The sequence below is a fragment of the Armatimonadota bacterium genome (genome assembly GCA_028871815.1).
Taxonomy (GTDB): domain Bacteria; phylum Armatimonadota; class Chthonomonadetes; order Chthonomonadales; family Chthonomonadaceae; genus REEB205.
In genome coordinates, this window is sequence record JAGWMJ010000002.1 from 57672 (window position 1) to 173014 (window position 115343).

A 115343-nucleotide genomic window follows, 5' to 3' on the forward strand; every position below is an offset into this window, starting at 1 on the left:
CTTCGGGTCCCAGGATCGCTGCGCCGGCACCGCGGAGGTCGTACGCACGGGCACGGATAGTCGATCCGCCCTCCGCATTCAGGCGGCAGGATCAATTCTCAGCGCCTCTTTTGAACCGTGTGGCTTGGCCCGCTGATGTATGCCTGGTGAGCGACAGTCGCTGCTGACGGCTGGTAAGCCGCTCGCTCCACCTCCGGAAAGGCATCCGATCCGCACTCCCGGTCTGGGCCGGAATCTGCGACCGTAGCGGCGCGAGACTCGGCTGAAGCTCCTTAATCTCAGGTACGACGGCCCGCACCTGGGCGGCTTGTACACCACTATCCCATCGGCATGGCTTGAGAGGTGAATGGTTATGCGCACGTGGGCCATGATGCGCGGAATTGAGCGGATCCGGACGGCCCTCCAGCAGAGTTTACACGGGTGGTATGTGCGCGACTTCGAGGTATGCGGAGTGACACTCCTGGCAGTCTACTTCGTCGTGCCGGGCCGCGAGTTCCCTGGTCCGCCAGCGGCGGCCGACCTCCACCGGCCTGATCGGCTGGCTGGTACTGTCCAGGGCAGCCGGGGCATTTGACTACCATCGCCGGCCGGTGCGCATCTGGTTTCCTGGCCGCATCTGTCCGAAAGATCTGCTCCCTCCTGGGTACGTCGTCTACAACACCTCGCCCGTCCGCCCCCGGGCCGCCTGGCCCGCCTATGGATCGGCTGCAAGCTCAACGGTCGTGCAGTCCGCTGGTTCCATGGCCGGAACGAAGAGGCTTACCCGGTAGTACCTGCAGCCCAGGCGATCGCTGCCGCCGCTCGCCGCGCGGCGCGTACCACCGGCTGTGCCGTCGAATGCAAACTCGTTACGCCGTGAAACGCAACATTATCAGGAGCCGATACTTCTCTCTAGTTGTAACACCTCACATCGCGCGGCGCGGCGCGGGTCAGCGGCGGGGGCGGATCACCGGATGGGTAGCGTACTTCTAGGTATAATCCATATCCACTTCTACAAAAGCCCTCAATCGGGAAAGTCATCGCGTCGATTCGGGCATGACGCGGCGTCGCGGCCGGCCTGGGCTTTGGGGAGTCTGGCGATGACAGGCGAGGCTACGACGATCTCTGCCGAGGATTGGGCTGCGATGGATGCCGACCGTCCGGATACCTGCAAGCCGGATGAGCTTTTTGGGCGCGTCATCGCCGATGTCCTCCGGTACAGGCCTGCGGCCAACATTGACCTGCTGCGGCGGGCTTATGCTTTTGCACGAAGCCAGCACGGCGATTCTCCGCGTAAGAGCGGCGAACTCTTCATCATGCACCCGCTGCATGTTGCCCAAATCCTCGCCGAACTGGAGATGGATGAGGTAACGCTTGCTGCAGGGCTGCTGCACGACGTGGTTGAGGACTGTCAGGTAACCAAGCAGCAGATCGCCTCGGAGTTTGGCGCGGAAGTCGGCTTCCTGGTCGAAGGTCTTACCAACTTGCCCATGAAGGGTGTGGATGCCGGAAAGCCCGAAGACACCGCCCGTGACGAGGACGAACCGGTAGTAGCGGCCGCGGGCGAACGGAGACGATGGCGGGAAGAGGTGCAGCGCAACGCCCTCAATATCCGCAAAATGCTGGTTGCTACCGCCAACGATCTCCGGGTGATCGTGATCAAGCTTGCAGATCGCCTGCACAACATGCGCACTTTGGATGCACTTCCGCATCATCGCCAGTTGCGGATGGCCAATGAAACATTACAGATATTCGCTCCGTTGGCGCATCGACTCGGCATCTGGCAGCTCAAGTGGCAGTTGGAAGATTTGGCTTTCAAGTACGTTGAGCCGGAGGAGTTCGCCCGTGTTGCCGAACTCGTCGCTGAGAATCGGGCGCAGCGCCAGGCCGACGTGAATCAGGCGATCAGCATCCTGCAGGCTAGTCTGCAAGAGCAGGCAATGCAAGCCGAGGTGCGCGGACGCCCGAAGCATCTCTACAGCATCTACAACAAGATGAAGAATCAGGGTCTTGAGTTTGACCAGCTCTTCGACCTTACCGCGTTGCGCGTGATTGTCAATACGCGACAGGAGTGTTACCAGGCGCTTGGCATTGTCAGCGACATCTGGCGTCCACTTCCCGGCATGTTCAGCGATTACATCACGAACGCAAAAAGCAATATGTACCAATCGCTCCACATCAAGGTGCTTGGACCTAAGGGAGCCCCGCTGGAGGTACAGATTCGCACGTGGGAGATGCACCGGGTTGCCGAGTTTGGCATTGCCGCCCACTGGCAGTACAAGGAGGGCGGCAAAGTAAACGACAAGTTCGAGCGCCGGCTTGCCGCGCTTCGCAACCAGCTTGCACAGTGGCAGGATGACAGCCGCGATCACGGCGACTTTCTGCGAAACGTTACCGATGACCTCTTCACAGCGCAGATATTTGTCTACAGCCCGAAGGGTGACGTGATCGACCTGCCGGCAGGCAGTACGCCAATTGACTTTGCGTACCGCATCCATAGTGAGGTTGGCCAGCATTGCGTAGGCGCGCGCGTCAATGGCCGGGTTGTACCGCTCTCCAGCCAGCTCAGCAATATGGATAACGTGGAGATCATGACGCGCTCGAACGCCGTTCCCAGCCGGGACTGGATGGCGTTTGTAAAAACGTCGCACGCACGCGTCAAAATCCGAAGTTACTTCCGGCGCCTGAACCATGCCGAGAATGTGGCGCGTGGTCGAGAGATGCTGCAAAAGGAGATGGCCAACCTTACGGAGCGCGATGCACGGGCATTTGGCGACGAGCCGCGTGCGCTCCTCAAGGACGAGAGTCTGCGCGCCGTTGCACGGCTCTTCAACACGCCAAACGAAACCGAACTTCTGGCCTCGATCGGTTTCGGTACAATATCGCCGCAGAGCGTCCTCAACCGGCTCAAGCCACAGGCCGATCTTCAGCCGCGCCTGCAGATCGGTGGCAGGCGCTCCGACGATGCCCGGCTGCGCATCACGGTTGGAGGCGACAGCGCCGACAACGTGGAGATTCGTCGCTCACGCTGCTGCCTGCCCATCCCAGGCGATGCCGTTATCGGCTATGTAACCCGCGGCCGCGGCCTTGCGCTTCATCGCCGCGAGTGCTCAAATGCCAGCCAGTACCTGCAGCACGAAGCCGAGCGCTGTACGCCGGTTGAGTATCTCGGCCACGAGAACCAGGTGTTCCAGGTGGTGCTGCGTGTGGATATGGGCGATCGAACCGGAATCATCGCCGATATTGGTTTTATCTTTGCAGAGCTAAAGACCAACATCACGGCGATAAACACGCAAAGCCATCGGAACCGCACAGCCACATTGACGCTGTCGATCGAAGTACGGGATACCGATCACCTCGCGCGGATTATCGACCGTCTGCGCCTGATGCACGACGTGATCAGCATCAGCCGTTCCGCCTGAACTGCCGGCAGGCAGGGATTCCCTCAGCGGCCGGCCAAACTGCGCACCGGCGGTTAGTGGCATGCCCGCCGCACTTCGCCCATGAATCAGAGCGTAATCCCCGTTGTAAACCCCTTTGACGGCAGCTCGCTCGGCGAAGTGCCGCGTATGGACGCCACGGAGGTGGATGCAGCGATTGGGCGCGCCACCGCAGTGCTGCCCGCGCTTGCGCAATTGCCGGCGTTCGAGCGCGCCGGTATCCTGTCGCGAACCGCCGCCTCGCTGCGTTCCAATGCGCCGGACCTTGCCGCCGGCATTGTGAGGGAGACTGGCAAAACCATCCGTGAAGCGGCGGCCGAGGTCGGTCGCGCCGCCGGGATCTTTGATTTCGCGGCCGGCGAGGCGCAGCGGCTGCACGGTGAAACCGTGCCGTTCGATGCCTTCCCAAATGGCGTTGGCAGGGTCGGATGGTGGATCCGTGAGCCCGTAGGCGTGGTGGCTGCAATCGTACCGTGGAACGTGCCGCTGGCTTTGGCCGCGCATAAGGTCGCACCGGCGTTGGCCGCAGGTTGCCCGGTGATCATCAAGCCGGCCGAGCAGACTCCGTTCAACGCCATCGAACTGCATCGAGCTCTCGCGGAAGCCGGCGCTCCAGTCGACTCCGTGCAGGTGGTTACGGGTCTGGGCGATGAAGCCGGCGCCGCGCTGGTGCGGCATCCCGGCATCAGTTTCGTGTCGTTCACCGGCAGCCACGAGGTCGGCATGCAGATTCCTGCTAAGGCGGGCTATAAGCGCGTCGCCCTCGAGTTGGGCGGCAACAGTCCGGCGCTGGTAATGCCCTCGGCGAACATTGCCGCCGCCGCCAAAGGCATCGTCAGTGGCGGCTTTGCCGTGGCCGGCCAGCTGTGTATCTCCGTCCAGCGGGTGATTGTGCATGAAGCTGCGGCGGCCGCGCTGGTACAATCTCTCTTGCCGCTTGTTGCGGCGCTGAACGTCGGCGATCCAATGGACCCCGCAACCGATGTGGGCACGCTCATCGATCAGCCGGCCTGTAACCGCGTGGCTGCGCTGGTTGATAGCGCCAGGGCCGCGGGCGCCAGGATGTTGGTCGGCGGTTCGCGGATCGGTTACGGTGCATTTCTTCCGACCGTGTTATCGGAAGTGTCGCGAGAGACGCCGGCAGCCGTCGATGAGGCGTTTGCGCCGTTGGTGATGGTCATGGTCTGCCGCAGCCTCGAGGATGGAATTGCGCTTGCCAACGCCACGCCGTATGGTCTCAACGCCGGAATCTATACCGCTGATGTCCACGAGGCGTTTCGGGCCATTCGTGAACTGAAGTTTGGCAGCGTTATGATCAACGACACGCCGTCGTTCCGTTCCGACCTCATGCCGTATGGTGGGCGCAAACAGAGTGGTCTGGGTCGCGAAGGCGTCCGCTTTGCCATGGAGGAGATGACCGAGATGAAAGTTGTGTGCTTCAACCTATGAGAGCCTCCGCCCCCCTCCTTTGGGCCGTTGGTAGCGTGCTTCTATGCACGTCGCAGGTCTGCTCGGCGCAGCAGATTGACGATAACTCCCTCCCGCCGCCGGCATCAACAACGCAGCTGCACCTGGTGGACCCGGCCGGTCTGCGCGAGGCCGGCCGCTCCGGCTGGCATACCGATTTCATCGGCGCCGGACGCGGCGTTTTCGATGTGTCGGCGGGCATGAAGCTGTGGCCCACGCGCTTCTACCTTCGCAATCTGATCTTTGGTGGCGCCATGGATCTGGCGCCAGGCATTCGCGTACGGCTCGGCATGCGTCGCAGCGAGGGCGAGAAGCATCTCTTCCAGGTGGATACGGACGAGGCATATCTCGAAGCCTTTAATCGCTACAATAGTAATACATTGGAGGGCGGTGTCAGCCTCAAGTTAGGTCGGGTCCGCTACCTCCACTTTCCATATCCCGACGCGATATCGGAGTTTGACCAGGTGCCGGGAATCTCCGATCTGTATGGAGGCGCGCCGACCGACTACCGCAACGTGGTGTTGGAGGGTGAGGCGGCGCTTCACTCCGGGTTTGGCCTGCACTTTACCGGACTCGCGTACCTGCTCACCAGCCGGCCTCATGCCGATGTGGTGGAGGCATACGGCTTCTACCGCCATGAGTTCGGCGACGGCTGGAACTTTGAATCCCGCCTTGGCGCCATCGCGGTGCGCCACGAACCGCTCGGTCGCGCCGGACAGCCAGGCGTGGATCTCTACCTGGCTCGCCAGATCGGCGAATTCAATGTAGGGCTGCTCTACGAACATAAGCGGACGGAGCATGAGTACGCGGGCATTATGGTTCAGTTCCGTCCCGGCTCGATCACCCGCCTGCTCGGTAAAGTGAGTTTCGACTACTCGCGCCGCCCGGAGGGCTTTACCGTGCAGGTGCCCATCTACCACGGACGCATCAATGAGAGCCGATTCACGCCACACGGTTACGTTCTGGTTGGCGAGGTGCGCGCCGTCCGTATCCGCACACTCTGGCAGCAGGGATTTGTGCGGAACGAATACGAGCACCGCGTCGACTCATGGGGCGATACAGGCAGCCGTGGATTGAAGTGCGTTGTGAAGGAGCGCCCGTGGTATCTGCAAGGCGAGGCGCTGGTGAGCCCCCACCTGGCGCCGAGCGCCGCGTGGGAGCGCGATCGTCAGGGGCCGGGCCAGTTCGTGCAGCTGGTAACCTACCGCTTTTACAAGCGCCTGAAGAAAGGCGATCCCTCCAATGCATGAAGCTGCGCGCTTATCTCGGCGCCGCTCCAAGTCGTTATGACAACATCTGCCTCCGCCTTACGCGGGCGTTTCGCACTGGTCGTTGTGTTCGAATCGCTGCAGAGCCTGGGGCTCATCGTCTGGCTGGGCGGCCTCGCCATCATCGGCGCGGTTGTAGCCCCGGCGGCGTTCTCCGTGGCCGGCCTCACACCGCTTCAGGCCGGCTCCGTCGTCGGTGAGTCACTTCGCAGCCTCGGCGGGCTCATCGAAGTGTCCGGCGTGGTGATGGCCGCTTCACAGTTTGTTCTTCGCCGCAGGTGGATGCAGACGCGCAGCCTCTATATCGCCGACGGTTTTCGCCAACTGCTCACGCTTGCCGCGCTAATGGTGGCGGAGTTCTGCCGCTATTCCCTGTTTCCAGCACTCGACTTCGCTCGTCGGAAGAACGACATACCGCGCTTCGAGCAGCTGCACCATATCTACTCCAACATGGCCATGGTTCAGGTTGTGCTGCTGCTGGGAGTTTTGCTGATCGCTGGCTGGCTGAATGCCTCCCGAACGAGCGCATCCCCTCAGAGTGGCGGACCGGCATCTGACGGCGAGGTTGCACCGGCGGGTCGTGGCGGCGTTACTGCAGCCGCTCCTCCGGCAACTTCCGGTTCCCGAACGCCGAAAAAGCGCTGAAGGTAACGTCGAACCAGCGGCGCAAGAAGCCCCTCCACGTGTGCGGAGGGGCTTCTTGTTCGCACGCCGCCTTCGTAAGGCGCCGGGGGCGGCGGCATCCTGGTCCGGTGGTGAGCGCCGCTTGCTGCGAACAGTTGCCGCGCTCACCACGGTATCACGAACTCTACAGAAGCGGTGGCGGTGGCGGCGGTCCGCCCTGATCACCGGGAGGAGGCGGCGGTCCGCCGAATCCGCCTGGGCCACCGGGAGGCGGAGGTCCACCAAATCCGCCGGGACCGCCGGGCGGCGGAGGCGGTGGGCCGCCTCCAGGACCACCAGGTCCGCCGAAGCCGCCGAAGCGACCGCCGCGCGGTGGCCTGAAGTTCTGAACCATGGCCTTCTGATTGTCGTTAAGAACGCCCATGGCAAGCTCATGAGCCTTCTGACGGTTCTCCTGCATGGTCTGCCGGAATGTGCTGAAGTCCTGGTTCTTTTGGGCGTCCTGCATAGCTGCATGCATCTGCTTGTCGGCAGCCTTGCCGATCGCCCGAATCTTCTCGACTTGCGACGGATCCAGGTGCAGTTGCACAAGCAGTGGCGCTGGGATGCCCGTTGCGCGGAACGCGCTCAGGGTGGATAGCAGGCCGGGGAGCCGGGCGCGCTGGCGATCGTTAAGTACCGCTTCAGCCTGCTTGTCGGCTGCGGCACGGTCGGCCTGCATCTGCTGGAATCGGGCTCTCATCGCCTGCGGATCCGGCGGCTGTCCGTTGTTCTGGCCACGGTTCATGAACATCGACCGCATCTTCTGGCGTTGCTGCGTCTGGATGTCTTGAATCTTGGTAACCTGATCCGCGGTCAGCCTCAGCGCCGATTTCAGAACCGGCATCGGCGTCTGAAGTAGCGATGGCTGGCCCATCATACCAAACATCATTCCCCCTCGCATTCGCGGCGGGCCGCCTTGCCCCTGCGCAGTTGCGGAGGTCAGCCCGGTGGTTAGCAGCGCCAATCCAGCGCCTGCAATGCTGCATATCCGGGGAACTGAGATCTTCGTCATCTTCTCCTCCTTCGACGGGGCAAAGGCTGTAATGCCAGCCGAGCCGGCGTCAATGTCCACATCCACATCTCACACGCTCTATCTTACGCATCACGCATGAAAAGAACATGAAATCGATCAGGCCGGGCCGAAAGTGGCATCTTTAACAGCCTGCTGGAACGCAGACTGCCGAAGCGCATGCGGAATCAACGGGTTAACGGCTCGCGAGTTTCATCCCGGATTCATCCTTGGGGCGTATATTACAGTCCGGAACCGCTTGCCAAGAGGCGAAAACAGCCAGAAATCGATGCCTGCCAAACTGCTGATTGTTGAAGATGACCCTGGAATCGCCGCACTGCTCCGCGATGGCCTTGAGCACGCCGGTTACCTGGTGGAAGTTGCGCGCGATGGTCTCGCCGGCCTGGCCGCCGCACGAACCGGCGGGTTCAGCCTGGTAGTGCTGGACCTGATGCTGCCGCGGATGGACGGTCTGCAGTTGTGCCATGCGATGCGGGACACTGGCGACCCGACGCCTGTGTTGATGCTGACCGCGCGCGATGCGATAGACGACCGGGTGCGCGGGCTCGAGACCGGCGCAGACGACTACCTGCCCAAGCCGTTCGACTTCCAGGAACTGCTGGCGCGGGTACGGGCTCTGCTCCGACGCGACAAGCTGCACCGCGCACGCATCATCCGCGTCGCCGATCTCGAGATTGACACCAGCCGCCATACGGTAACGCGCGCTGGCGTGGAGGTTCGCCTGAGCCACCGCGAGTACGAGTTGCTGGAAGCCCTGGCGGCCAATGAGGGCCGGGTGCTGACCCGCGAAGCGATTCAGGAGCGAATCTGGATGGACGACGAGTCGCTCTCGAATACCGTTGACGTCTACATCATGATGCTCCGCAAGAAGATCGACAGTGGCGCCGCCGTTCGGCTTATTCACACCGTACGGGGTTTCGGCTACACACTCCGGCTTCCAGATGCCGACGGCGGAGCGTGAACGTGGCCGCATTTTCAAACCGGCCCTCCTGGCTGCGGCTGCGTGGCTCATCCATAAGGACGCAGTTGGTGGCATGGAATATGCTGGCGCTTGCCGTGCTCGTTGGAGCGCTTGGCGTGTTTGTCCACGTGACGGCCACCTCCATCATGGTGCGGTCGGTGGATACCGCGCTGGAGCGCAGCACGCGCGGCTTTGCCTCGCCGCCGCGCCGGTTCCGCGCGTTCGATGGCCGGCGCCCACCAGAGCCCGGCCAGCCGGCGCCCGGCGCTCCATTTCCAGGGCCGGCCGGCTTGCCGCAGCCGGGCCAGCCGCCACCGAACCCGGGTCCACCGCCGCGCGACGCCGGAGGCCCGCCGCCAGGACCGCAGCCGCCGCGCTTCGCCGGTCGCCTCCTTGCCGATAACCCGCTTCGCCCCCGGCTGTTCAACCTGGACGGCACGCCACTGTTCCGGCGCGACACACGTCCGGTGTGGGATCGACGTGCGTTTACGGCGGCTGCGCGTGGAGCTGTAGTCTTCTCTACCGTAACATCAGCAGGCCAGACGATACGCGTGATTTCGCGGCCCGTGAGCATCCGTGGCAAAGTAACCGCCGTCGTTGAAGCGGCCTATCCGCTGGCCGAGGTGCTGCGGGCCGAGCACAGCCTGAACAGCGCGCTTCTTATTCTGATTCCGGTCGGTCTATTGTTTGCTGGGATCGCGGGCGCGCTGCTTACGCGGCGAGTCCTGACCCGGGTCAGCCTGCTAACGCGATCAGCCGAACGCATCACCATCCAGAATATGGAGGAGCAGTTGCCGGCTAGCGGTAACGACGAGTTTGCCCAGCTGGCCGGCGCCTTCAACAGTCTGCTTAGCCGGCTGCATACCGCGTACCAGCGGCAGGAGACGCTGCTCAACCAGCAGCGGCAGTTCACGGCAGATGCCTCGCATGAGCTGAAGACGCCGCTCACCGTGATTAAGGGTAACACCAGCCTCGCGCTGAGCTCCGAGCTCGATACCGAAGCGACGCGAAACCGGTTTCGAGAGATCGACCGCGCTGCGGACGCCATGTCGCGTCTCGTCGGAGATTTGTTGGCTTTAGCGCGCGGTGATGCCAGCCAGGCAGCCGCTGGCCAAACCGAGCTGCTGGTGTCCGAAGTGCTGGAGCGAGCGCAGGAGCGCATTGCGGCTGTTGAGCACGCGCCGATCCGCATCCTGTGCGCCGATCCGGCTCTGACAGTATGGGGTGATGAAGACGGTTTGATCCGCGTATTCGCCAACTTGCTGGAGAACGCGGTTCGCTACACGCCTGCAAACGGCTCCATTACCGTAGACGCGGCGGAAGATGCCGGTGGCGTGCGGATACGCGTCATCGATACAGGCTGCGGAATCGCCGAAGAGCATATTCCGCACCTGGGAGAGCGCTTCTACCGTGTGGACAGCGCCCGTGCGCGCAGCGATGGCGGCGCCGGTCTCGGCATATCGATCTGTCGGAGTATCGTCGCCGCTCACGGCGGCTCCGTACAGTTCGACAGCGTATTGGGCCGGGGAACAACCGTTACGGTGCTGCTGCCAAACCGTGCCGCTCAAACGGCAACCTGAGCTTATGCGGATCCTCCGCCGGCAGCGCTTACGCCGTGAGTGGCGTTCCGCAGTCGCCGGCCGCCGTCATGGCGGCTGCATCCAGTCGCCGAAGGTATCGGCCTGGCGCTGCCCGGCCCACGGCACGCTCAATCGCGTGGGCAGCCACGGCCAGGCGCTCCAGGTCAACTCCAGTGCTCACACCCATAGCTTCCAGCAGGCCAACCAGGTCCTCGGTGGCTAAATTGCCGGAAGCTCCCGGCGCAAAGGGACAACCGCCGTAGCCGCCGGCTGAAGCGTCAAAAGCCGTAGCGCCTAGTTCCAGCGCGGTCAGCACATTCGCCAACGCAAAACCTGAGGTGTCGTGAAAGTGCCAGGCTATGGCCGTCGCTGGTGCAGCGCGCGCCAACTCGTGGGCGAGCCGAGCCACCTGCGCGGGTGTGGCGTGACCTATAGTATCGCCCACCGAAAGCTCATCGGCGCCCATTCCCAACAGTTCCTCGGACATTGCCAGCACAACTTCGGGCGCGACTATCCCCTCGAACGGGCAGACAAAAGCCGTGGAGATGTAAACCCGCACATGCATCCCGTAACTGGCGGCCTGTGGAATGAGCTCGCGGTATAGCTGTAGCGATTCGGGAATGGTCATGCCGATGTTTTTGGCGGTGAAGGTTTCGCTGGCGGCCGTAAAAAACGCAATCGCCGCCACACCAGCCTGCGCGGCGCGCGCCAATCCCCTCGCATTTGGCACCAGCGCTGAGTAACGCACGCCTTCCGCGCGTTGAATGCCGGCAAATACTGCCGCGGCATCGGCCAGCTGCGGCACTCGATCCGGATGCACAAACGCGCTCACCTCAATTTCGCGAAGACCGGTTGCGGAAAGCAGATCCACAATCTCGATCTTCTGCATGGTGGAGAGCGTAACCGGCTCGTTCTGAAGGCCGTCCCTCGGGCCGACCTCTACCACGCGCACCGATGGCGGCAGGCCCTCTAGCTTGGGTGCGGGCAGCGACATCAGCTTATGCCTCCTTCGGGCTCAACCTCGGCGAGAACGGCGCCCATCTCGACGCGGTCGCCCTCCTGGACGTGAATGGCGGTTACTTTTCCGGCAAAAGGCGCATTGACCGGCGCGATGATCTTCATTGCTTCAATAATTGCAACGGCCTGTCCTCGTGCAAGCACATCGCCGAGGTTTGCCTTGACCTCCGCAACGACGCCAACCATTGGCGCCGTCAGCACCCCGCTTGGCGCGGAGGGCTCTGTGGCGCCCAATCCGGCCGGCGCGAATCGCCAGACCATCCCGTTCCACTCAAGCTCAATAGAACCACCGGCGCGTCGCGCCGGCATTTCAATCCACCGCTCGGCGCCATCCTCCTCGATGACGCAAAGCCGAACGCGGCGGTCGGCGAATGAGATCGCGCGCAGGTCCCATGCACGCCCATCCTCCGTCTGCAGCCGCCAACCGGCGTGAGTCCGCTCCATCGCCAGGTCCAGTGTCACTGTGGCAGAGCGAAATCGGTGCTTCATCGCTTCTCATTCCTGGCGATCAATTCCGCCAGCCCGCGCCTTCCCGCCAGGGATCCGGAGCCTTCGGGCTGGTTGCGGGCGCCCCGCGAACGTCCGCTCCGGAAGCGCTGATAGCGGCCAGCGCCAGCAGAACCTCGTCCGGAGGCGCCTGGTCGTGTGAGGCGGTGTCTAGCTCCTCTTCCAGCAGACGCGTATACAGATCGCCCTGCACAAATGTGGGGTGCCTTAGAATGCGAAGCAAATCGGGGATGCTGGTGGCAATGCCAAGCACGTCAAAGTGGAGCAGCGCCTGCTCCAGTCGCGCTGCTGCGAGGTCCCGTGTCTCGCCTGAACAGATCACCTTGGCCAAAAGTGGGTCGTACCAGGAAGGAACAATGCTCCCTCGCTCCACTCCGGTATCGCAGCGCACGCCCGGGCCGACGGGTGGCGCCCACGCCGCAATCTCGCCGGCTGAAGGAAGGTGCGTCTCCGGATCCTCCGCACACACTCGCGCCTCAATAGCGTGGCCGCACCATCGGACTTCGCTCTGCTTCCACCGCATTGGTTTACCGGCGGCTATCTCCAGCTGCATCCGCACCAGGTCCAGGCCGGTCACCATCTCGGTAACCGGATGCTCCACCTGCAGCCGTGCATTCACTTCCAGAAAGTAGAAACGCCCGGTGGCGGGCTCAAATAGAAACTCCACCGTGCCGGCGCCACAATAGGCGGACGCTTTCGCCACCGCAACCGCAGTCTGGCAGACCTCTTCGCGCTGGTTGGCGGTTAGCGCCGGCGATGGGCTCTCTTCAATCACCTTCTGGTGGCGGCGCTGCAGCGAGCATTCGCGCTCGCCAAGGTGCAGTACGCCGCCGTGAGTATCGCCAAACACCTGAACCTCGATGTGGCGCGGTCGATCAAGATACAGCTCCAGCAGAACGCGGCTGTCACCCCTGGCCGCTACCGCTTCGCGTCGCGCTTCGGCCAGTTGATCGAGAAACACTGCCGCACTTCCAGCGATGCGCAGCCCTCGGCCGCCGCCGCCGGAAACTGCCTTGATGAGGACTGGAAAGCTGATGAGGCGCGCGGCGTCCAGGAGGGCCGCATCGGATTGATCTTCGCCATCGTAGCCCGGTACCACCGGGACGCCGGCCGCGGCCATCGTACGGCGCGCGGCACTTTTGTTCGTCAGTAGGTCCATACATTCCGGCGAGGGACCGATAAACGCCATTCCCGCTTCGTCGCAGGCCCGCGCGAACAACGGGCTCTCGCTCAAAAACCCGTAACCGGGATGAACGGCGTCGGCATGGAGAGCGGCGGCGCCGGCCGTCATAGCCTCCACGTTCAGGTAGCTCGCGGCTGCCGGCGCCGGGCCCACGCAGATCGCGGCCGTGGCATAGCGCACGAAGGGCGCTCCGGCATCGGCCTCGGAGTAGAGCGCCAGCGGCTCAATACCAGCTTCACGGCACGTCCGCATAATGCGGAGGGCTATCTCACCGCGATTGGCCACAGCCACGCGCCGCAGCTTCAACCGGTGAGCCCGTCAAATCGCGGCGCGCGCTTCTCCAGAAAGGCGGTCAGCCCCTCCTGCCCCTCGGGCGAAACGCGGAGTTCCGCGATGCATTCTGCTGTGTGCTGCGCCACAGCACCGCTCTGGATGCCCGGTAACTCGCGCAGCAGTTTCTTGGTGGCCGCCACGGCTCTTGGCGCCGCCCGCGCGAATTCTGCCGCCGACTCATAAGCCACGTTGTACAGACGGTCTGGCGGCACAACTTCGTCCAACAGTCCCGCCCGAAGTGCCGCCTCTGCCGAAAACTTGCGTCCCGTCACCATCCAGGAGCGCGCTCGCCCGCCGGTGCGGCGCAGTATGAACGGAGCGATGGTTGCAGGCGCCAGCCCCAAACGCACTTCGCTGAACGCAAACACGCAATCCTCGGCGGCAACCGCATAATCGCAGGCTGAAATGAGCCCAATAGCGCCACCCATGGCCGCTCCCTGAACCTCCGCCACCGTTACCTTGCGGCACTCATCAATCGCCGCGAAGAGCGCCTGCAGCCGCAGCGCGTCTGCAAGGTTCTCTTCGCGTGAATATGCCGCCATGCGCCGCATCCAGTCGAGGTCGGCCCCGGCAGAGAATACGCTGCCCATGCCCCGGAGCACCACGACGCGCACTGCCGTGTCGGCCCCAAAATCGGCAAATGCAGCCATCAGCTCCGCAATCATCGAGTCGTCAAACGCATTTCGCTGCTCGGGGCGATTCAGCGTGATGGTGCCAACACCGTTCGATTCAACCGCGCGCTCAATGCTGCTCATAGTCACTCTCTCTACATACGGAACACGCCAAAGTCTGTGCTGGGAATCGGTGCGTTGTACGCTGCGGATATTCCAAGCCCAATGGCCATACGCGTATCAACGGGGTCCAGAATGCCGTCATCCCACAGCCTGGCCGTGCTGTACATCGGGCTGCCTTCGTCTTCGTACTGCTCAAGAATTGGCCGGGCGATCGCCTCAGCCTCCGCTTCCGACAGCTCACGACCCTGAGCAGCCATCTGCTCGCGCTTTATCTGCACCATCACGCCCGCCGCCTGTGCGCCACCCATCACCGATATGCGCGCGCCCGGCCACATCCAAAGCTGGCGCGGCGAATAGGCCCGTCCGCACATTCCGTAGTTGCCGGCTCCAAACGACCCTCCGATTATCACCGTAAACTTGGGAATATCGGCGCAGGCAACGGCGGTCACCATCTTGGCGCCGTGGCGGGCAATGCCTTCGTTTTCGTACTTGCGGCCCACCATAAAGCCGGTGATGTTCTGCAGAAAGACCAGCGGAATGCGCCGCTGGCAGCAGAGCTCCACGAAGTGCGCGCCTTTTTGCGCGCTCTCCGAAAACAGAATGCCGTTGTTGGCCATAATCCCAACGTCAAACCCCAGCCAGCGCGCGAACCCGCAGACCAGTGTTGTGCCAAACAGCGCCTTAAACTCCGCAAAGCGGCTGCCATCCACCAGGCGGGCGATGACCTCCCGGACCTCAAATGGCGTACGCAAGTCGGTCGGCACGATTCCGTAAAGATCCGCTGCCGGATAGAGTGGATCTTCCGCCTCGGCAAAGCCGTTCGGCAGCTGCTTTTGACCGGGTATGGCGGCGACGATCTCGCGCAGCAGGCGGATGGCCTCTTCGTCATTTTCCGCCAGGTAATCGGCAACGCCGCTCAGGCGAGTATGAACATCTGCGCCGCCCAGCTCTTCCGCCGTCACCTCTTCGCCGGTGGCCGCCTTGACCAGCGGCGGGCCGGCGAGAAAGATGGTGCCGGTGCCGCGGACGATTATCGCCTGGTCCGCCATCGCCGGTACATACGCGCCACCTGCCGTGCAGCTGCCCATCACGGCCGCTATCTGGGGTATGCCAGCGGCCGACATCCGCGCCTGATTGTAGAATATTCGCCCGAAGTGATCGCGATCTGGGAAAACCTGAGCCTGCAGCGGCAAGAATGCGCCACCCGAATCGACAAGGTAGATGCATGGCAGCCGGTTTTCAGACGCTATCTCCTGCGCGCGCAGGTGCTTCCTGGCCGTCATCGGGAAGTAGGTGCCACCCTTTACCGTGGCGTCGTTGGCCACAATCATGCAGTCCAGCCCGCACACTGAACCGATACCGGTTACGATGCCGGCGCCAGGCGCTCCGCCATCATACAGCCCATTCGCCGCAAGCGTGCTGAACTCCAGGAACGGTGAGCCCTCGTCAATCAAGGCTTCGATGCGCTCCCGCGCCAACATCTTGCCGCGCGCATGATGGCGTTCGCATGCCGCCTTGCCGCCACCGGCGCGAGCAACCTCCATCGCCTGTTTCAGGCTGGAGGTAAGTGCGCGCTGGCGGGCCGCATTCTCCTGATAATCCGCCAGTGATGTGTCGACACGGGTTGGGAGGATCATTGTGGCCTGCAACTATGCTGTCACACCGCCGGAATCACCCACAACCGTCCGCGATAGCTGAAACTGAGCGAAGACCCCCTGGGTAGCCAGCGTATGTTGACCGGCCACGTGTAGCGAACCGACCTCGAGGAAGGATCGCGGTAGGGCACCATGGGCGCGCTGCCGATATGTTTCATGCCCCGTCCCATAGCGTCACTCAGCCAGAGGCCGCAACTCGAACCGTTTTTCAATACCCAGGCCAACCGAGTCCCTTGTGGCGACAGCGCTGCTTCGGATACGCGGCAGCGTGCCGGCAGGGCTACCGGCAGACCCACGGCCCGTGTCGCCGCGCCATGCCACTCGGCAAGCAACAGCATAGCGTGGTCCGACGCGGCGGAGCGGCCCGCCGGCGCATCGAGGAGCATCACGTGACCGGAAGCCGAGATGCCCAGCATCAGGCCGTCCGGCAGGCCGCTTACCGGAATCACCTGCTGAACTCCGGGCAGCTCGACGTCGTGCACGACCAGTCTCGGAACACGCCATACACCGTTGGTCATCACTTCCGCAGCCTCAACCCACTGACTCGAGTCGCGAGACCACGCTGGGTCCTCCGACGTCTGGTGGTCGCCGCCGCGCGGCCACCGGCCTTTGAGCTCGCCGGAGAGTGAGTAGAGGTACCAGTGAGTATCCCGACCGGCCCACAAAAGCATGGTGCCATTCGGAGCGATGCTGCTGGTGGCAGGTAGGTCCAAACGCTCTGGATTGGCGTCGATACCGCCGGTGCCTGATGGCGAGCCGACAACCATGGCACGATGCGCTGCGCTGTTTTGGTACGCTGCCGTAAGCAGATTGAGCGGCGCCGTGAGGCCCGTCTTCCGGTCTCGCAAACTGATGTTCCACGTCCGGTCCCGAGTGTGCTCAATCAGCAGCAGCGTATTCTCATCGCGCCAAAAGTACCGGCTCTGTACGGCGTCGGGCGCTGGGGCAAAGCTGTGGGCGCGCTCAGTGAGTGACGTGTCGGGTCCCGTCTCAACAGCCGCGGCACGGCGAAGCAAACCCGAACACCCTGCAGCCGCGCAAGTGGTGAAGAAAGCCCTCCGACTAGCCTGGTTCGCCATGTTCCCGCCACCGCCGTTCCATACGAGATTTGCGTGAGCAGTGCGCCTGCCTACCGCCTCCAGAGTATATCACGCAGCGCGTCCCAAGGTGCGGCCAACAGGGGCAGAATCCGGCACCATCGATTCGAGATCGTTGTGCGTCAGACGCCCAGTCTGCTTCGCCGTAGGACCTCGTCTCCGCCACACGGCCGTACTGGTTTGTAGCCCTTCAACGGCAGCAGATTCTCGTGTATGGCGTCCAGAATATCCGTAGGGTAGGGGAAAAACGCCTCCTCCAGCTCGTCCGGTGGCGTTATCCAGTTGCGGGCGCCAACCACCACCGGCGGCGCGTCCAGGTCATCAAATGCCAGTCTGCCGATCGTTGCTGCAAACGTCTGCAGCACGCTTCCGCGCTCGCAGGCATCGGAGGCCAGCAGAATGCGGCCCGTTTTGCGCACCGATTCCAGCGGCAAGGTGTAGTCAAACGGCGTCAGCGAACGGGCGTCTATCACCTCGCAGGTTACACCAAACTCCTCCTTCAGCCGGTCAGCCGCTTCCAGTGCGCGGTAGAGCGTGGCGCCTACTGTGAGGATCGTGACGTCGCTGCCGGAGCGCTTGATGTCTGGCTTGCCGATCTCCACGCGATACTCATCCCGCGGTACGCCGCCAGGGTGAAAAACCTCCGGCATGTCGTACAGCCGCTGACTCTCAAAGAAGATGACGGGATCACTGCCGGTGAGCGCGCTGGTCATCAATCCGCGGGCGTCATACGGCGTCGCGGGAAACACCACCTTGAGGCCGGGAATATGCGTAACCAGCGCAGTCCAATCCTGACTGTGTTGCGCGCCGTACTTGCTGCCGACGGAAACGCGCACCACCACCGGCATCTCCAGCGTTCCGCCCGACATCGCTTGCCACTTTGCCAGCTGGTTGAACAGTTCGTCGCCGGCGCGCCCCATAAAGTCGCAGTACATCAGCTCTACCAGCGCGCGTCCACCCTCCAGCGCGTAGCCCACGGCGGCGCCTACAATTGCGCCCTCGGCAATTGGGCTGTTGAACAACCGGTGGTACGGTGTGGCTTCGGTCAGGCCGCGATAGACGGCAAAGGCGCCACCCCAATCGCGGTTTTCTTCGCCCCAGAGGGCCAACGTTGGGTCGGCATACAGCCGCGGCAATATCGCTTCGTAAAGCGCGTCTCGCATGGCAAGGCACTTGCCTCGCGGCAGAGGCGTCCCGTCACCATCCAGTCCGCTCCGGCTTTTGGCTTCCAACTGCCGGGACCGAGCGTTCGCCGTGATCGGCTCGAGCATATCGGCACTTTCGCCGTTCCATGGGGCCGCAGTCTCCATGCCGGCCGGCGCGGCGGGTACCGGCCGATGCTGATTGGATGTGATCGTCCGCTCCAGCAGATTGCCGTCCACCATCAGGTTGGCGCGCGGCGAAATCTCCAGATCGGCAGCGGAGCGCAGAGCCCGCGCTACAATCTCCTGAACCTGTTGCTCCATTTCACCGCGGGCGGAGGCAGCAAGCACATTTGCCTTCTCCAACTGCAAGCCAAACTGCTCCAGCGAGTCGACTTTCCGCCAGGCGTCAATCTCGCTCTTTTCGCGGTATGAGGAGGCGTCGGAGGGTGAGTGCCCGCTGTAGCGGTAGGTTACGGTATCCAGCAGTACCGGCCCGTCGCCGCGCTCCAGCGTTTGGCGCTTGCGCCGAATGGCGTCTACCACGGCCAACGGATTGTAGCCGTCAACACGCTCGGCATGAAGCGACGTGGGCGATAGGCCGGCGCCCAGCCGCGCAAGGATGCCCATGCCGCCCGTTTCGCCGACCGGTTGCCCGCCCATGCCGTAAAAGTTGTTGACGAAATTGAAGATCAGCGGCAGTCCGCCACGATGAGCGCTATCCCAAAGAGTCTTGAACTGGTCCATCGTCGCGAAGGAGAGCGCCTCCCACGTTGGACCGCAGCTGGCTGATGCATCGCCGATATTGCAAATGACGATGCCGGCGCCGCGGTGTATTCGCTTGAAGAGCGCGGCGCCGGTGGCGATATCGGCCGACCCACCTACGATGGCATTGTTGGGGTAGATGCCGAACGGCGTGAAAAAAGCGTGCATGCTGCCGCCCATTCCGCGATTGAAACCAGCCTCGCGTCCGAAGATTTCGGCCAGCGCACCGTAGAGCAGAAAGTCGACTGCAAGGTCGTGAACTGTACCGGCGCCAGTCCGCTCCACGGCCCGGAGCGTTTCGCCGTCCAGGCTCGTCTCCATGATGGTGGTAAGCGTGGTGTCGTCCAGCTTATCAATCGCCGACAGCCCCTTCGCCAGTATCTCGCCGTGGCTGCGATGACTTCCAAAGATATGGTCATGGCAATCTAGCAACCATGCCTGACCCACAGCGGAGGCCTCCTGCCCGATAGAAAGGTGTGCGGGGCCCTTGTGGTTATATTCGATTCCGCTCCAGGATCCCTTCAGCTTGATGTCGTTCAGCATCGTCTCAAAGGTGCGGATGATCGTCATGTCGCGCAGCATCCGGACCAGCTCGGCGTCACTGAAGTTGGCGCGCTCCTGTTTCAACGTACGACCGTACTCGTTTACAGGTATCGGGGCGAACAACACCTCGCCGCGCTTTCGCACCTTGACGGGATCAATCAACAGACTCTTCGGCATGCCTTGTTCTCCTGAGTGTCAATCCATTTGGCGGCCCGACGCCGCTCCTCTTGACAACAGCATACACGTTTGAACGAAAATAAGCAATAATAAGTGAAAGAAATCGCAATGTATGGCCGGGCCGATTACCAAACGCACCGATCCAGCTGGTGAGAGCGGATGCTGAAACACGAGCGACATAGTCGAATACTCCGAGCGATGGAACTCGGCCAATCTGCCGAAGTAGCATCGCTCGCCAGGGAGTTTGGCGTATCGGAGCAGACGGTACGGACCGACCTTGCCGAACTGGTTAGTCTTGGCAGGGTGGAACGCGTACACGGCGGGGCGCGTCTTCGTGTGCCGACCGCTGGCATCGAGGACGGCTGGCAGCGCCGCATGCAGGCGCAAACGCGGGCCAAAGCGGCGATTGCGGCGGCATCCGCCAGGCTGCTGCAGCCCGGGCAGCGCGTGCTGCTGGATGCCGGCACCACATGCCTCGCGATCGCGGCTCAGATGGCGCCACTGACCGAGGTGAAGGTTGTGACCAACTCGCTGGCCGCTCTGGAGCTTCTGTCTCGGGCCGGGCTGGAGGTCACGCTCCTCGCGGGCGTTTACCATCCGCAGCGGCGCGCGGTGATGGGCAGCCTTACACGCGCCAGCATCGCACAGGTGGGTGTGGACGTTGCCTTCATCGCTCCATCCGGCGTGGACCTGAAAACCGGTCTGACGGTTGCCGATGACGACGCGGCCGAACTGAAACGCGCGATGATCCATGCGGCCAGGCGCGTTTGTATCGTGGCCGACAGCACCAAGTTCGGCAAGGCCGGGCACGGCATAATCTGCCCGATCGATACCGGCATGGAGATCATCACGGATGCCGGCGTTGGGGAAGCGGAGCGGCGTGCCTTCAAGCAGAGAAAAGTGATACTGAATATCGCCGCCGCCGCTCCTCGGTGAGGAGTTTTAACATGCTGTTAACACTGCCTTAAAGCACAGCTTTTAGAATCGCGGTTAACAAACCGCTGTCTGCGGCACGAAGCCAAGCTCTGCAGCGGTTGAAGAATGGAGACCATGAAGCCACCCTTGCGTATCGCCTTGATCCTCGTAGGCGCCGTAGTTTGGGCGCTGGCAACCTCGGCAGCATCCGCGCAGACCATAATGGGCGCCGGTTCATCGTTTGCGTACCCGATCTATCAAAAATGGTTTGATGCCTATCACAAGCTGCATCCGGACGTGAACTTTAACTATCAGCCAAACGGCTCCGGGGCCGGAATAGCGCAGTACCAGTCCGGCGTGGTCGATTTTGGCGCTACCGATGCACCGCTTACCGATGCGCAGCTGGCCGCGTCCGGCCGGCCGACGGCACAGATCCCCACGGTCTCGGGCTGTATCGCCATGTCGTACAATCTGCCCAACGTCCGCTCCGGGCTTCGCCTGTCGGGCTCGGTGATTGCAGAAATCTACCTGGGTGAGATCAAGCAGTGGAACGACAAGCGGATCGCTGCGCTCAATCCGCTCATTCCGCTTCCAAACCTGCCGATCGTGGTGGCGCATCGTGCCGACAGTTCAGGCACCACCTACGTCTTTACCAACTATCTGGCATCAGTCAGCCCGGAGTGGAAAGCCAAAGTGGGCGCCGCAAAGTCGGTCAACTGGCCGGTCGGACTAGGCGGCAACCAGAACCCGGGCGTAGCCGGGATCATCAAGGGATCGCCGGGCGGATTCGGCTACGTGGAACTGGCGTACATCCTGCAAACGCATCTTCCTGCCGCCACGGTTGAAAACGGCTCCGGGAACTTTGTGTTTCCCTCCGTGAGCAGCACGGCGCTCGCCGTTTCGGCAGCAGCGCCGCAGCTGAAGAAGGATCTGCGGGCGCTTACCGTCAGCGCGCCGGGGATGAATACCTATCCTATCGTTGGCCTCACCTATCTGCTGGTACCCACCAACTCGCCGAAACCAGGCGTGACGGCGGCAATGCGCGCGTTCTTGACGTGGGCCATGGCCGATGGACAGCAGCTGGCGCCGTCGCTGGCCTACGCGCCCCTACCGCCCAACGTGGCCACTGCTAACCTGAAAACCATCGGAGCCACCAAGTGACTTCGGTCGCGCCCACCGGCAGTACACAGCCGCGCTCGTACGCGCGGCTTTTCACAGGCGATGGGCGCCACGACGTCGGTGACCGCATCTACCGGGCGCTCATCGTTTCGGCCGTGATCTTTTTCGCCGGCCTGGCAGTGGCAGTTGGAGCCACTCTGCTGGCCGCTTCCGTTCCCGCGATCCGGCACTTTGGCTTCGGGTTCCTTACGACCCGCGTTTGGGACGTACCCCATACGCGATTTGGCGCCGCACCGTTCCTGTTCGGCAGCTTGGTCACCACTGCCCTGGCCGTTGCGATCGCCACTCCGTTGGGGGTGCTCGGAGCCGCATTCCTGGCATGCGTGGCGCCCCGCCGGGTCGGCGCCTGGCTGAGCGGTCTGCTTGAACTTTTCGCTGCAGTTCCGAGCGTCATTCTGGGTCTCTGGGGCCTGCAGACGCTGTGCCCCTGGATGGCGGCCAACCTGTTTCCGCAGCTGCAAAGTCTGGGCGGACGAATACCGTTCTTCCGCGGACCCGCAGTTCCCACCAACCTGCTGACGGCCAGCCTGATCCTTGCCCTGATGATTATGCCGATCATCGCAGCGCTTTCAGCCGACGTTCTCCGGACGCTGCCTTCGGAGTGGCGGGAGGGTGCGTTGGCGTTGGGCGCTTCGCGGTGGGAGACCATACGCCGCCTGCTAATTCCCGCTGCGCGCGGTGGACTGGGTGGGGCGGTTGCCCTCGCTGTAGCGCGCGCCATCGGCGAGACCATGGCGGTACTGATGGTGATTGGCAATACCCCGCAGATAACCGCTTCGATTCTGCAGCCGGCCAGTACCATTCCTTCGCAGTTAGCCGGGCAGATCAACGAGGTGCTGTCCGACCCCATTCAGCGATCGGCCCTGGCCCTGTTGGCGTTCACGCTTTTTGCGCTGACGGTTGGCCTGCGGCTGCTGGCGCATGGGCTGCTTCCGCGAAAAGGCTCCTTCGATAGTGGCAGGCGCAGTTCGGCGCCCGTGCAGAGCGACACTCCGCTGACGATCGAACAGGTCACCAAACCTGCGGCCGGCACGCCCTTACCGCAAAGGGCGCGGCCAGTCTGGTATCGCAAAACAGCCGATCTGGTGTTTGCCACCGTGCTGTGGGGCGCCGTTCTGGTTTGCGTCGGCGCCATGCTGGCCGTTCTGATTTCGGTACTCCAGCAGGGTGCGCGCGGCGTAAACCTCACCTTCTTCACTCACCTGCCGCCACCACCGGGCGATACGGGCGGAGGAATGCAGAACGGGATCCTTGGAACCGTGGAACTGCTCGGCCTGGCCATGGCGCTTTCGGTGCCCATCGGAGTTCTAGGAGGAATTGGCATTTTTGAAATGCGAGGATCCAGACTTGCAGAGCTGGCGCGCGGCACTGCCGATGTACTGGCAGGAGCGCCATCGATTGTAATCGGTATGTGCGTATTCGCATTGGTCGTGGTGCCGTTCGCAAGGTTTTCGGCGTGGGCCGGCGCCGCGGCGCTGGCCATCCTGATGGTACCGCTGATCATTCGTGCCACCGACGAGATGCTGGCGCAATCGCCCGCCGCATGGCGTGAAGGCGCGCTGGCGCTCGGCGCGTCGCCCGGCGTCGCCATGAGGTCCATCGTGGTGCCCACCGCCCTTGGCGGCATCGTTACCGGCATCCTGCTTGCCGCCAGCCGGGCGGCCGGCGAAACGGCTCCGCTCTTGCTGACGGCGTTCGGCAACGAGGTCACTTCGGTCAATCCCGGCCAGCCAATATCCTCAATCACGTTGCTGATCTACCGTTACGCGCTCTCTCCGTTTGACGGATGGGTATCGCTGGCGTGGACTGGTGCGGTGGTGCTGCTGCTGCTGGTGCTGGCCATGCAGATTACGGCGCGGCTTCTGGCGAGCCGTATCTCGTCGATGCCCCGGCAGGCATAATGAAAGGAACGGTTGTGATATGCGTAAAGAAATAGCGGTTGCGATGTTGGCGTTGATGGCGATAGCTGGAGCCGGCTGCTCCGGCGGCAAGCCGACAGGCTCGGCCGGCGCCTCCACGAGCAGCGTGGTGAGCCAGATCAATACTGCCATCGCCGCCGACCCGGCCGCCAACGGCACGGCGCCGCAGCTGGCGCTGCAGAATGGCTCGGTGGTTCTAACGGGCGAAGCGCCGTCGATAAGCGCGAAAACTGCGATCGAAAATGACGTGATAAAGACGCAGCTCAAGACCACCGGCACGGTAGACTTTCAGGACAACATCACGGTCAAGGATGAGGGGCAATCTGCCCAAAAGTAATGGTTACAGCACCTGCGAAAACGGCTGTGTTCACTGCTGAAGCGCGCAGCGAAACGGTAGCGGCGCCCAGCATTGAAACGCGCGATCTCAGCGCGTGGTATGGCAGCCAGTCAGCCCTGCAATCGGTCAGCATGCTGCTCCGCCCAAACGCCGTCACCGCCCTGATGGGACCCTCGGGATGCGGCAAATCGACATTCCTGCGCTGTCTCAACCGCCTGGCGGATGAAACGCCCGGCTTCCGGCGCACCGGGGTAGTGACGATCGACGGCGTGGACGTAACATCGCGAAACGTGCGCGTGGAAGAGCTGCGCCGCCGCGTCGGCATGGTCTTCCAGAGGCCAAATCCGTTTCCAATGTCGATCTTTGCCAACGTGGCTTATGGACCCAGGCTGCATGGCATGGCTCACGGCAAAGGGTTGGAAGCTCTGGTGGAGCAGGCGCTGCGCCGGGCTGCGCTGTGGGACCAGGTGAAGGACCGCCTGCGGAAATCGGCACTGGAACTCTCAGGAGGGCAGCAGCAGCGACTCTGCATCGCCCGCGCCATCGCCGTGGAACCCGCAGCGCTGCTTCTAGACGAGCCATCCGCGTCGCTTGACCCCGCCTCTACGGCCGATATTGAGGCGCTAATCGCCTCGCTAAAGACCAGCTACACGCTGGTGATGGTGACCCACGATATTGCTCAGGCGCGCCGCGTTTCCGACTGGGCCGCGCTGCTCTGGGATGGCGGCCTGGTGGAGGCCGGACCCTCCAGCGATCTGCTGCACAATCCGATGCAGCCGCGCACACAGCGCTACCTGGATGGGCACCTTGCCTGAAGAGGCAGCCAGCCCTGTCAAGGTGCTGGTTGTGGATGACGAAATTCCAATTGTGGAAGCCGTAACCTACAACCTCCGGAAGGAAGGCTATGCCACGCTGCAGGCATTCAACGCCGAGGAAGCGCTGGCCCTGGCCGGCACCGAAAAGCCGGACCTGATTATTCTGGACGTGATGCTCCCCGCCTCCACAGGTTTTGAGGTATGCAAACGGCTGCGCCAGGCGTCACGTACGCCTATCATCATGCTGACCGCGCGGGCCGACGAGACTGACCGCGTGGTTGGCCTGGAACTGGGAGCCGATGACTACGTAACCAAGCCGTTCAGCATGCGCGAGTTGATGGTGCGCGTGCGCAACCTGGTCCAGCGCGCCAAGGCCGCCGTGCCCGATCCGGACGAGACTGTGCGAGCAGGCGACCTGACGATTGAGCCCAGCCGGCGCGAGGTGCGCGTGGCGCAGCGCAGCGTGGATCTGACCCCGCGTGAGTTTGACCTGTTGCGCTATCTCGCCGCACACCCGGAGCGGGTGTTCAACCGGCAGGAGTTGCTGGATGCCGTATGGGGACCGAACGCATACGTGGAGGATAGGACCGTAGATGTGCACATCCGGTGGCTTCGCGAAAAGATTGAAGAGCAGCCCTCCGCGCCAAGGCGGCTGCTGACAGTGCGCGGTATCGGCTACCGCTTCCGGCCGGTTCGATGACACGAGCACGAACCAGCGCCGAACGGCGGATCAGCCCAAGGTCTGTTGCGCGCGATCACGAAGCGCTGCTGGCACACTGCGGCGTCGGTGTGCTGTTCCTGGACAAACGCGGACGCGTGCGCAGCCTGAACGCGCGCGCCGCCCAATTGCTGGTCATCAATGAAGAGAGCCTGCTGGATCACTCGCTGACCGCCGCTATCGATTCGTCCGAGTTCACCGCATTGGTCCGCGCTGCCCGAACCCACGGCGTCACTTCATCGGACGAAGTGACGCTGCGCGATGCGATCCTGCGGGTTCACGTGCATCCGCTGAAAACCGAACGGGCGCCCATGCTGGTGGTTCTGCACGATATGACGATGCTGCGGCGTATGGAGACGATTCGACGCGACTTTGTGGCCAACGTATCGCACGAGCTTCGCACGCCGCTCGCCTCCATCCGCGCTATGGCGGAGACGCTGCGAGGTGGCGCGCTGGATGATGCCGTAGTCGCCGACCACTTCCTCGACACCATCATCAATGAATCGCAGCGCCTGACCCGCATATCCGAAGACTTGCTGATCCTCTCGCGCATCGAGTCGCGCGCGCCTTTCAAGAAGGATTTCAGCCTCAGCAACCTCATCTGCGAAATCGTGCAGCGGTTCACGCCACAGGCCGAGGCAGCGCACGTGCTTCTCGACGCGCATGTTCCGGACGCCTTGCTGGTTCGAGCCGGCCCGGACGAGATGGAGCAGGTAGTGATCAATCTGATCGACAACGCCATTAAGTACACTCCGGCTGGCGGACATGTTCGCGTGGTCGCCGAACGCCTGGAAAAGGAAGTTGTGGCCACGGTTGCCGACAGCGGTATCGGCATTGCCGTTCACGATCAGCCTCGCATCTTTGAACGATTCTATCGCGTGGACAAGGCGCGCTCACGCCAATCGGGCGGCACTGGGTTGGGGCTCGCTATCGTGAAGCACATCGTGGAGGCCCACGGTGGGCGCGTCGCTGTCTTCAGCACGCCGGGCAAGGGCTCGACTTTTACATTTACCGTACCGGTCGATTGATAGCCGCCACGCTCCGATCTTGACCACCGACCTTTATGCGGCCGAATACGGCGGCGCGAGTTTGGGATAAGCGCTCAGCTTGAGATCGGCGAGCAACTTCCCTGGAACCTGGCTGGCGGAAACCGTATTCCGGCCCGGTGCGCACGCGTCGGGCCGCCCACTGAACTACAAGCAAAACGGGGCCGACTGCCATGCAGTCGGCCCCGTTTGCTCGCACTGAAGATGTGCTGCGCCCGCAACGGCGCGGCTCAGTCGTTACAGTTCGAGTGTGCTCCGTTCTGATCGGTGGTCCAGTAGCAGATGTTGCCGATCACCTGGAAGTACGGCAGCGCCTTCACGTGTCCATCCACCCACTGTACGTTGATCATGCCGCCGTGTCGTGCCGGGCCGTCGAGCAGCGCCTGCTGCGTGCCGGCGCCGGTGGCGTAGGGTCCGGCCTCACCGCCGGTCCAGCTCCAGCGGGCATTGCCGATATTCTTCCAGTAGTACCGGTAGAAAGTGCCCTGCTGGTTCAGGAAGTCCAGGTCCAGGCAGTAGCCGGCGGCAACCGAGCCGTCGGCGCAGGTGCTCAGGTTCAGATGGCCTGATTCGTTGCCGACATCGGGAGCGGCGCCGTAGTAGGAGGCATCCACCAGCAGTGTGGTATCGGTAGGCCGTGGAACCGACGCCTCGGCGATCGCCTGCGGCGATGCGCCGCCATTGGAGCTGAACGCACCTGCCGGGCTCATCCACGCATCGTTGTGGCCGTAGCTGTTCTGGCCGCCGTAGCCGACGCCACCGCATCCGACGGCGGTGTTGTTCAGGGAGCCGCCGCACATTGCGTTGTCGGTATTCCACTTCACCCACGGGTTGGGGTTGGAGGCACACTCGAAGAGCGGATAGCTCTTGATATAGGGCTGAAGCAGGCTGATCCAGAACGTTTTGTTTCTGGCCGCGCCGGAGATGATGCTGTTACCGACCGGATCCTGCAGCAGCGGATTGCTGTCGGTACCCGAGTTAAACCGGTGCGGATAGAAAACCTCGTCATAATCCTCTACGTACATCTGCGTTGCAAGGCCGATCTGCCGCTCATTGGAGAGGCAGCTGGCCTGCCGGGCTTTTGCCCTTGCCTGTGCGAATACGGGAAACAGGATGGCCGCCAATATCGCAATGATTGCGATAACAACGAGCAGCTCAATCAGTGTGAATCCCGTGCGCCGCTGGGAACCTGTCATTATCGATCTCCTTCTAGTGCAAGCGTTGGCGGTCCGGTTCGCCGCCGGCCACTATTCTGAAGTGGCTGGATTAACCCCACGTCAAGGCGAAATTAAACGTTGGTACGCTGCATTAACGCGCCGTGAGGGCGAGGTTAACCGTCGGTTAATGGTGGAGGTTGCCGCCGTGGTGGCGGCTGCCGCGCTTATGGCCGGGCCGGTATGCGGTGCCGCCGGCTTTGCACCAATGGTCGCGCCGCTGAAATACGCGTAAAGTGCAGTTGGCTGAAGTAAAGACCCGAGCGTGGGACAAACTTAGATCCTGGAGCGGGGCGAAGGTTGTTGGGATCTCGCTAACCCATACTTGTACATTAGGGGATAAATCGGGGGTATGCAGCATATGGGCGTAGCCAGCATGGCTGCATGCTGGTTGGCGGTGGCGGATGATGCAGGCGGGCATCCGTGACCCGCATGTCGTATATGTCGCCTCTGTACCATCTTCGTCAGGGCTTGGGCGTTCGTCGCGTACCGCGACAAACCACACGTCTGCGTTATGAATTTAATGCAACATAAGTGACATATTTCGGCAGCTGTCCTTGCTGTTTGCTGGTTGCCGGTGGCGGATTTCTGGTGGGCCGTCCAACGGCGACCCGTAGATTGTCGAAGGGATACGGCAAGCCGCTCACGTGCACGGCCACGTGCGCGACATCTGATGGCGCAATTGCTCACCGGCAGCGGCCTCTGCACCGAACGCCTCGCCCAACAGAGAGGTCGCCTTGGCCGCGGATGCGGCCAAATAGTTCGTCGAGTTCGGGAACTGCACTATCGCGGCGATGACGTTCGTTGATTCCTAGAACGACCTAACCCACACGCGCGAGGCAAAGCTAACCAGGGTCTTGGCGGCCACCATCCAACGACTGTCTGGCCTTCCTGTCCGAAGGGCGCAAGCCAAACCCGGCGGCATCATTCACGGCTTGCTCAAGCAGCACGGCGGCACCATTGGAAAGCCGATCCCGGAAGTGACGCCACGGTCATCACGTGCGGTCTGGCGCCGGCGACTGCCAACACCAAGCATTACCGATTTGTACCCGACGCCGGGCTTATCATCCAGCCTGAAAACCCGCGCACCACCTCACCGTAACCAGCTTCCACAAGGCGCTCAAGGCCATGTTACCACCGAGGGCGAGACCCTCGCCCGAAACGACCTACGAGCGGCCGGCGACGTTTCGCGTGTCGATGCGTCCTCCGCGAGGTGGCTGATCCTTTGGCGCAGTGTTTCCCAACGATCAAGTATTTCAAACTGGTTTCAATCCGGCTATCTGGTCCACTTCGATACGCGAATTTCGGCAGCAATACAATTGACAAAGCATCTGGGGCGTTCCATATTCAACGCGGCTTCGGCCCGTTCGCCATCAGTCCTTCTTGGGCCTGCCTTTGACGTTATTGTGAGGCGCGTGATTCGCTGCGTTAACCGCCTCGGCGGCGCATTCCGGCGAAAGTGCGATCACTCTCCGAAATGCTTCATCCGTACGCTCGAATGGATCAGTGCTGTCGAACTATGCAGCCATACGGACCGGTGCCTCTATAGCTTCTCACTTCGCGGCTTTATTGTAGGACATCTTCCGTGCGGCGGCGTATACTGACGTCATGGATACGGACGAGCGCTACAAGCATATGTCCGCCGTCAGGTCCAAAGGTTCGAAGCCCGAGATCCTGGTGCGAAAACTGACGCACTCGCTTGGTTACAGATATCGCCTTCATGCTAAGAGATTGCCGGGAAAGCCGGATCTTGTATTCCTCGGAAAGCGAAAGGTCATCTTCGTCCACGGTTGTTTCTGGCACGGGCACGACTGCCGACGCGGAAAGAGGGTAATTCGGACTAACCAAGCATATTGGGCGCCGAAGCTCGCCAAGAACACTGAACGCGACGCTATTAACGCGGGCACGCTTCAGACAATGGGCTGGGGAGTGCTTGTCATTTGGGAGTGTGAAACCTTCCAACTAGACATCCTGCGGCGCCGGATCATCGAATTCCTCGGATGACGCGTCTTCGTCGAGCCCGGTAAACAAATGATCCGACGGAACCCAGTCTTTCGCCAGACTGTCGGCCTTTTCCAGCCAACGAGGGATACGATCGGCCACCGGTACGCCTTCTTCCCAATACTCTAAGAACAAATCGTCGGGAAGATCGATTGCCGCTTGGCGCATAGCGCCTTGAATGCGCTCAAGCGACCGCAACAGGTAATTCCCGCCGCGCTCCTTACCAGCCACGCTTCCCGCGCTGAACAAGTCCCTGGTTTGCGGACAATAAACATTATGGTACTTGAGAATAAAGAAGGGGACACCCTCATACTTATTGCGAACCCGACTACCCGCGACGATACCGGGAAACAGCAGAGCCGCTTCTGCCCGGATCTGCAGTTTCCTCTCCGGAGGTAGCCGCATGTAGAGCTCGACCTTGAGTTCAATACCTGGGCCGCCGTCTTCTTCAAGCCACCATAACGTCTCACCGGGCTTAAGTCGTTTCCTGGAATAGTCACGAACGTGGGCCATCTTTTCGATGGCTCCCAACTTCGAGAAATCCTCGTAACTGATGTTCATCTTCGAGAACAAGGGCACGTGCGAGGCTGTGTCGGTCTCCATTTCAAGGACGAATCGCGGGGCATGCGATATGCGTACGTGAGTGATCGTTTCTTCATACCTTCCCCACTTCACGGCAGGCATCCCGCCAAGTTTCCCGAAGATAACGTATATGTCCTTAACGTCCCTGTCGCGCATCCCCTCGAAGATGCTGTTTCCAACGCTCAACCAAGAATCATTCGCAACGCTTTTGACTTCGACCCCATATCCGTTTGCTCGAATATCCGGGAACGCATGGGGATGAAAAGTCGGACCGATGTCAATCCCCCCGACCGACCTTGCGACTTCCTGAAGCACCTTCAAAACTCGGTCCTGGAAATCCAATGGCTTAAAGTACTTCTTGCCCGCGCTGACGTCCTTATTCAGCCGTTCAACGGCAAGGTCAAGGACGGTTTCGAAGTCGCCCTGTATCATTTCAAGCAGTCGGCCACGGATCGGGCAATATGCCATCCAAGGACAGGCGGGACGGCATTTCCGACCTGCCTTTCCGTCTCGCGCAGTCTTGACTCAAAGATGAATTCGTCGGGAAACGATTGAAACCGCGCTGCTTCCCTCATCGAAATACGTCGCGGTAAGGAGTAGTGAAACTGAATGTTCCCGTGGCACTCGGCGCGGATGGTATCGGCTGGCCTGTCAGCCTTGATGCGTCTGTTTCCCTGATCCGGGCTAAGAGCCGCTTTACTCCAGATGTGATTGATTGCCTCAGATTCTTCCATACCTATGAGGTCGCCGATGGCGTCTTGCGACGTGACCCAGGCCTCTTTGAACATCAGTGGGGCTGGTTTGCTGAACGGACGCACCGCCGGCAGAGTGCCGACGATAAAAACGCGCTCCCTCATCTGCGGCACGCCATATTCTGCCGCGAGGTAAAGGCCGTACGACACGTTGTAGCCAATATCCTCGAATGCCGAAATGATCGCCTTTAGCGAATCCGCGTTGTATTTCAGTAGCAAACCTTTTACGTTCTCGGCGACAAAGACCTGCGGTTTCAACCGGGTGACCGCTTCGACCATCGCCCGGTAGAGACCGCTTCGCACGCCCGCGACGCCCGCCCTTTTGCCGTTAATTGAAATGTCTTGGCAAGGGAAACCGCCAATTACGACGTCAGCCCGTTCGGGCATTGACGACATGGATTCCCAGACGTCGCCGCACACGATATGATCCGCGAGATTTCTGCGGTACGTGTTGCAGGCGTTTGGATTAACATCGTTGGCCCATTTGATTTCAAACGGCAGTGCATCATATTCGCGTCCAAGGAATTGAAATCCGCCGGTAAAGCCGAGATCTAGGCCACCGCAACCCGAAAAGAGCGAGACAACGGAATGTAAGCGCGACAGATGGGCCTGCGCCGATGACAGATCTTCGCGTATGTCCGCAACGTCCGTCATGTAATCAGGCGCGTTGCCTGCGATTCCGCTGGAGCTTGGTTCTATCCGCTGTCCGACCCCGTAGGCGCTTCTTCTTTCCGCCACGACGCGGCTGTTTAACCCAGTGAAGATCATGCTGGTGCTCCTGGCTGATTGAGGTCTGCCTGCGTGCCTGTCAGTTGCTTATTAGGTGAGTCTTTTACCCGAACTTTCCGGGTAACGGTTCGAAACCGATCGGAATCTTTGCCCTTGCACTGATTGAACCTGAACGTCTATTCGTCCAGATAACGGTTATGACGGAATGGCGCGACCGAAACGTACGAGCGGGATAGAGTCAGCTGCAGGAGCGACCAGACGTTTTTCATTCCGTTAGTGTGAACGCTGCCATCAACGTAGCTGACCGCGTGGTCGATTATGCGGTGCCGGTGGGTCTCACCGAGCCCGTCGTAGGACTTGAGCGCGTTAGTGAAGAACCCGCGACCCGGAATGGGGTTGTTCTTGGTGACGGCCCGAAGGTTCTTCTTCGTACGTCGGCAGACGTGCCGACGCTTGCCCTCACGGTTTCGCTCCAGCATTCCGAACGCCGCGGCTTTGCCCTTGCCGCCGGTACCGGTGATCTTTGCGTCCCTTACCTGCTTGTGCATATTGCGAGCCTTGCTACCGGTGTAGGTTTCGTCGGCTTCGGCCCAGTCACCCAGCTTTTCAAGTGATCCATTCTGAACCGCGAGGCGAATCCGATGGAGCATGAACCACCCGGTATCCTGCGTGACGCCCAGCGCCCGGTGAATCCCATAGGTGCTAATCCCATTCATCGCGTGCACGATCAGCCACACAGCAATGACACGCTTGTCAAGGCTCGGAGGCGAGTCCTCGAGGATTGAGCCGGACTTTGCGGTGAGTTGCCTCTTGCCGTGTCGCTTCGAACAGTCAGAGCAATTCACGCCCGGAAGGTAGGTAACCGCGGTCGAAGCGCACATTGGGCACACAACGCCCTTTGGCCCGCGTCGAGAAACGACGTACTCCAACCAGTCCTCTGGCCCGCGGAGATACTCGACTGCTTCCGTCAACGTTACCGGTGTTTTACTCATGGACATAGTGCAGATCAGTGAGGGTGATTTGTCAAATATGCGTCGGCTCCAATCTGGTCCAACCCGCGATCTTCGTGCAGCGGCGGTGATGACCGGCGGTTCCGTGAGGCGCGTGTGGCTTAGGTCCGTTAGGCCCCCGTGGCGCAACCTGTGCGAGCGCATTTCCTCGATGCGTCTCATTGTGGTCAACCAGTCGAACCGTCGGAGACCTCCCAGCGCGGCAGCTATGCAGCATATCCTTCGTCAATGTCGTCAGCAAAGCAGTGTAGCGAGTCGAATCGCGCGCGTACGCAAGCGGCGTAGATTGTAGCGTCCCGTGCGTCTACACTGCCAGCCGCCCGTCCGCGCTGGTTCTCAAGGAACGCTGCAAGCCACGCGACAGGGTGTTCCAGTTCGTCGTACACCTTCTTGATCGGGCCGTACGCGTCCAGACGTATTCCGCGTCGCAAGAGCGCCGCCTCAAACTCTCGCAGGAAGCGCCGCAGCTCCGCGATAGCAGCCAAGCCGACGCCCACGCGAGCTGGCGTCACGTCCCGCGTTGCCTTGGCAACGTTTGCCGACTGATACGGTGCGGCGCTGAAGATGGCTGCGAGGCTTTTGTCCGCGAACTGCGTTCGATGCGCTTTATCGAGTGCCTCCAACTCGCCCAAGAGCGCTTTCAGGATGTCGCCGATGGCCTCCGCTTGCTGTGCGATCAAGTCCTTCAGATCGACCTCGTCGAGCTTGTCGCTGGCGCGGCCGCCGCTCGACATGAGCACGAAGCCACCGTAGTGAAGAGTGTCCCGGGAGATGAAGTGAACGGTCGTAGGCTTCGGGCGGTCGCGCTTCGTCGGATGCCCGGTGCTGGCGTTCCGGATATCGCGGATGTTTCTAAGCGCTTTGTTTGCCCGACCGCCGTCGGTTAGGCCGAGAGCTTCAGCCAAGTGTTTGGCGGCGTCCTGCTGCAGGATTAGGGCCTGGAGCACGCCGTACGTAGCGATATACGATGCACCCAGCGAGCTACCGCATTCCTGGGTCGCATAGGCCGCTACTGCTTCCTCGGTGTCCTCGAGCACGTCGAGGAAACTGCATAGCTGGTTCCACTTAGAGCCCTCAATTAACTGTGCACGCTTGCGCTCGTCGTTTACGATGTCGCGGATTGCGCGTACAAGCTCGGATATCATAGAATGAACTCCACGACGCTAACTAATGTCGTTAAAGGCCAATCCGTTGCGAAAATAACATTTGCCTAGACTGCCCACACGGGCATGCGTCTGGCCGCGCGTCGCACATCACAGCGGCAGCGAACCGGTCTAATCCCCCCGCGCTACACGTACCATCTTTCAGCCGCTTCCTCATAGCGATGCGAGCCTGGGTGCGCGCTCATAGCCTTGCGTGTTGTATCCACAGCATTGCCGCTTCCTCCTCCATCGCCGTTCTCGGCGGCCTTTCCTTCACCACCGCCTGTATGCCGCGGCACCGCGCCGCCCGAGCCTGCGTCCGTTTCCCGAGACTCCCCTGCGACGCGAACGCCTCGGCGAAGTTGCGTGCCGCCTCCATCACGTTGGCGGTATGTTCCCGCATGGTTTGCCAGGCACCGTCCGCGCCCGCGCTGTGTGCGTAATACACGTTGCCGTCCGCCGGGGTTTTATGCTCGTCTGCCATGGCTCCAACCGTCTACTCGCCGCTCGCTTACGAATCCGGAAGCGATTCTGTACTTTATCGCAGCTTCGCCTTGCGCGATTGCGCCGGTACAGTCCGTTGTACCAAGCGCTATATTACCACCCGCCGCACCGTGCCACAATTATCCACCGCTTCCGCCCATACAAACCACATTTCACCATGCTGTCATCGCTTCCAAAATACATGCCGGCGGCCGAGGCGGCCCAACTTGCCGCTCGCATCGCCCACTATGAGGCCCGCTGGTCGCTTCGCTGCGGACCCGCGTTTCCCGATCTCTCGTACCACTATGTGGCGCCCGCAGTGTTGAGCGACGGCTCGGACGCCGTACTCAAGCTGCGCGGCCCGGGGCAGCAGTGCACCTGCGAAGTTGCCGCGCTGCAGCGTTTCGATGGCCGCGGCGCGGCAAGGCTGCTCCAAGCGGATGAAGAGGAGGGTGCGCTGCTGCTCGAACGACTCCAGCCCGGCACATTGCTGGTGGAGCTGGTGGAGCAGGGGCGCGATGAGGAGGCGACCTCGATTGCGGCAGGCGTCATGCAAAAGCTGTGGCGCCGGCCGCCGCCCGAACACCAGTTTCCTACCGTGGCGCAGTGGGCCGGCGCGCTTTCAAAGCTTCGTCCGCACTATGGCGGCACCACCGGTCCGTTTCCCCGCGAGCTGGTGGAGGAGGCCGAAACCACATTTGCCGAGCTGACGGCGAATCCCGAGGAGCAGCTCCTTCTGCACGGCGATGTGCACCACTTCAACATCCTTGCGGCGGGGCGAGAGCCCTGGCTAGCCATCGATCCTCAGGGTGTCATCGGTGAACGAGGCTTTGAACTCGGCCCGCTGCTGCAGAATCCACGGCCGCTGCCCGCCAGCCTCCTTGCGCGGCGGCTGGATCAACTCTGCGAAGAGCTGCATCTGGATCGCAGCCGCACACGGGCGTGGGCAATGGCGCAGAGCGTGTTATCTGCGTGGTGGTGCGTGGAGGATGGCGCCGGCTGCGAAGAGGTCGGCATTCTATGCTGCCGGCGGCTTGCGGAAGTTCCGGCGTAGCCTGAACGCTAAACCCGCTCCTCCGTGGTCAGAAACTCACCGCTATCCAGCTGCTCGTACGCCTTGCGCAGCTCCTGCTGGGTGTTCATAACGATAGGCCCATACCACGCCACGGGTTCCTGCAGCGGCCGGCCCGAAACCAGCAGGAACCGGATGCCCTCATCGCCGGCCTGAACGGTAACCTCGTCGCCGCTGTCGAACAGCACCAGGGAGCGGTTGTCGGCCTCCGAAGGTGGTTTCACGTCGGCCCAGCCGATCCCTTCGGTTGGCACCGCGAGGGGACCGGAGCTGTTGCAGAACTTGCCGGAACCTGCGAACACATAGGCAAACGCGTGGCTGGTGGTCTCGACAGGTAGCGTCTTGCGCATGCCGGGCGGTACCGACACATCCACGTACACCGGATCGGCCGCGATGCCCGTCACCGGGCCGCGCTTGCCCCAAAAGGATCCACATACCAGCCGCGCCTTTGTGCCGTCGTCATCGGTGATCTCCGGGATTTCCGCGGACTTCACCTCCTGGTACCGTGGCGCCACCATCTTCTGGGAGGATGGCAGGTTCGCCCACAGCTGGAAACCGTGCATCCGTCCGGCTTCGTCGCCCTTCGGCATCTCCTGGTGGATAATGCCCCGTCCCGCTGTCATCCACTGGATATCGCCAGGCGAGATCGCGCCGCGGTTGCCCATGCTGTCTCCGTGCTCCACCGTACCCGCGAGCACGTACGTGATCGTCTCGATTCCGCGGTGCGGATGCCACGGAAAGCCAGCCAGATAGTCGTCGGGGTTGTCGTTGCGGAAGTCGTCCAGCAGCAGAAACGGATCGAAGTCCGACGTGCCGTGGAACCCGAATGCGCGCCGCAGATGTACGCCCGCTCCCTCTAACGTTGGCTGAGCTTTCACCAGTCGCTTGACAGATCGTAGAGACACGCCAGGCTCCTTTCGTTCGATGCGGTCGGTTCGCGCGACGCCCTTCGGAGACGCGATGCCGGTTATTGCCGGCACGATGCCACGCACGGCCAGGCGGACGTCAGTCGCGCTTCAGCAGATCGCCGTATATACCAGGCACGCTGTCTGGTATCGCCGTGGCGCCAACGACCTTGGCGTAGAACTCTGTCGGACCGGCCCCGCCGATAATACCGTAGGCGTAACCCATCTCTCTCAGGCCCCACATACAGGCGATCAGGAGCGCGCGACCAATTCCTCGACCTCGCTCACTCGCCTTTACGCCGGTCGGACCGAAAAAGTTGCGGCACGTGGCCTCGTAGGCGCCGAAGCCGACCACCTTGCCGCTTTCGATCGCCACGATCAAGGAAATTGGCTGCCGCGTGTAACAGGTGGTTACCTCATCCGCCCACCCAAGGCCAAACTCGTCCAGGATGAATTGACGCACGGCCGTCATCTCGAACGGGTTTGCGCGGCGGAGAAGCACGCCCTGAGCGCGCATCGCGGAGACCTCCGGTTCATAGGGTGGTAGCTTGAGCAGTTGGACCAGCATGTCGGGCATTTGCATCGCTCCCGGAAACAGCCGTGTAGCTCTCGTGTTTCGCGCTCGCACGCTGCGTTTCCTGTTTGGCACGGCAGAAGCGGCTGCGCCGGCTGGCCGGCGTGGCAATGGCCGTCGTCATGCTGGAAGGTGAATTCACTCGTTCCGAAGGAAGACGCGCCACGAAGTCCGAACAGTGTTCTACGGTCGCCTGTTTGGAATAACCTGGGCGGCCAGCCAGGAGCTCTTCGATGCCCAACCCACTGCTTCGCTACGCGATTATCGGCACCGGCCGCCCGAACGGTACGCCCGGGGCGACCGGATTCGGTATGGCCCACACCCACCTTCCAGCGTTTCTCTCCACCGGTCGGGTGGAGCTGGTGGCGATTGCCGATATCAATCAGGATCCCCGCGATCACTTCCTGGAGCTCCACAAAAGCGAAGCTCCAGGCTACGCCGACTACGCCGAGATGCTGGCGCGCGAGCGGCCCGACGTGGTCAGCATCTGCCTGTGGCCGCACCTGCACGCCGATGCGGTGGTTGCCTGCGCCGCCGCCGGCGTTAAGGCGATCCACTGCGAAAAGCCCATGGCTACCAAATGGGCCGACTGCAAGCGGATGAAGGCCGCCGCAGATGACGCAGGGGCGTACCTAACCTTTGGTCATCAGCGCCGCCACATCCGTATGTTCCAGCAGGTGCGTAAAGATATTGTCGGCGGCGCCATCGGCGAGTTAGTGATGATTGAGGCGCAGGTTGGCGATCTGTTCGACTGGGGAACCCACTGGCTGGACATGATGCAGTGGTACAACGGTGAAGCGGAGCCGGAGTGGGTAATCGGACAGATCGACAGCTGGAAGGGACGGACGATCTTTGGCGCTGACGTGGAAGACCAGGCGCTTGCCCACTATAAGTGGAAGAACGGCGTTCGCGGGCTGCTTGTGTGTGGCTATGAAGCCGGCATCGGCTGCGCGCACCGCATCTGCGGCGTCGACGGAGTCATCGAGGTCGTCAACGAGCGGAAGTACCGTTTGATGAACGGCAGTGCCTCCGGCTGGCAGACCCACGAAGTACCGCAGGGCGAACTCGGCGATCATCAGCTGTCAGCGCGCGATGTCATCCGCCAACTGGATGAACCGGGTCATAAATCGATCCTCTCCGCCGACAATGTCATCAAGCATACGGAGCTGATTTTCGGCACCTGGTACTCCAGTAAAGCACGCAAGCGAGTCGATTTCCCGCTCGAAGTGGATGGAAACGCCCTGGAGGAGATGCTGGCCGACCATGAGGTAGGGCCGGACCGTGACCGGAGCCCCTTGCTGGGCTAGACACGCCCTGGCGCACCAAAACCATGTTGAACTCACTCTGGCACGGCTTCGTAGCCCTCGTCGGCCTCTGGCTCTGCATCGTGGTGGCGCGCGACGTTTTCGAATCGATCATCCTGCCACGCACCGTGGCGCGGCCATTCAAGCTCACGTCGGCTTTCTACCGCGTATTCTCCGCCATCACCAGGTCGATTGCCAGGCGCTGGAAGGCGACGCGCGGACCCCTGTTGGCGGCATTCGGTCCGATCTCCACCATCATACTGCTCGGAATCTGGGCAGTAGGCGTGATGACAGGCTTTGCCTTCATGCATTGGGGGATGCGGTCACGATTCTCCAGCGCCCCCGCCAACCTGGCGGAATGCTTTTACGTCAGCGGCACCACGGTCTTTACGCTCGGCCTCGGCGACGTAGCGCCCGTAAGCCCAGTCGCGCGGGCTATCACCGTGGTTGAAGCTGGCATGGGCCTGGGCCTGCTCGCCATTGTGATCGGCTACATCCCCGTGATGTATCAGGCATTCTCGCGGCGTGAAGCCGGCATCTCTGCCCTGGATGCCCGCGCGGGTTCGCCGCCAACCGCGTGTGAACTGCTGCGCCGGTTCATCCGATCAGGAGACCCCAACGCATTCCTTGCACTGCTGCTCGATCTGGAAAAGTGGTGCGCCGACCTTATGGAGAGCCACATCTCCTATCCGGTGCTCTGCGCTTATCGTTCGCAGCACGACCGCCAGTCGTGGGTGGCGTCGCTCACAGCGATGCTGGATGCCTGTGCGCTGCTGAAAAGTGGCGTCGAAAACGATGCCGAGTGGACGCAGCCGCTGAAGTGGCGAGCCCACCTTTTCTTCGCAATGGCGCGCCATTGCGTCATCGATCTTGTGCTGGTCATCGGAAACTCGCCCCGCGCTATGGAGGGAGACCGCCTTCCGGCCGACCAACTGGCCGAACTTCGTGGCCGCCTGGCAGAAGCCGGCCTCATATTGGCCTCCGGCGCCGAGGCCGACGATCGCCTGCTGCAACTGCGCCGCCAATACGAGCCGTATGTCCATGCACTGGCTATCAGCAACGTCATGGAGCTGCCGCCGTTCATGCTGGCGGATAACGCCGGCGATAACTGGGAAGTCGCCGCATGGGATGCAAAGCACTTTGCGGCCTGACCCTCCCGCTCGGCCCGGGATACGCGGCAGACGTTACCGTTCGCACGGCCGCGCGCACCCCATATCCGTTCCCAGCTACCGCACGAGCAGCCCGACCCGGTCAACCCACACGGTGCCGCTGACAGGCGCGCCAGCGCGCAGGATCAGCATCACGTTGAAGAGATCGGGCATCGCCGCAATCTGCTTTGGGTCGGTTACGGTAAAGCGATAGCTCTTCCAGTGCCCCGGTGTGCCCGGCAGTGGCACGCCACCGAGCGGCATCCAGTAGTTGGCCTGGCTTTGCATCACCACCCACAGGCCGGCGGTCGGGTCCGTGCAGCTGAAACTGGGTGACACCTTCAGATCGAAAACGACGCCGCGCACGTTCCGCTTTCGGATGGCGGGCGGGATGTTCGTGAACGTCAGTAGATTGCGAACCTTCTCCGTTGGCTGCACATTCTGAAGGTCGACACGCGCTACAGTCACATTTGCCCGCGCATCTGCATCGCCGGTGAGCTTCCAATCCGACGTAAACGAGGCGCCGGATACACCCGGCTTCCAGGTCCAGAGTATCCGCGGTTGAGGAATCGACGGTTTCAACGTTACAACGCCGGTGACGGTCAACGCGCCGGACTCTGCGGTGATCGCTACGCGGCCGCTGCCGGATGGTAGAAGTACAAATCGGCCGGCCGACTCATCCAGCCGCGCCAGGCTGCGGTCCAGCCTCGCCGGTCCAGTCACGGTCAGCGACGCCGGCGGGAGCGGATGCGGCCATGGTTTGTTGGTTCCTGCAATGTAGGCCCGTACCCATCCCGTGGCCGGTGTATCGGCGAACGCGGAGGGCTTTATCTCAATTCTGAGCACCGGGCCCGGGCCTCCCGTACGGCCGAGAGTCAGGCGGTTTGCAGCAGCCTCTGGCGTCACCGCGCGATGGCCCGCCCGCGGGATTCTCACCCACACTACCGAGTATTCCGGAACGATTTCGGTAAACGAGTCGCCCGTAGCCGCGGGCAAAACCAGCGGCCCGGCGTCCCAATTCGCCCGCTGGCTCAGCCGGTCCCAGAAGTATTGTCGATGCGAAAGGATCGCCTGCTCGCCCGCCGCGCCGGCATTGAAACCGGAGAGGCTTACGCGCACCCGAATTGGCGCGTCGTGCCCGGTGTTCACCAGCATGAGCCGCACCGAGTTGGCGGTGCGCGTGGCGCAGGTGTACAGGTTTTGCTGCGGGTGGTCCAGAGAGGTTTCCAGCAGCTCGCGGCCGGCATACCGCCGCCACAGCCACAGCGCCCAGTACTGCGACTTCCGGAACGGATGCGCTCCCGGAACAATAAGCGCCAGACCGCCGCCGGTACCAGGTGTTTGTGTGAAGGCGTCCCACTGGTTCGCGAAATCGACGCCGGACTCAGCCATCTCCGCAAGGAATTCGCTCGAGAAGAGCGCGCTGAAGAGGCCGTCCGTACTGTCGCTCAGCGCCAGGTTCCACTCCGTAATGCAGATCGGAATGTGTGAGGCTCGCTCTGGTTGGTACTTCCGAATCCAGCCGCGGATTCGCGATACGGCGGGATCCAGTTTCGGTATGTTGGCCAGCAGCTCCGACTCCGGCTGCTCGGGTTGCCCCGGATAGGTGTGGAACGATACGAAGTCCACCCAGGCGCCATCCTCCTTCAGCATCTCCCGGGTAAAACCACCGGCATCCGATCCCGATGCGGCGCCACCCACTAAAACCGATGGGTCCTGCGCCTTCATTGCTTTGGCGAAGGCCAGGTAGCGGTGGGCGTACATCGCCGGGGTCAGTTCGCCGCCACCCTTCAAGAAATGGCCGGCCTCCCACGTGCCCTCCAGTTCGTTGCCAACCTCCCAGTAGCGCACGTTGTACTTGTGGACCTTGTTCGCCCAGTGCACCCACTGGGCAGCATCTTCGGCGCGCCCGGTTCCGGCGTTCACCGTCACCAGCGGTTGGCAGCCCGGCAATGAGCGGATAAAGTCATGTTCGGTCTTTACATCAACGTTGCCGTTCCATGTGGCGCTCGGCGCGCTCGTATGCGTATCCAGGAGAAACGACGGAGCGTAGCCCGAGTAGTCGATCGTGGGATATCCATCCTTCACGCGCTCCGGATCTACCCGTCCGGCGGCATCCCGGACGCCATTGCCATTCCAGAAGAGGATGTCGGAGTAAGATCCGCCGGGCATACGAATAATGCGGGAGCCGAGCGCGGCGAGCCAGCGATGGATTTGCGGCGACGCGAACAGCGCGGGCTCATTCCAGACGGCGATATTCGTGCCGCAAAGCCGGCGCGGATGGAAACGCCGCACCGGTCTGCCGGCATCAATGGAGATAGTGGCAACAATCGGTGGTGGCGCTTGCCCGACTGGGATGAGCCGTGCGTGGCCGATTGTGGCGGCGCACGGCGCGGCCGTCAGAGCGCATGCCAGGAGCGAACGAATGCTTAGGGAGTGGTTCAGTCTGCCGCCTCGTCAGGTTGTGGTTCCCAGTACAAGCTCCACGTCAAGCACGGTTTCTTCAGGAACCCGTTTGCCCGCAATCATCTGGATCAGCAAGTCCATCGCCCGGGTGGCAACGTCCGACCACGGCGCGCGAATTGTGGTGAGCTTGCGCATAAACAGCCCCTCGGTCGGCACGCCGTCGTACCCAATCACCGCGATGTCTTCAGGAACGCGTAGGCCCATCGCTTCGCACTCGCGAACCGCCTGATACGCTCGGAGATCCTCCCACGCCACGATCGCAGTTGGGCGCTCGCCTGCCGGCCCGGAGAGGATCTGCTTCTCCTGCTCTCCCAGGGCGGTTTCATTCGGCTGCTCGCGCCGGCCGTAAACCACATCGAGGCCCAGCCGTTGAGCCTCGTCACGAAACGCTTCAAACCGGCGCACTACCGACTGCCCGCGATGCGGCGTCTGGCGGTAGAGCACGCGCTTGTGCCCGCGAGATGCAATGTGCTTAGCCTGCAGCGCCCCGCCTACTTGATCATTCACCACAACGCACGGCAGCGATGGAAGCGCGTCGACGACGGCCACCACGGGCAGCGGCGCGCGCGCCAGGCGCTCAGCCAGTGCGTCCCCCTCGGGTGCATACAGGATCAGTCCATCCACACGGCCATCCACCAACTGCTGCGCAACGCCTTCCACGGTTGGGTCGTCCCAGTACCGATAGAGCAGGCAGTCTTTGGTGTAGCACTGGCATGCCACCTGGGTAGCGCCAATGATCTCACCCAAGAACGCGCTGCGTGCATCGCAATATAGACCGTAGCCGTTGTAAATGCCAATGATGCCGGTTTCGCGGCGGCGCAGCGATCGCGCAATCGCGTTCGGCTGGTAATCCATCTGCCTGGCGACTGACTCTACGCGTTCACGGGTCTTCTTCGAGACGCGCGTTGTGGAGCGTGTGGTGTGAAGCACTGCCGAAACCGTGGAGGCGCTTACACCCACCACGTCGGCGATATCCTGCAGCGTGGTGGGAACGTGCGGTCCGGAGCGTTCTTCTTCCTCAGCCATCGATACCTCGCGGTGTTGGTTATCGCCGCAGCGCTGCGGCACTTGCGAACAACGTTGGAGTTACGGTGTTAGCCTCTTCGCAACGTAGGCAATTGATTTATCGTTGAACCTTACCGCCGATTTCAGCCAACTACCATGAACGGCGGGAAAGAGCGAAAAGAGATGCTATCGGCGTGGGATGCCCGGCACGCGGCCCTACTGTGGTGGAAGGCTGAGCCTATTGGCCGCCCGCCTGCTGCTGATCCTGGTTAGACCTTACTACCGCCAGCGGCGCTCCACACCCTCGCTGTCAAGGACTCGAAGGAATTCATCGCGCAACTCCGCCTTCGAGTGTACCGCACCGGTTGGGCAGTTGTGTGAAATGCAAAAGGCGCACAACTGGCCCGCCGCCTCGCCCACGCACCATTCCACGGGATGGAGGCGCGTGCACCCGTTCGTTATATGCGTCGAGCCGAGGTTCTTGCATCCCGGCAGGAGGTTCTCTACGCGTACCGGCAACAGCGCGCCGAGCGGAATCTGAAACTGCAGGCTGGCGACGTCCAGGTAGTTATCTCCGGTGCAGGTTGGATGCAGGTCGATCCGGTAGCTGCCGATGCCGATGGAATCCGGAAAATCCGCCGCGCGAACCTGGTCCGCCGGCAAGCCGGTTTCGCGCATGCGTGCCTCCAACGCCAGGTGCTGCTCCAGCAGGGTAGCTCGTGCGCGGATGCGCCGGCTCTCACGGATGTAGGGCGCCATCGCCATGCCCGTCTCAGTGCCCATGACGTCGGGCCGCATCCGCAATCCGGGCCAGCCGGCGCCGCCATCCGGGCGTGGCGCCTCCGTTTGCAGCCAGTAGAGAAGCGACCAACTGAGAGACTCTGCACCTGCGGTTGCCCGCGACATCGCTGCTGCACGATCCGCGCCAGGGAGGATCGCCGGCGCTTCGAAATAGTCGTTCATGGGCCAGTTGATCAGGCTCACATCGCGGTTGCCTTGCCCGGGTATCAGATTTCGGGCTGCGGCAATTCGGCGGTAGCGCCATAGCCCAAATCCGCCGCTTGCCTCCTCGCCCTCCGGATCGAAAACCAGCGTGCGCGGCGTCAGCGTCACCGGATCGGAGCCGGTCAACGAAAGCAGCTTGCCCGGCCAGGCCGGCCGCATCAGGGGTTCCAAAGTGCCCCAGCGTGCGTAGTCGGCGGGCCGATCGATCGTCCAGTCTTCGCCGGGCCGGTACTCAACCGCGAAGCACATGGTGATCGCCTGCTGATTGAGTGGGTCGGCCACGGTCGGTGCATGCGGCTCGCCGGTATCGCTGCGCGCCTCCGCTCCTACCACGTGTTCTACAGCGCCAAGCTCCAGCAGCTCACCTGTCTCGGTGGCATCCACAAACCAATCGGCTTCGATTGCCAGTTCCTCGCCGTCAACCTGGAATATCACGGCGGTGACTCTGTCGCCGTCAACGGCCACGCGATGCGGTCGGCAGCCCGTCAGCACCGCCAGCGCGCCGCATTCGCGCCACGGCGCCAGCATCTCCGTCAGCGCGCCAAGCGCCGCACGGGGCTCACAGCAAAGGCGCGAAACCAGGCCCGCGCCGGGGTTCAGAAGCGGGTCGGCGGCAGCAGCCTCGGTCAGCGGACGGTTCGTTCGGTACCACGCGCGCACCCGCTCCCGAAACGAACGGTAGGCCGCGGTGCATCCGTGGGTTTCAATCCATGGGTGTTCGTCAGGCGGCACGGCCTGATTGGTCAACTGCCCGCCGATCCACGCGGTTTCCTCCGTCATCACAACGCGCAGCCCGTGGCGCGAGGCCGCTAGCGACGCCGCGCATCCGCCAACGCCACCGCCGACGATCAGTACCTGGCAACGCATCTCTTTTCGCACCACCTCTCGCGATGTTACGGCCACGGAAGGGCTGGGGTGGGCCAGTACCGATTGAACAGGCCCGGAATGGCGTAGAACAGCGCCGCAGAAACTTCGCCGAGAATCATGCCGAGGAATAGTGGGCGCGACGCTCGATAGAAGCGCATGCCACCGTACCGGAGTGCCAAGCTCTTCAACAGCCAGGCCAGCAGCGCCGGAAACCAGAAGCACATCATCACCCACGTACCGGAGAGCGCATATCCAATCGGGTTGAGCGGGAACCAGTAGAACCTGCTGCGGAGCGAGTTCATGGCCAGAGTGGCTAAAAACCCGCCGGCGAAGTTAAGCCGCTCGCTCCAGCCCGCCGGCGACTGCTCGTGCAGCATTGCCTGTGCGCTGTACCGGAACGACCACACCGGGTTGCCCGCGTACACGTAGTTGTTCATGTTGATGGCGCCAATGTGGTAAGGCACGGCTATCTGAAGTCCGCCCCCGACCACGCAAGCCACGCCGATCGCCAGCGCAAACGCTCCCAGCAGGCTGCCACGTTTGATCCGGACGCCATCGGTAAGCTTGAGCGAGTCCAGAAAGCCGGCCAGCAGCAGTCCGCGCTGATCTTTCATGGAGATCGCATCCAGAAAGGCCATTCCGGTAAGGTTGGAGTGTGAAAGGTTGCGTACGTCGCCAAACATCCGATAGACGTCCACAGGACGGAACGAGGTTTCGGTCATCAGAATGCCGCCCTCGCTGACACATCGAGCCATTACAAACGCCACCAGACCGAACAGCAGTCCGAGCTCAAACGCGGCCAGCCATGGAGACATACCGAGCAGCCACAGCCACACCACCGCCCCGATGAAGCAAAGCGCCAGACCGGCGACAGCGGCAGGATACGGCAGAAGCTCGGTACTGCCCTCACCGGTGCGCATCGAACGTAGCGGTGTGCGACAAGCCTTCCAGACATTCGCCAGGTGTGGGCGCGCAAACCAGACCATGCTCACAGTAAGCGCTACGTAGCAACCGATGTTCTGGTAGCCCGTGAACTCGGTGCACGCAAACAGTGGCATGATGGCCGGCGAGTAACCCATCGAGGCGGCCAGCACCTCTTCCACCTTGGTGAGGAGAAAGAAGAACCACATCGAGAACAGCACGTCGGTCGGCAGCATGTAGAAGAATCCCAACGCGGCAAACGAGATGTAGGCGTGGAAGTTGGTCATTGCGTCGAACGGCGGCTGCGTGAACAGGGCGTTCAGATTGAAGTTGGTGGTGATGTCTGGAATGTTGGGCCATGCCCGATGCAGGCCGTTAAAGCCGAAGACAAGAGCTGGGAGCGCAAACCCGACCCACATTGCAGGATTCCGCGCCAGAGGACGCCCGGATCCCTCGCCACCGATCAGTTCGAGCGGAAACTGGGCCAGCGGAAACGTCAGTCGCTCGTTATCCACCCACTGCCGGCGAACCAACGCCGCGATGCACAAAAAGCAGCCGAGCATCATGGCGAGAAACACAGCCCAACAGAGAAGCGGCGTAATCCACACAGTCCAGGGCAGGTGCTCACCAGGTCGAAGTCCGTTGTAGAACGCCTTCACCGCCGGTTGGTCGATGCCTCCGGATGGATCCCACGGCACGGCCCAGCGCGGTATGTGCTTGAACAGCAGAGGCCGCCACGCGTTCGTGCCGTTGGCGTAGTAGTCAGCCGCGGTCAGCGTGGGCAAAAACCGCTGGAGCAGCCCGCGCGAGCTTACCATCGCGCCAATCACGCTCATGATGTAGATCGTCGCCAACTCGTGGCGCTGAAGTCCGTCGCGTCCGCCAAACCGCCTTGCCGCCGCGCGCGCAACGAGCAACATCAAAAGGATGCCGATTGCCACAGGGGGAATCTGCAGCAGGCCGATCTGAATCTGCTGCACTACCAGCTCCGCAAAGGTCACCATCACGGCCGACAGCGCCACGCAAACCACGCCGATGAGCAGGGCGCGCGGAGTGAGCGCGCTGACGCGCTGATCGCGTTCGGCATCAACCGCAGGTTCTTGTGCGCGGGCAGGCGCCGCGGGCGAGCTTTCCACGAATGGCATTATATCCGGAAGCATTGCCGACGCTGGCGGACGACCGAGGCAGGCGCCGGCGGCTTGCTGTTGAATACTATGCGGGAATGCCGGTCAGTTATGTGCCGGCGGTCCGGAGGGGACTCTATGTGGATGCTGGTCGCGGCGCTCTGTGGGGGAACTGCCATGCAAATACCGGCGAATCGAATCTCAGACCAGGCTAGCAGCCTGCCGGCTCTTTCGGCCGCCGCTGCCAAGCGCGTTTCCGCCGATTGGTTGGTCTCGCCGCTGCGAAGGCGCGCGGTTGTGGCGTACGATCGCGAGTCCGGCGATGTGGTGATGACGAACGGTCTGATCCGACGCGATTGGCGGCTGGCTCCTAACGGCGCCTGCGTGCGGTTTACCAACCTGATGACCGGCGCCGCGATCCTGCGCGGTGTAAGCCCCGAGGCGCGCGTCACCATCAACGGAAACCCGTACGATGTGGGCGGCCTTACAGGCCAGCCCGACTATGCCTATCTCAAGCCACAATGGCTGCCGGAGATGAAGTCAGACGCCGCCGCATTTCAGTGCACCGGCATCACAACGGGGAAGACGGTCGCGAGATTTCCGTGGAAGCCCCGCCGGTACTGCGCCAACACCGTTTGGCCGCCGCCCGGCGCGGCCATGGTTCTGCACTTCACCGGCGTCGGCGCTGTTGCTGCAATTGATGTAGACGTCCATTATGAGATGTACGACGGCATCCCTCTCATTGCCAAGTGGATCACCGTCACCAATACCGGCAAAGCAACCGTAAGGCTGGATCGCTTTGAGAACGAACGGCTGGCCGTGGTGGAACACGGTACCGACAAGGGCACGATCGACGGCCTCACCCATCCGAACCTTTACGCCGAGAGCGATTACGAATTTGGTGGCGGCAACCCGGCTGAGGCCAACCACACCATTCACTGGGAAGCCGATCCGCGCTACACGACGCAGGTGGATTACTCCTACAAGACGCCGTGCCTGCTGGTATCGGAGCCGCCGCTTGGGCCGGCGGCCGACATTGCGCCCGGCAGCACGTTCGAGAGCTATCGTACCTACGAGCTGGTCTTCGATAGCGGCAGCCGGCAGCGAAACGGCCTTGCGTTGTGTCGCATGTACCGTTCGCTGGCGCCGTGGGCTACCGAGAATCCGCTGCTGATGCACTGCACGCGATCCGATCCGGCGTCCGTCCGAGCGGCTATCGATCAGGCCGCTGCCTGCGGTTTCGAGGTGGTGATTCTATCGTTCGGGAGCGGGTTCAATCCCGAAAACATGGACCCGGCCTACATCGCGCAGTTCAGGGACCTGGTTAACTATGCGCATTCGCGCGGCATCGATCTGGGCGGATACGACCTGCTCGCCAGCCGCAGTATCGATCCGCAGGATGACGTGATCAATCCCAAAACCCTCAAGCCCGGTGGCGCCATCTTTGGTTCATCACCTTGCCTCTGCAGCGCCTGGGGCATCGCATACTTCAAGCATTTGAAGCAGTTTATGGCCGAAACGGGAATGCGCGTTCTGGAGCACGATGGATCGTATCCGGGGGATGTCTGTGCATCCACCACGCATCCCGGTCATCGCGGGCTGGACGATTCGCAATGGAACCAGTGGAAGATGATCACCGACTTCTATCACTGGTGCCGCGCCACGGATATCTACCTGAACGTGCCGGATTGGTACTTCCTCAACGGCTCAAACAAGACCGGGATGGGCTATCGTGAGGACAACTGGTCGCTCCCACGGGAGAGGCAGATTGTGCTGGGCCGCCAGGAGATATTTGACGGCACCTGGTACAAAACGCCCAGTATGGGATGGATGTTTGTGCCTCTGGTGCAGTACCACGGCGGAGGTGAAGCCGCTACACTGGAGCCTCTCAAGGAGCATCTGAACGCCTACGCGGCACACCTCATCCAGAACCTGGGAATGGGCGTTCAGGCCTGCTATCGAGGCACTCGCCTGTACGACGCACCCGAGACCGAAGCCGTGGTTCGCAAGTGGGTCGATTTCTACGAGGCGCACCGCGCAATTCTCGACTCCGATGTGATCCATCTTCGCCGTGCGGATGGCGCCACGCCAGACGCCATGATGCATGTGAACCCGAACCAGTCCGAGCGGGCGATGGCGCTTGTCTGGAATCCCGAAGACACGCCCGTTACTGAGACGCTCACGCTGCCACTCTATTACACCGGGATAACAAACGTTGCTCTGGTAAGCATCAACGGAGCTGCGGCGCATAACTTTCGGCTGGACCGAGAGTACAAGATTGATGTGAAGGTTGCCATCCCCGCTCATGGGTTTACCTGGCTGCTGGTACGGGATGGCCGGCCAGCCGTGTCGCGTTAGGCGCGTTACGCTTACAACGCCGCGCGGAGTGCGCTATACTGAGTCGGCGTCGTGCAGCGTTCGGGACGCCGACGGGATTATGAAGATTATGCTTTTGCGCGCGGCTGGCAGTACGTTCCTGTTTTTGATTGCGTTCTTGCTCTTCTCATCAGCTCTGGTGCGGTGGCATCTTACTCCGCTCCATGTTGCCGTGGGGGCGTGCCTCTATTTCGTCGGATACGTACTCTGGCAAATCGTGGCAACTTCCACCGGCGCTCCTCGCTAACCGGGTGGTCTGCCAAGTTCTGCTTCCAGCCTGGCTTTGAGATCCGGCCACTCGCTCTCTATCACGCTGAAGTACACGGTGTCTCTGGCGCCACCGTCCGGCATCACCATGTGATTGCGCAGCGTGCCTTCCTCCACGGCGCCCAGGCGCGTCATGGCCAGGCGCGACTGCTCATTGCGCGCGTCGGTCTTCAACTCCACGCGCCGAACACGCCAGACCTCAAACGCATGCTGCAGCATCAAGTACTTCGCCTCGCGATTGCGGCCGGTTCGCTGCCGAACCGGAGCCAGCCAGGTGCTGCCGATTTCGACGCGACGGTGGTACACGTCGATATTCATAAACCGGCTGGAGCCGATTACCTCGCCCGATGAGGCTTCGACGGTGGTGAACGGCACTGAAACCCCCCGCGCCTGCTCGTCCAAAGCGCTCTGCACGTACTCGCCCATCAGCGCGGGGCTGTTGACGAGCACCGGGTACCACCGGAACACGGAATAGTCCCCCGCTGCCTTCGCCAGATCGGCAGTGTGACGGATCTCCATCGGCTCAAGGCGGATCCGACGCCCGCAGAGCGCCACCGGCTCTGGCTCGAACCAACGCTCCATTGCTCCTCCTTTCGCATTCGAGCCGTGCCGTATCGGCCAACGCCCGGCGCAGCCACCCAATTCGTGCCACAATAGAGTTCGACAATCGATCTCTCAGTGTTGCAGCTCCTTTCGAAAATGCCCGATACAAAACTCAAAAAAGGCGATACCGTACGAATTGCAGACCGGGACCAGACGGCGGAAGACACGCAGTCCGGCCTATTCTACAACCACTATCGCACGCTTGCAGGCATTGTGGATACGATCTACCCGAGCGGGGAAGTGGTTGTGGAGGTGAATCCCGTCACTCTGGCGGCCGATGTGAAGCAGCGACTGGTCGACATGCAGGAGACGATGCGGTCCAAATGGCTGGATTCGCTCTCCGAAGAGGCTCGCGGACGGCTGTCTCCGGCAGAGCAGCAGTTTCAACTCAAATACGCTGTTCTTGTCAACGCGAGCGACGTTCTGCCCGTGGAACCTGGCTTCTTCCCGGCGCCTCCTCCAGAGAGCCCTGCAATAGCCGCCGAGCCGGCGGCGCCGCGGCTGGAGGCTGCCAGCACGATGCCGGCGATCGCCGCCGAGCAGCCGATGCTTGAACTGGATGCCGAGCAAGAACTGCCGGAGATCGCGGCCGAGACGCCGCCAAAGCGCCTCACCTCCGCAGATCTGGACGCTATGGAAGAGGCAGAACTGGAGCGCCATCGCAAGGCTCTCCAGGACCCGGATGCCTGAGTCCGCCGGAGTGTCGTCGCCGGATGACGCCGCGTTGGCGCCTTCATCCGCAGCAGCGCTGCAGAATTGGCTGCGCTATCTCGCATCCGGTCGCAACCTGGCAACCCGCACCGTTCGTGCTTATCGCAGCGATATCACTCAGTTTCTTGCCCGCCTGCAGCAGCTTATTCCCGGTCCCGAGCCGCTCCAACGCGTTCAGCGTGAACACGTGCGGGCTCTCATCTCCGAGTTTGGCGCCGCCGCCTATGCACGCACCACGGTCGGGCGGAAGCTGGCATCGGTGCGCTCCTTCTGTAACTGGTGCCGGCGCGAAGGCATAATCAGTCACGACCCGACGCTTGCCATCGCGCCGCTGAGGCAGCTTCCACGGTTGCCAAAGGCCCTGAGGCACGTGGAGATCGAGGCGCTGCTGTGCGCCCCGGATTGCCAGACGGCTGCCGGCCTGCGAGACCGTGCCCTCCTGGAACTGCTCTACGCGTCGGGAATCCGCGCCGGTGAAGCGCAGCAGCTAGACGTTGACGACCTCTATCTGGCATCGGGCGAGGTACGTATCCGGCACGGCAAGGGCGATAAAGAGCGCATTGCACTGATGGGTGGTCCGGCAATTCAGGCGATGAAGCAGTATCTGGCCGATGCGCGACCGCAGCTCCTGCGCGTTGGGGAAGCAACCAGCGCGCTCTTCCTGAACAAGCTCGGCCAGCGTCTCTCGGACCGCGGAATCCGCAGAACCTTTGACAAATACGCCGCTGCCACGTCCATTCGGCTCAAGATCACGCCTCACTCCCTGAGGCACACCTTTGCAACGCACCTGCTGGAGAACGGCGCCGATCTTCGCGCCGTCCAGGAACTGCTTGGCCACGCAAATCTGGTGACCACACAGGTCTACACCCACATCAGCGCCCGTCACGCTCAGCAGGCGTACAAACGGGCACACCCGCTGGCCAAGCCGTAACGGCGGCCCGCAGCATGGCGCCGGCGTTTACGCCGTTGACGCCAACGCCGCAGGCCGGGTATACAACACTCCCGTTTCACATCGCCGTGGGCAGGATTCCCAGGCCGGCCGGCAACCAGTTTGTTGTACGCCGCGGCTTGCGCTGCCACCGCGCCGCGCCTCCGCGTTCCTTGCAACCAGGCGCCTTTCGCCGCCCTGCCAACCTTGCGTCACGTTACGACGCACTTGCTATGCGAGGCAATCATGGCGATAGAACGCTGGAACTGGCTGCCCGGGCCTCACGGCCTCTACGATCCCCAATTTGAAGGCGATGCTTGCGGCGTCGGCTTTGTAGCGTCTATTCACGGCCTCCGCTCACACCGCATCGTTCAGGACGCGCTGCGCGTACTGGTGAATCTGCAGCACCGCGGCGCCTGCGGCTGCGATCCCGAAACCGGTGATGGCGCCGGCCTCCTGATGCAGATACCGGACAGTTTTTATAGGGGCACGCTGATCCGCCGTGGCACAGTTTTGCCCCCAGCTGGCAGCTACGGCGTAGTGATGCTCTTTCTGCCGGCAGCCAGACTTCTGCGTGAGGAGTGCTGTCGCGAGCTCGAAGCCGCACTGCGCCAGGAGGGTCTACAGCTGCTTGCCTGGCGTGACGTGCCGGTCAACCCGGCGGCTATCGGCAAGTTGGCGAGCGAAACAATGCCCGCCATCGCTCAGGTCTTTGTTTCGGCGCCGGGAGTAACCGGGGATGGGCTGGAGCGCCGGCTGTACGTCGCGCGACGCGCCGCGGAGAATCGCCTCGCCCACTCAGTTCCGGATGCCGGCTTCTATGTCTGCAGTTGCTCCTGCCGTACCGTCGTCTACAAGGGCCTGCTGCGCGCCGACCAGATCGCCGGATTCTACTCCGATCTCACTGAGACGCGCGTGGTGTCGGCGCTGGCTATGGTTCACCAGCGGTTCAGCACCAACACATTTCCCACCTGGGGTCTGGCCCATCCCTACCGGTACGTCGCGCACAATGGTGAAATCAACACTATCCGTGGGAATCGGAACTGGATGCGTGCGCGGGAAGCGCAATTGACCTCAACGCACTTCGGTCCGGATTTGAAGAAGCTCTTTCCACTGGTCTCCGAGGCGGCAAGCGATTCGGCCATGCTGGACCAGGCGTTTGAACTGCTGGTTATGGGTGGCCGCAGTATGGCGCACGCCGTTATGATGCTGATGCCCGAGGCATGGGGCAACGACGAAGGGATGGATCCGGATCGGCGCGCCTTTTACGAATACGCCGCTTGCCAGATGGAGCCCTGGGACGGACCGGCAGCGGTGACATTCACCGACGGTAAAAGCATCGGCGCCGTCCTGGACAGGAACGGTCTCCGTCCGGCGCGCTACCTGGTGACCGATGACGATGTTGTGGTGCTTTCCTCCGAAACCGGTGTGCTGGAGATAGATCCGCGCCATGTGGTCAAGAAGGGCCGACTTCAGCCCGGCCGCATCTTCCTGGTGGATACCGAGTCTGGCCGGATCGTGAGCGATGACGAGGTCAAGCGAGGCGTTTGTGCGCAGCACCCATATCGCGCCTGGTTGGACCTGAACAAAGTGGACGTCTCCAGTCTGCCGATACCCCAGATGCCGGTTGCGCCCGACTCGGATGCGGTAGTTCAGCTGCAGCGGGCGTTTGGTTACACGCTGGAAGATATGGAGCGGATACTGGCGCCAATGGCCGTGGAAGCGGAGCAGCCACTCGGTTCGATGGGAATCGACACGCCGCTCGCCGTGCTTTCGGATCGCCCTCAACTACTCTACAACTATTTCAAGCAGCTCTTCGCACAGGTTACCAACCCGCCGATCGATCCAATTCGTGAGGGCCTGGTGATGGCGGTGGTGGACTACATTGGCCGCGACGGCAACCTGTTGGATGAAACACCGCGCCACTGCCACCAACTCAAGCTCGATTCACCCATACTCACCACGATCGACCTTGAGCGGCTGCGGCAGGGCGCGCCGGAGGATATCCGGTGTGTGACTCTTCCAGGCCTGTTTGATGCAACGTCGGCGCCCGGCGCTCTGGAAGCGGCCATCGATGATCTCTGCGAACGCGCGAATCGCGCCGTGCTCGATGGCGCAGCATTCATCATCGTCTCTGACCGTGGTGTTGACCAAAGCCATATTCCGATACCGGGGCTCCTCACTCTTGCGGCGGTCCATCACCATCTGGTCCGCAAAGGGAATCGCACGCAGGTGGGGCTTATCGTCGAGTCGGGCGAAGCGCGCGAGGTCATGCACTTCGCCCTGCTGATCGGATATGGCGCCAGCGCCGTCAATCCCTACCTGGCATTCGATACTCTGGCAACACTGCAGGCGGCCGGACTGCTGCCAGAGGATCTCTCGCAAAGTGAAGCCGGAAGCCGGTACATTCGGGCGGTAGTGAAGGGATTGTTGAAGACCATCGCCCGTATGGGAGTTTCAACGCTGCAGAGCTACCGCGGCGCCCAGTTATTTGAGGCCATAGGCCTGAGCCGGGAACTGATCGAGCGCTACTTCACCGGGACGCCGTCGCGTGTCGGAGGCATTGGGCTAAGGGAACTGGAGCATGAAGCCCGGATGCGGCACGCAGCCGCATGGCCCGATACCGGAGCGCCGGTCGGCCTCCAACTCGACATAGGTGGCCTGTATCAATGGAGCCGATTCGGCGAGCGTCATGCCTGGAACCCGGAGACGGTTGCGTCGCTCCGACATGCGGCAGCAAGCGGTAGATTTGCCGATTATCAGGAGTTTTCCAACGCGGCGAATGAAGCTGGCAAAAGTGCCGGCACGCTGCGGAGCTTGCTGCAGTTCCGTCCTGGCAGGCCGGTGCCGTTGAACGAGGTGGAACCGGAATCCGCAATTATCAGGCGCTTTGCAACGGGCGCCATGTCACTTGGCTCCATCAGTCGTGAAGCACATGAAACGATAGCGGCAGCGATGAACCGACTCGGCGCCAGGAGTAACACGGGCGAAGGCGGCGAAGACCCCGCACGGTACACCACAGCTCCGGGCGAGGAGAGCCGTCGCAGTGCCATCAAGCAGATTGCCTCCGCACGTTTCGGCGTGACCACAGAGTATCTGGTCAACGCCAGTGAGCTTCAGATCAAAATGGCGCAGGGCGCGAAGCCCGGAGAAGGTGGCGAGCTGCCCGGCGGCAAGGTGGATGAGTACATCGCCGGAATCCGCCACTCCACACCGGGCGTTACGCTTATTTCACCGCCCCCACACCACGATATCTACTCCATCGAGGATCTGGCGCAGCTGATCTTCGACCTGAAAAACGTCAATCCCACCGCTCGTATTTCGGTTAAGCTCGTGGCTGAGGCCGGCGTCGGTACCGTGGCCGCAGGGGTGGCCAAGGCCCGTGCCGATGTGGTCCTCATCAGCGGGCACGATGGAGGAACCGGGGCATCGCCGCTCTCCAGCATCCGCCACTGCGGCATTCCATGGGAGCTTGGCCTCGCGGAAGCGCAGCAGGTGCTCGTAATGAACAATCTGCGTGAGCGCGTTCGCTTACAGGTAGATGGCCAGCTGAAAACCGGGCGTGACGTTGCCGTGGCCGCGCTGCTCGGCGCCGAAGAGTTTGGCTTCTCTACTGCGCCACTGGTGTCGCTGGGATGCGTGATGATGCGCGTTTGCCACTTGAACACCTGTCCGGTAGGTATCGCCACACAGGACCCGGTTCTCCGTCAGCGCTTCGCCGGCAAGCCGGAACAGGTCATCAACTACTTCGTCTTCGTGGCGCGCGAATTGCGCGGCATCATGGCGGAGCTTGGTTTTCGCACCGTCGACGAAATGGTGGGTCGCGCCGATATGCTCGAAATGATCCACCATGATCAACGGAAGCGGCAACAGCTAGATCTCTCAATGGTGCTCAGCCGGCCCGACGCTCAGCTGGCCACGCCGCGTCGCTGTGTAACGATACAGGACAGCGGTCTGGACGAGGCGCTCGATCATGAGATACTGCCTTTGGCGCGTGAGGCAATCGCAGCCGGCATGCCCGTCACGGTGGAGCTCCCGGTTTATAACCGCAATCGCGCGGTAGGGGCAATGCTCTCCGGAGAGATCGCGCGCGCTTGCGGGCAGCGCGGTCTTCCCGACGACACCGTCCGCATTCGGCTCACCGGGTCGGCCGGCCAGAGCCTGGGCGCCTTCCTGGTGCCGGGTGTCTCCATCACGCTGGAGGGCGATGCAAACGACTACCTGGGCAAGGGTATGAGTGGTGGGCGCATCGTGGCCTTTCCTCCGGCCGGATCACCGTTTGACGCCGGAGAGAACGTGATCGCCGGCAATACACTGCTCTATGGAGCTACCGGCGGCGAGACCTATCTAAGCGGGGTGGTTGGCGAGCGCTTCGCGGTGCGCAACAGCGGTGCAAACGCGGTGGTGGAGGGTGCGGGGGATCATGCCTGTGAGTACATGACTGGCGGAACGGTGGTTGTGCTGGGAAGTACGGGACGCAACTTCGCTGCCGGTATGAGCGGTGGCGTCGCATGGGTATGGGATCCAGCCGGTCGGTTGCGGGCCTGCCTGCACGACGGCGGCGCCAAGCTGCTGGCGACCTCTACGCCGCATGCTCACGACGCGGCCGAGCTGCATCGCCTGGTGGCGCGCCACCACGAGTTTACCGGCAGCCGACGTGCCGGCGACCTGCTGAAGCGCTGGAGCAGCGCGCTGCCTGAGTTTGTGCGGGTTATTTCGCCCGAGTACGAGGAGCTAATTTGTCAGCAGACGGTACGGGCACTGGCCGGCTGACCGGACTGAACGGCAAACACCCACCATGACCGACCCCAAGGGATTCCTCAAAACCCCACGCGAAACACCCGCGCGCGTGCCGGCAGAACGCCGCCGACAGAACTGGCTCGAGTTCTACGAGTCGTTTCCCGCCGAGCGGCTGCAGTTGCAGGCGTCACGATGTATGAACTGCGGCATCCCGTTCTGCCACGAGGGCTGTCCGCTCGGTAACCTGATACCCGGTTGGAACAATCTGTCGTGGCAGGGCCAGTGGCGAACGGCACTGACGGCGCTGCATACTACCAATAACTTTCCCGAATTCACCGGGAAGCTGTGCCCCGCGCCGTGCGAGTCGGCCTGCGTTCTTGGGATTAGCGACCGGCCCGTAACCATACGCCTAACCGAAGAGTCACTGGCAAACCGCGGGTGGGCCGAGGGCTGGATCACCCCGCAACATCCGTTACGCGAAACCGGCAGGAGCGTGGCTGTCGTTGGCTCGGGGCCGGCCGGACTTGCGGCAGCGCAGCAGCTGCGCCGCGTCGGCCACTGTGTAAAGGTGTATGAACGAGACGACCGCCCGGGTGGTCTCCTGCGATATGGCATTCCCGACTTCAAGATGGAGAAGTGGGTGCTGGACCGGCGTTTAGAGCAGATGCGGCAGGAAGGCGTGGCGTTTGAGATGGGAGTTGAGATTGGCGTGGACTTGCCGGCATCCGAGCTTCTGGAGCAATTTGATGCGATCGTACTGGCCGGCGGGTGTACGGTTCCACGCGACCTGCCCGTGCCGGGCAGACACCTTGCCGGCGTGCACATGGCAATGGAGTTCCTGGTGCAGCAAAACCGCCGGTGTGCCGGCACGCCGGCTCCCGGAGCGGCTTACATTTCGGCTGCAGGCAAGCGAGTGGTGATTCTCGGCGGAGGCGACACCGGCGCCGACTGCCTCGGCACCGTGCATCGCCAGGGCGCAAGCGAGGTCGTGCAGCTGGAGCTGATGCCGCGCCCGCCGGACGAACGCACGTCGGCATCGCCATGGCCCGCCCACCCGGCGATCTTTCGCAGTTCGGCGGCACATGAGGAGGGTGGTACACGCGATTGGAGTGTCCGCACAAACGGGTTCCGGGGGGCCGGCGGCCGCGTGGCTGCGCTGGAAGCTTGCAGATTGCAGTGGGCTGCCGGCGCCAACGGCCGGCTTGAACCAGAGGTGGTTCCCGGCTCACAGTTCGCCATCGAATGCGAGCTGGTATTGCTGGCGCTCGGCTTCGTGAGCCCGGAAGCCTCCAGGATGCTTCAGCAGCTGGATATCAAGCTGAGTGAGCGTGGTTGCGTACAGACGGGCTCAGAGTATATGACCGAAGTACCGGGTGTGTTTGCCTGCGGTGACATGCGGCGTGGTCAGTCGCTGATTGTGTGGGCGATCGCCGAGGGCCGCGAAGCGGCGCGGGCAGTCGACATCTGGCTGATGGGCGATTCACACCTGCCGGCAACCCGTGGAAGGATGTGTACGAGCGTGGGACCCACAGCGACGTAGCCACCGTGTGTCACGCCTTACTCCACCGCTCGTATTTCAAACCGGCAGAGCAAGCGCACTGGCGCCCCAGCGGCTTCTCGGTCTATCTCAACTTCAGGAGAACCGAAGCCATGAAACTGGTTATGGCCCTTGGCGCCGTTGCATTGGCACTTGCGGCCGGTACATCGGCACGTGCGGACGGTCGCGACCGTCACCGCGGCCGCGACTATGGCCGCATCGTATTTGAGGATCACGGGCGACACGATCATGATCGGTGGCGAGACCGCGCCGAGCATTGCCACTACCGGCGTGACCGGGATCGCGACCGCCGCGACCGCAGGTAGATACGCTACTCGCCGCTCAGTGGAGTCGCAGCGGCCTCATGCTCCCAACGAGCATGAGGCCGCTGTGCCGGGTATTCACCCGATAGCTCCAGCATGTGGAAGGCACCCTCGGCGCCCACGGCACAGCTGTGGTGGCTGCCATAGCGGCGTCACCGATACGCCACCATACCACGTGGAGGCGACTCCGATGTGGGTCCGATTGAGGCAGCTTGCGTTCCGTACTTGCGCGGGCTGTGGGTCGGAATGGCGAACTCACTTACCGGTAGCCGCCTGCTCGCCAAGGATCGAGGCGTTGGCACTCGCCAGCGCCTTCGCCAGGATCGGCGTCCGTTGCGGAGAGAGCGAATACTGCGATAGGCTCGGATTATCCAGAGCAAACTCCCACGCCCAGATTGCCGCGCATGGCGACGCTTCCGTCGTAAGCCTTGCAAGCATATCCAACATCCAGGCATCGGCCTGTTCCTTACCGTTCAAGTAGACGGGTTCACCGAACTCGCCGATGTACAGCGGCTCGCCGATGCGTTCGGCCGCATACTCCGCCCAGGGCAGCACCAGCGCCAGTGTATCTACTCGCGTCAGCCAGAACGGAGTATCGGCGCCGGGAGGGTAGAGGTGGATGCTGATGATATCCAGGGGCTTTGGATTGAAATACCGCAGCATCTCCACATACTCGTCCAACGTATCCTTGGTCCAATCCATGGAGTACTGATGCGGATGCGCGGCCGCCAGGTGCTGCCGCATCACCTGCCGCAAATGCCATGCGGCAGGGCGCATATCGGAGTTGCCTGAGGTGACGAGGTGATTCTTGTCCAGTCGGTGGATCAGGCGTGCCGTCTGAATGAGAAAATTGACGATCTGGAACGAATTCGGAGCTTCACCGGCCGGTCGGTTCTTTACGTCGGATGAGAGATCGGCTTCCAGATTCAGCTCGTTGGCTACCTCCCAGAAGAGGACGCGCCGGTCATTGCGATAGCGAGACACGATCGCGGAAACATACTCAATCGCCAGGTTGTTCGCAGGTGTGCCCGGCGTGCACAGATCCACATAGCCTTGCGGTTTGCCGGCTTGTGTCGCGGCGGCGGCCATAACGGCGCGGGAATCAAATAGCAGCGATGGAGCAAGGCCGATACCCGCCGCATCCGCCGCTGCCAGCATGCGGTCAAATGCTGCGAGCCACTGAGCGCGGTGTGTCGTAAAGTCGGCGAACGACGTTGCATCACGCGTTGCCCCAGCGCACCGCACCAGGGTGACCCCGGCTTGCGCGGCCTCCTTCAGCTGCGCAATCGCGTCGGAATCATGCCCATCCAGGAACATCTGGAACAGGTCCGGCATGTTGACACCGATGTTGCGAAACGGCTTACCGTCTCGAATCAGTTGTGTGCCTCGGATCGTTACAAATGTATGCCGAATCGGTGGCCGTGGCGGCTGCGGCGCGCATGCCGTTGGCAACCATAAGAGTCCGATGCGCAAGGAAAGAAGACAAACAAGCGCGATCATATGCACTCTGGCCGGCTAGCTGACCGAACCAAGCGCTCCGGCGCCGAATAACTGGGGAAAGCTGCGCGCGCTGTCGCCACAGGCGCGTGTGGCCGCATCCATGTAGCACACGCTTAATGCCCGGCGTGACTGCGAAATGGTGTTGACTCCGCTTCGGTGGAGCAGCCAGTTGTGCAGCAGAATCGCTTCGCCTTCACGGGCCTCAAGATATACACTCTTGTCGTCCGGTGCAAGCTCCGCCTCCTGCTGGGCAGTAATGGTATGGCCGCGCTCCGAGAGGAGCCCGAGTTTGTGGCTGCCGGGTATCACCTGCATGCAGCCGTTGGCGCGCGAGGCATCGTCGAGGGCCGTCCAAACCGTGATGAGCGGATTCGCGGTGAGCCCCCATTGGCTCCCACCGTCCTGATGATAGGGCAGTACTGTGCCTTTTTGAGCCGGCTTGTTCATAAACATCGCCCGGTAAATGCTAACTTCGCTGCCATAAACGCGCTGCGTTATCTCGCGAAATTCCGGACGCTGCATGTAGGCTAGAAACACCGGGTCCTTCTCCAACTGCTCAATCTTGCGGTAATTCAGCGTAGGGCCGGCAAAGCCGCCACCCGATCCCACGTCCTCGTACCGCCCGGTATCGCTGTCCAGTTGAAAGTACATGCCGTCATAACGCATCTCGCCGAGCATAATGGCATCGATACGGTTCTGGAGGGAGGCTAGCTGGGCAGGTGAGGCGACCGCTCCTAAAAGAAGATATCCCACCTCCTCAAAACTTGCCCAATCTGCAGCACTCACCATCGCTGTAACCCCTCCGGAGCAATTCCCACACCAATTTACGGTTCGCGATCTGCGGCGCTATTCCTGCCGATGCGCGTGTGCTGCGCGGGGACGAAACTCCATGGCTGCGGGCGTGCATCCGGGCTGCTTTACCCACCTGTTTGATGCGCTGCCGGCACTTCTATCAGCAGATCGGCGCTTCACGGGCCGGGTTATGCTGAAAGAGATAGCGCAAATGAGACCAGTTCTATTACTGCCTGCCGTGTTGCTTGCTGCGTCCGTTCTGGGCTGTGGCGGCGGCGGCTCCACGATCTCGGGAGCGCGAAGCACCAACGGGCCCACGGCCACCTCACCCTCCGGTCAGCCCTCCCTTGGCGGAGTCTCCACCACAGCGCCTAAAGTTACGCCCGATGCGGTAAGCGCGAGTGGGACGGTAACCAATGCCAACCTGGCAGCCGGCACGCTCACTCTTGGCATGCTGACCGGAGTGCAAGGCTTCATTTGGAACGGAGAACCCGTGGTGGTGGTGACCAATGGCTCAACGCGGTTCTCCGCCCAGGATGGTACGCAGTTCCGCGCCGACGCCTTCTTTGGATTCGCCTCGAACGCCACAGTATCGGTCGCGGGTTTCGCGAACAACAACGGGACCATGACGGCATCCATGGTGGAGTATCTGAGTAACGGGACTCCTTGACGGCCGCTGCAGCATTCGAGCGCGCAAGCCTCCGCAGGAATATGACGCCGCGCTGACGTAAACCCGAACGCGTGGATATCCCCGCACTTCATGCCGCCTTGAACACACTGGTGGGCACGGACGGTACGGCATTGCCCGCACGTTTCGCAACAAGCTTGCCGGATTGGGTAAGTCGCTGCGGACCGGTTTACCTGCCGGCGAGCCTGGACGTCGTCGCGGCTGCAGTTCGTCTTACCGAAGAGTCCGCCGGCGCCATTATTCCGGTCGGCGGCGCCACGGAGATTGCGCGCGGTAGCGCGCCGGACTCGTCGAGGCCGCTGATCCTCCTCGGGTCGGCGCGCCTCAGCGGGATCGTGGACTATCAGCCGGACGACATGACGGTCACTTGCGAGTCCGGTGTTACGCTGCAGCGCCTTCAGAATCTGCTGGCAGATCACAACCAGTTTCTGCCGGTGGATACGCCCTTAGCAGAGCATGCGACGATCGGCGGATTGGTAGCCGCCAATCAAACCGGTTTGTGGCGTGCCGCCTACGGTACCCCGCGTGATCTGGTCATCGGCGTCCGAGCGGTGACCGCCGGCGGCACACTGGTGAAGGGTGGCGGCCGTGTTGTGAAGAACGTGGCAGGTTACGATGTTTGCAAGCTATTCACAGGCTCTTGGGGATCTGTGGGTTTCATCGTGGAGGTTACGTTCAAGGTACGGCCACGTCCTGCAGCCACCTGTGCGCTGCGCTGGCGCGCACGCACCGTAGGCGAGGCCGTGCTGGCAGCTCGTGTGGCGTGGCAATCGAAAATGGCTGCTGCATTCTGTGTCGCAACCACCGAAGCTGGAGGCGGTCCTTGCGTCATCGTCGGTCTTCGAGAAACCGAAGCTCGAGTTTCGTGGCAGGCGAGTGAGTTCCGCCGTCTTCTGGCCGGCGATCTCCCCGACGCGGCGGAAACGATCGGCGAGGATGAGGTCGACGCACTCAGAACGCAATTGGCGCGCAGTTATATGCCGGGTGAGGCGGCCGCGCGCATCACCTGTCTACCCTCCGAAACGCCGACGGTTGCCAGAGCGCTGCAGGAGGTTGGTGTTACGCGGTTGACCGTCGATGCAGCGGTTGGAACCATAGAGTGTGTGATAGACGCGGTTTCTCCGGCGAACATGGCTGCTGCTGCGGGCTGCACGCCAGCGGGCGGCTCGATCTTGTGGCGCCGATGCGACACGGCTGTACTAAAAGCGGCGGGCCTCGAACCATGGGCTCTATTGGGAGGTCATATGAGACTCCACCGGTCACTGAAGCAGCAGGTAGATCCCCACTCCACGTTCTCGCCGGGACGGTTCATCGGCGGCTTGTAGGCTGGCCGATGCGAAGCTCAATCCCGGCTCGCGGCCACCCGCCTCACCCTACTCGGCGGATCACGACGGCGTCTGTCTTGTGCTGCGTTGGGCGGCGCGCCCCTCACCGATACTCCAGCCGTAAAGGCCAACCGCGACCGCGCCGGCCACGGCGGCATTGCAGCCGATTGCAAATGGTGCGCTGCTGTGCTCGGCCAGATAGCCTGCCTCCAGGCCGCCCAACGGCTGCAGGCCTCCGAAGACGAGTGAGTAGACGGCCATAACCCGGCCACGAAGGCTGTCCGGCACCATCTCCTGCACCGCAGTATTTGCGCTGATGGCAAATACAATCATTGCGAATCCGCTGAGAATCAGGATCGCCACCGCCAGACCGAACACCGTTGTGCGTGAAAGGACCAGGAGAGCCGCGCAGAAAACAATTGCGCCACCGTAGACCAGTTCGCGCCTGGGCACCGAGCTGCCTATAAGTGTCACCAGAGCGCCGGCAATGGCCGCGCCAACTCCGTTGGCTGCGATCAAATCGCTATAACCGCGTGCTCCCTGATGATAATAGTGGGCCATCGCGGGATATAGCGTCGACGCCGACCAGGCAAACATGCTGCAGAAACCCACGAGCGCAACCATTCGAAAGACCCGTACCGTGCGCCCGATGTACTTAAAGCCCTCCCACATCGAGGTCTCATGCTCTTGTGGTGTCATGGATGGCAGCCGCATCATGAACAGCGAGACGATCACTGCTATGAAGGTCAGGGCATTGAGCAGAAAGCACATCGCGATACCCGTGGTCGCCAGAACCTCTCCGGCGAGTATTGGTCCGAGTACGCGCGCCACATTGAACCGGACGGAGTTGAGCGCGATGGCGTTGCCAAGCGTCTCCCGATCCACCATGTCGGCAACAAACGCCTGCTGCGCCGGCATGTTGAATGCGTTGACCAGTCCCGAGAGTGCGGCCAGTAGCGCCACTTCCCATGCCTGGGCCGGCAGCCAGATGTTGGATGCCAGCACCGCCAGCGCAAACGCCAGTAGCATCATTACGGTCTGGCACCAGACCAGCACAACCCGGCGTGAATACCGGTCGGCTACATGCCCTCCCGGAACCGCGAACAGCACATACGGGATGGCTCGCGCGCCGGAAATGATGCCAAGCCAGAGCGGAGAGTAGTGCGTGAGCTGAAAGACCAGCCACTGCTCGGCCACCGTCTGCATCCATGTGCCGGCTACGGAGATAAGCTGGCCATAGAAGTACAGGCGGAAGTTGCGCACGCTAAGCGCGTGGAGCGGTCCGCGGGGCGCCGGTGGCGAAGCGCCGGTTGGGCCTGCGCCCTCCGGCGCGTCGATGGGAATGTCCGGCTCCTTTCCAACGTGGTATCAGGCGCGCACCTCCGTGTGGGAGGCACGCCGGTGCAACCGAACGGATCAGTGTTCTCCGTAGACGGGCGCGAAACCTGCTGAATTGGCGGCGCTGACCCTTATTCGTAACGCAGTGCTTCGATGGGATTCAGGGCAGCGGCTTTGCTGGCTGGATAGATCCCGAAGAAGATCCCGACGGCCGCAGATACCACCACAGCCACCACCACGGAGGTGGGATTGATCAGCGCCGACCAGCCCATGCTGGCCATGATGAACGCTCCTCCGCAACCGAGAATGATGCCAATCAACCCGCCAATAAGCGAAATGATCGAGGACTCGATGAGGAACTGCAGCATAATGTCGTGCGGGGTGGCGCCGATGGCCTTGCGGATGCCAATCTCCCGCGTCCGTTCGGTAACGCTCACCAGCATGATGTTCATGATGCCGATACCGCCGATCAGCAGCGAGATAACGGCGACGGCGCTGAGCATCGATGTCATCGTGCTCGTCACGCTCTGCTGTCGCTGAAGCAGCTCCGTCTGGCTGAAGAGGTGAAAGTCGTCGTTCTGCGGGAACGGCGGCCGAAGGTGGTGGCGATTCCTGAGGAGGTTCGCGATCTCTTCCTGAGCCAGAGGAATCATCTTCGCCGTAGTGGCCCGGACGCTGAGAAAGCTGATGTACTTCTGGTTGCTGATCCGCGTCATCGCGGTGGTTATGGGAACCAGACAGACGTCGTCCTGATCCTGGCCCCACGTGCCGGCGCCCTTCGGTGTCAGCATTCCAAGCACCTTGTACGCCTGGCTGTTGATCTGTATCGTTTGCCCTGTCAGATCGGCGCTGGGGTCACCGAGTAACTTATCGGCTACTGTGGCGCCACAGACCACCACGCGAGCCGCGCTGTCCACTTCCTGCTGGTTGAAAAAGCGTCCGCGCATCACCGACACATTGTTCACCAGTGGGTACTGAACGGTGGCGCCGGTTGCATTCGAAGTGGAATCGTTCGAGCCCAGGCGGATTTTGATGTCGGCCCGAACCTGAGGCGCAACTGCCGCGATCGACTGTGGAAAGCTCTTGCCGATAAGCTCGGCATCCTGCAGCGTCAGATGCGTGGTCGCGCCGAGGGAGGGTGAGGACGTGGTCGTCACGGCGGTGCCGCTGCTGCTCACCGTTGTCGTGGTGTTGGTGTTGGTAGGAGACGTGGCTGCATTGATCTTGACGGTCGACCGCTCGGGCCAGACCATGATCATGTTGGTGCCGAGCGCATCCACAGTCGCCTTGATGCGCGCTGCGGCGCCCTGGCCGATTGCCACCACCAGAATAACAACGCCTACGCCGATAATAATGCCCAGCATGGTGAGACCGGTGCGGAGCTTGTTATTGGCAAGCCCGCGCAGCGCCACCCGCAAACTTTCGCCAACGTTCATGCATGTACCGCCGTTTGTTCACTCGCTATCAGCCGATCGCGTACCGGTTGGTCATCTACGATCTTGCCGTCACGGATCATCACCATCCTGCGACAGTGCTGACCAATTTCGGGCTCGTGCGTTACCATCACGATCGTAGTGCCGTCGTTGTTGAGCGCCTGGAAGATGGCCATTACTTCGGCGCTCTGGACGCTGCCCAGATTGCCTGTGGGCTCATCGGCCAGTATCATCACCGGCGCGGGAGCAAGCGCTCGTGCAATCGCAACCCGCTGCTGCTGGCCGCCGGAGAGCTCGTTCGGCCGGTGGTCCAGACGGTCCGCCAGTCCCACCCGGTCGAGCGCCTCGATGGCGCGCTCGGTCCTATCCTTGCGATGCGCGTAGAGCATCGGCAGCTCTACGTTCTCCAGGGCTGTGGTACGTGCCAGCAGGTTGTAGCCCTGGAATACGAATCCGATCTTCCGATTTCGGATGACCGCCAGTTCGTAATCGTCCATCTCAGCCACTTCAATCCCGTCGAGCATATAGCTGCCCACGGTTGGTGCGTCCAGGCAGCCGATGATGTGCATCAGCGTCGACTTGCCGGATCCGGATGGTCCCATGATGGCTACCATCTCGCCTTCGTGAACATCCAGATCCACCCCGTCGAGGGCGCGTACCTCCTGCTCACCCATAATGTACAGCTTATGGATGTTGCGCAGCTGAAGCAGCGCCGGTTTCTCGGTATCGTAAGCCGCCATGTGGCGTCAGCCGCCCTTCTTCTTGGCGGGCGTTTTCTTGGGTGCGGGTCCGAACGGACTGGCTGGACCGCGCCGGCCGCCTGTCAGACTGCTGGCACCGGAAGCCAGTACGATGGTGTCGCCTTCGTTGACGCCACTGAGAATCTCGGTGTTCACGCCATCGCTGGCGCCGGTCTTCACATGCACCGTGGTCTGTTCGGGTACGCCGTTCACCATCTTGAGAACGCTGACGCTCGAGCCGCGTGTTCCCACTTTGACAGCCTCCGACGGCACAACGACCACGTTCGATTTGCGGCCCGTCATAATGGTCGCCGTGGCTGTCATATCCGGTTTGAGGAGACCCACATAGCCCGTGATCGCTATAGCGACGTCATACGTGATGACACCCTGCTGGATTGTGGATCCTGATGCAACTTTCGTGACCGTTCCGTGGAACACCATGTTTGGAAACGCATCCACCGTTACGTCTGCCCGCTGGCCCAGCCTTACCGAGCCGATATCGGTTTCGTCCACAAATACGTCGATCTGCAGGCGACTGAGGTCTGCAACGATGATCAGCGTGGGTGCTGAAAGTCCAGCGGCCAGCGTCTCGCCCTGCTGAGCAGCCAGCTGCAGAACCGTACCGGAAATCGGCGTACGTACGATTGTTTTGGCCACCTGCGCCTGGTTGTAGCTTACCTGCGCAGCCGCCTGCGCCGCGGCGTCCTGGGCCTGTGCCACATCCTGCATTTTCAGCGTGTCGTTTGCGATGCCTGCCTGCGCCGACCGCAGTGCCGCAGTATCCTGCACCAACTGCGCCTGTGCCTGGCGTACGGCCATTTGCTTCGACGTTACTGCGTACGTTTCGGCTTTTGCCGCCGCGAGGGAAGCTCGAGCGGCGCGCACTGCCTGCTGTGCAGAGGTCAGCGCGTCGGCGGCCTGCTGCACGCCTGCATTGACGTTCTGCTTGACGATGCGGATGTTCTGCTGTGCGGATGCAACCTGCGACTGGTTCACCGCGTCGGTAGCACGAGCGGCATCCACCACGCTGGCAGCAACGAAGCCTTGTGCTAGAAGCGCCTGTTGGCGCTTGAGTTGAATGGAGGAGTTGGTGGCGTTCGCCTGCGCCTGCGCCAACTGCTCATTGGCCGTGGCGATTTGCGAACTGGCATTGGCGTCGGCCTGCTGTTTGTTCGCCTGCGCCGTCTGCATATCGGCCTCCGCCGAACTCAGGCCCGTCTCGGCCTTGTTGATGTCGGCCGGCGTCTGCTGCTCCTGCTGACTCAAATCTGCCTGCGACTGCTTCAGGCTGGCTATTGAGTGCATCTCCGTAGCCCTGGCTTGATTGATCGTGGCCGCTGTCTGAACTCTTTCCATGCTCACGCCCGAGACTTGCTGGGCGTACTTCACCTGGCTATCGCGCAGGTTCGCCTGCGCTGCCGCCAGGTTGGCAACGACGTCGGGTAAATCCAATTCCGCAATGATCTGGCCCTTCGTCACATGTTTGCCGATGTCGGTGTAGAGGTGCTTCACGATGCCGGTCAGCTGAGGACCGATTTTGACCTCGTAGCCGGTCTGGGCTGTTACGCTGCCCGTGGCCGTCACCGTCTCCACCAGGTTGCCTCGAGTGACCTTGGCCGTGATCATATCTGCCAGGGGATTGGCTGCCGGATGGGCCTTGTCCCATATAAACCAGCCGATCCCGATAATCACCACCGCGCCGATCGCGGTCGGGATCATACGCGCGCGTTTCCGAGCTCGCCGTCGTCGTACTCGCTCGGCCGCAGCCGATGAATCCATTGTTGCCATGCGTTAAGCTCTCCGCTGTCCGATTACCATCCAGGTTGCAAATCGACGGCCGGCACGAACGCACCGATACGCACGCGCATCGGTTCACGTATCTATGGACTGTGGAACCGACCTCACGTTACGCGGTCTCTACAACGGTTTGGTGTCGCCCGAATCGCCGCCATCGACGGGATGCGCTCCGGCTTCGATTCGCATAGCTGCCGCCGTCAGCATTTGCACCGCCGTCAGCAGCGCTGCGCGTTCGCCCGTCTCCAGCGCCAGCCACAGTCGTCGCACCGCTTCGCGGCGCATCTCCTGCCGCTCCGCCACCCATTGCTGACCAGCACGCGTCAAGCGCAGCCGCACAACGCGCCGGTCGCGTGGGTCGCCAAGACGCTCAGCCAGACCGTGGGCTATCAGCCGATCGGCCGCCTGGGTCAGCGCGCTCTGCCGTACGCCCATCCGCTCGCTCAGCCGACCCATCGTTTCGCCGACCGTCGGCGCTTCGGAACTACAGTTGTTCAGCGCCCAGCACAGCCTCAACTGCGCCAGTGGCAGTTGTAACAGCGTGCTGTCGGTGTCGCCGGCCTCGGTCAGCCGCCGCAGAACGGCGGGTAGGGCATGCACCAGCCACTCCGGCGCCGTTTCAGCGCTCCACTCGGATTCCAACGTGGTCGTCTTCCTCGAAGCTGCGCCGGCTCCCATCGCATCGCGCAACCACTGGATTATATTCTATTCGGACCATGAAATGTTCATATTGGTGATATATTGTGCCTCGGGTATAGTTGCCGCAGCGAGGGCACCGGGAGGCTGAGAGTGCGATTTTCAACGCGCGCCATTCATGTGGGTCAGGAGCCGGACTCGGTAACGGGTGGACTTGCGACGCCGATTCATGTCACCAGTACCTATGCATTGGCGGAACCCGGCGTAACCCGTGGTGGCTTCTCCTATAGCCGGATCGGTAACCCCACGCGGAGTGCGTTGGAGACCTGCCTTGCGTCGCTCGAGGGCGCTCCGGCTAACTGTCCGGCTCTTAGCTTCAGTACGGGAATGGCCGCCACAGATTGTGCGCTCCGGTTGCTCCAGCCTGGAGATCGCCTCCTGCTGCCGAACAACGTTTACGGCGGCACCTGGAGCCTTGCCGACAAGCTGCTTCGCCCGGCGGGTATTCGTGTGGCGTCGGCCGACTTCACCGACCTGGACGCGGTGGCCGGAGCGCTCAAGGAGCCGACTTCAATTGTGTGGTCGGAGAGTCCCAGCAACCCGCTGATGATGATCACCGATCTTGAAGCCGTCGCACATCTTGCCCACGACGCCGGCGCCCTGCTGATCACCGACAGCACCTTCGCCACACCCGCGCTCCAGAATCCACTTCAGTTCGGGTGCGATGTGGTTATGCACTCCACCACCAAGTATATCGGCGGGCACAGTGACCTGCTTGGCGGGGCGCTAATCGCCGCTGATCCATCGCTTCGCGAGCGATTGAACACAATTCAGTGCGCGACGGGAGCGACCGCGTCACCGTGGGATTGCTGGCTTACGCTGCGAGGTGTCCGCACCCTGGCGCTAAGGATGGCGGCTCACGAGGCCGGCGCACGGCGCGTTGCGGCTTTCCTTGAATCGCACCCCAGGGTGAGCCACGTCTGGTATCCGGGCTCCTCCGGCGAGGCGCAACGGCAGCTGTACGCCAGGCAGATGCGAGGCTTTGGTGGAATGGTGGCCTTTGAAGTCGCTGGCGATGCGGAAGCCGCCCGCCGGGTTATGAGGTCCGTACATCTGTTTGCGCTGGCTGCCAGCCTGGGCGGAGTTGAGAGCATTATGAGCTATCCTGCTCAGATGTCGCACGCTGATATTCCGGCAGAAATCCGCCGGAGACACGGCGTATCCGACCAACTCATCCGCCTTTCGGTTGGTCTCGAAGATCCCGAAGATCTGGTCGATGACCTGTCCTCCGCGCTCGACGCCGTATGATGAAGGATGCCGGCGCCGACATCGCGAATCGTATTTCAGGTCGGAGCGGAGTCACTTTCCGGCTTCCATGGCGCACGGAGGCGAGTTGTAATTGGCAGAACTTCGTCAGCAGATTCTGATCCTCTATTCGAATACGCCGGACCTCAACAGCGGCATCTGCTCGTGGGCAGAGTACGATGGCGCGGACCAGGCTCACCATACGACGGGAGACAGCGACAAGCCTCCGTACGACTCGGTGATCGGCGCCATGCGTGACGGTTGGCGGGTCATCCAGTTTCCGCAGCAGCTGCCGGCCTACCCCGGTATGGAACTGAGTACCTCTTACCTTCGCTTCGAACATATCCTGGAAAAGCTGGTTACGGCAGAGACCTCTAACAGCGCGCAAGGCTAACCTCGGCAGGATCGGCCGGAAAAGCGGGAGCAACCGATGGCAAATCCACATCTACTTACTTCGGTCCAGATGGCCAACTTCGTGTCCGACGGCCTCCTGCGGTTTGACGAGTTGGTGCCAACCGAGATCAACCGCGAAGTTATGGCTGAACTGGATGAAAAGCGGATCAATTTCGGCTACGAAGCCCAGGGCCAACCGCTTGAGAACCTGTGGCGCGAATCAAGCGGCATCGGCGCGGTGATAAGGCTGCCCGAGGTATCCGGCATTATCGAAAGCCTCATCGGTCCGGAGCCGCTTTACGACCACCACTGCCCTCATCGAGTTGCGCCTGGCCACCTGGAAGGGCAGGTATGGCACGCCGACGCGATTATCGACACACGCCTGCATTTCGATATTCAACTGTTCTACTTTCCGCATGATACGCCGCGTGAAATGGGTGGCACCATGTTCTTGCCGGGAAGTCAATATCGACGAATTCACGAATCGGATATCGGCCGTTACCAGAATTTCCGCAACCAGCTGCCGGTAGTGTGCAAGGCGGGAACCGTGCTGGTCGGACATCATGGATTGTGGCATTGCGCGCAGCCGAACCACACCGACCAACTGCGCACCATGTTCAAGCTTCGCCTCAACCCCACTGTGCGACAGCTACTGCTCTGGAATACCGATGATCTGGATGACGCCGCGATTCCGGGCATTCTGTTCCGCGATCACGGTTGGTATGGCAATGATAACCGGCTGGAATTTGCCAACCGAATCAAGATGTGGCGATTCCTGACGGGTAACGATCGATACGACGCCAACTACTGGTTGACGAGAATCGAAAACACTCCGGAGCGCATTCTGATACGAACGCACGCGGCTGCCTGAAGGCTCTACCGGGCGATCACTCTGCAAAACGGTCGGTTGAATCCAGGCGGCTCGAGCGGCCGCGCTCGCCTCACTCCCCGGATACCTAGTGGTGGCGCGCGCGCCGCGCTACGGAACGTTGTCGGCGATCAGCAGTGCATCGGGGTCGCTGGCAAGCCCGAAGGAGATGGATCCCACTTCATACAGCCTGGAGTTGTGGAATAGGGCGCATCCGACGGTGTTCTGGCTCAAGCCGGCTCCGAAAATCGATCGGGAAACCAGTTTGCCGCTGGGGTTGTATTGAAGTGTGACCACGCTGGAGCTCCCGCCCGAGTTCACAACGCTGTAACCGCACACAAACACAGCGCCATCCACCTCCACCGCCAGCGCGGAGCCGGCGTCGTTCAGGTGGTTCGCGCCATCCCAGTGCGCGTTCCACATCTGGTTGCCGGATGCGTCCCACTGGATGGTGCTGATATCGGTTCCATGGCTCGTGGTGGCGATGGAACCGGTCGCGCAGGTGTTGCCGTTACCGTCAACACCAATCGAGGTAAGCCGGCTGCTGCTGTGGCGTATCCACTGAAGCTGCAGTTGAAGCGCTTTGGTGGTCGAATTGAAAGTCACTCCGTAGCTCAGCAAAGCGCTGCTGAGCGGCGAACTCCCCAGTACAAGCAGGCGATTGCCGACGAGAAGGGAGTGCGTTGCCGTTTCGGCATGAGATGAATCGCTATAATGTACTGCATCCTCCAACTGGCCGGTGGAGTTGTAGACCTCAATGCCAATGGCGGTGGCGCCACCCTGCATGCCGAGCGAGCTGGTTGCGTACACGTTACCGCCAGAGTCTATGGCGAGGTCACGCCCGGTATTGACGCCGGTGCTCGCGCCACCATACAACTGGGACCACGCCTGGATGCCGTTGGACTGATACTTCACCAGCGCCACTTTTGAGCTCGAACTGGAACCGGAGGGGGTCGTGAAATCGGAGATGCCGGTGACGTACACCCGCCCCAGGGCGTCGGTGCGTACCGCGGTCGCCGCGCTGTTTCCGCTGCCGCTTCCATTGAAGACCCGGGTCCACAGTGTGTTGCCACCGGTGTCGTACTTGATCGTTACCATCTGCCTGAGGCCGGTGACACCTGTGGTATAGCCGACCACCAGTACGTTTCCGGCGCCATCCACCGTGATCGCGCTAGGTACGTCATCACCGTGACCGGCGCCGTCAAACCGCCGCGTCCACACGCGAGACCCAAGCAGGTTGTATTTGATGGTTACAATATCCAGCCGTGTGCCAACTCCTTCGGACGCGATGGCTATGTAAGCACTACCAATCGAGTCAGTAGCCACTGCGACGCCCGAATCGGGTCCGTTGGCAGTGCCGTTAACGTGCTGATGCCACGCCTGCGAGATCTGGCCGCTGGCGCAAAGCGGCGTCAAGCCGAGCGCGCATAGGGCGATAGTGCTCGCCAGCCAACCTGATGTTCTCATCCTGCGTACTCCTCCGGCCGGCGAGATGCACATTAAGTGACACTGCGGCTCTGCTGAAATCGGCGTCGGGATGCCGCAAGCGTGGCGCCCGTCGGTTCGCCGCTATACCGCACCGCGCCTCCTGGAAACGGGCAGCGGCGCTGTCACTCCACGCCGCGAGCCTTGGCCAATGGATCGATGCCGCGCAGCATCATGCCCTGGCCACGCGAGACGTGCGTCTCCACGGTTGGCGGGTCGGATGGGTCGCGCATCTGGATCAGCACGGTGGTGCGCGCCTCCGAACTTGTGTTGACACCGGACCCGTGGATCGTGAGATAGCTGAAAAAGAGCGCCTCGCCGGCCCTGGCCTCACAAGGCGTCGCTTTTGCCACCGGGTACTCATCTATCGGAAGATGCCATCCGCCATTCGGGTTATGTTCCAGTGGACCCAGCTTGTGGCTGCCGGGTACTACGCGCACGCAGCCCTTCTCTTCCGGTGCGTCGTCGAAATGGACGATCGCCGCAATCATCGTGTTGTTGTCGTGTGGGAAGTAGGGATAATCCTGGTGCATCGGAAACGGCGATCCCTTTTCCGGCGGCTTTATAAACATCTTGGTGTGATGCAGTTGCACGTTTGGCGATCCAATGATCTCCGCGGCCGCCGATGTCAGACGGTCATTCACAAGCAGCCTCGTGAACGCGGCGCTGTAGAACTGCACGTTGTGGCAGTGGTAGATAACGGTTTTCTCCGCGGTGGCTACCGCTTCACTGGCGCTTCCCCAGGTGGCGTCGATGTTGGATATGGTGCGTAGGCGCTCCGCTAATTGGTGGCTTTCATCGCGCAGGTGCGTGGCTTCTTCGCGCGATAACAAGGGAACCAGAACGTAGCCATTCTCCTGGTAAAACGCAAGCTGTTCCGACGTGAGCATGCTCATCACCTCTATGTGGCCAGGCGGCCGTCAATCGAACCACCCTTCTTCAGCGTGAATCGAAACTCCTGCCCATCTCGCGCCGGCTGTACACCGCTCCATGTCGGCGTCGCTCCGCCGAACGGGTCGCGCATTCGGTAGGCGCCGCTCACAGTCGCGGCTACGTGCACCCGCACTGTCCGTCCTGCCTGCCTATGGGCAGAGACGACACAGCCGTTTTCCGCTGCCAGCCCGGCGAAGCCGGCGTTCGCCCAGGCGGCCGGCACAGCCGGAAAGATGCGCATCACACCGCCCCAGCTTTGAAAGAGCATCTCGTGAACGGCTTCCATCGCCAGAAAGTTTCCTTCGAGCGTCACCGGGCTATAAGTGAAGCCGCTCAGGCCCGAGTGCGTTTGATCGCCATTTGCATGGAACCCGTTTCTAAGGATGAATGCCTTCACATAGTCACGCAGATACCGGACCGCCGTCTCGCCTTCCGCGCACCGTGCCAGCATGCACGCAAACCACGAAAAGCTGTATCCGCACCACGCTGATGTGCCCAAAGCCTCCAGCTGCTTCAGCGTGGCGGCGATCATGCCGCGCTCAGCTTCCGATCCTTCCACCGAGACCAGGCCGAGCGGGTGAATGGCCATGGCATGGGAAAAGTGACGGTGCGACTCAAAGAACGGCACATTTCTGGCCAGGGCAAGAGCCCCGGTGGCCGGATCCACAGAGAGCGGTGGCAGGCTGCGCGCCGAATGCCGCCAACGCTCGGCCTCGCCGGGGATCTTCAACGCCGCAGCCATCTCGGCAAGCGCCACAAACAGATTGGCGATCAGCGCTGTGTCAAAGTTGCTGTTTGGCGGCAGCCACGCCTTCAGGCTGTTGTCGTAGATCTCCGGGGAGGACGAGAGCGGCAGCCTCAGAGTGCCATCGCCGGCTGGACGCAGGAGATGCAAAAGGGCATCACCGATTTCACGGCAGAACGGATAGTGGGTTTCGCGGAGCGCCTTCGCATCGCGCCGGATTCGCCAGTCACGAATGAATGACTGAGCGATCCAGGCGCCCATGGTTGGCGAATACGAGTACTGCGGCCAGCCGCCGAGTGGCTTGCCGTCCAGCGTCATCACCCCAGGAATTACTGCGCCCGGCGCCCGGTAGAACTCCTTTGCGAACCGCCGGTACTCAGGCAGAAGCCTCTGGTTAAACTCCAGCCAGCCGCTTCCCGAGTCGTTCACGCGGGCGACATGCCAGGCAAGGTATGTCATCTGCGTGTTCAGGTCGTTGTGGTAGTCGCCCTTCCACGGCGGAAGCCCGCCATCATCGGCGGTCCACACGCCCTGAAGCGGCAATGGCGCCTGCTCACTCCTGGCGCCGGCGCCGTAGAGGTACTTCACGAAATCGTATTGCCGCTGAATCGCCGGTTCCGGCGTTCTTACCGATGAACCAGCCCAAAACTGCTTCCACCATCGGTTGTGCTCAGCCGTGAGGCTCACAAAGCTGGCATGGGCGGCGTCGTCCGCGAGTCGGCGGGCGCCGGCCAGCGCCAGATCGGCGCCGGCGGCGGTTACCGCTGCAATGGCCATCCCGGCTGCACCACGCTCCCATGTGGTCCGCTTAGCCAGGATGCACCAGCTGAGAGTGGCGGAACTCCGCTGCGTGAACCACACGCTGTCGGAGTCTGCGCCGTGCGTGGCAGGCTCGTAGTCCAACTGTTTCAGCGCGGGCGGCACCACAAGGTCCAGCGTGCGAAGCGCGCCGGCAATGCGCACAACGGCAACCGGCCTGTTGGGCAGCACCATGCAGTCCACCGACTGCACTCCGCAGTTCACGTGTGCGACGGGTTTCGCCATTGGCAGAGAGAAGAGGCTGGCAGACGCGTCGTCACCAAGCGTCATCTCCAGCCGGCCCGCGGGAATCTTGGTCGGGAAAGCATACTTCGAGTAAGGAGTATCGAAGAGCTGTTCAATGCGTCCAACGTTCTTCGTCGCTACAAACTCTTGCATTGCTGGCCAATTGAAGTCCGGATCCTCCGTCTCAGGAGGCATTCTCAAGTCCCACAATCCGGCAATATCCAAAGAGAGACGGATGCGATTACCGGAACCCCACACCAGACAGCCGAGCAGTCCGTTGCCGAGCGGGAGCGCCTCGTCCCAACGGTCGATCGGACCGGTTAGATGCAGATCCGATGCCGGATCCGGACCGGCAGGCCAGGGCAACTCCGGTGCGCGGGCCGCCAGAAGAGTGGATGCCGTGCCGGCAAGCAATGCTCTACGACTGATCATCGCGCTTGCCCAGCGGACTTCGGTGACATCACCAGCAGCATCCCGCGGAGCGGTGCAACGGGTATCGCTGCGTCCGGCGCGAATGTTGCTGCCGGCTGAAAGTGCTCTATCGCCGGCGCCGTGAGCGTGACGTCGCTGCTGCGGAATCCCAGTTGCCGCCAATCTATCTTCAAGTGGACCTCCACGTTGGTCTTTGCCCAGCTCCCTATCGCAATCATCACGGAGCGCTTCCTGCGGTAAACGGTGGCCAGGACGTTGGGCGTGTCCGTTCGGACGGGACACTGCGGCTGCCAGTAGCCGATCATCCGCGCTCCGGCAATGCCGAACTTGTCCCACTCCTTCCAGATCGGTCGCGGATCAGCGTGGTTCGAGCCGCTTACCCACGGCAAGCGCAGCGTCATACCGTACACCATGCCGAGCCAGCGGTTACCGCCGCCCTGGAGCATGTCGCCCATCAGGCCAAACGGAATGCCGGAGCACTGCACCAGCCACTGATCGGGCGACATATGGTTGTAATCGAAGCCCTCGCCGAACCAGGTCCGGTCTATGTACGGAAAATACTCCGTGTACTGGTTAGCCGGACCGATGGAGAAGAGCGTGTCGGAGTGCAGATCGATGAGGCTGCCGGGGCGCGCGGCGTCCAGCGCTCGCCGCAGCCTCTGGATGATCGAGCGGTTGTAGGCAACATCGTCGAGGTACAGACCGTCGATGTGTGTGCTGCGAGCCATCCAGGCGGCGCCGGCTACGTAGTAGTTGTACCAGCGCGACTCTCCGCTTACCTGAACCGCAGCGTCGATCTGGCCATCCGGTAGCGGTGTATACCATGCCGGCTGATAGTGTGTGCGAAGATGCTCGCGGAGCCATGTGTAGCCGCCGCCTCCACCATCGTAGAGTATCTCGCTGCCAAGGCTTCTGAGCAGCGGCATCTCCAGCGCATGGTTGCTCAGTTCCCGGACCGTGTCGTAGATCTTCACCTTCATCCCGGCAGCGTGCCACCGGTGGGCAAACGTGCGAATGCGCCCGGTGGCGCCCATCGGGTAGTTGATATACGGATTCACCAGGTTGCCCTGATGCACGTTGATAATGTTGACTCCGGCAGCGACGGCTGCCGGATCGGGCGCCGGACTGCCCCCGCTGTGGAAATATCGCTCTGTAAAGTGTTGACGCGTGTTCAGCGGCTTAACCGGCGTGGGCAATATGGCAAACTTCAAGGTCACCGGCGCTCCGGGCTTGAGAATGCGACGACCGGTGAAGGCATCCACCAGCGCTTCGCGTGGGTTTGGTTCACCAATACTACAGCCACCAGCGCCGCCATTGAACCACGCGGGCGGCGGCGCGGGATGGTACAGGTTGAGCAGCGGGCCGGAGTAGCTCGCGCCAAGAAAGCGGAAGTGGAATCCGGCTCGGGCTGAACCGATCCAGAAGCTGCTGTAGGGACCGGTCCACTGCCATAACCAGTGGCTTGGCCGGAATCCACCAGCCAGCCCGATTCCCATGAAGTACCGCGCCTCAGCGCGCCTTACCGGCATCAACAGTTGAACGTCTTTCAGGGGCGCTGCCTGGCGCGCCAGAAGCGTCACGGCGAAGTGGGAGTAGCCGTCGAACTCCTCCCAACCCCGGCACAGGATGACGACGTTACCGCGTACGGCGCGGCTCTGCCACTCGACACGGGCGGGCGTAACACGCGTAAACCGGAGCGCGCCAGACTGCGAGGCGCCTCCCAGGCCCGAGAGGTTCAACTGCAAGGGACCGGCAAGGACGGGGTGGCCGAATGCGCGAATCTGGGCCGGTATGCCGTCGGGGCCCAGCGTCATCGAACGACCTAAGCACTCAATCGTGTTGCCTCTCAATCGCAGCGGTACGTACGGCGGAGTGATCACTTCCCGCTCACCCACGCGGGAGTTCAACCAGCGAGCGCGCGAGAAGGCAGCTGACGAGTGCTCACCATCACCGCGATCGGCAAGCGTGCGCCGGGTTATGCCGAAAACAACGTGGATAGTCTGCGCCGGCGCGTTCGACGGCTTGATGGTCACCGTGCCGGAATAGTCGCCGGGCCTACAACGGCTGGGTACCGACACGCCAAACCAGAGCGGCTGTATGTGCCCTGCCGGCACATCTACGCGCTTGGTGAACCGGCTGCCGTTCGGGCCAACACCGCCGAGATTGAAACAGGTGATGTCTGCAGCCGGAATCGCGCGGCCGGAGGGTCCGCGCATCGCACTGCAGACCGCTCGGATGTTGGAGAGAGCACCACGACTTGCCCAAACGCCAAGCTGGTAGGTGGCATACTGGTTTTGCGCGAGGCCGCGCAGATTCAGCGTTTCGTTCGGCCGCTTCCCGATCCATCGCAGCGGCACGTTGTTGCGCATCCAGATCGGATGTGCCGCGTCTTCACCAAAGAGAAAGTAACTTTCCGGATTGCGGGCAATGAACGCCGCCGTCTCCTGCGGTGTGGCGCATACCTCCATCGGCGCGTCGTTGTCGAATGCCGAGCGCGACTCAAACCGCACCACCGTCGCGGCCGGCAGATCCCGCCACATGCCGGTCGTTAATCCGTGTGCATCCAGGCCGGATTTCACCAGCCACGAGGCGTCCGCGCGATTCGTGGGTTGCGTGTACCCACCGCTATATCCGCCATAGTTCAGCCATACGTTATGCTGCAGGTAGTAGATAGCATAGTCGCCGGGACCCGCAGTCGGCTGAAATACCACTTCCGCCTCAAATCGGTCACCCTGGATCCGGACTTCATTCTGAATGGGTTGGCCGCCACCCAGGGGCGTCACCAGAACGGCTTTGGCCGCAGTATCGTGGTCGCGTCTCCGCCACATGAGGCGGACGCGAACCGCGGCTGCCGTATTGCTGACGTGGACAATGGCGCGCTGGGATCCCAGTTTGGCCGGCCAAGGTGAAGCGGTGACGATACGAGGCGTTTGAGCTGCTGCTGCGCTTGAGGCCAACAGCGTGCCGACGGCGACGGAGTGCCAACATTGCCAACCGCGTCCGGTCAAAGGTCGGCTCCGGTCGCGAGCTTCACCCAGGCGCCGTCTTTGCTCTGTGATTGGTCGGCCGCCTCAAGAATGGCAACTACCGCTAACGCGTCGACAACCGGCATATCCGGCTCGTGAGTCTGGAAGAATCGCACCACTGCCTCGAGTTGATTGGCATAGAAGGCGTCGTACTTGCGCACTTCGCCGGTTCTGAACTGGCGGCCACGGCGGATGCCAAACTGCCATGAGAAGAGCTCGTATCCGTTCTCGCAATCATGTACTTCAATCGTCGCCCGGCGGCCACCGTAATCCAGCGCAATCAACCGGCTCTCCGGCGTGCCGGTGTCGGCCAGGCGCATGGCGCCGCCGCCCATCCCGCGCACGATTGGCGATACGGAGTGGATGCCATAGCCTTGCCACTTGCCCATACCACGCACGAACATCTCATCCGGCGGGCCATCCGCTAACTCCAGCGCCTCCGTCAGTTCGGCTGCATAGCGCAGCGCCGAGGAGCATAGAAGCGGCGCGCCATTCTGCTGTGCCAGCTCGACGATCTCACGCGCTTCGGCCAGCGTTGGCGCCAGGTACTTGTCAACAAACATCGGCTTTCCGAACGGCGCGATCTGGCGGCATAACCGCGCGTGGTCTTCAATATTGTCGGGCGCAAGGCACATCACGGCATCCGCCATCGATACCGCTTCCTCGATAGACGACGCGCGCGGCACCTCGTTGTCGCGGCACCAGTCGCCGTCACCGGAGTCGATCTCCCAGGCAGCCGCTACCTCACCGCCGGATCCCGCGGTACCGCTCCGCATCTGCTTCAGGAACGTGTCGGCATGCCAGTTGTGCAAATGGTGGTCAATGAATGCAATTCGAACGTTCATCGCAACTCTCTCCCGCGCTCAGGCGTTGCCGATGGCCGCCAGCCGACTCTATTGAGATCATCCGACGGTTCCGCGCGGCTCGGCTGTTGGCTGCATCTGGCGATCGCATGCAGATTCGCCAAAACATCGGGATACCACTGCTTGAACTGGCAAAACGGAAAGTGCACGGGAACGCCGGCGTAAACGCGTTGCCAACGGGATTCCAGGGCCCGGCGTCCGGGTCAATGTCAACGCGGTCCGCAGGTTACGGACAAACGCAAAGATAAGTCATTCGCGCACCTGGAATAAAGGCCGGTCGCGAGATACTACAACTGCTGCATTGCACGGGCGACTTCGCCCGTTTGACGCGCCGACAAAGCTCAAGCGGCTCGACTCAATGTGCTGGAGCGAGGTTCAAACGGCGCTCCAGCCGCGACACCGTGCCGGTCAACGGCAGCAACCATGTACGGCCGAAACAGCAGCACCGGATCCGTCGCGTGTGCCGTCCGCCGCGCCTGCCAGGCGCTCATGGCCGCTCCCGCACGGTTCCGGCTCGAAGCACACATGCGACGCAGCGGTGGCTACTTGCCTTTGCCGTGTGTTTCCTGGCCGTCATCACAAACCAGCGAGCTGACGCATGCAGCGCCGATTATGGCGTTGTGGTTTGGCGGCACCGCGGCCCGCGAAGGCTGACCGGCGGCAAACACCATCAGCGCGGTGAGCCCCAGGGAAACCGCGACCAGTGTCAATCGGCGTCGTAGCGAAGTGAATCGATTCATCGTTCTGTCTCCAGTTCTCCGAGTTCGCCCTGCAGCCAGCCCAGCCATCTCACCAGGTCGGCGTCGCGAATTTGGAAAAGTGTCTGCAAAAATCGCTCGGCCCGGCATTCCGGCGTGTTGTTTTGCAACACCACATCCATCACGTCGCGTGCCTCGCGGTAGTAGTGATCCTTTACGTATGCCAAGATCAGATTGCAAGCGCGCATCGGAGTCGGCGTTTCCATCGCCAATCGTGCATACCACGCCGCTTGTTGCAGGTTCGCCTCGCGGTTCCGGCCCGCGTCGTACCACGTCAGGTAGATGTCGGCCGCGTTGGTGGCCGCTATCAACCGGTGATCACCGGAATTTGAACTGTCAACGATCTCCAGGTAGACGTTGAGTGCATCACGCAGGTTGCCCATCTGGCTCAGCATTACGCCAACCTCGTTGTACGCTGCCACAAACTCGGGCTCTTTTTGCCACGCCTGCCGGTACAGCTTCGCAGCCGCTTCCAGGTTCCCGGCGCGCCGCGCCGCCTGAGCCTGCTCATACAACGCCTGTGCCTCCGGATCCCGGGCACATGGGTTATCGCCCAACGTATAGGTATCCATCACGCGCATTGCTTCGCGCATTTCGGGCGATGGCGGAGCGGCGGGTCCCGGCAGGGAGAGCTCGTTCACAACGGCCTCATCCACGTTGCCCTCCGGATGACCGGCGGCGGCAGCTCGTTCACGCCACGAGCTCGTCAGAAGCCGTGACATAAGGTCGCTCTGCTGCGCTGCAGAGAGTGACATCGCCGATTTGGAGGATCGTTGTCGCACGCGGCCAGTCCTCTGCCGGGCCAATATCTGAATGTAGATGTTATCCGGTCCGCATTCGCGTGTGATCAGCGTCGCGAGGGCGGCCCGTGCGCGGCAAACGGTTTGCCGCTCGCGATCCGTTTCGGGCTCAACCCGCTGGTTATTCTCACGACTCCGCTCGCGCGCGATATCCCTCTGTATGGCGGCCAGATAGTTCGCGGGGATCTTGGCCAATGCGGCGCGGAAGGCCCGGCGGAAGGCTTCGCGCTCATCCTGATCGATCACCATATCTTCCGGCCGGCTCTCGGGCGATTGGTCCGCCAGCGCATCGGCCAGGCTCAGGCCCGTTTCTCCACCGCCGGAATCACGCCCCAGTGGCGCATCCAGCGAAACTGTGGCCGGAACCCGTCGCTCCAGTCGCTCTGCATCGCGAATCACGGAGTAGATGCACCGCACCAGGTACGCAACGGGGTCGGGGAAGAGGCTGTCTACCGCCTGGTCGAACGGCTTGCCGGCGGCAGCGGGCGATTTGGCATAGTTGCGGACGGCGACGCGCGCCATCTTACGGAGCGACTCCTCAAGGGCCGCGTAGCAGTCGTTCGCGCTGATCCGTGAAACGACGGTGCGCCCATCGGGCATCGTTCGCGGGCCGCTGATTACGCCAATGGCGCGGGCTGCATACCTGCGCAGCAGAACCTCAGCCGCAGTTACGGGGTCGGGTACTGCCTCGGCAACGCCAACCGCTTCACGGTTGACTGTTTCACCTAAAACCTGTTCTCTTATCGCGGAGTTACGCATCGCTTTAACAGATGCCTCCTGCTCACAAAGCCCGGGCAGTTGCAGGTACTTCCATAGAACCTACGATGCTCCGTCCGCTTCGTGACACCCGCCTGCCGAAATCCCTGTCCGTCGGTCCATTTCGGCTGTTGCCGGCGAGCTCTGTATGCACTCACAGACGACGCGGTGCAGAGATTGTTCTGCCCAATTGTCTTAAAGAGTCTTAAGTGTGACCTATACCGCATCCGGGTTGTTACCACCCGAGCATGGGACAACGTGGCCCGGCATGCCTCTGCCCACAGCTGCCTGGATGATGGCGGCGGGGTAGAGTCGCGGCGAGCGGTCGACGGTACCGGCAGAGAGGAAACCTGATCGGGTAAGCGCGGACGTGCCAAACCGCTGCGCGGATGCAGATGTCATGCCGGGGTTTGTGCGGGGTTCGGCGCATCCGCGGTGGCCGGCAGCAACAGCTCATTTTCGGCGCTCGGCGCCGGCGAAGCGCGGAGCATCGTGGCGCCGTTACCGGTCGTGGCGCCTGCCGACCGGAGCAGTTCGTTCGGGGCGTTCCTGTTCCTGGCGGCAACCCGAAGCAGCGGTAGGATATCTTGAGCGCGCGCGACTACCTGCCGCGGAATCCTCTCCCGGGGCCCGGCGCCAGCCAGCTTCTCCACCGCCGGGATGCACGTTTCATCGCCAATTTGCGACCATGCCGCCAGAATCGCCAGTGCAAGATCCGGGTGTTGCCGCGCGGTGGTCGAAAGCTGATTGTTCAACAAGGCGCGTTGGGCGGCATTCAGCATTGCTCGGTCGGAGTTGCGAAGCGTTGGCAGCAGGGAAACGAGCGAATGGTGTGCCAACGCGGTGCACTCCTTGTCTTTATGCCGAAGCGCATCCGCCATCGGTCCCACGATTCGTCGATCACGGGATGCGCCCAGGACGCGCAGCATAAGGCGCTCGCCGTACGTCGGCACGAGCAAGCTCCCGAATACTCCGACGACGGCAGCGCCGATGACCAAAGTTGGCACGACTATCGGAAGGCCAGTGTACATGCGTAGATGGCTGATGCGGCTCACCAACAGGAGCAAGGCAATGAGGGGGAGGGCATTGAGAATACGCTCCTGGATGGCGCGGCGGAACTGCTTGCGCCGCGTCCGCCGGTCTCCAATAATTGCCAGAACGGCCTCGACGTCGTCCGGTCCCAGCGACTCCACCACCAGGTTGGCCGGTGCGCGCACTTCCTTACGGTTACTGCTGAGCGCCTCCAGCGCTGCCTGGAGCTCTGCCTGACGGGGTGTGGTGGTTGGGACGGATGGTTCCATGATCAGTCGGTCCGCGCGGAGGCTTAACGGTACGGCCAGTTATGGCCTTCCGCGACTGAAATGCCGCGCGCTAGCCGCCGCCGAAGTGAACCTCAGTCCCGTTCACATTCATCCGCGAGTTGGCAACCTTCAGCAGCCGAAACTTCCAAACGCCACCAGTCTTGGCCAGTTCGGCATGGTAGGTGGTTTTCAATTTGAAAAGCTTTTGCGCGGCTTTCGTCGCGCCTTTCTGGTGCGGCGCTGGGCTGGGCAGCTCCGCAACGAATACGACAACCATCTCCTCCGTGGCAGCTTTACCTTTGAGCTTGAGGCCGGATTGCTGGACCGTGACCGACCTCATTTTGCCGATCCGTTGATAGCCGGATCGCATTGTGGACTCCAGTTCGGCGCCGGTCTCCGATTTGCCCTCGGCAATCGAGTGAAAGTCCGGCGTTTCCAGCTTTCGGAATGCAGCGGCATTCTTATTCATGATCGTGCCCTTCAAGCGGCCGAGAAGCGCCGCAATCTGCGCCCTGTCGCTGCCTGCTGCCGCAGCGCAAGTGGCTGTGAGAACTGACGCGGAAAGGCCGACAGAACCGATGACTCGTTGCAGTCGCATGAAAGAGTCCCCCTTCTCAAGCATTGTACTCCAGCGCCGGCGGAAGCCTCGGGACCGCGGAAGCGATTAATCCGAGTGTTTCAGGATCCTTCGCATTATCTGACCGGGCGTCGGCGCCGGACGAAAGCGCGAGTCGCTTCAGGAGACGCCGCTGCTGCCTATGGCCTGGATGCTCCCGGCGCGCGCTTCCGTATACAGGTGGTCGTCGACTGTCGGCCCCGGAGCCCAAATGACTGCCGCAGGCAGTGGCGCCGCGCGCAAAAACGCCCGGGTTGACGGGGGAGCATCCACCGTCAACCCGGGCATCTTGAAGTCTCGCGCCACACAAAGTGACCCGAAGGGATCCGTTATAGTTATGACGCCTTCAGGGCTTTAGCAACCCTGGCAACTTTGGCGCCCTGATGGCGTGCTACAGCCAGGTCGCCCTCCGTCGGCGGGCGATCGGCGTTCGCGGAAACCGACGTCGCACCATATGGCGAGCCTGCCTGGAAGGTCTCCTGGACGTCGTAGCCGGGAGGAACGATAATCATGCCGAAGTGCGCCATCGGTACATAGAGCGTAAGGATGGTGGTCTCGTTGCCGCCGTGGAGCGAGGAGGTGGAGACAAAAGCGCTGCCAACCTTGCCACTCAGCGCGCCTTTGGCCCAGAGTCCGCCAAGCGAATCGATGTAAGACTTCAGCTCTGCGGAAGCGTTACCGAACCGCGTCGGCGTGCCGAAGACGATAGCGTCCGCTGCCTCCGCATCCGCCGCGGTGGGCGCAGGGTAACTCTCCTTCAGCCGTGCCCGGTTCTCGGCCCAACCGGGTACGCCGGCGATAACGGCATCTCCCAGGAACTCGTCTACTCGCCGAAGCAGCACCGTGGCGCCTTCGGACCGCGCTCCCTCGGCAACAGCTTCGGCCAGCTGTGCAGTGTTGCCATTGCGCGAATAGAATGCAATCAATACTCGAACAGGATCCATCTCTCTCATTCCTTTCTGTGTGCTCTAAGCGGCCGGCAGGGCCGACCGATATCCTCAAACTTGCGCCTACACACTGCGCTTGCGTCGCATCCATTGCTCAACCGGAATCCGGTACGAGCCCGGCCCGGCCACCAGGATCGCCGAGGCTACCAGCGCCTGGGTCAGCGCGTACTCCATGCCGCCATGGGCGATGTCAAACTTCGGCCAGTGCACCGTCGCGATCGCGCCCAGCATCACCAGCAGAATGCCGGCCGCGCCTGGCCTTGCCAGAATGCCGGTCAGCATTGCGACGCCGCCTGCGAACTCCGCGATTCCCACAAGTGCCGCGACCGCCGGCGGCTGATGCATGAACTGCGCGAATCCTGCGATGCCGGGTCCGTCAAACGCATTGAACAGGATTCCGGAACCGTGGTAGAGAAACGCCGCGGCTGCACCAAGTCGTATGAGCAGCAAAGCGACATCGGTCCGCTTGCCGTCACTTGTTCGATCTGAGTTCATGGCTCGTCTCCGTGGCCTTCGGCGGCCCACAGACCCAGCTTGCGCAGCAGTGATGCGGCCTGGTCCTGTTCCTCGGCGTTCAAGCCGCCCAGAGCTTCGGCGATCACCGCGGCGTGCCCGGGGAATACCGCATCCAGTCGTGCCCGTCCTGCCTCGGTGAGTACGGCATACTGCACACGGCGATCCTTGGGACACGGCTCGCGAACGACCGTGCCTTCGCGTACCAGGGCATCCACAACGTATGTCACGCTGCCCGTGGCCATCAAGAGGCGCCGGGCGATATCGTGAAGCGGTGTTGGACCACGGTGGTAAAGCATCTCCAGCACACCGAACTCCGTCAGGCTCATGCCGCGGCTCAGAATGTCTCTCCTCGCGCGCTCCGAGACGGCCCGGTGGGCACGAGCGAGGACCACCCAGAGATGCAGGGCGCGACCTGTCTCTCGATCGTCTGTTGGTAGCTCCTCCGACATCGTTGGCGGCTCCCGCTCAATTACTTCGATGCTGAATATCTCGAAGTCAAACTAGTGTACGATCCAGCATGGCACAAAGTGCCGTCAATGGCGGATGTGGCTTAATTCACATGCGGGCGACCGAAACCAACTGCCACGCAGGATGGTAGTGCAGGTATCCGGCACGCCGGCTTAAGCGATGCCGACCATTCGAACCGCGACACGCGCCCGTGGGGCGCAGGGAGATCGTGCTATGACACTTGCCCAGGTTCAAGCGGCTGTTGCCCTGGTGGCGGCCCTGATATTTACGGCTGGCGGACTCATGGTGGCTGTTGCTCTGCTTGCTCCAAGCGCAGCTCGCCGAGCGCAAGCCGCGGTGCGCGACACTCCAGCTGCCTGTATCGGCACCGGCGTTTTGTTGCTGGCGGTTCTGGTCGTGGCCTGGATCATCTTTCGAATTCCCAATCCGCTGGCAAAGCTGGCAGGGCTTGCGCTGCTCCTGGCCATTGGCGGCGTGCTTTGCGTGGGGCTCGCCGGCATCGCCCTGCTCACGGGAGCTCGCATTGGCGAAATGGCCGGCGCTCGCACCGATTTCGGCATGCTCGTACGTGGCAGCGTGGTGTTGAGCCTGGCGGCATTCTTCCCACTGATTGGTTGGTGGCTGTTCTCGCCGGCGCTGGTGGCTGCGTCGCTGGGAGCAGGCGCTCGCGCGCTTCTGGCCCGGCCGCGGCCGGCAACCAATTCCACGCCGCAGTTCGACGTTCCCGGTACGGTTTCGTAACGTGAGCGCCGAATTCGCCGCGCCGGAAGCTCGCCGAAGTGAGTCGCCGCTCATGCGCGGAGCGGCGGGTGTGGCCGTGCTCGCGGCCGGCGCTGCTATCGCCCTTGAGGCTACGGAGGCTGCTCGAACCGAGTGGCGGGGTGTCCAGCCGCCCTCGGCAAACGGATGGAGGCTGCCGCCGTCAAGTGCAGCCGGCGCCGAAGCGGCTCATGTTCTGAACCGTGTGGCGTTCGGCGGCCGACCTGGCGACACAGCGGCGGTGGCCGAAATGGGACCCCAAGGCTGGATCGAGACGCAGCTTGCCGCGGATCTGCCCGATCCGGGCGTGGTTGCCCTTCGCACCGCCGGCCTGGACGTTCTGCAAAATGCGCAGGACGCTCCCGATGCACTCTATGGTATGTCGGACGATGAGTTAGTCACCGAGACCGGCAGGGCTGCCCTGGTGCGCGCCATTTACGGCGCGAACCAGCTGCGGGAGGCCATGGCCGATTTCTGGACGAACCACTTCAACATCTACGCACTCAAAAACGATGGCCGAGTCCTGATTCCGCTCGATGTCGAGCGGGTGATCCGGCCGAATGCATTGGGCCGTTTCGACCGCCTCCTTGCAGCCACCGCCCAAAGCCCGGCGATGCTGGGATATCTGGATAACGCTCTGAACCGCAAGGGCGTACCAAACGAGAACTACGCGCGGGAGCTCCTGGAACTCCACACCGTTGGGGTGAACAGCGGCTACACGCAGCGCGATATCTACGAGGTTGCCCGCTGCTTCACGGGCTGGACCCTCCGTGGCGGATGGCGTCGCGGTGAGTTCGTGTTCAACCGCGCAATGCACGATTCCGGCGCCAAGGCTTCGCCTTTCCTCGGCATCACCATACCGGCCGGCGGCGGCATACAGGATGGCCGGGCGGTGCTGGCCGCGGCGGCGCATCATCCCGCCACTGCGGCACATATCGCGTCGGAACTCTGTATCCGGTTTCTCGGCACTCCACAACCTGTGATTGTGCGAGCGGCTGCGGCTGCCTATCTGAAGTCCGGAACCGATATCCGGGCGACACTTCGGCCCATCCTCTTGGACGGCCTCTTTATGCCGGATGCGGCGGCGCCGCTGCTGAAACGCCCATTGGACTATGTGACTTCGGCTCTGCGCGCCACCGCGGCCGATACCGATGGTGGCGGCCCTATTCAGCAGGGACTCGCCTCCATGGGCCAGCCACTCTATCAGTGGCCGATGCCCGATGGATTCCCCGAAAAAGCCTCTGCATGGCGCTCGAGCCTGCTGCCCCGATGGCAGTTTGCTATCGAGCTTTGCGTGGGTGGAATCGGTGGCACGCGCCTGGACCTGAACGCACTGGCCCGGCACGCCACCACGCCCGAGGCAACCGCGGACGCGCTGATCGGCGCGACGCTGGGTGTCGCGCCACAGTCGGAGCCAGTGGCGTCGCTCCGCCGCGCTCTCGTCGCGGAGCTGGCCTCACCGGGCGACGAACCTGATTCGCTGGGACGGGCTGCGGCGCTGCTGCTGGCTTCGCCTCAATTTCAGTGCCGATGAGAGCTCAGCTCCTCCCGCCTGCAAAGTGAGGACACCGTGAACACAATACTTTCCCGCCGTCAGGTGATATCCGGCGCGGCCCTTGCAGCGGCAGCCGGCGCTGCCCAGGGCTTCGGTTCTCCGGCTTCGGCGCTTGCCGAAGTTACGCTCAACTCAGACCCGGCTGCCGGCAGTAAAAACGCGCTGATCGTAATCTTCTTGCGCGGGGGCGCCGACGGTCTGAACGTCATCCCACCGCACGGCGATGACGATTACTACCGGCTCCGCCCCAGCATCGCCATTCGCAGGCCCTCCGACAAGAGCGTCGCTCCAACTGCGCGCGCGCTCGATCTGGACGGGTATTTCGGCCTTCACCCTGCGCTTGCGCCGTTGCTTCCGTTTTACCATGGCGGCTCGCTCCTGCCCATTCACGCTGTTGGGTCGGGCGACCAAACGCGATCACACTTCGAGGCGATGGCTACCGTGGAGCGTGGTCTCTACCGTGATGCCGGCCCCGCCAGCGGTTGGCTGGCGCGATTCCTGTTGGCCGATCCTGAAGTCAACGAGTCGCCACTGCGCGCTGTGGCCGTTTCCGACACCATGCCCGATTCCCTTCGCGGCGCCTCCGGAGCGACGGCGCTTGAGGACCTGTCGGCTTATCGCCTGCGCAACCTGGCGCCAACCGGGGCGAGCGGAATACGGCACCATTCCGACGATTTGGGTATGGAACGAGCGCTCGCAAAGCTCTACGCCACGGGAACCACCGTGGAAGGCGCAACCGGCGTGATGCTGCGGGCTTCCGGCCGTGAGACGATCGCGGCGCTCGATGCAGTCCGGCGCCTGGATCCGGAAACGTACCGCCCGCGCGCCGGAGTTGAATACCCGCAAAACGACGTCGGCAACGCACTTCGCCAGGTAGCCTGCCTTGTGAAAGGTCGGGTTGGGCTGGAGGTTGCGTGCCTGAACATGGAGGGTTGGGATACGCACGTGGCACAGGGATCCGACACCGGATGGCAGGCCGGACGTCTGAGTCACCTGGCGCTTGCCTGCGCGGCGTTTGCCCAGGATCTTGGGTCGCGCATGAGCGGCGTCACGCTGGTTACGATGACGGAGTTCGGCCGGCGCGCCTACGAAAACAGCGGGTTGGGCACCGATCATGGCCGCGCGAGCTTTATGTTCCTGCTGAGCGGGGCGGTTAAAGGCGGTCGCGTCGTTGCAGATTGGCCGGGCCTCGCCGCGCATCAACTGGAGGGTCCGGGCGACCTGCACGTCACGACGGACTATCGTGACGTGCTGGCCGAAATACTGGTTAGCCGCCAGCATTGCACAGACATTTCGCAGGTGTTTCCTGCGTTCGCGCCGCGTCGACTAGATTTGATCGACGCCTGACGCGCAGCTTGAATTGGAACGGAATCTCCGGGCGGACAATTGACGCAGGAGGTCGGCCCGCCGTGTCAAACCTCCGTTGTGGAAACACGCAGCACGGCAAGCAATCCTCGCTTCCCGCTGAAGCATAGGCCAGCCCTCGCAAAGAATCTTCACAACAACGGCCACCACGGCTTCCTTCCGTCCGGCAGGTTTCCGAACGATGCCATCCGGCATAGCGCCGAGCGTGTTGAGATGGCTATGCGTGAGGGCTGCCGGCCCGGTCTTGAATGCTTCCGTGCGCCGACGGCGGGCGCACTCACTGACCCGCTGTGCGGTGGCGAACGCCCCGGCTGCAACGGCGGGGTGAAGACGCGCAATAGCCCGCTCCCGCCTACGGCAGCAGCCGGTCCTTCGGGTCCATGGCGTTTACTTCCTGCGTGGTGCGCAAAACGCCCCAGCTGCGCAGCAGGTCGAGGATCTCCTGCAGACCGTCGGTGCCGACGTCCGACGCGATCTCCGTCTTCCTCCACACGCCGAACCGCTGACGCGCGCCCGCCCACTGCAGTTCGTGCTCGCGCAGCGCACGGATACCAAGCCATCCTGTCTCGGTGCGGCTCTCGATCACCGAGATCACGCGCGCAACCGTTTGCGGAAATTGGTCGATTACAAAATGGTCGTCGTCCTCAGGGAACAGCACGCGGTCGAGATTCAGTTTCCGAAAGTCGGTCAGCCAAAACCGGGACTTACGAAGATCGACGTTGATCATCTCGTTTGGAGGAAACTCGCCGGGTGGCCAGGCATCGCGCGCGAAGATCACTTCGCGCAGTTCACCTTCAAAGACGCAATCGATAAAATTGCTGCCCCAAAACTCGACCTTCCTGAGTCGGGTGTTTCTGAAGATGCAGTTGGTAAATGTAGATTTGTGCGAAAACGCCCGGCGCAGGTCAGCCTGGGTGAAGTCGACATTCACGTACGTGTCGCAGTAGCCGTCCTCCATGGTGCCGAGCGCAGCGCCCCGCATATCGGCCCCGCGGAAGCTGACGTTCTCGAGGCGCGTGGCCCAGATACGCAGGTCGGCGAGCACACAGTCATCGAATACACAATCCTCGATAATCCCATAGAGGAAACGCAGGCTTGGCAGGGTGGCCCCGGCGAAGTCAATACTGGTCCAGTGGAATCGCTCGAGTTCCGTGTACCACGTCAGCTCTCCCGCATCAAGCCCTTCGATCTTCGTGACGTTGACGAGGGAGGGCTCGGCCAGCTTGAGGCCGCGCATATCGAGCCGGCCATTGACGAGTTCCTCCTTCAGTCCGCTGAGGTCCCCACCCTTTTTCATCCGCTCCCAGATTGTGAGTTTGCTGTCCATGTTCAGGTGTCAGTAGTGGATCAGAATGCCGATACCGAACCGCTGGCTGTATTTTGACACCTGGTCGGCGAACCCAGAGCGCGGGCGGAATCGTCGCTCGGCGCGGACACAGCCTGGCACGCGTTCAGACGGCATGGGAGAACGAGTAATCTTCCGGTGCGAGAACCACAACTCCGGTCAAGCCGGCCTCGGCCATGCCCTCCACGAATCGGCGGCTTACCAGAGTGGTGGATGCTAGGCCGCGCGCAGCGAAAATGTCCGCGCCATTCCACGAACCCGCCTGAAGCACGACCCTGTCGATCGCCTTGGTGCGCCGGCGACCGTAGGCGCACGGCACCGCCGGTCGAACGGCGCCGGATGCCTCATCGTCGAGGTTGGCGCCCAATCTAGTTTTCCACACGTTGCCGTACTCGGGCAGCTCAACTTGCAGACTCTCGGGCTTCTTTCGACGCACACTTGCGATATGCGCTGGCGGATCCCGGTGCACGATGCCGGTCCACCCTCCTTTGTCGTAGAGTTCCAGCGCGGGCCGCGAGAGCATAAGATCGAAGCCGTGGCCGAGCAGAAAGTCGGGGAATACGCGGCCACGCAGGCTGAGATTCTGAGGCGGCAGCCACCGCCGCAGGCCCATGCCGATTCCGCACACGGGGCACCCCTCGTACAGGCCGCTGACCCCATAACTCTTCGGTTTCTCGGCCTCGCCCCAACCGTATTTGCTGCCGAACAGTAGTTTCCCCTAGTCGATTACGTAGAAGTCCGGCGTCGTGTTATTACGTACCATTGCTACTTTTCCTTCACGGTGCTCCAGGGACCTTGTACCCCGGAAAGCGCCATTACACGTCAGGGCGGGAACATATCTCTCTGAGAAGGGCCCGGACTTCGTCCGGCGCTGCCGACTGGTGGTTGAATCGTACCAGATGTTTTCAGCGCGGACTCCGAGGCGCATGCAGGAGCGGCGCCACCTGCAACGCAGCCCGCGAACGCCACGCCTATAAAGCGCGGGCAAACGCCTTCAACAGGCCGTCGCCGTACTCCTCGTCCTTGATATGGATGGCTCCGGTTCCGGCCGACGGGTTCAGATCGAGGTAGAACTCCAGCCGGTCGTTGACGGATGCCTTCATGCGGATCCAGGGATCGGTTCGTTCGTCCAGCGCCTCCCGCGTGTTGAGCACGACCAGATCGAACTTCAGCGGCCGCTTTCGCGCCGCCGGCCCGACACTCACACCGGCCTCCAGCTCATTCGCGAGCGCGGAAAGGAGCGCGGAAGCATCGCCGTCGCCTTCGGCGAGCAGCCAGCCCGTGCCGGCTGCAAAGGGCGAAAGCTCAAGCCTCGGCTTGAAAGCCAGCTCCAGCCGGAAGCGAGCTGTTCGACTTATCGTGCTGTGTGTGCAGAGCCAGGTCTGCGCGTCAGCCGTGGCGGCGCCATCCGGTTGGATTGCGAAGAGTACGGGGCCATCCGGCACGGCATCCGCCTCGCTGTCGCCCAGCGAGCCGGGCGGGTGAGCCCGATCTATTTTGGCGATCGCCTTGCGGGCGACACGACGGATCTCGGAATCATGGTGGTGCAGAAGGGGCTCGATGAGCGGGCGCGCCTTCACAGACTTCAGCTTGCCAAGGGCCTCGACCGTGCAATACAGTACGCTCGGATCCGACAGGGACTCGATCAGCATCGCCTCGGCACGCAGATCCTTCACCTTCCCGAGCCAAAGTACGATCATCGCGCGGCTGTACCCGTTGCTGCGATCGCCCGCAATGGCCAGCAGTTGTTCAAACGCCGACTGGTCAGCGACTAGTTCAATGGCGTTTCCAACTGACCACTTATAGCCGTCGTCATTGTTGGGCCACGTCAAGAACTCGCGAATGAGCGGCTGGATCACCGCGGTGCGTGCCCATGGGACGGAGAGTGCGCTGAGGATAGACCGCCTAATGTTGAGCTCCGGGAATAGCGGAAGCCATTTGAGCAGTATCGGTATTGCGGCGTCGTAGCGGATGCCGCTCGTTCGCAGCCCGGCCAACGTGGCATGGTTGATCCCTGCCGCGCGGAGTTCGGCAAATACGGGGGACATGGCTAGATCGTATTGCGCCCTGTTCTCCTGCAGTCTCCGTTCGATAAGCTCGCTGACGAGCGGCTCGATTTCGTTTTTCCGCATTCGGTGGCTCCTGTTGCGCAGCCGGTCGATTTGTGGCCGGTCCGCCTCCGGTCAGGGAATGACGCGGCGCACCACGATCTTCCCGGCACGCTCCATAGCTTGAAGAGCGGGCGACAGAACCGTGCCCTTGCCGCCGCGAATGTACAGGCGGAGAGTGTAGTTGTTGTCCACCGCCCAGGCATAGTAGTCTTGCAGTTGTCTCGTGTAGCTCAGGCTCTTGACATTCTTGACCTCTCCGATCACCTTCGCGACATGGTCCAGTTCATCCGGGATACGGTGGCTCGCCCAACTGGGCAGTGTGATCCACTCGGTGTTTTTCACGATACCCGCTGCGGCCTCGCCAACTTGGCCCAGCCAGCGCACACGCGCCATGCCGGTGAGGCCGGCCCCGGCCAGCCGCTCGGCCCGTGCCGCCCGGGCTGCATTGATCGCTGCACCGGCGGCTTCAAACGCCTTGTCTTGCAGACCCCAGAGCGCGGCTTACCGGCCGATTGTGGCGAGAACCACGGAACCGCCGTAGCCTGATTGATGCGCGTAGTGCCGGTTTGTATAGTGGCCGCAGCTTAGCGCGTGGGCGGTAGCGGCAAGCCCTGTCTTGATGCCCTCCAAAATAACGTGTGGGGTGAATTCGAAACCCCAGATCGTCCACCCCGGCCCGAGACCCAGCGGGTCAAACGCGTTGACCGGGTCATCGCCGCAGTACTCGTAGAGGTTTATGCCGCCGTCCCACAGCGTGGGATCGCGTGTCAGCCAGATGCCGTTTGCGGGGTCGTAGTAGCGGAGGCCGCAGAGGATGAGCGCGGGGAAGGGCGACTGAAGAATCGGGCCGTACCGGGTGGGTCCGGTCTGGGCCGTCACCAGCCAGTCGGTGTAACACCCAAACTGGCCGTCAAAGGCAACAGGATCGGGGCGGCGAAATGGCGCGGCTGCAGCACCGCCGCAACGTCATGCGGGCCGAAGCGGGCAGGTCGCGGGGATGGGCGCCAATATCAGCGCGGCGGGGCCGGCGCAATGCGTATGCTTACAACGCGCGGGCAAACGCCTTCAACAGGCCGTCGCCGCCCGGATTCCGATGCGGATGCGGGAACTCTGCCACGACCGCGCGGCCGGCAAGCCCCGCGCGAGCGCGCCAGCCTTCGCGCGCGCCCATGCCCACCTACGGCAGCAGCCGGTCCTTCGGGTCCATGGCGTTCACCTCTTGCGCGGAGCGCGGCACGCCCCAGGCTTGGACCCACCCGAGAAATTCGCTCAGGCCGTCCTCACCCACTTCTGCAACGATGTCCTGTTTGCTCCACACACCGAAGCGCTGTCGCGGCCCGACGCATTTTTGATCCCATTCCAGCAGACCGGCAACCCCCAGCCATCCGGATTCCGTGCGGGCGGCAAGCTGCTCGAGCAGACGATCCACCGTCTCTGGATATTGGTCGAGGATGATGTGCTCATCGTCCTCGGGAAAGAGCACGCGGTCAAGATTCAGCTTACGGAAGCCGCACATCCTCAACTTAGCCTTGCGAAGATCGACGTTGATCATCTCGTTTGGTGGGTTCTGGCCGCGGGGCAAGCCGTCGCGGCTGAATATCACCTCGCGCAGCTCTCCTTCAAATACGCAATCGGTGAAGTTGCTGCCCCAGAACTCCACCTTTGTCAACCGGGTGTTTCTGAACAGGCAGTTGACAAACACCGTGGAATTGTAGCTGGTGTCTCGGAGGTCGGCGCCGGTGAAATCCACGTTCCGGTAATATGTACTTCCCTCCGGGCGGGCCGGACCAAGACTCCCGGAAACGACCGCGGATAGAAACCGGCAATCCGTGCACTGTAACGTCCACACGCGAATGTCGTGGATGTCACACCGGTCAAAAATGCAGTCGGTCAGGGAGCTGTCGAAGAACCTCAGTCTAGGCAGCGTAGCGCCCGTGAAGTCGAGCCCCCGCCAGGAACCGTTTCGAATGATCGTCGGGCCGCTGAGGACCCGCGCCTCTCCGATTGGTGTTTGGAGCGTTCGGGTTACAATCGGCCCAGCCACACTGACCCCGCGCATGTCAATGCGGCCGTCAATCCGGGCGGGGTTGAGCCCATCCAGGCTTTCGCCGCTTACGAGCCTTTTTTTTTTCTCGCGCTGGATTTCGTTCATAGCAGGCAACTATCCACGGCGGACACAGCGCGGCCGGCAAGCCCCGCTCGAGCGCGCCAGCCTGCCTTGCAAAAAAACAGGCTCTTTTTCACGCTCGTCCTTGAGGGTTGACCGAATCTGCGCAAGCGTGGCAAGAACTGGAACGTAATGTAGGGGATACTTGGCAGTCGTTTGCGGGTGCTTGCGAACGTGGACGATGGAGTACTGCGAACGCTCATAGGCGTTGTGGCTGCGGTTGGGAACCGCACGGCCCCGCATGACTTGAGGCGAATCCCAATGGTCGCCGTGATCGTGACCACGAGCGGCACAAAGTCACGACGCAGGTGCGTTGCGCATAAGCAGGCGCACCTCGCGATCCGCCTGGACCGGCTGAAAATGCGCCCGCCGACACAAATCCAAATCACCGGCGTATAGTGGGAACGTATTGGCGCAAACCACCAGATTGAAGCTCAGCTAATCGCTCGCCGGCCATGAATCTGCGGTCGTCGGGTTATCTGCGCCGCGGTCGCGGGAAGAATCGTCACCGACTGATCGGAAAGCGATCCGACCAAAAGACGCACCCTCCACTCTGAGCGTTAGTCCGAGTGGAGGATCCGGCCTGCGTCCCTGTCGTGCGGCGGCGCTTACTGTTTGTGCTTCAGCGCCTCTTGTACGCGAGCGAGGTTCGCTTTGGCCACCGAGTTTCCAGGATCTGCCTGGACAGCGTGGCGATAGGCGCCCATTGCCTGCGCGGCCTCGCCCTTGTACTCATACGCAACACCAAGGTTATTCCAGGCGTCCACCATCTTCGGGTCTAGCGCGACAGCCCGCTTGTAGTACGTGATCGCGGAGTCCGGATGGCTGTGCCGCTGCGCTACCTGGCCCAGCCCGGTCAGCGCCAGAGCGCTGTTGGGATCCTCTTGCAGCGACGATTCGAACAACGCCTGGGCGCGATCGAGGCTGTCTGGATCGCTGCGGCCGAGGTAGTAGCTGCCAAGCACGCGCCTGATTTGAGCATCGCGCATACCGGCGTGGCCATGCTTCAGCGCTTCTTCCATCGCAGCCGCCGCGCCGGTCATGTCGCCCGTACGCTGCAGGCACGCACCGAGGTTCACCCATCCCGATTGATCATCGGGCGTTACTGCAGTAAGCCTGCGGTACGTTCCGGCAGCCGCGTCGAAGTTGCCCATCTTGCGCTGAACCTGCGCCAACGCCGTCAGCGCCATCGGGTTGTTCGGCTGTATGGCCAGCGCGTTTTGATACTGCTGCTGCGCCTGCCGCAGGTTGTTCTGCCGCTCGGCAACCAGACCCATATTAAATGTGGGATTAAAGTCGCTTGGGCTCAACTGCCGGGCTTTGGCGAACTGATCCTCGGCCTCGCTGCCGCGGCCCATGTCGTACAGCGTCTCCGCATACGTTTCCCGGATACTGTAGTTGTTTGGCGCCAGCGCCACGGCATGGCTGAACGCCTGACGGGCATTCTCATCATCACCCTTGTGCCTGTAGGCAAGACCAAGGTTCATCCAGAAGCTCGACTCATTCGGCGCCAGAGCGGTGGCCTTCTGGTAGGCCACAATGGCCGCATCCGGATTGCCGGTGTGCTCTTCCGAAATCCCGATCCCGTTTTGGATATAGGGATCCTTCGGCGAGAGCGCCTCGGCGCGATGGAACGCATCCAGTGCGTCGGCATCCCGGCCCATATCCTGATCGGCGGTGCCCAGGTCGTACAGCGGGTCCGGCGACTTGGGCTCAAGGCGGGCGGCGTCCGAGAACTGCTGCGCCGCGTCGGCATACCGGTGAACGCCACTGTAAGCGTTACCCAGATTCAGGTGGGCGTCGCTCGAATTCGGGCGCATCTTGACGGCCGGCTCGAGCGCCTCCACAGCCTCTGGATACTTCTGCTCCTGCAAGTTGACGAAGCCGACCCAGTAGAGCGTCATGGCATCCTTGGGATCCATCCGACGGGCCGTGTTGAATTCAGCAAGCGCGGCATCCAGCTTGTTCTGCTTGTAGAGCGCAATGCCTTTGTTGTAATGGTCTTTGCCATTGTCCGCACGGGCGCCGAGGCTGGCGGCGGTAAGCAACAGCGCCGCTAGCGCAACCTGCGCAGCGGCATGGTAATGGGGCGAACGGCGCATTGTATCTCTCCTCATAGGCGCACCGGTCGAAGTAAGAACTTCAAAAGAGGTCAACGTGTAAGTGCATCGCGCCGAATAGTTGTGCAGCATCGTCGTGATATTCTCCGGCACACCTTAGTACCGCGGATCAGACCCGGGCGTGCTGCTGCGCCGGACCAGAAATGTTGCCGTGTCCTCGAAGTATCGGAGCATCGCCGACCTCCACGGTTCGGGGATAGCGATCTCATCCACAGATGCGCTCATCGCGCGAACCCACGCATCACGCTCCCGTTGACCGATGTCGAATGCCATGTGCCGCATTCTCAGGCGCGGCGCACCGCGCTGCTCGCTGTACAGACGGGGTCCGCCGAAGAACTGCGCGAGGAACAGCGCCAGGCGCTCCGCCGCCGGCGCCAACTCGTCCGGATACATCGGCCGCAGCAGCGGCTCCTGCTCAATTCGCCGATAGAACGCGCTCGTCAGCCGCCGAAAGGTATCTATGCCCCCCACGCCCTGGTAGACAGCGCCGGTTGCCGTCACGAGTGGAATCAGGCCGGCGGTATGATCGTCTCTCGTCACTTACCCGTCCGGTTCGCTCAAACGCCTGACGACGAATCGAGCTGCTTGCGCATCACATCGAACCGGCGGGATTCTACGAATCCCATCGGGGTGTAGACGCGCGCCGCCGACGCATCATCGCTCCACATAAACCAGGCATGGCGGCCACCCCGGGCCTGGATGTGCTGCAGCATCCGCGCCAGCAGAGTAATGCCAATACCCTTGCCGCGCTCCGCCTGAGCAACGCCAAACGGCCCGAACCTTTCGCGGAAGCAGTGCGCGAAACCGAGAATCTCGTCGCCGCGTGAGGCGGCGAGCAGGTCGGAACCGTGGCGCCGCTGCGCCAGGATGTCCCTTACGGCGCCGCGTACCTGTGCCTGCCACGGACCAGGAAACTCGGCTCGGAGGAAATGGAGCAAAGCCGAAAGCTGGTGTGGCTCAACGGGATGGACGTGAATGCCCTGCCGCTGCAGGTCGATACTCAGCTGGTTGGCGAACGGTGGTATCTGCCAGCCCATCGGTAGCGAGATTGACATGGAGAGTGGACGCGCAGTGGACGCATACCCACGGCTCTTCAGGAATGCCAGAGCCTCCGGGTACGCCACGCCATCCACACCGGGAACGAAGTAGCCGGGAGCGTACGCCGAAATGTCCATGATCGTCCGGCCGGCTTTGCGCACATAGTTTTCCGCAAACTCGAGCAGTCGCGTGCCTATGCCCTGGCGCCTCCAGGCTTCATCCACGGCGAATGCCGTTACCCAGCCGCGTTCCGTATCCGGTGTTCCATCCTCTACGGGGCGCCGCTCAACTACCGCAATCGCGCATCCCACGACGCCGCCCGCGGGCGTGGCAGCAACCGCTATGCCGGAGCTCCGGATGTTGGGATCGAGCAGCACCCGCCCCCAAAACAGCGGGTTCGAGATTCGCTCCGCGCTCATGCACCGAGCCAGCAGGTCGCCGATCAGCAAGCTGTCGCCGGCTGTCATCGCTCGTACCTCAACGTCAACGGGCATCTAATGCGCTCCTGCTCGTGCACCCGGGAGCCAGTGCCTGAATGCCGCCGCCACCGTAGCCGCCAGCTGCGGTCCGCGTAACGACTGGCCGTCGGCGACTACCTCGCCGCTGTCGCCATCCACCAGAAACCCCGAAGGCGTGGTATTGACGAAGTAGAGCTGTGCCACGGCCGAGCTCATATACTTACCTTCGTATATCTGCGGCCATGGAAGCGCGTTTTCTCGCTCGAAATCCTCAACCCGGGCCTTCTGGTTGGCATGGTCCAAACTCACGCCGAGAATCTCAAGGCCCTGTGTATGGTAGCGGCTGTAGACCGCGCGTACACGCGGCATATCCAGTTGACAGCCGCCGCACCAGGTCGCCCAGAAGTAGAGCAGAACCAGCTTTCCGTGATAATCCGCCGGAAAGTGGACCGTGCCACCGTCGAGCGTCGGCATGGTAAATGCCAGGGCAGGCTTGCCCGGTCGAAGATCTGGCGGCGCCGGAATCAACGGTACGGAGGTGGCCGACCGGCGCAGTACGAACTCCGTGCCATCTGGAGCAACATCTGCAATCTTGTAGGTAGTCCCGGCAATGTTGAATGGCTGAGAAGCGGAATACACTTCACCCTGAGAATCGAAAACGCCATTGCCGTTGACATCGATGCAGAAGACCGCCCCGCCGGGCTGCGCCGCCGCAGCGGTGAAGTCCGCCTTTGCTGTGGCGTCTAGCAGAGCCGCACTGTAGGCTTTGCCGGCCAGGGTGACGTGCCCCGTACAGGCGTAGTCGGCGTAGCACACCAGTTGGTCGCGCAGCGCTCCGTGGCTGGGGTCCGATGGATCAAACAACCGGACGTATAACGATAGCGGCACCGTCCTGGACCCATAACGCACATCTACGGTTACCGTGCCATCGTGCAGCATATACGTATGGCCACCGAGACCGGTGTAGGTGGAGCTTCGCCAGACGGCCGGTGGATCGTCGGTAAGGTCGCCATCGCCGTTGGAATCGACATACAGATGCGAGTTTGGGCTGGAGGGGTCATCCACGATCACGGCGGAGGTTGAGGTGTCACCGGACGGCCCCATCGATATAAAGCCGTAGAGCGGAGATATCAGGCCGGCCGGCGCCTTGACAACCTCTGTCGGCGCGACAGGGCTGAGTGGCACGCGGGCCGGCATCGAAAGCCCGTACCGTGCAACGGCCCCCTTCGTCATCAAGCGGAGCTTTGCCTGGATCGGCGCACTCTGCGCGCAGGCCGGCCTCAGGGGCGCCAGCGCGATTATGCCGCACGTAATGCCTACAGACGCCAGCTTCATCATCAAGTGCCCCACATTCCAATCTGGAGTTGTGGCCGCAGAACAGCCGCCATCACTTGAGCCATTATACGATATGGCGCGATCCGCTGCCGTCTCCGGTTTCGCCGTTGCGGTATGCCTCATCCAACAGCTCCACCGGGTGCTTCAGCGTGAGGTCAAGCCCTTGCGTGACGGCGCCCTGCTCAATCCACGCGAGGCAGCCCGGGTTCCCAGCGGCAATTACCGTTGCACCGCCCTCGCGTATAAACTTCATTTTCCGAGCCAGCAGCTCCGAGGCCATCATCGGCTGCAGCATGTTGTAGGTGCCTGCGCTTCCGCAGCATGTATCCGATTCTTCCAGCTCCACCATCGAAATTCCGGGAATCGCGCGGAGCATCTCGCGCGGCTCGCTGCGTATTCGCTGCCCGTGAACCAGGTGGCATGCATCGTGGACGGCGACCACACCCTTTACGCCGCCGGTAGGCGGCCTGATTCCGGTGTGATGCAGCCACTCGCTGATGTCTCGCACTTTTGAGGCGAACCTGGCGGCTCGGTCGCGCCAGGCCGGCTCGTTTTCAAAGAGTTGGCGATACTCCTTGAGGGCGGACCCACACCCCGCAGAGTTGACCACTATCGCATCGAGGTCAGGCAGAATCGACTCGAACGCCGCGATGAGCCGCCGCGCGCGTACCCGTGCCTCCCGCTGCAGGCCGGTATGCAGGTGCAGGGCGCCACAACAGGCTGCCGATTTCGGCGCCAGAACATCGCATCCATTGCGCTGAAGCACTCGAGCCGTAGCGGAGTTGGCGCCGGCGAACATCACGCGCATCACGCAGCCCTGCACTATACCCACACGGTATTCGCGCGTGCCTATGGACGGCGTCAGCTCGGGCAGCGGCGGCGCTATTTGTGATGCATCGAGTTCCGGAAGTCCGATGCCGGCGCTGCTTCCTCCGGTGAGCAGGCGCGTCAATACGCCGGGTACGCGGCCGCCGGTGAACGAACGCATCGCGCGGCCAGCTTTGAGCGCAATGCGAAGGCGCGTTGGCGAGGTCAGCGTCTCAATCAGCTCGCGGCGGGCAAAGCTCTGGCCCGACGGCCGTAAACCGCTCTCTTCAATAGCGGCACGGGCCTCTTCCAGAATTGCGCCATACTCAACGCCGCTTGGACAGGCCGTTTCGCAAGCTCGACAGCCGAGGCAGGTGTCCAGCGCATCGATCACATCTGCATCCAACTCAATGGCGTTCTCACGCCATGAACGTGTCAGGTAGATACGGCCGCGTGGGCTGTAGGTCTCCTTGCCGGTCAGGCGGAAGGTGGGGCAAGCATCAAGGCAGAACCCACATCGGATGCATTTCGCCAGCCGGTCATCCAGCTTTCCGGCGGCATTGGAATCCACTAGCTGCCGCAGCCGGCCATCGCAACCGCGGCGCCGAATCGCGTAATCCGGCTAGGCAATTGCCAGAACCTCGCGCAGGCCATTGCGCAGGCGATCCAGCGTCAAGCCCTTTTCGGCAAGCACCTGTCCGGCGGGCACGCGCTGCTCGCGGGCCAACGCCAGCAGCAGATGCTCGGAGCCGATGAACTCGTCACCAACCTGACGTGCCTCGTCCGCCGCAAGGGCAAGAATCTGTTTGCCGCTGCCGCTCAGCTTGACATTGCCGGAGGGATCCGGCGTTCCCGGCTTTAGCCGCGCCTCGATTGCTTCCCTGAGCTCCTCGCGGGTCACGGAGGTCTCTTGAATGAGGCGAACCGCAACCGAGTTGCGACGGCGCAACAGTCCGAGGAGTATGTGCTCCGACGTCAGCACGCTATCGCCCAGGCGCCTCACCTCGGCTTTTGCCGATGCAATCACCGCCATGCCTTGCTGTGTGAATTGATCCCAGTCCATGCAGGAAAACCTCGAAAAACGTGGAATTATGTACGGGTAATTGCGATCAATCCCGGAGACTGACCACAATTCATCATACCCGGATCGTCGCCTTCGCCGTAGCGCCAACGGAAAGGAACTGGAACAGCATGACCGACGAGCGGCCGCCGCGCCTTAACGCGGAGTTGGTAGAGGAGTTTGTGGGGGTATCGCACGGGCGGCTTGAGCGCGTGACAGAGATTCTGGCGGAAGCGCCGGCTATCGTGAATGCCGCGTGGGATTGGGGCGCCGGTGACTGGGAGACCGCGCTCGGCGCTGCGTCACATATGGGCCGGCGGGACATAGCCGAGGTGCTGCTGAGCTCCGGTGCGCGCATGGACGTGTTCGCAGCGGCAATGCTGAACCGCGTCGATATCGTCCGCGCGATGATCGATGCCGATCCGGCCACGGCGGCTCTGCTTGGTCCGCACGGTATACCGTTGGCGGTGCATGCCGAAATGGGCGGCGCGGCCGAAGTACTGGCGTTCCTGCGAAGCAGATAGCATGTCCCGCTCTGCCGCTAGCCAGGAATCCACGCCGGCGCCTCCGTCGCAGACCGAGGACGTTCTCGCCGCGTTCCATCCGGTGGTTCAGCACTGGTTTCGGAGCGCATTCGGAACGCCCTCACCACCGCAGCAGGAGGGTTGGCCCCATATTGCCAGCCGGCGCAACACGCTGGTTTGCGCGCCAACCGGCTCGGGCAAAACGCTGACGGGATTCCTGGCCGGCATAGATCGACTCTATCGCGCGGCGTTCGACGGCGAACTCAAGCCGGAAACCACCATCCTCTATGTTTCGCCATTGAAGGCGCTCTCCAACGACGTACAGAAGAACCTGCGCGAGCCCCTGGATGGTATCGCTCAGTCAGCGCGCGAGCTGGGGTTAGAACCGCCGGAGATCAAAGTGCTGGTTCGCACCGGCGATACGCCTCAGCCGGAGCGCGAGGCGATGATCCGACGGCCGCCACACATCCTGGTCACCACACCCGAGTCGCTCTACATCCTGTTGACTTCGGACCGCAGTCGTCGCTTCCTCCAGTCCGTCGACACCGTCATCGTCGACGAAATCCACGCGGTCGCACGCGATAAACGGGGTTCACACCTGGCGCTAAGCCTCGAGCGGCTCGAACACCTATGTGGGCGGCCGCTTCAGCGAGTGGGCCTCTCCGCCACACAAAACCCGGTAGATCTCGTGGCGCGGTTTCTCGTTGGCGCACGGATCCGCCCTGGCGGCGCTCCCGATTGTGACATCGTGAACCTCGGCCATCTGCGCTCGTTAGACCTTTCGATTGAGACGCCGCGCTTACCGCTGGAAGCCGTCTGCTCACACGAAACCTGGGCCGAAATCTACCAGCGCCTGGCCGACTTGATCGAGGCGCACCACACCACCCTGATCTTCGTCAACACGCGGGCGACCTGCGAACGGCTGGCGCAGCAACTCACCAGGCGTCTCGGCGAAGAGGCGGTGACATCGCATCACGGCAGCCTGTCACGGAAGCAGCGTCTTTTGGCGGAGCAGCGCCTCAAAGCGGGCGAGCTGCGCGCCCTCGTGGCTACCGCTTCGCTGGAGCTGGGAATCGATATCGGCGACGTCGATCTGGTCTGCCAGATCGGGCCGGTCAAGGCCATCGGCACCCTGCTTCAACGTGTAGGTCGCGCGGGGCACAACCTGAAGGCCATCTCCAAGGGGATTCTCTTCGCCCTGACACTCGACGATCTCGCAACCGCCGCCGCACTGTCCGCGGCCGTCCGCCGGCACACACTGGATCGCCTGATTGTGCCCGATAAGCCGACCGATATCCTGACGCAGCAGATCGTGGCGGCCTGCGCCTGTGAGAACTGGGATGCCGACGAGCTCTTTGAGATGGTGCGCCGCGCATGGCCATGGCAAAACCTTTCCCGCGAAGAGTTCGACGCCGCCGTTCAGATGATGCACGACGGCATCTCAACCCGCCGCGGCCGGTCCGGCGCGCTGATCACTGCCGACGGCGTTCAAGGCACCGTTCGTGCGCGCCGTGGCGCCCGCCTGGCCGCCATCACATCCGGCGGCGCCATTCCCGATACCGGCGACTACCTCGTTATCCAGGAGCCCGAGAATATTACGGTTGGCACAGTCCACGAGGACTTCGCCGTTGAGAGCGCCGTTGGCGATATTTTCCAGCTCGGCAATACGTCGTGGAGGATACTTCGGGTTGAAACGGGCCGGGTTCGAGTGGAGGATGCGCATGGCCAGCCGCCCAGCATTCCGTTCTGGTTGGGAGAAGCGCCCGCGCGAACGGCCGAACTCTCCAGCGAGATCAGCCGGCTGAGGGTCGGCGTGGAGCATGCCCTGACGCAGAGTAGCGGAGCCGGCGCCCGCGAAGAGGCTGTACGCTGGATAGCGGCCGAGACCGGCATTGAGACCGCCGATGCCGAGCAGCTGACGAGCTACCTTGCCGACACCGTGGAGGTGCTGGGAGCGCTTCCAACCACGGATACGCTCATCCTGGAGCGCTTCTTCGATGAGAGCGGGGGTATGCAGCTGGTGCTGCATGCGCCGTTTGGCCGCCGCATCACCTGGGCGTGGGGCCTGGCGCTGCGCAAGAGGTTTTGCAGGGGATTCAACTTCGAACTGCAGGCGGCCGCGTCCGAGAACGCGATCCTGCTCTCCCTCGGCATGCAGCACAGCTTCGTTCTTTCCGACGTCTTTGAGTATCTGACGGCCGATACCGTGCAGCATCTGCTCGAGCAGGCAATGCTTACGTCGCCGGTGTTCGCCTCGCGGTGGAGATGGGACGCATGCCGGTCGCTTGCCCTGCTTCGTTTTTCCGGTGGCAAAAAGGTGCCGCCGGCCTTGATGCGTATGCGAGCGGACGATCTTCTTGCTGCCGTGTTTCCTCACGCCGCCGCATGTCCCGAAACGCTCGAAGGTGAGGACCGCGACATCCCCCGCGACCATCCGCTGGTCAATGAGGTACTGCACGATTGCCTTACCGAAGCGATGGACATTGAGGGCCTTCGAGCCGTCCTGCGACGCATCAAGAGCGGCGAAGTCAGCCTGATTGCACGCGACACCGTCTCGCCGTCATCACTGGCCACCGAGATCATTACGGTTAAGCCCTACGCCTTCCTGGATGATGCGCCGCTGGAGGAGCGCCGGACGCAGGCGGTAATCACAAGACGCTCAGGGGCCGGTCCGCGCACCGAAGCTGAGCGGCTCGGCGCCCTGGATAGCGATGCGATCGCGCGAGTTCGCGACGAAGCGTGGCCCGATGCCCGCGATGCCGACGAGCTTTACGACGCTTTGATGCTCACGGGATACGTTACGGAGAGCGAGGCGGCGGCGTTCGAGCCGTACGCCACCGAGCTGCTCGCCACGGGCCGTGCCGCGCGCGTTCGGGACGGTGCAGCTGGCGGACATTGCCTGCTCGTCGCCGGTGAGATGCTCTCTGCTTTCGACGCGGCTTGCCCGGGCCGGATGTCCGACACCAGCGTGCACGTGAGGGCTCCACGGACCTGGACTCAGGAGGACGCGCTTCTCACAATTGTTCGGGGCCGGTTGGAAGCGCTTGGGCCACTGACCACGTCGCGCCTTGCCGACGAACTGGACCTGCCGACCGCCGAGGTGGAGAATGCTCTGATTGGTCTTGAAACTCAGGGCGTGGCGCTGAGGGGACACTACTCACCAGACGGCGGCGAATTGGAGTGGTGCGATCGGCGCCTCCTCGCGCGCATCCACCGATACACGCTGGACCGGCTGCGACGCGAGATATCGCCGGTGAGCGCCGCTGATTTTGTACGCTTCCTGTTCGAGTGGCAGCACGCAGCGCCGGGCACGCAGCTAACCGGCATTTCGGGTTTGCGCCAGGTTGTCGGAATGCTGGATGGCTGCGAAGCGGCAGCCGTGGCCTGGGAAGAATCGATCTTGCCGCTCAGAATGCACCCGTGGCTGCCGGCCGACCTGGACACCTTATGCCTCTCCGGCGAAGTCCGGTGGGGCCGGCTGCACTGCGCGGAACGCTCGCCGGGCCGGCGATCTGCCGTCAGCGTCAAGCAGACGCCGATCGGCCTCTATCAAACAGCTTCGCTGCCGATCTGGGCGCGGGATGAGATGGGCGAGCCCGGAGACGGCGGGCTCTCCGGCGCCGCTGTAGACGTACTGGATGTACTCACATCCGGAGGTCCGCAATTCTTTGGCCAGTTGGTCTCCGCAGCAAACAGGCTGCCGGTAGAAACGGAAAGCGCCCTGGCCGAACTGGTGAGCGCCGGTCTTGTGACCTCCGACGGGTTCGGTGGGTTGCGTACCCTCATCACCCCTGCCTCGCGGCGGAACGACGCCCACCGTGCCCGGGCTTTGCTTGCCCAACGAAACATCAGGTCCGTATTCACACATGCGGCCGCCACGAACCGCCTTTCGGCAGACAACCAGGCTGGGCGCTGGTCGCTGCTTCGCAGCTTCGCGCCCACTCTCGCCGCCGGCAGCGCCTACGATGAGGCATGCGAATACGTGGCGCGCCAACTGCTGCGGCGGTGGGGAGTGGTGTTTCACCGCATCACACTTCGGGAGCAGGGGCTGCCGCCCTGGAGGGATATCCTGCGGGTTTACCGGCGCATGGAGTTGGCCGGTGATCTGCGCGGCGGTCGTTTTGTGGCCGGCTTCAGTGGGGAGCAGTATGCACTGCCGGAAGCCGTGGAATCGCTTCGCGGAATTCGACGGCGGCCGCCGAACGGACAGATGGTCCGTATTGCGGCGGCCGATCCGCTCAACCTCTCCGGCATCATCACGCCTGGAGAAAGAATTGCCGCGCGAAGCGGTTCACGCATTCTCTACCGCGACGGCGTTCCGCAGGCCGTGCTCGAGGGCGGCGACATCCGGATGCTCACCGCCGGCGACGAAGCCGCCGAGCGACATGCGTTCGAGCAGCTTCGACGTGGCAACCGCAAGGCGCCGGTGGCGCCCTGACCTGCAATGACGCATAGGTCAGGGTTTGGCGCCTTCTGAGGCCTGTTGGCTAGCACAGCGCTGCCGATAGCCCTAACTACAACTGTTGTAGCGCCGCGATGGCCCACAATTGGTGACGGTCGGCGGTCTGAGGTGCGCTGTGGCATGGGCAGCTTCCCTCAACGTCGACTCCGCTGCGAGCGGACGTCCGCCGTGCATTCTTCGTGGCCGGTATCTGCCCATGCAGCGTGCGCATGTTGCGATGCACATCCCTCTCGCGCCGCGCTTACGCTTCGAGCATCTTGCGTCCGTTCGAGCCGCAGGGCAATCCGGCGGAGAAGGTCAACTCCAGTGACATCGGCCTTGCCTCTTTCGCCTTCGATGCCCGCTCGATCTCCGGTACGGCAACCGATCCGTACTTCGGGTTCGGGTCGGAATATGGGCGCCACAGCGAAATGGAGTTGGGAGTGTAGCGGCTCGGAGACGGGTTAGTCTGTGTCGGCAAGAGCACCGACGCGGTACAGCTGTTCCATGGGCCCGCAACGGCTCCAGTGCCTTGGCGTCGCCCACCAACAACGCGTTGCGCCGGCGCCCGATTCTGTAGCCCGATCGCAGCCTGGCGGTTCAGCCCTGTCGTTTGGCAAAACTCGTCCGGAATAATCGCATTCTGCCACGGACGCGATCGCCCAAATCGCTTCGCCTCGGACCGCACCGAGTGCAGCCCCGCGCTCATCAGCACCGGTTTGGTCAATGCCTCCCCGCTTGCTCACAAGCCCTTTCGGTCCTCGGTAAGGCTTTACATGAGGCAACTCGCAATGGGTTGTAACCATTTCCACAAAAAGGTATCCTATCTAAACGGCAGGCAGCAGAATTGCGCGGCCGCATGCTCCTGTGTGAAACTCCACGGCTTCATGAAGCTTAAGGCAACCATCCGGATTGCAGCGCTCAGCGCGCTTTTTGTGCCTGCTCTTTGCGCCGCACGTTTCGCAGCCCAAGCCGAGGCCGCGCCACCTGCGCCCGTCAGTTTCTACCGCCAGATCTTCCCGATTCTGCGTGAGCACTGCCAGATGTGCCACCAGCCGCGGTTCCAGGCTGCAAGCGGCAAGCTGGTGGTGACCACCTACGCGCTTTTCACCAAGGGGGGCGCGCACGGCGCCACCGTCAAGCCGGGTGATCCGGCGCACAGCCTGGTGTTGGACTACCTCACCGGCAAAACGATGCTGATGCCCAAGGGTGGCCCACCACTAATGCCTGCACAGATCGACATGTTCCGTCGATGGATTGCAGAGGGCGCGCACAACGACACACCGGCCGTGCACGCCACCTACGACGCCGCCCATCCGCCGATCTACAGCCAGCCGCCGGTCATCGTGGCAATGGCCTGGTCGCCCGATGGCAAAACACTGGCGGTCTCCGGCTATCACGAGGTAGTGCTCCACAGTCTGCCGGACTTTCGCGTAACGGCCCGGTTGATTGGGGACGCCCAGCAGGTTGAGTCGATTTCGTATTCGCCCGATGGAAGCCTGATCGCGGTTGCGGGTGGCACGCCTGCGCGAATGGGCGAAGTCCAGTTCTGGTCGGTAGCGACGCACAAGCTGGTGCGGGCAGTGCCCGCCGGCTTTGATACCGTCTTCGGTGGCGCCTTTTCGCCAGATAGCAAGCAGTTTTCTTACGGTTCATCCAACAACAGCGTGCACGTCATAACCGTGCCCGATGGCAAGCCGGTGATGCGGCTCGACAGCCACAGCGATTGGGTGTTTTCAACGGCTTTTTCGGACAACGGACGTCACGTGTTGAGCGCAAGCCGCGATGAGGCGATCAAGCTCACGCTGGTTTCGACCGGGCAGTTTATCGATGATATCAACACGCATACGACACCGCTCCGCTGCCTCGCCCGCTTTCCGCGGCCTCTGGCGACCCTGAGCGGAATCAGTCCGCAGCACTTCTTGCTGGTTCTGGACCGCAATGTGTTACCCGATGTGGCGCCAACCGGTACGGCATGGCTCCATCTGAACGGGGCCGGCATCAACGCTGCCGGCGATTTTAGCGTTCAGCTGCCTACCGGCAGCATTCCAACGCAACCATCGGTTGCCGTGACATTGCCGGGCGGCGCCAAAGACGGTGTTTACGACGTCAACATCACCGCCGCCAGGGCGCCTCTGCCGGATACCGACACAACCTCGGTCCGGCTGGATATCGGCAAGCTCACCGTGAGTGGCGCCGGCGCCAGGTTTCGTCTGCAGCCCGATCAGGTGGTATGCGGCGGCTCAGACGGCATACCGCGCCTGTACAAGGTCTTTCGTACCGAGCCTCGCACGATGAATATGGAAGATCACAATATGCTGCGGGAGTTTCCGCGCCAGCTTTCGGCAATTACCTCCGTCGGTATCAGCCCCGACGACGGCATTCTCGCGGTGGGCAGTGAAAACCCGGTGATAAACCTGTACAACATGGTGACGGGAAAGCTGATCACAACCATGCACGCCACTGCAGGCGCAACCTATGCGCTGGCGTTCAGCCCGGATGGCAGGCTGCTGGCTGCCGGTGGTTTCGACGGCTCAGTGCGCCTCTTTCAGGTGCCGGGCGGCGCCCTCAGGAAAAGCTTTTCGCCGGTGCCACTATCGAAACCGCTGGCAGAAAAGCGGCAAAGCAAGGCCGGCTTATCGAAGAGGAATTCGTAAGCCGAATCGTGTAACAAGCTAAAAGTAACTGGATTCTTGACATGCGCTGCATCTCACAGTAGCGCAAATCCGTGGCTTGGACCACGGCTCGGGGGCATTCGTTATGGTATCTGCTTCGACAAAGCTGTCTGCAATGGTTGGACTGGCGCTCGCCGCGGTTAGTGGCATGCGCCCCGCGCTGGCCGCCGGGACCGCTCCGCCGCCCCGTCCCAAATTGCCGGCGATTACCTCCATCAGCGTCCAGCCGGCCAGTTTGGTACTCAGTAACATTCGCGACGTTCGCACATTCATCGTTACCGGCCAGACCAAAGCTGGATACGCGGTAGATTTGTCGTACCTGGCGCACGCCGTTTGCCACTCACCCTGCGTCCGAATCGACGCGCAGGACTTTGTCCATCCGGTACGAGCGGGTCGGGCCACCATCATCGTTACGGCCGGCGGCCGCCGGGCCGTGCTGCCCGTACTGGTGAAAAGCGTTAGCTCACCACCTGTCAGCTTCGTAGAAGAGATTGAGCCGGTCATAAGCAAAATCGGCTGCAACGCCGGCACGTGCCACGGCGCTGCCAAAGGCAAAGATGGCTTCAAGCTGTCGCTGCGTGGTTACGACCCAGCGTACGACTATCAGGCGTTGATTGATGACGTCTCGGGACGGCGGTTCAATCGCACAGATCCGGCGAAAAGCCTGATGCTCCTGAAGCCCACAGAGGCCGTACCTCACATGGGTGGGTTGGTGTTGAAGCCCGGCAGCCGGTACTACAAGCTGATCAAAGACTGGATCGCGCAGGGTGTCACCTTCGACGGCAAAACGGCATCGCGCCCTGTATCCGTTTCGGTGCTGCCCAAAGTTCCTAACGTCACGCTGCCAGGCATGACGCAGAAGACGATTGTCATCGCAACGTACAAGGATGGCGTTACGAAAGATGTGACGCGCGACGCGGTCCTCAGCAGCAGTCAGCCGCTGGTGGCCACCGTGCAGCCGAATGGCACGGTTACTGCCGTACGCCGCGGCGAGGCCGCCCTTTTGGTGCGTTACGAGGGCAACTACGCCACCCAGAATATCCTGGTGCTTGGAGACCGTGCCGGTTATAAGTGGGCTTCGGCTCCGGAGTACAACTACATCGACAAGCTGGTTGACGCCAAGCTGCAGAAGATCAAGGCGCTGGCGGCGCCGGTTTGCGGAGACGCCACCTACCTGCGGCGCGTTACGCTTGACTTGACCGGCTTGCCGCCAACCCCGTCCGAGGTGGTCAAGTTCCTTGCCGATAAAGCTCCGACGCAGCAGAAGCGTGCGGCGCTCGTCGACTCCCTTATCGGCTCGCCAGACTTTGTGGAGCACTGGACAAACAAATGGGCTGACCTGCTTGATTGCAGTTCGCGGTACCTGGGCGATGATGGTGTGCGCAAGTTTCACAACTGGATTCACTACGCCATGGCGACCAACATGCCGTACAACCAGTTTGTAAAGTCGATGCTGACGGCCAGTGGCGACGCCTACACCGTGGCGCCGGCCAACTACCTCCGGATTGTGCGCGACACATCTACAGCTACTGAAGATGTGACGCAACTGTTCCTCGGAGTTCGGTTTTCGTGCTGTAAGTGCCATGACCATCCGTTTGAACGCTGGACGCAGGACCAGTACTATCAGATCGGCGCCTATTTTTCGCAGGTCGCCTTCAAGCCGGGAAGCCGCCCCGGTGACGAGGTCGTGTACGACTCGGGTAAAGGCCAGATGATCAGCCCGCGTACCGGTGACGCAGTAGCCCCGGATGTGCCGGTGGGCTATGCGAAACCGATCACGGCATCGTACGACGATCGGCGTGAGGTTCTTGCCGACTGGCTCACGTCGGCAAAGAATCCGTTCTTCGCACAGGCAATGGCCAACCGGGTATGGAGCTACTTCCTGGGCAAGGGGATCATCGATCCGGTTGATGATATCCGCTCCAGTAATCCGCCAAGTAACCCGGCTCTGCTGGCGGCGCTCACTAAGGATTTCGTGGCACACGGGTTCGATGTACGGCACATCATGCGTGAGATCGTGTTGTCGAGAACATACCAATCGACTATCCGCACCAACAAGTGGAATAGCGACGATGACACGAATTTCTCGCACTTCATTCCAAACCGGCTCCAAGCGGAGGAGCTGTTGGACGCGATCGACCTTGCCACCGGTGCTCAAACGCACTTTACGGCTGAGCCCGTCGGGATGCTTGCAGAAGACCTGCCCGATTCCTCCGCTCCCGGAAGTGGCGGCTTCCTGGACGTGTTCGGTAGGCCGTCCCGCCAAACGCCGTGCGAATGTGAACGCACGGTGAATGTAAGCCTTGGCCAGGCGATGAACCTCATAAACGGTCCCACGCTGTCGGATGCTGTCGACAGCCCAACAGGACGCATCGCCGCGCTTATGAAAACCAATCCGAGTGACGCCGATTTGGTGAACAGCATCTTCCTTGCGTCACTGTCGCGCTATCCAACTGCCACCGAAATGGCCGCATCCACGCGCGCACTGCATCAAGCCTCAACCCGGGAGCGTGGCGCGCAGGATTTAATGTGGGCGCTACTCAACAGCCCGGCGTTTCTCTTTAACCGGTAACCACCGGAGGTGTAATATGCTCTCCATTCCTGGTAAACAGGGTCGGCTGTGTGATAGCCTGACGCGCCGCGAATTGATGCGCGTCGGCGGCGCCGGCATGCTTGGTCTTGCCCTCCCCGCGTTTCTTCGATCGGAAGCATCGGCCGCGCCCAGCACGCTGCCGGGATTCAAATCGGTCAAATCGGTGATTCTGCTCTACCTGCAGGGCGGTCCCAGTCACATCGATATCTGGGACCCCAAGCCCGATGCGCCTGCCGACGTCCGCGGCCTCTTCAAGCCAATCAAGACCAACGTACCCGGCGTTTGGCTTTCAGAAACAATGCCGCTGTTGGCTCAGCAGATGGATAAGTGCCAGCTCATCCGGTCGGTATCGTACACGCCGAACGGTCTGTTCAACCATACCGCCGCGATGTATCAGATGCTCACCGGCGAACAGGCCGACAAGGTCTCGCCCTCGGGGCAGCTGGAGCCGCCTTCACCGTACGACTATCCGAACGTTGGCTGCCAGATTGTCAAAAGGTTACCACCAGCGGTTCCGATGTTGCCGTTCGTGATGATGCCGCGCCCACTGCAGGAGAGCAACGTCATCGGCAAGGCAGGAACAGCCGGCTTCCTCGGCAAGGCTCTGGATCCTTACTACCTCTATCCGCCGGGCGACGATATGGACCAGACCAAAATGGACCATATCAAACTCGACGACTTTACGCTCCGCGGTGAGGTATCCAAAGCCCGTATGGAGCGCCGGGCGAATCTGAGGACGCTCATCGATTCCTCCATGCCCGATCTCGAGCAGGCAGTAAGCAGCTACGCCCTCGATGACTACTACAAGGACGCATTGAGCCTGATCCTGTCCGGTCGAGCACGAAAAGCGTTTGACCTGACCGAAGAGCCGGCGGCTATTCGTGACCGGTACGGCCGGCATACCTGGGGTCAGTCCTGCCTGCTGGCTCGTCGTCTCATCGAGGCGGGTACTCGGTTTGTGCAGGTCAACTGGCCCTCGGTGGCAAACGGCGACCCGAAAACGACCGCGTGGGATACGCACGCAGCCAACTTTGGACCGCTGAAGAACCTCCACTGCCCCAAACTCGACAGCGCCGTATCGGCCCTGCTGGAGGATATGACGCACCGCGGCATGCTGGAGGATACGCTGGTACTGGCCGTTGGCGAGTTTGGCCGCTCGCCGCGACTGGGCGTCAGCACTTCCGGCAATGGCAACGCGCCGGATGGCCGGGATCACTGGCCGTACTGCTACACAGCGCTCATCGCCGGCGGCGCCATCAAGCCTGGGCAGGTTTACGGAAAGTCGGATGAAACGGCGTCGTCGCCAAAGGAGAATGCGGTAACGCCCACCGATATACTGGCCACCGTTTACCACATGCTCGGCATACCGCCCAGCACCATCTACCACAACAACCTGGGCCAGCCGCGCGAACTGGTAAAGGGCAAGATAATAACCGGCCTGTTTTCGTAAGCCCGTCCCGGTGAAAGCCGGCCGCCGCCTGCCTTTGCTGTAAACGAACGAGGCGACCCGCCGTAGTGGGCCGCCTCGTTCGTTTGGTACCGGACTCTATCGTGAAGCCTGGGCGATGGCTTCTGCAAATCTGCTGCTTGTTATAACTCGGTTTTAGACGCGGGCAAGCCGTCGGCGCCGATCTCGTAGATGATCGGAACTCCGTTTGGTATATTCAGGGCCACCACCGCCTCTTCGGAGAGGTTATCCAGCGCCATCACGATAGCTCGCAGGCTGTTGCCGTGAGCTGATACCAGAACGCAGTTTCCCGCCTGTAGCTTGGGCAGAATCTCACGTTGGTAGTAGGGCAGGGTGCGAGCGGCGGTGTCCTTCAGACTTTCCCCGTTTGGCGGCCGCACATCGTAGCTGCGGCGCCATAACATTACCTGGGCGTCGCCAAACTTCTGAGCGGTCTCGGCCTTATTCAAGCCCTGCAGGTCACCGTAGTGGCGCTCGTTAAGCGCCTGATTGTATGTAACCGGCAGGTCCTCCTGCTGCGCCGCCTTCAGGCAAATCTCAAGCGTGTCGATCGCCCGCCGCAGCACTGAGGTGTACGCCTCTTGAATGACAATGCCGGCGGCAAGCAGCTTCTCTCCGGACTCGCGCGCCTCCACCACCCCTTGTTCGGTTAGCGGAATATCGACCCATCCCGTAAACCGGTTCTCCAGGTTCCAGGTGGATTGTCCATGCCGCAGCAGTATTAACTTTGCCAATCGTGTACTCCCTCAGCCAAGATTCTCCAGCGCCGTTCTAAAATCGGCCAAAGTCAATGATCGCGACTGGTTCTCATCGCCGTCGGCGATCCGGATGAGCGCCTGGAGCCCAGCTTCATCAACCAATGCCCGGATATCCGCGCCGCTGTAACCATCCGTGATGCGGACCAGTTCGTCCAGCTCAACATCATCGTCGAGCTGAGCCGAGCGGGTGCAAAGTTGCAGCAGTTGCAGCCGGCCGTTGGCTTCCGGCATCGGTATCTCAATCTCGCGCGACAGCCTTCCCCCTCGGCGCAGAGCCGGGTCGAGCATATCGGGTCGGTTCGTGGCGGCAATTACCAGCACGCGTTCGTTACGAGTAAGGCCGTCCATCTCCTGCAGAAACTGATTGACCACCTTGTCGGAATGAATCGCCACGCCACCCTGACGCATCGGTAGGAGCGCGTCGACCTCATCGATGAAGATGATGGCGGGCGGCGTGGCGCGCGCCCGTGCAAACAGGTCGCGCACGCGTTTTTCACTCTCGCCAACATACATCTGGTGAATATCGGCCGGCGTTATCGAGTAAAAGCTGCACTTTGCTTCGTGGGCTAACACACGCGCAATGGTGGTTTTGCCGGTCCCGGGCGGGCCCTTGAGCAGCAGACCGGTGGGCGGCTGCACACCGAGCTGCTGCGCCAGCTCCGGCTTCTCCATCATCAGCTGCACCTGCCGCAACTCTCGCTTGGTCTTATCGTTGACCACCAGATCCGCCCACGTAAGAGGCTCGCGAGGTGTTGTTTCTGGAGCCACGGAGTCGATGCCCTCCAGCGAGCGCGCCAATCCCCGATAGCCGGTGTTTGCAGGCTCCAGTTCGGCGGCTTTGCGCGCTGCTTCGGCCGCCTCGGGACGCCGCTCCAGTGCTTGAAGCGTTCTTCCCAGGTAGTGCCATGCCCGGGCGTGTGCCGGATCCCGCGAGGTAACCGATTTCAGGTAGTGGGCGGCGTCATTCAGATTCTGTCGGTACGCTCGATAACGACGCTTC

93 protein-coding genes (2 of these 93 cut by a window edge) are annotated in these 115343 nt (G+C 62.2%); 39 read left to right on the forward strand and 54 right to left on the reverse strand.

Going from position 1 to position 115343, the window contains the following annotated elements; all coding sequences use genetic code 11:
- From KGJ62_03225 to KGJ62_03245, 5 genes are all read left to right on the forward strand, one after another.
- Positions 1-60 carry the end of a hypothetical protein gene (locus tag KGJ62_03225; protein ID MDE2125577.1) on the forward strand. It extends 1047 nt beyond the left edge of the window, so only the last 60 of its 1107 coding nucleotides appear in the window; the start codon falls outside the window, past its left edge; its stop codon occupies positions 58-60.
- Between the two features lie 1064 nt (positions 61-1124).
- Positions 1125-3401, forward strand: coding sequence for a bifunctional (p)ppGpp synthetase/guanosine-3',5'-bis(diphosphate) 3'-pyrophosphohydrolase (locus tag KGJ62_03230; protein MDE2125578.1), 2277 nt, complete (start codon positions 1125-1127; stop codon positions 3399-3401).
- An 81-nt stretch (positions 3402-3482) separates the two neighbouring features.
- Complete coding sequence (locus tag KGJ62_03235) at positions 3483-4868, forward strand: aldehyde dehydrogenase family protein (protein ID MDE2125579.1); 1386 nt, start codon at positions 3483-3485, stop codon at positions 4866-4868.
- Positions 4865-6136 carry a hypothetical protein gene (locus KGJ62_03240; protein MDE2125580.1) on the forward strand — a complete coding sequence of 424 codons (1272 nt, stop codon included), beginning with the start codon at positions 4865-4867 and terminating at the stop codon, positions 6134-6136. Before KGJ62_03235 ends, KGJ62_03240 begins: the two co-directional genes overlap by 4 nt.
- A 36-nt stretch (positions 6137-6172) precedes the next feature.
- Complete coding sequence (locus tag KGJ62_03245; GenBank protein MDE2125581.1) at positions 6173-6799, forward strand: hypothetical protein; 627 nt, start codon at positions 6173-6175, stop codon at positions 6797-6799.
- A 163-nt stretch (positions 6800-6962) separates the two neighbouring features.
- Here KGJ62_03245 and KGJ62_03250 read toward each other — a convergent pair whose 3' ends face one another.
- Entirely contained in the window at positions 6963-7832 is an 870-nt protein-coding gene (locus KGJ62_03250; protein MDE2125582.1) for a hypothetical protein, read from the reverse strand.
- A gap of 286 nt (positions 7833-8118) precedes the next feature.
- Between KGJ62_03250 and KGJ62_03255 the strand changes: the two genes are divergently transcribed.
- On the forward strand, positions 8119-8811 hold the full coding sequence (locus tag KGJ62_03255; protein ID MDE2125583.1) for a response regulator transcription factor: 693 nt from the start codon (positions 8119-8121) through the stop codon (positions 8809-8811).
- A 2-nt stretch (positions 8812-8813) separates the two neighbouring features.
- Positions 8814-10391, forward strand: coding sequence for a HAMP domain-containing protein (locus tag KGJ62_03260; GenBank protein MDE2125584.1), 1578 nt, complete (start codon positions 8814-8816; stop codon positions 10389-10391).
- Between the two features lie 28 nt (positions 10392-10419).
- On the opposite strand, the gene KGJ62_03265 is transcribed toward KGJ62_03260, so the two are convergent.
- From KGJ62_03265 to KGJ62_03295, 7 genes are all read right to left on the reverse strand, one after another.
- Positions 10420-11385 (reverse strand): hydroxymethylglutaryl-CoA lyase, encoded by a 966-nt coding sequence (locus KGJ62_03265; protein MDE2125585.1) that lies wholly within the window; start codon positions 11383-11385, stop codon positions 10420-10422.
- On the reverse strand, positions 11385-11897 hold the full coding sequence (locus KGJ62_03270) for a biotin/lipoyl-binding protein (protein MDE2125586.1): 513 nt from the start codon (positions 11895-11897) through the stop codon (positions 11385-11387). Before KGJ62_03270 ends, KGJ62_03265 begins: the two co-directional genes overlap by 1 nt.
- Before the next feature lie 19 nt (positions 11898-11916).
- Positions 11917-13404, reverse strand: a complete 1488-nt coding sequence (locus KGJ62_03275) for a hypothetical protein (protein ID MDE2125587.1) — start codon at positions 13402-13404, stop codon at positions 11917-11919.
- Positions 13401-14186 (reverse strand): enoyl-CoA hydratase/isomerase family protein, encoded by a 786-nt coding sequence (locus KGJ62_03280; GenBank protein MDE2125588.1) that lies wholly within the window; start codon positions 14184-14186, stop codon positions 13401-13403. Before KGJ62_03280 ends, KGJ62_03275 begins: the two co-directional genes overlap by 4 nt.
- 11 nt (positions 14187-14197) lie before the next feature.
- Positions 14198-15802, reverse strand: a complete 1605-nt coding sequence (locus KGJ62_03285) for a methylcrotonoyl-CoA carboxylase (protein ID MDE2125589.1) — start codon at positions 15800-15802, stop codon at positions 14198-14200.
- A 20-nt stretch (positions 15803-15822) separates the two neighbouring features.
- Positions 15823-16836, reverse strand: a complete 1014-nt coding sequence (locus tag KGJ62_03290; protein MDE2125590.1) for a hypothetical protein — start codon at positions 16834-16836, stop codon at positions 15823-15825.
- A gap of 203 nt (positions 16837-17039) precedes the next feature.
- Positions 17040-19544 (reverse strand): dehydrogenase, encoded by a 2505-nt coding sequence (locus KGJ62_03295; protein MDE2125591.1) that lies wholly within the window; start codon positions 19542-19544, stop codon positions 17040-17042.
- A 159-nt stretch (positions 19545-19703) separates the two neighbouring features.
- Here KGJ62_03295 and KGJ62_03300 point away from each other — a divergent pair, with 159 nt between their 5' ends.
- From KGJ62_03300 to KGJ62_03330, 7 genes are all read left to right on the forward strand, one after another.
- Positions 19704-20480, forward strand: a complete 777-nt coding sequence (locus KGJ62_03300) for a DeoR/GlpR transcriptional regulator (protein MDE2125592.1) — start codon at positions 19704-19706, stop codon at positions 20478-20480.
- A 114-nt stretch (positions 20481-20594) separates the two neighbouring features.
- On the forward strand, positions 20595-21620 hold the full coding sequence (gene pstS, locus KGJ62_03305) for a phosphate ABC transporter substrate-binding protein PstS (protein ID MDE2125593.1): 1026 nt from the start codon (positions 20595-20597) through the stop codon (positions 21618-21620).
- A complete protein-coding gene (pstC, locus tag KGJ62_03310) occupies positions 21617-23539 on the forward strand; it encodes a phosphate ABC transporter permease subunit PstC (protein MDE2125594.1) in 1923 nt (640 codons plus the stop codon). Before pstS ends, pstC begins: the two co-directional genes overlap by 4 nt.
- 19 nt (positions 23540-23558) lie before the next feature.
- Positions 23559-23894 (forward strand): hypothetical protein, encoded by a 336-nt coding sequence (locus KGJ62_03315; protein MDE2125595.1) that lies wholly within the window; start codon positions 23559-23561, stop codon positions 23892-23894.
- A complete protein-coding gene (locus KGJ62_03320) occupies positions 23894-24709 on the forward strand; it encodes a phosphate ABC transporter ATP-binding protein (protein ID MDE2125596.1) in 816 nt (271 codons plus the stop codon). Before KGJ62_03315 ends, KGJ62_03320 begins: the two co-directional genes overlap by 1 nt.
- A complete protein-coding gene (locus KGJ62_03325) occupies positions 24693-25409 on the forward strand; it encodes a response regulator transcription factor (GenBank protein ID MDE2125597.1) in 717 nt (238 codons plus the stop codon). Before KGJ62_03320 ends, KGJ62_03325 begins: the two co-directional genes overlap by 17 nt.
- Positions 25406-26455: a hypothetical protein gene (locus KGJ62_03330; GenBank protein ID MDE2125598.1), complete on the forward strand. Its 1050-nt coding sequence runs from the start codon at positions 25406-25408 to the stop codon at positions 26453-26455. Before KGJ62_03325 ends, KGJ62_03330 begins: the two co-directional genes overlap by 4 nt.
- 248 nt (positions 26456-26703) lie before the next feature.
- Here KGJ62_03330 and KGJ62_03335 read toward each other — a convergent pair whose 3' ends face one another.
- On the reverse strand, positions 26704-27669 hold the full coding sequence (locus KGJ62_03335) for a DUF1559 domain-containing protein (GenBank protein MDE2125599.1): 966 nt from the start codon (positions 27667-27669) through the stop codon (positions 26704-26706).
- Between the two features lie 1626 nt (positions 27670-29295).
- Between KGJ62_03335 and vsr the strand changes: the two genes are divergently transcribed.
- On the forward strand, positions 29296-29691 hold the full coding sequence (gene vsr / locus KGJ62_03340) for a DNA mismatch endonuclease Vsr (protein ID MDE2125600.1): 396 nt from the start codon (positions 29296-29298) through the stop codon (positions 29689-29691).
- On the opposite strand, the gene KGJ62_03345 is transcribed toward vsr, so the two are convergent.
- The 5 genes from KGJ62_03345 to KGJ62_03365 form a co-directional block, all read right to left on the reverse strand.
- Positions 29650-30702: a restriction endonuclease gene (locus KGJ62_03345; protein ID MDE2125601.1), complete on the reverse strand. Its 1053-nt coding sequence runs from the start codon at positions 30700-30702 to the stop codon at positions 29650-29652. The genes vsr and KGJ62_03345 overlap by 42 nt on opposite strands.
- Positions 30699-31676: a DNA (cytosine-5-)-methyltransferase gene (dcm, locus tag KGJ62_03350; GenBank protein ID MDE2125602.1), complete on the reverse strand. Its 978-nt coding sequence runs from the start codon at positions 31674-31676 to the stop codon at positions 30699-30701. Before dcm ends, KGJ62_03345 begins: the two co-directional genes overlap by 4 nt.
- A 251-nt stretch (positions 31677-31927) precedes the next feature.
- A complete protein-coding gene (locus KGJ62_03355; GenBank protein MDE2125603.1) occupies positions 31928-32743 on the reverse strand; it encodes an IS1595 family transposase in 816 nt (271 codons plus the stop codon).
- Positions 32744-32967: 224 nt separating this feature from the next.
- Positions 32968-33906, reverse strand: coding sequence for a hypothetical protein (locus KGJ62_03360; protein MDE2125604.1), 939 nt, complete (start codon positions 33904-33906; stop codon positions 32968-32970).
- A 199-nt stretch (positions 33907-34105) separates the two neighbouring features.
- On the reverse strand, positions 34106-34387 hold the full coding sequence (locus KGJ62_03365; protein ID MDE2125605.1) for a hypothetical protein: 282 nt from the start codon (positions 34385-34387) through the stop codon (positions 34106-34108).
- A gap of 177 nt (positions 34388-34564) precedes the next feature.
- Between KGJ62_03365 and KGJ62_03370 the strand changes: the two genes are divergently transcribed.
- Positions 34565-35440 (forward strand): phosphotransferase, encoded by an 876-nt coding sequence (locus KGJ62_03370; protein ID MDE2125606.1) that lies wholly within the window; start codon positions 34565-34567, stop codon positions 35438-35440.
- Positions 35441-35448: 8 nt separating this feature from the next.
- On the opposite strand, the gene KGJ62_03375 is transcribed toward KGJ62_03370, so the two are convergent.
- Both KGJ62_03375 and KGJ62_03380 read right to left on the reverse strand, forming a co-directional pair.
- Positions 35449-36363 carry a pirin family protein gene (locus tag KGJ62_03375; GenBank protein MDE2125607.1) on the reverse strand — a complete coding sequence of 305 codons (915 nt, stop codon included), beginning with the start codon at positions 36361-36363 and terminating at the stop codon, positions 35449-35451.
- A gap of 100 nt (positions 36364-36463) precedes the next feature.
- Positions 36464-36940 (reverse strand): GNAT family N-acetyltransferase, encoded by a 477-nt coding sequence (locus KGJ62_03380; protein ID MDE2125608.1) that lies wholly within the window; start codon positions 36938-36940, stop codon positions 36464-36466.
- Positions 36941-37170: 230 nt separating this feature from the next.
- Between KGJ62_03380 and KGJ62_03385 the strand changes: the two genes are divergently transcribed.
- Together KGJ62_03385 and KGJ62_03390 are read left to right on the forward strand one after the other, a co-directional pair.
- Positions 37171-38244: a Gfo/Idh/MocA family oxidoreductase gene (locus KGJ62_03385; GenBank protein MDE2125609.1), complete on the forward strand. Its 1074-nt coding sequence runs from the start codon at positions 37171-37173 to the stop codon at positions 38242-38244.
- Between the two features lie 23 nt (positions 38245-38267).
- Positions 38268-39392 carry a two pore domain potassium channel family protein gene (locus KGJ62_03390; GenBank protein ID MDE2125610.1) on the forward strand — a complete coding sequence of 375 codons (1125 nt, stop codon included), beginning with the start codon at positions 38268-38270 and terminating at the stop codon, positions 39390-39392.
- Between the two features lie 75 nt (positions 39393-39467).
- Here the strand turns inward: KGJ62_03390 and KGJ62_03395 are convergent, their stop codons facing one another.
- The 4 genes from KGJ62_03395 to KGJ62_03410 form a co-directional block, all read right to left on the reverse strand.
- On the reverse strand, positions 39468-41561 hold the full coding sequence (locus KGJ62_03395) for a hypothetical protein (GenBank protein MDE2125611.1): 2094 nt from the start codon (positions 41559-41561) through the stop codon (positions 39468-39470).
- 285 nt (positions 41562-41846) lie between these two features.
- Entirely contained in the window at positions 41847-42881 is a 1035-nt protein-coding gene (locus KGJ62_03400; protein ID MDE2125612.1) for a LacI family DNA-binding transcriptional regulator, read from the reverse strand.
- Between the two features lie 258 nt (positions 42882-43139).
- Positions 43140-44732, reverse strand: a complete 1593-nt coding sequence (locus tag KGJ62_03405) for an FAD-dependent oxidoreductase (protein ID MDE2125613.1) — start codon at positions 44730-44732, stop codon at positions 43140-43142.
- A 26-nt stretch (positions 44733-44758) separates the two neighbouring features.
- Entirely contained in the window at positions 44759-46798 is a 2040-nt protein-coding gene (locus KGJ62_03410) for a hypothetical protein (GenBank protein ID MDE2125614.1), read from the reverse strand.
- A 117-nt stretch (positions 46799-46915) separates the two neighbouring features.
- Here KGJ62_03410 and KGJ62_03415 point away from each other — a divergent pair, with 117 nt between their 5' ends.
- On the forward strand, positions 46916-49135 hold the full coding sequence (locus KGJ62_03415; protein ID MDE2125615.1) for an alpha-galactosidase: 2220 nt from the start codon (positions 46916-46918) through the stop codon (positions 49133-49135).
- 79 nt (positions 49136-49214) lie between these two features.
- The gene (locus tag KGJ62_03420; GenBank protein MDE2125616.1) at positions 49215-49400 is read left to right on the forward strand and encodes a hypothetical protein; all 186 of its coding nucleotides are present in this window, start codon (positions 49215-49217) and stop codon (positions 49398-49400) included.
- Here KGJ62_03420 and KGJ62_03425 read toward each other — a convergent pair.
- Positions 49397-50002, reverse strand: a complete 606-nt coding sequence (locus KGJ62_03425; protein MDE2125617.1) for a GNAT family N-acetyltransferase — start codon at positions 50000-50002, stop codon at positions 49397-49399. The genes KGJ62_03420 and KGJ62_03425 overlap by 4 nt on opposite strands.
- Positions 50003-50119: 117 nt before the next feature.
- Between KGJ62_03425 and KGJ62_03430 the strand changes: the two genes are divergently transcribed.
- The 5 genes from KGJ62_03430 (at position 50120) to KGJ62_03450 (ending at position 58265) form a co-directional block, all read left to right on the forward strand.
- On the forward strand, positions 50120-50713 hold the full coding sequence (locus KGJ62_03430) for a hypothetical protein (protein MDE2125618.1): 594 nt from the start codon (positions 50120-50122) through the stop codon (positions 50711-50713).
- A complete protein-coding gene (locus KGJ62_03435) occupies positions 50706-51665 on the forward strand; it encodes a tyrosine recombinase (protein MDE2125619.1) in 960 nt (319 codons plus the stop codon). Before KGJ62_03430 ends, KGJ62_03435 begins: the two co-directional genes overlap by 8 nt.
- 243 nt (positions 51666-51908) lie before the next feature.
- Entirely contained in the window at positions 51909-56435 is a 4527-nt protein-coding gene (gltB, locus tag KGJ62_03440; protein MDE2125620.1) for a glutamate synthase large subunit, read from the forward strand.
- A gap of 25 nt (positions 56436-56460) precedes the next feature.
- Positions 56461-57942 carry a glutamate synthase subunit beta gene (locus KGJ62_03445; GenBank protein ID MDE2125621.1) on the forward strand — a complete coding sequence of 494 codons (1482 nt, stop codon included), beginning with the start codon at positions 56461-56463 and terminating at the stop codon, positions 57940-57942.
- A 110-nt stretch (positions 57943-58052) separates the two neighbouring features.
- Positions 58053-58265 carry a hypothetical protein gene (locus tag KGJ62_03450; protein MDE2125622.1) on the forward strand — a complete coding sequence of 71 codons (213 nt, stop codon included), beginning with the start codon at positions 58053-58055 and terminating at the stop codon, positions 58263-58265.
- Between the two features lie 252 nt (positions 58266-58517).
- Here the strand turns inward: KGJ62_03450 and KGJ62_03455 are convergent, their stop codons facing one another.
- Complete coding sequence (locus KGJ62_03455; GenBank protein ID MDE2125623.1) at positions 58518-59714, reverse strand: cellulase family glycosylhydrolase; 1197 nt, start codon at positions 59712-59714, stop codon at positions 58518-58520.
- A gap of 63 nt (positions 59715-59777) precedes the next feature.
- Positions 59778-60551 (reverse strand): phytanoyl-CoA dioxygenase family protein, encoded by a 774-nt coding sequence (locus KGJ62_03460; GenBank protein ID MDE2125624.1) that lies wholly within the window; start codon positions 60549-60551, stop codon positions 59778-59780.
- A gap of 214 nt (positions 60552-60765) precedes the next feature.
- Here KGJ62_03460 and KGJ62_03465 point away from each other — a divergent pair, with 214 nt between their 5' ends.
- Positions 60766-61224, forward strand: a complete 459-nt coding sequence (locus KGJ62_03465; GenBank protein MDE2125625.1) for a hypothetical protein — start codon at positions 60766-60768, stop codon at positions 61222-61224.
- Between the two features lie 131 nt (positions 61225-61355).
- On the forward strand, positions 61356-62567 hold the full coding sequence (locus tag KGJ62_03470; protein ID MDE2125626.1) for an FAD-binding oxidoreductase: 1212 nt from the start codon (positions 61356-61358) through the stop codon (positions 62565-62567).
- A 60-nt stretch (positions 62568-62627) separates the two neighbouring features.
- On the opposite strand, the gene KGJ62_03475 is transcribed toward KGJ62_03470, so the two are convergent.
- From KGJ62_03475 to KGJ62_03495, 5 genes are all read right to left on the reverse strand, one after another.
- A complete protein-coding gene (locus KGJ62_03475; GenBank protein ID MDE2125627.1) occupies positions 62628-63830 on the reverse strand; it encodes an MFS transporter in 1203 nt (400 codons plus the stop codon).
- 206 nt (positions 63831-64036) lie between these two features.
- Positions 64037-65341, reverse strand: coding sequence for an ABC transporter permease (locus tag KGJ62_03480; GenBank protein ID MDE2125628.1), 1305 nt, complete (start codon positions 65339-65341; stop codon positions 64037-64039).
- The gene (locus KGJ62_03485; GenBank protein MDE2125629.1) at positions 65338-66048 is read right to left on the reverse strand and encodes an ABC transporter ATP-binding protein; all 711 of its coding nucleotides are present in this window, start codon (positions 66046-66048) and stop codon (positions 65338-65340) included. The genes KGJ62_03480 and KGJ62_03485 overlap by 4 nt, the downstream gene beginning before the upstream one ends.
- A gap of 36 nt (positions 66049-66084) precedes the next feature.
- Positions 66085-67797 (reverse strand): efflux RND transporter periplasmic adaptor subunit, encoded by a 1713-nt coding sequence (locus KGJ62_03490; GenBank protein ID MDE2125630.1) that lies wholly within the window; start codon positions 67795-67797, stop codon positions 66085-66087.
- Positions 67798-67995: 198 nt separating this feature from the next.
- On the reverse strand, positions 67996-68514 hold the full coding sequence (locus KGJ62_03495) for a MarR family transcriptional regulator (protein MDE2125631.1): 519 nt from the start codon (positions 68512-68514) through the stop codon (positions 67996-67998).
- A 147-nt stretch (positions 68515-68661) separates the two neighbouring features.
- Here KGJ62_03495 and KGJ62_03500 point away from each other — a divergent pair, with 147 nt between their 5' ends.
- From KGJ62_03500 to KGJ62_03510, 3 genes are all read left to right on the forward strand, one after another.
- Positions 68662-69816, forward strand: coding sequence for an aminotransferase class V-fold PLP-dependent enzyme (locus KGJ62_03500; GenBank protein ID MDE2125632.1), 1155 nt, complete (start codon positions 68662-68664; stop codon positions 69814-69816).
- A 91-nt stretch (positions 69817-69907) separates the two neighbouring features.
- Entirely contained in the window at positions 69908-70207 is a 300-nt protein-coding gene (locus KGJ62_03505) for a hypothetical protein (protein MDE2125633.1), read from the forward strand.
- 36 nt (positions 70208-70243) lie between these two features.
- Entirely contained in the window at positions 70244-71077 is an 834-nt protein-coding gene (locus tag KGJ62_03510; protein MDE2125634.1) for a phytanoyl-CoA dioxygenase family protein, read from the forward strand.
- Positions 71078-71185: 108 nt separating this feature from the next.
- On the opposite strand, the gene KGJ62_03515 is transcribed toward KGJ62_03510, so the two are convergent.
- From KGJ62_03515 to KGJ62_03570, 12 genes are all read right to left on the reverse strand, one after another.
- The gene (locus KGJ62_03515; GenBank protein ID MDE2125635.1) at positions 71186-72541 is read right to left on the reverse strand and encodes an SBBP repeat-containing protein; all 1356 of its coding nucleotides are present in this window, start codon (positions 72539-72541) and stop codon (positions 71186-71188) included.
- Between the two features lie 143 nt (positions 72542-72684).
- Complete coding sequence (locus KGJ62_03520) at positions 72685-73449, reverse strand: phytanoyl-CoA dioxygenase family protein (protein MDE2125636.1); 765 nt, start codon at positions 73447-73449, stop codon at positions 72685-72687.
- A gap of 11 nt (positions 73450-73460) precedes the next feature.
- The gene (locus KGJ62_03525) at positions 73461-75713 is read right to left on the reverse strand and encodes a glycoside hydrolase N-terminal domain-containing protein (GenBank protein ID MDE2125637.1); all 2253 of its coding nucleotides are present in this window, start codon (positions 75711-75713) and stop codon (positions 73461-73463) included.
- The gene (locus tag KGJ62_03530) at positions 75710-78721 is read right to left on the reverse strand and encodes a hypothetical protein (protein ID MDE2125638.1); all 3012 of its coding nucleotides are present in this window, start codon (positions 78719-78721) and stop codon (positions 75710-75712) included. Before KGJ62_03530 ends, KGJ62_03525 begins: the two co-directional genes overlap by 4 nt.
- The gene (locus KGJ62_03535; protein ID MDE2125639.1) at positions 78718-79584 is read right to left on the reverse strand and encodes a Gfo/Idh/MocA family oxidoreductase; all 867 of its coding nucleotides are present in this window, start codon (positions 79582-79584) and stop codon (positions 78718-78720) included. Before KGJ62_03535 ends, KGJ62_03530 begins: the two co-directional genes overlap by 4 nt.
- Before the next feature lie 560 nt (positions 79585-80144).
- Complete coding sequence (locus KGJ62_03540) at positions 80145-80342, reverse strand: hypothetical protein (GenBank protein MDE2125640.1); 198 nt, start codon at positions 80340-80342, stop codon at positions 80145-80147.
- On the reverse strand, positions 80339-81919 hold the full coding sequence (locus KGJ62_03545; protein ID MDE2125641.1) for a hypothetical protein: 1581 nt from the start codon (positions 81917-81919) through the stop codon (positions 80339-80341). The genes KGJ62_03540 and KGJ62_03545 overlap by 4 nt, the downstream gene beginning before the upstream one ends.
- 395 nt (positions 81920-82314) lie before the next feature.
- Positions 82315-83217: a hypothetical protein gene (locus KGJ62_03550; protein ID MDE2125642.1), complete on the reverse strand. Its 903-nt coding sequence runs from the start codon at positions 83215-83217 to the stop codon at positions 82315-82317.
- A gap of 70 nt (positions 83218-83287) precedes the next feature.
- Positions 83288-83815, reverse strand: coding sequence for a hypothetical protein (locus KGJ62_03555; GenBank protein MDE2125643.1), 528 nt, complete (start codon positions 83813-83815; stop codon positions 83288-83290).
- A 353-nt stretch (positions 83816-84168) separates the two neighbouring features.
- Complete coding sequence (gene wrbA / locus KGJ62_03560) at positions 84169-84777, reverse strand: NAD(P)H:quinone oxidoreductase (GenBank protein MDE2125644.1); 609 nt, start codon at positions 84775-84777, stop codon at positions 84169-84171.
- Between the two features lie 66 nt (positions 84778-84843).
- Positions 84844-85275, reverse strand: a complete 432-nt coding sequence (locus tag KGJ62_03565) for a DoxX family protein (GenBank protein ID MDE2125645.1) — start codon at positions 85273-85275, stop codon at positions 84844-84846.
- On the reverse strand, positions 85272-85745 hold the full coding sequence (locus tag KGJ62_03570) for a MarR family transcriptional regulator (protein ID MDE2125646.1): 474 nt from the start codon (positions 85743-85745) through the stop codon (positions 85272-85274). The genes KGJ62_03565 and KGJ62_03570 overlap by 4 nt, the downstream gene beginning before the upstream one ends.
- A gap of 232 nt (positions 85746-85977) precedes the next feature.
- Here KGJ62_03570 and KGJ62_03575 point away from each other — a divergent pair, with 232 nt between their 5' ends.
- Genes KGJ62_03575 through KGJ62_03585 form a run of 3 tightly spaced genes read left to right on the forward strand, consistent with a single transcriptional unit; the run spans position 85978 to position 89425 of the window.
- Entirely contained in the window at positions 85978-86505 is a 528-nt protein-coding gene (locus tag KGJ62_03575) for a hypothetical protein (GenBank protein MDE2125647.1), read from the forward strand.
- A gap of 1 nt (position 86506) precedes the next feature.
- Positions 86507-88057 (forward strand): DUF1800 domain-containing protein, encoded by a 1551-nt coding sequence (locus KGJ62_03580; GenBank protein MDE2125648.1) that lies wholly within the window; start codon positions 86507-86509, stop codon positions 88055-88057.
- A 36-nt stretch (positions 88058-88093) separates the two neighbouring features.
- On the forward strand, positions 88094-89425 hold the full coding sequence (locus KGJ62_03585) for a DUF1501 domain-containing protein (protein MDE2125649.1): 1332 nt from the start codon (positions 88094-88096) through the stop codon (positions 89423-89425).
- Positions 89426-89795: 370 nt separating this feature from the next.
- Here KGJ62_03585 and KGJ62_03590 read toward each other — a convergent pair whose 3' ends face one another.
- The 12 genes from KGJ62_03590 to KGJ62_03645 all read right to left on the reverse strand — a co-directional run bounded on the left by KGJ62_03590 (position 89796) and on the right by KGJ62_03645 (position 101887).
- Entirely contained in the window at positions 89796-90770 is a 975-nt protein-coding gene (locus tag KGJ62_03590; protein MDE2125650.1) for a pentapeptide repeat-containing protein, read from the reverse strand.
- Positions 90771-90894: 124 nt separating this feature from the next.
- On the reverse strand, positions 90895-91401 hold the full coding sequence (locus KGJ62_03595) for a hypothetical protein (protein ID MDE2125651.1): 507 nt from the start codon (positions 91399-91401) through the stop codon (positions 90895-90897).
- A gap of 358 nt (positions 91402-91759) precedes the next feature.
- Entirely contained in the window at positions 91760-92920 is a 1161-nt protein-coding gene (locus tag KGJ62_03600) for a HEAT repeat domain-containing protein (protein MDE2125652.1), read from the reverse strand.
- Between the two features lie 51 nt (positions 92921-92971).
- Complete coding sequence (locus KGJ62_03605) at positions 92972-93241, reverse strand: hypothetical protein (protein MDE2125653.1); 270 nt, start codon at positions 93239-93241, stop codon at positions 92972-92974.
- 159 nt (positions 93242-93400) lie between these two features.
- Positions 93401-93781 carry a hypothetical protein gene (locus tag KGJ62_03610; GenBank protein ID MDE2125654.1) on the reverse strand — a complete coding sequence of 127 codons (381 nt, stop codon included), beginning with the start codon at positions 93779-93781 and terminating at the stop codon, positions 93401-93403.
- 295 nt (positions 93782-94076) lie between these two features.
- A complete protein-coding gene (locus KGJ62_03615) occupies positions 94077-95051 on the reverse strand; it encodes a pentapeptide repeat-containing protein (GenBank protein MDE2125655.1) in 975 nt (324 codons plus the stop codon).
- A 623-nt stretch (positions 95052-95674) separates the two neighbouring features.
- Positions 95675-97168 (reverse strand): tetratricopeptide repeat protein, encoded by a 1494-nt coding sequence (locus KGJ62_03620; GenBank protein ID MDE2125656.1) that lies wholly within the window; start codon positions 97166-97168, stop codon positions 95675-95677.
- 114 nt (positions 97169-97282) lie between these two features.
- Positions 97283-97687 carry a globin gene (locus KGJ62_03625; GenBank protein ID MDE2125657.1) on the reverse strand — a complete coding sequence of 135 codons (405 nt, stop codon included), beginning with the start codon at positions 97685-97687 and terminating at the stop codon, positions 97283-97285.
- Positions 97688-97743: 56 nt separating this feature from the next.
- Positions 97744-98718 (reverse strand): GNAT family N-acetyltransferase, encoded by a 975-nt coding sequence (locus tag KGJ62_03630; protein ID MDE2125658.1) that lies wholly within the window; start codon positions 98716-98718, stop codon positions 97744-97746.
- Positions 98719-100140: a TlpA family protein disulfide reductase gene (locus KGJ62_03635; protein MDE2125659.1), complete on the reverse strand. Its 1422-nt coding sequence runs from the start codon at positions 100138-100140 to the stop codon at positions 98719-98721.
- On the reverse strand, positions 100082-101395 hold the full coding sequence (locus tag KGJ62_03640) for a 4Fe-4S dicluster domain-containing protein (GenBank protein ID MDE2125660.1): 1314 nt from the start codon (positions 101393-101395) through the stop codon (positions 100082-100084). Before KGJ62_03640 ends, KGJ62_03635 begins: the two co-directional genes overlap by 59 nt.
- A gap of 51 nt (positions 101396-101446) precedes the next feature.
- Positions 101447-101887, reverse strand: coding sequence for a hypothetical protein (locus KGJ62_03645; protein ID MDE2125661.1), 441 nt, complete (start codon positions 101885-101887; stop codon positions 101447-101449).
- Positions 101888-102015: 128 nt separating this feature from the next.
- Between KGJ62_03645 and KGJ62_03650 the strand changes: the two genes are divergently transcribed.
- The 6 genes from KGJ62_03650 (at position 102016) to KGJ62_03675 (ending at position 113567) form a co-directional block, all read left to right on the forward strand.
- Positions 102016-102408: an ankyrin repeat domain-containing protein gene (locus KGJ62_03650; GenBank protein MDE2125662.1), complete on the forward strand. Its 393-nt coding sequence runs from the start codon at positions 102016-102018 to the stop codon at positions 102406-102408.
- 1 nt (position 102409) lies between these two features.
- Complete coding sequence (locus KGJ62_03655; protein ID MDE2125663.1) at positions 102410-106846, forward strand: DEAD/DEAH box helicase; 4437 nt, start codon at positions 102410-102412, stop codon at positions 106844-106846.
- A gap of 233 nt (positions 106847-107079) precedes the next feature.
- A complete protein-coding gene (locus KGJ62_03660; protein ID MDE2125664.1) occupies positions 107080-107298 on the forward strand; it encodes a hypothetical protein in 219 nt (72 codons plus the stop codon).
- A 438-nt stretch (positions 107299-107736) separates the two neighbouring features.
- Positions 107737-109506 (forward strand): PD40 domain-containing protein, encoded by a 1770-nt coding sequence (locus KGJ62_03665; GenBank protein ID MDE2125665.1) that lies wholly within the window; start codon positions 107737-107739, stop codon positions 109504-109506.
- Between the two features lie 103 nt (positions 109507-109609).
- On the forward strand, positions 109610-112096 hold the full coding sequence (locus KGJ62_03670) for a DUF1553 domain-containing protein (GenBank protein ID MDE2125666.1): 2487 nt from the start codon (positions 109610-109612) through the stop codon (positions 112094-112096).
- 16 nt (positions 112097-112112) lie between these two features.
- Positions 112113-113567, forward strand: coding sequence for a DUF1501 domain-containing protein (locus KGJ62_03675; protein ID MDE2125667.1), 1455 nt, complete (start codon positions 112113-112115; stop codon positions 113565-113567).
- Positions 113568-113707: 140 nt separating this feature from the next.
- Here KGJ62_03675 and KGJ62_03680 read toward each other — a convergent pair whose 3' ends face one another.
- Together KGJ62_03680 and KGJ62_03685 are read right to left on the reverse strand one after the other, a co-directional pair.
- Positions 113708-114319, reverse strand: a complete 612-nt coding sequence (locus tag KGJ62_03680; GenBank protein ID MDE2125668.1) for a 2,3-bisphosphoglycerate-dependent phosphoglycerate mutase — start codon at positions 114317-114319, stop codon at positions 113708-113710.
- A 12-nt stretch (positions 114320-114331) separates the two neighbouring features.
- Positions 114332-115343, reverse strand: the 3' portion of a protein-coding gene (locus KGJ62_03685; GenBank protein ID MDE2125669.1) for an ATP-binding protein. Its footprint extends 254 nt past the window's final position; 1012 of the gene's 1266 nt are visible here — the last part of the coding sequence; the start codon falls outside the window, past its right edge; it ends in the stop codon at positions 114332-114334.

Excerpts from the sequence above, each read along its gene's own strand:
- KGJ62_03230 (MDE2125578.1), top strand. The coding sequence starts at position 1,125 with ATGGATGCCGACCGTCCGGATACCTGCAAGCCGGATGAGCTTTTTGGG.
- KGJ62_03235 (MDE2125579.1), top strand. The coding sequence starts at position 3,483 with ATGAATCAGAGCGTAATCCCCGTTGTAAACCCCTTTGACGGCAGCTCG.
- KGJ62_03240 (MDE2125580.1), top strand. The coding sequence starts at position 4,865 with ATGAGAGCCTCCGCCCCCCTCCTTTGGGCCGTTGGTAGCGTGCTTCTA.
- KGJ62_03245 (MDE2125581.1), top strand. The coding sequence starts at position 6,173 with ATGACAACATCTGCCTCCGCCTTACGCGGGCGTTTCGCACTGGTCGTT.
- KGJ62_03250 (MDE2125582.1), bottom strand. The coding sequence starts at position 7,832 with ATGACGAAGATCTCAGTTCCCCGGATATGCAGCATTGCAGGCGCTGGA.
- KGJ62_03255 (MDE2125583.1), top strand. The coding sequence starts at position 8,119 with ATGCCTGCCAAACTGCTGATTGTTGAAGATGACCCTGGAATCGCCGCA.
- KGJ62_03265 (MDE2125585.1), bottom strand. The coding sequence starts at position 11,385 with ATGTCGCTGCCCGCACCCAAGCTAGAGGGCCTGCCGCCATCGGTGCGC.
- KGJ62_03270 (MDE2125586.1), bottom strand. The coding sequence starts at position 11,897 with ATGAAGCACCGATTTCGCTCTGCCACAGTGACACTGGACCTGGCGATG.
- KGJ62_03280 (MDE2125588.1), bottom strand. The coding sequence starts at position 14,186 with ATGAGCAGCATTGAGCGCGCGGTTGAATCGAACGGTGTTGGCACCATC.
- KGJ62_03285 (MDE2125589.1), bottom strand. The coding sequence starts at position 15,802 with ATGATCCTCCCAACCCGTGTCGACACATCACTGGCGGATTATCAGGAG.
- KGJ62_03295 (MDE2125591.1), bottom strand. The coding sequence starts at position 19,544 with ATGCCGAAGAGTCTGTTGATTGATCCCGTCAAGGTGCGAAAGCGCGGC.
- KGJ62_03300 (MDE2125592.1), top strand. The coding sequence starts at position 19,704 with ATGCTGAAACACGAGCGACATAGTCGAATACTCCGAGCGATGGAACTC.
- pstS (MDE2125593.1), top strand. The coding sequence starts at position 20,595 with ATGAAGCCACCCTTGCGTATCGCCTTGATCCTCGTAGGCGCCGTAGTT.
- KGJ62_03315 (MDE2125595.1), top strand. The coding sequence starts at position 23,559 with ATGCGTAAAGAAATAGCGGTTGCGATGTTGGCGTTGATGGCGATAGCT.
- KGJ62_03320 (MDE2125596.1), top strand. The coding sequence starts at position 23,894 with ATGGTTACAGCACCTGCGAAAACGGCTGTGTTCACTGCTGAAGCGCGC.
- KGJ62_03325 (MDE2125597.1), top strand. The coding sequence starts at position 24,693 with ATGGGCACCTTGCCTGAAGAGGCAGCCAGCCCTGTCAAGGTGCTGGTT.
- KGJ62_03330 (MDE2125598.1), top strand. The coding sequence starts at position 25,406 with ATGACACGAGCACGAACCAGCGCCGAACGGCGGATCAGCCCAAGGTCT.
- KGJ62_03335 (MDE2125599.1), bottom strand. The coding sequence starts at position 27,669 with ATGACAGGTTCCCAGCGGCGCACGGGATTCACACTGATTGAGCTGCTC.
- vsr (MDE2125600.1), top strand. The coding sequence starts at position 29,296 with ATGGATACGGACGAGCGCTACAAGCATATGTCCGCCGTCAGGTCCAAA.
- KGJ62_03345 (MDE2125601.1), bottom strand. The coding sequence starts at position 30,702 with ATGATACAGGGCGACTTCGAAACCGTCCTTGACCTTGCCGTTGAACGG.
- dcm (MDE2125602.1), bottom strand. The coding sequence starts at position 31,676 with ATGACGGACGTTGCGGACATACGCGAAGATCTGTCATCGGCGCAGGCC.
- KGJ62_03355 (MDE2125603.1), bottom strand. The coding sequence starts at position 32,743 with ATGAGTAAAACACCGGTAACGTTGACGGAAGCAGTCGAGTATCTCCGC.
- KGJ62_03360 (MDE2125604.1), bottom strand. The coding sequence starts at position 33,906 with ATGATATCCGAGCTTGTACGCGCAATCCGCGACATCGTAAACGACGAG.
- KGJ62_03365 (MDE2125605.1), bottom strand. The coding sequence starts at position 34,387 with ATGGCAGACGAGCATAAAACCCCGGCGGACGGCAACGTGTATTACGCA.
- KGJ62_03370 (MDE2125606.1), top strand. The coding sequence starts at position 34,565 with ATGCTGTCATCGCTTCCAAAATACATGCCGGCGGCCGAGGCGGCCCAA.
- KGJ62_03380 (MDE2125608.1), bottom strand. The coding sequence starts at position 36,940 with ATGCCCGACATGCTGGTCCAACTGCTCAAGCTACCACCCTATGAACCG.
- KGJ62_03385 (MDE2125609.1), top strand. The coding sequence starts at position 37,171 with ATGCCCAACCCACTGCTTCGCTACGCGATTATCGGCACCGGCCGCCCG.
- KGJ62_03390 (MDE2125610.1), top strand. The coding sequence starts at position 38,268 with ATGTTGAACTCACTCTGGCACGGCTTCGTAGCCCTCGTCGGCCTCTGG.
- KGJ62_03395 (MDE2125611.1), bottom strand. The coding sequence starts at position 41,561 with ATGCCCGGCGGATCTTACTCCGACATCCTCTTCTGGAATGGCAATGGC.
- KGJ62_03400 (MDE2125612.1), bottom strand. The coding sequence starts at position 42,881 with ATGGCTGAGGAAGAAGAACGCTCCGGACCGCACGTTCCCACCACGCTG.
- KGJ62_03405 (MDE2125613.1), bottom strand. The coding sequence starts at position 44,732 with ATGCGTTGCCAGGTACTGATCGTCGGCGGTGGCGTTGGCGGATGCGCG.
- KGJ62_03410 (MDE2125614.1), bottom strand. The coding sequence starts at position 46,798 with ATGCCATTCGTGGAAAGCTCGCCCGCGGCGCCTGCCCGCGCACAAGAA.
- KGJ62_03415 (MDE2125615.1), top strand. The coding sequence starts at position 46,916 with ATGTGGATGCTGGTCGCGGCGCTCTGTGGGGGAACTGCCATGCAAATA.
- KGJ62_03420 (MDE2125616.1), top strand. The coding sequence starts at position 49,215 with ATGAAGATTATGCTTTTGCGCGCGGCTGGCAGTACGTTCCTGTTTTTG.
- KGJ62_03425 (MDE2125617.1), bottom strand. The coding sequence starts at position 50,002 with ATGGAGCGTTGGTTCGAGCCAGAGCCGGTGGCGCTCTGCGGGCGTCGG.
- KGJ62_03430 (MDE2125618.1), top strand. The coding sequence starts at position 50,120 with ATGCCCGATACAAAACTCAAAAAAGGCGATACCGTACGAATTGCAGAC.
- KGJ62_03435 (MDE2125619.1), top strand. The coding sequence starts at position 50,706 with ATGCCTGAGTCCGCCGGAGTGTCGTCGCCGGATGACGCCGCGTTGGCG.
- gltB (MDE2125620.1), top strand. The coding sequence starts at position 51,909 with ATGGCGATAGAACGCTGGAACTGGCTGCCCGGGCCTCACGGCCTCTAC.
- KGJ62_03445 (MDE2125621.1), top strand. The coding sequence starts at position 56,461 with ATGACCGACCCCAAGGGATTCCTCAAAACCCCACGCGAAACACCCGCG.
- KGJ62_03450 (MDE2125622.1), top strand. The coding sequence starts at position 58,053 with ATGAAACTGGTTATGGCCCTTGGCGCCGTTGCATTGGCACTTGCGGCC.
- KGJ62_03460 (MDE2125624.1), bottom strand. The coding sequence starts at position 60,551 with ATGGTGAGTGCTGCAGATTGGGCAAGTTTTGAGGAGGTGGGATATCTT.
- KGJ62_03465 (MDE2125625.1), top strand. The coding sequence starts at position 60,766 with ATGAGACCAGTTCTATTACTGCCTGCCGTGTTGCTTGCTGCGTCCGTT.
- KGJ62_03480 (MDE2125628.1), bottom strand. The coding sequence starts at position 65,341 with ATGAACGTTGGCGAAAGTTTGCGGGTGGCGCTGCGCGGGCTTGCCAAT.
- KGJ62_03490 (MDE2125630.1), bottom strand. The coding sequence starts at position 67,797 with ATGATCCCGACCGCGATCGGCGCGGTGGTGATTATCGGGATCGGCTGG.
- KGJ62_03510 (MDE2125634.1), top strand. The coding sequence starts at position 70,244 with ATGGCAAATCCACATCTACTTACTTCGGTCCAGATGGCCAACTTCGTG.
- KGJ62_03515 (MDE2125635.1), bottom strand. The coding sequence starts at position 72,541 with ATGAGAACATCAGGTTGGCTGGCGAGCACTATCGCCCTATGCGCGCTC.
- KGJ62_03520 (MDE2125636.1), bottom strand. The coding sequence starts at position 73,449 with ATGCTCACGTCGGAACAGCTTGCGTTTTACCAGGAGAATGGCTACGTT.
- KGJ62_03525 (MDE2125637.1), bottom strand. The coding sequence starts at position 75,713 with ATGATCAGTCGTAGAGCATTGCTTGCCGGCACGGCATCCACTCTTCTG.
- KGJ62_03535 (MDE2125639.1), bottom strand. The coding sequence starts at position 79,584 with ATGAACGTTCGAATTGCATTCATTGACCACCATTTGCACAACTGGCAT.
- KGJ62_03540 (MDE2125640.1), bottom strand. The coding sequence starts at position 80,342 with ATGAATCGATTCACTTCGCTACGACGCCGATTGACACTGGTCGCGGTT.
- KGJ62_03545 (MDE2125641.1), bottom strand. The coding sequence starts at position 81,919 with ATGCGTAACTCCGCGATAAGAGAACAGGTTTTAGGTGAAACAGTCAAC.
- KGJ62_03550 (MDE2125642.1), bottom strand. The coding sequence starts at position 83,217 with ATGGAACCATCCGTCCCAACCACCACACCCCGTCAGGCAGAGCTCCAG.
- KGJ62_03555 (MDE2125643.1), bottom strand. The coding sequence starts at position 83,815 with ATGCGACTGCAACGAGTCATCGGTTCTGTCGGCCTTTCCGCGTCAGTT.
- wrbA (MDE2125644.1), bottom strand. The coding sequence starts at position 84,777 with ATGGATCCTGTTCGAGTATTGATTGCATTCTATTCGCGCAATGGCAAC.
- KGJ62_03565 (MDE2125645.1), bottom strand. The coding sequence starts at position 85,275 with ATGAACTCAGATCGAACAAGTGACGGCAAGCGGACCGATGTCGCTTTG.
- KGJ62_03570 (MDE2125646.1), bottom strand. The coding sequence starts at position 85,745 with ATGTCGGAGGAGCTACCAACAGACGATCGAGAGACAGGTCGCGCCCTG.
- KGJ62_03575 (MDE2125647.1), top strand. The coding sequence starts at position 85,978 with ATGACACTTGCCCAGGTTCAAGCGGCTGTTGCCCTGGTGGCGGCCCTG.
- KGJ62_03590 (MDE2125650.1), bottom strand. The coding sequence starts at position 90,770 with ATGGACAGCAAACTCACAATCTGGGAGCGGATGAAAAAGGGTGGGGAC.
- KGJ62_03595 (MDE2125651.1), bottom strand. The coding sequence starts at position 91,401 with ATGGGCCTGCGGCGGTGGCTGCCGCCTCAGAATCTCAGCCTGCGTGGC.
- KGJ62_03600 (MDE2125652.1), bottom strand. The coding sequence starts at position 92,920 with ATGCGGAAAAACGAAATCGAGCCGCTCGTCAGCGAGCTTATCGAACGG.
- KGJ62_03615 (MDE2125655.1), bottom strand. The coding sequence starts at position 95,051 with ATGAACGAAATCCAGCGCGAGAAAAAAAAAAGGCTCGTAAGCGGCGAA.
- KGJ62_03620 (MDE2125656.1), bottom strand. The coding sequence starts at position 97,168 with ATGCGCCGTTCGCCCCATTACCATGCCGCTGCGCAGGTTGCGCTAGCG.
- KGJ62_03630 (MDE2125658.1), bottom strand. The coding sequence starts at position 98,718 with ATGCCCGTTGACGTTGAGGTACGAGCGATGACAGCCGGCGACAGCTTG.
- KGJ62_03635 (MDE2125659.1), bottom strand. The coding sequence starts at position 100,140 with ATGAGGCATACCGCAACGGCGAAACCGGAGACGGCAGCGGATCGCGCC.
- KGJ62_03645 (MDE2125661.1), bottom strand. The coding sequence starts at position 101,887 with ATGGACTGGGATCAATTCACACAGCAAGGCATGGCGGTGATTGCATCG.
- KGJ62_03650 (MDE2125662.1), top strand. The coding sequence starts at position 102,016 with ATGACCGACGAGCGGCCGCCGCGCCTTAACGCGGAGTTGGTAGAGGAG.
- KGJ62_03655 (MDE2125663.1), top strand. The coding sequence starts at position 102,410 with ATGTCCCGCTCTGCCGCTAGCCAGGAATCCACGCCGGCGCCTCCGTCG.
- KGJ62_03660 (MDE2125664.1), top strand. The coding sequence starts at position 107,080 with ATGTTGCGATGCACATCCCTCTCGCGCCGCGCTTACGCTTCGAGCATC.
- KGJ62_03665 (MDE2125665.1), top strand. The coding sequence starts at position 107,737 with ATGAAGCTTAAGGCAACCATCCGGATTGCAGCGCTCAGCGCGCTTTTT.
- KGJ62_03670 (MDE2125666.1), top strand. The coding sequence starts at position 109,610 with ATGGTATCTGCTTCGACAAAGCTGTCTGCAATGGTTGGACTGGCGCTC.
- KGJ62_03675 (MDE2125667.1), top strand. The coding sequence starts at position 112,113 with ATGCTCTCCATTCCTGGTAAACAGGGTCGGCTGTGTGATAGCCTGACG.